General features: G+C 63.8%; 94 protein-coding genes and 4 pseudogenes (1 of these 98 running past the window's edge). 56 read left to right on the top strand and 42 right to left on the bottom strand.

Annotated features, from left to right (window positions below; genetic code table 11):
• Positions 1-77: 77 nt before the first annotated feature.
• The 4 genes and pseudogenes from FXB38_RS44850 to FXB38_RS18390 form a co-directional block, all read right to left on the bottom strand.
• Entirely contained in the window at positions 78-1,361 is a 1,284-nt protein-coding gene (locus FXB38_RS44850) for a TRAP transporter large permease (protein WP_347340232.1), read from the bottom strand.
• Positions 1,362-1,604: 243 nt separating this feature from the next.
• Positions 1,605-1,970, bottom strand: a pseudogene (locus FXB38_RS44855) (TRAP transporter small permease); the annotation flags it as partial.
• Between the two features lie 236 nt (positions 1,971-2,206).
• Positions 2,207-3,208, bottom strand: a complete 1,002-nt coding sequence (locus FXB38_RS18385; protein ID WP_148752379.1) for a DctP family TRAP transporter solute-binding subunit — start codon at positions 3,206-3,208, stop codon at positions 2,207-2,209.
• A 214-nt stretch (positions 3,209-3,422) separates the two neighbouring features.
• Positions 3,423-4,193, bottom strand: a complete 771-nt coding sequence (locus tag FXB38_RS18390; protein WP_148752381.1) for a methyltransferase domain-containing protein — start codon at positions 4,191-4,193, stop codon at positions 3,423-3,425.
• Between the two features lie 142 nt (positions 4,194-4,335).
• On the opposite strand from FXB38_RS18390, the gene FXB38_RS18395 reads away from it, so the two are divergent.
• Positions 4,336-5,079, top strand: a complete 744-nt coding sequence (locus FXB38_RS18395) for an SDR family NAD(P)-dependent oxidoreductase (RefSeq protein ID WP_148752383.1) — start codon at positions 4,336-4,338, stop codon at positions 5,077-5,079.
• Positions 5,080-5,230: 151 nt separating this feature from the next.
• On the opposite strand, the gene FXB38_RS18400 is transcribed toward FXB38_RS18395, so the two are convergent.
• Positions 5,231-6,160: a helix-turn-helix domain-containing protein gene (locus tag FXB38_RS18400; protein ID WP_148752385.1), complete on the bottom strand. Its 930-nt coding sequence runs from the start codon at positions 6,158-6,160 to the stop codon at positions 5,231-5,233.
• Between the two features lie 514 nt (positions 6,161-6,674).
• Between FXB38_RS18400 and FXB38_RS18405 the strand changes: the two genes are divergently transcribed.
• From FXB38_RS18405 to FXB38_RS18425, 5 genes and pseudogenes are all read left to right on the top strand, one after another.
• Positions 6,675-7,625 carry a helix-turn-helix transcriptional regulator gene (locus tag FXB38_RS18405; protein WP_148752387.1) on the top strand — a complete coding sequence of 317 codons (951 nt, stop codon included), beginning with the start codon at positions 6,675-6,677 and terminating at the stop codon, positions 7,623-7,625.
• Between the two features lie 284 nt (positions 7,626-7,909).
• Positions 7,910-8,698, top strand: a pseudogene (locus tag FXB38_RS18410) (alpha/beta fold hydrolase); the annotation flags it as partial.
• Positions 8,699-8,741: 43 nt separating this feature from the next.
• Positions 8,742-9,947 (top strand): NAD(P)/FAD-dependent oxidoreductase, encoded by a 1,206-nt coding sequence (locus tag FXB38_RS18415; RefSeq protein WP_148752389.1) that lies wholly within the window; start codon positions 8,742-8,744, stop codon positions 9,945-9,947.
• A gap of 37 nt (positions 9,948-9,984) precedes the next feature.
• On the top strand, positions 9,985-10,902 hold the full coding sequence (locus tag FXB38_RS18420) for an MBL fold metallo-hydrolase (protein WP_148752390.1): 918 nt from the start codon (positions 9,985-9,987) through the stop codon (positions 10,900-10,902).
• Positions 10,903-11,007: 105 nt separating this feature from the next.
• The gene (locus tag FXB38_RS18425; protein ID WP_246229969.1) at positions 11,008-11,817 is read left to right on the top strand and encodes an SDR family NAD(P)-dependent oxidoreductase; all 810 of its coding nucleotides are present in this window, start codon (positions 11,008-11,010) and stop codon (positions 11,815-11,817) included.
• Between the two features lie 89 nt (positions 11,818-11,906).
• Here the strand turns inward: FXB38_RS18425 and FXB38_RS18430 are convergent, their stop codons facing one another.
• Positions 11,907-13,037: a helix-turn-helix transcriptional regulator gene (locus FXB38_RS18430; protein ID WP_187434968.1), complete on the bottom strand. Its 1,131-nt coding sequence runs from the start codon at positions 13,035-13,037 to the stop codon at positions 11,907-11,909.
• A gap of 1,561 nt (positions 13,038-14,598) precedes the next feature.
• Here FXB38_RS18430 and FXB38_RS18435 point away from each other — a divergent pair.
• A complete protein-coding gene (locus FXB38_RS18435; RefSeq protein WP_246229971.1) occupies positions 14,599-17,727 on the top strand; it encodes an autotransporter outer membrane beta-barrel domain-containing protein in 3,129 nt (1,042 codons plus the stop codon).
• Between the two features lie 206 nt (positions 17,728-17,933).
• Here the strand turns inward: FXB38_RS18435 and FXB38_RS18440 are convergent.
• Positions 17,934-18,053, bottom strand: a pseudogene (locus FXB38_RS18440) (non-homologous end joining protein Ku); the annotation flags it as partial.
• 253 nt (positions 18,054-18,306) lie between these two features.
• Between FXB38_RS18440 and FXB38_RS18445 the strand changes: the two are divergent.
• Positions 18,307-18,795: a lipocalin-like domain-containing protein gene (locus FXB38_RS18445; protein WP_187434969.1), complete on the top strand. Its 489-nt coding sequence runs from the start codon at positions 18,307-18,309 to the stop codon at positions 18,793-18,795.
• 672 nt (positions 18,796-19,467) lie between these two features.
• The gene (locus tag FXB38_RS18450; protein WP_148752398.1) at positions 19,468-20,856 is read left to right on the top strand and encodes an MFS transporter; all 1,389 of its coding nucleotides are present in this window, start codon (positions 19,468-19,470) and stop codon (positions 20,854-20,856) included.
• Between the two features lie 8 nt (positions 20,857-20,864).
• Here FXB38_RS18450 and FXB38_RS18455 read toward each other — a convergent pair whose 3' ends face one another.
• Together FXB38_RS18455 and FXB38_RS18460 are read right to left on the bottom strand one after the other, a co-directional pair.
• Positions 20,865-23,060, bottom strand: a complete 2,196-nt coding sequence (locus FXB38_RS18455; RefSeq protein ID WP_148752400.1) for a hypothetical protein — start codon at positions 23,058-23,060, stop codon at positions 20,865-20,867.
• A gap of 171 nt (positions 23,061-23,231) precedes the next feature.
• Positions 23,232-24,851 (bottom strand): B12-binding domain-containing radical SAM protein, encoded by a 1,620-nt coding sequence (locus FXB38_RS18460; RefSeq protein ID WP_148752402.1) that lies wholly within the window; start codon positions 24,849-24,851, stop codon positions 23,232-23,234.
• A gap of 314 nt (positions 24,852-25,165) precedes the next feature.
• On the opposite strand from FXB38_RS18460, the gene FXB38_RS18465 reads away from it, so the two are divergent.
• From FXB38_RS18465 to FXB38_RS18510, 10 genes are all read left to right on the top strand, one after another.
• Entirely contained in the window at positions 25,166-25,615 is a 450-nt protein-coding gene (locus FXB38_RS18465; protein ID WP_187434970.1) for a (2Fe-2S)-binding protein, read from the top strand.
• 11 nt (positions 25,616-25,626) lie between these two features.
• The gene (locus FXB38_RS18470) at positions 25,627-27,813 is read left to right on the top strand and encodes a xanthine dehydrogenase family protein molybdopterin-binding subunit (RefSeq protein WP_148752406.1); all 2,187 of its coding nucleotides are present in this window, start codon (positions 25,627-25,629) and stop codon (positions 27,811-27,813) included.
• A 44-nt stretch (positions 27,814-27,857) separates the two neighbouring features.
• Entirely contained in the window at positions 27,858-29,159 is a 1,302-nt protein-coding gene (locus FXB38_RS18475; RefSeq protein WP_187434998.1) for an NAD(P)/FAD-dependent oxidoreductase, read from the top strand.
• Complete coding sequence (gene soxX, locus FXB38_RS18480) at positions 29,152-29,601, top strand: sulfur oxidation c-type cytochrome SoxX (RefSeq protein ID WP_148752410.1); 450 nt, start codon at positions 29,152-29,154, stop codon at positions 29,599-29,601. Before FXB38_RS18475 ends, soxX begins: the two co-directional genes overlap by 8 nt.
• 8 nt (positions 29,602-29,609) lie before the next feature.
• Positions 29,610-30,068: a SoxY-related AACIE arm protein gene (locus FXB38_RS18485; RefSeq protein ID WP_148752411.1), complete on the top strand. Its 459-nt coding sequence runs from the start codon at positions 29,610-29,612 to the stop codon at positions 30,066-30,068.
• Entirely contained in the window at positions 30,068-30,385 is a 318-nt protein-coding gene (soxZ, locus tag FXB38_RS18490) for a thiosulfate oxidation carrier complex protein SoxZ (protein WP_148752413.1), read from the top strand. Before FXB38_RS18485 ends, soxZ begins: the two co-directional genes overlap by 1 nt.
• Positions 30,382-31,161 (top strand): sulfur oxidation c-type cytochrome SoxA, encoded by a 780-nt coding sequence (gene soxA, locus FXB38_RS18495; protein ID WP_187434971.1) that lies wholly within the window; start codon positions 30,382-30,384, stop codon positions 31,159-31,161. The genes soxZ and soxA overlap by 4 nt, the downstream gene beginning before the upstream one ends.
• Positions 31,162-31,236: 75 nt before the next feature.
• Positions 31,237-32,562 carry an ABC transporter substrate-binding protein gene (locus FXB38_RS18500; protein ID WP_187434972.1) on the top strand — a complete coding sequence of 442 codons (1,326 nt, stop codon included), beginning with the start codon at positions 31,237-31,239 and terminating at the stop codon, positions 32,560-32,562.
• Positions 32,559-33,497 carry a carbohydrate ABC transporter permease gene (locus FXB38_RS18505; protein ID WP_148752419.1) on the top strand — a complete coding sequence of 313 codons (939 nt, stop codon included), beginning with the start codon at positions 32,559-32,561 and terminating at the stop codon, positions 33,495-33,497. Before FXB38_RS18500 ends, FXB38_RS18505 begins: the two co-directional genes overlap by 4 nt.
• Positions 33,498-33,529: 32 nt before the next feature.
• A complete protein-coding gene (locus FXB38_RS18510; protein WP_430640179.1) occupies positions 33,530-34,348 on the top strand; it encodes a carbohydrate ABC transporter permease in 819 nt (272 codons plus the stop codon).
• Positions 34,349-34,399: 51 nt separating this feature from the next.
• Here FXB38_RS18510 and FXB38_RS18515 read toward each other — a convergent pair whose 3' ends face one another.
• The gene (locus tag FXB38_RS18515; RefSeq protein ID WP_430640180.1) at positions 34,400-35,335 is read right to left on the bottom strand and encodes an oxidoreductase; all 936 of its coding nucleotides are present in this window, start codon (positions 35,333-35,335) and stop codon (positions 34,400-34,402) included.
• A gap of 36 nt (positions 35,336-35,371) precedes the next feature.
• Between FXB38_RS18515 and FXB38_RS18520 the strand changes: the two genes are divergently transcribed.
• Positions 35,372-35,923, top strand: coding sequence for a TetR/AcrR family transcriptional regulator (locus tag FXB38_RS18520; RefSeq protein WP_148752422.1), 552 nt, complete (start codon positions 35,372-35,374; stop codon positions 35,921-35,923).
• Between the two features lie 229 nt (positions 35,924-36,152).
• Positions 36,153-38,000: a S9 family peptidase gene (locus tag FXB38_RS18525; protein ID WP_246229973.1), complete on the top strand. Its 1,848-nt coding sequence runs from the start codon at positions 36,153-36,155 to the stop codon at positions 37,998-38,000.
• 53 nt (positions 38,001-38,053) lie between these two features.
• Here FXB38_RS18525 and FXB38_RS18530 read toward each other — a convergent pair whose 3' ends face one another.
• On the bottom strand, positions 38,054-39,721 hold the full coding sequence (locus FXB38_RS18530) for a regulator (protein WP_148752424.1): 1,668 nt from the start codon (positions 39,719-39,721) through the stop codon (positions 38,054-38,056).
• 4 nt (positions 39,722-39,725) lie between these two features.
• Positions 39,726-40,430 carry a cysteine hydrolase family protein gene (locus FXB38_RS18535; protein WP_148752425.1) on the bottom strand — a complete coding sequence of 235 codons (705 nt, stop codon included), beginning with the start codon at positions 40,428-40,430 and terminating at the stop codon, positions 39,726-39,728.
• A 621-nt stretch (positions 40,431-41,051) separates the two neighbouring features.
• Here FXB38_RS18535 and FXB38_RS18540 point away from each other — a divergent pair.
• A complete protein-coding gene (locus FXB38_RS18540; RefSeq protein ID WP_148752426.1) occupies positions 41,052-44,528 on the top strand; it encodes an indolepyruvate ferredoxin oxidoreductase family protein in 3,477 nt (1,158 codons plus the stop codon).
• A gap of 141 nt (positions 44,529-44,669) precedes the next feature.
• Here the strand turns inward: FXB38_RS18540 and FXB38_RS18545 are convergent, their stop codons facing one another.
• The 4 genes from FXB38_RS18545 to FXB38_RS18560 all read right to left on the bottom strand — a co-directional run bounded on the left by FXB38_RS18545 (position 44,670) and on the right by FXB38_RS18560 (position 49,622).
• A complete protein-coding gene (locus FXB38_RS18545; RefSeq protein WP_148752427.1) occupies positions 44,670-46,397 on the bottom strand; it encodes an FAD-dependent oxidoreductase in 1,728 nt (575 codons plus the stop codon).
• 58 nt (positions 46,398-46,455) lie between these two features.
• Complete coding sequence (locus FXB38_RS18550) at positions 46,456-47,475, bottom strand: S1C family serine protease (RefSeq protein ID WP_148752428.1); 1,020 nt, start codon at positions 47,473-47,475, stop codon at positions 46,456-46,458.
• 91 nt (positions 47,476-47,566) lie between these two features.
• The gene (locus FXB38_RS18555) at positions 47,567-48,016 is read right to left on the bottom strand and encodes a gluconate 2-dehydrogenase subunit 3 family protein (RefSeq protein ID WP_148752429.1); all 450 of its coding nucleotides are present in this window, start codon (positions 48,014-48,016) and stop codon (positions 47,567-47,569) included.
• Between the two features lie 7 nt (positions 48,017-48,023).
• Positions 48,024-49,622 carry a GMC family oxidoreductase gene (locus FXB38_RS18560; protein ID WP_148752430.1) on the bottom strand — a complete coding sequence of 533 codons (1,599 nt, stop codon included), beginning with the start codon at positions 49,620-49,622 and terminating at the stop codon, positions 48,024-48,026.
• A 200-nt stretch (positions 49,623-49,822) separates the two neighbouring features.
• Here FXB38_RS18560 and FXB38_RS18565 point away from each other — a divergent pair, with 200 nt between their 5' ends.
• Positions 49,823-50,611, top strand: coding sequence for a thermonuclease family protein (locus tag FXB38_RS18565; protein WP_148752431.1), 789 nt, complete (start codon positions 49,823-49,825; stop codon positions 50,609-50,611).
• 214 nt (positions 50,612-50,825) lie between these two features.
• Here FXB38_RS18565 and cyoD read toward each other — a convergent pair whose 3' ends face one another.
• Genes cyoD through FXB38_RS18585 form a run of 4 tightly spaced genes read right to left on the bottom strand, consistent with a single transcriptional unit; the run spans position 50,826 to position 54,676 of the window.
• The gene (gene cyoD / locus FXB38_RS18570) at positions 50,826-51,215 is read right to left on the bottom strand and encodes a cytochrome o ubiquinol oxidase subunit IV (protein ID WP_148752432.1); all 390 of its coding nucleotides are present in this window, start codon (positions 51,213-51,215) and stop codon (positions 50,826-50,828) included.
• Positions 51,212-51,853 (bottom strand): cytochrome (ubi)quinol oxidase subunit III, encoded by a 642-nt coding sequence (locus tag FXB38_RS18575; protein ID WP_148752433.1) that lies wholly within the window; start codon positions 51,851-51,853, stop codon positions 51,212-51,214. Before FXB38_RS18575 ends, cyoD begins: the two co-directional genes overlap by 4 nt.
• Positions 51,853-53,853 (bottom strand): cytochrome o ubiquinol oxidase subunit I, encoded by a 2,001-nt coding sequence (cyoB, locus tag FXB38_RS18580; RefSeq protein WP_148752612.1) that lies wholly within the window; start codon positions 53,851-53,853, stop codon positions 51,853-51,855. The genes FXB38_RS18575 and cyoB overlap by 1 nt, the downstream gene beginning before the upstream one ends.
• A complete protein-coding gene (locus FXB38_RS18585; RefSeq protein ID WP_148752434.1) occupies positions 53,843-54,676 on the bottom strand; it encodes a cytochrome ubiquinol oxidase subunit II family protein in 834 nt (277 codons plus the stop codon). The genes cyoB and FXB38_RS18585 overlap by 11 nt, the downstream gene beginning before the upstream one ends.
• A gap of 282 nt (positions 54,677-54,958) precedes the next feature.
• Here FXB38_RS18585 and FXB38_RS18590 point away from each other — a divergent pair, with 282 nt between their 5' ends.
• On the top strand, positions 54,959-55,759 hold the full coding sequence (locus tag FXB38_RS18590; protein WP_148752435.1) for an SDR family NAD(P)-dependent oxidoreductase: 801 nt from the start codon (positions 54,959-54,961) through the stop codon (positions 55,757-55,759).
• A 36-nt stretch (positions 55,760-55,795) separates the two neighbouring features.
• Here the strand turns inward: FXB38_RS18590 and FXB38_RS18595 are convergent, their stop codons facing one another.
• Complete coding sequence (locus FXB38_RS18595; protein WP_148752613.1) at positions 55,796-57,100, bottom strand: PQQ-dependent sugar dehydrogenase; 1,305 nt, start codon at positions 57,098-57,100, stop codon at positions 55,796-55,798.
• Positions 57,101-57,305: 205 nt separating this feature from the next.
• Between FXB38_RS18595 and FXB38_RS18600 the strand changes: the two genes are divergently transcribed.
• The 4 genes from FXB38_RS18600 to FXB38_RS18615 all read left to right on the top strand — a co-directional run bounded on the left by FXB38_RS18600 (position 57,306) and on the right by FXB38_RS18615 (position 60,709).
• Positions 57,306-58,499, top strand: coding sequence for a urate hydroxylase PuuD (locus tag FXB38_RS18600; RefSeq protein WP_187434973.1), 1,194 nt, complete (start codon positions 57,306-57,308; stop codon positions 58,497-58,499).
• Positions 58,500-58,656: 157 nt separating this feature from the next.
• The gene (locus FXB38_RS18605) at positions 58,657-59,514 is read left to right on the top strand and encodes a VOC family protein (protein ID WP_148752437.1); all 858 of its coding nucleotides are present in this window, start codon (positions 58,657-58,659) and stop codon (positions 59,512-59,514) included.
• A gap of 317 nt (positions 59,515-59,831) precedes the next feature.
• Positions 59,832-60,434, top strand: a complete 603-nt coding sequence (locus FXB38_RS18610) for a hypothetical protein (protein WP_148752438.1) — start codon at positions 59,832-59,834, stop codon at positions 60,432-60,434.
• On the top strand, positions 60,431-60,709 hold the full coding sequence (locus FXB38_RS18615) for an HGGxSTG domain-containing protein (RefSeq protein ID WP_246229975.1): 279 nt from the start codon (positions 60,431-60,433) through the stop codon (positions 60,707-60,709). Before FXB38_RS18610 ends, FXB38_RS18615 begins: the two co-directional genes overlap by 4 nt.
• A gap of 97 nt (positions 60,710-60,806) precedes the next feature.
• Here FXB38_RS18615 and FXB38_RS18620 read toward each other — a convergent pair whose 3' ends face one another.
• On the bottom strand, positions 60,807-61,544 hold the full coding sequence (locus FXB38_RS18620; protein WP_148752439.1) for a metallophosphoesterase family protein: 738 nt from the start codon (positions 61,542-61,544) through the stop codon (positions 60,807-60,809).
• A 324-nt stretch (positions 61,545-61,868) separates the two neighbouring features.
• On the opposite strand from FXB38_RS18620, the gene FXB38_RS18625 reads away from it, so the two are divergent.
• Together FXB38_RS18625 and FXB38_RS18630 are read left to right on the top strand one after the other, a co-directional pair.
• A complete protein-coding gene (locus FXB38_RS18625; protein ID WP_148752440.1) occupies positions 61,869-63,380 on the top strand; it encodes a CYTH and CHAD domain-containing protein in 1,512 nt (503 codons plus the stop codon).
• Positions 63,381-63,467: 87 nt separating this feature from the next.
• Complete coding sequence (locus tag FXB38_RS18630) at positions 63,468-65,087, top strand: inorganic phosphate transporter (RefSeq protein ID WP_148752441.1); 1,620 nt, start codon at positions 63,468-63,470, stop codon at positions 65,085-65,087.
• Here the strand turns inward: FXB38_RS18630 and FXB38_RS18635 are convergent.
• A pseudogene (locus FXB38_RS18635) lies at positions 65,088-65,213 on the bottom strand (IS5/IS1182 family transposase); the annotation flags it as partial.
• A gap of 67 nt (positions 65,214-65,280) precedes the next feature.
• Between FXB38_RS18635 and FXB38_RS18640 the strand changes: the two are divergent.
• The 9 genes from FXB38_RS18640 (at position 65,281) to FXB38_RS18680 (ending at position 76,286) form a co-directional block, all read left to right on the top strand.
• On the top strand, positions 65,281-66,252 hold the full coding sequence (locus tag FXB38_RS18640) for an MBL fold metallo-hydrolase (protein ID WP_148752442.1): 972 nt from the start codon (positions 65,281-65,283) through the stop codon (positions 66,250-66,252).
• Positions 66,253-66,606: 354 nt separating this feature from the next.
• On the top strand, positions 66,607-67,854 hold the full coding sequence (locus tag FXB38_RS18645) for an MFS transporter (protein WP_148752443.1): 1,248 nt from the start codon (positions 66,607-66,609) through the stop codon (positions 67,852-67,854).
• A 102-nt stretch (positions 67,855-67,956) separates the two neighbouring features.
• On the top strand, positions 67,957-69,150 hold the full coding sequence (locus FXB38_RS18650; protein ID WP_148752444.1) for a M20/M25/M40 family metallo-hydrolase: 1,194 nt from the start codon (positions 67,957-67,959) through the stop codon (positions 69,148-69,150).
• A gap of 40 nt (positions 69,151-69,190) precedes the next feature.
• Positions 69,191-70,279, top strand: a complete 1,089-nt coding sequence (locus FXB38_RS18655) for a mandelate racemase/muconate lactonizing enzyme family protein (RefSeq protein ID WP_148752445.1) — start codon at positions 69,191-69,193, stop codon at positions 70,277-70,279.
• 99 nt (positions 70,280-70,378) lie between these two features.
• Positions 70,379-71,527: an amidohydrolase gene (locus FXB38_RS18660; protein ID WP_148752446.1), complete on the top strand. Its 1,149-nt coding sequence runs from the start codon at positions 70,379-70,381 to the stop codon at positions 71,525-71,527.
• A 68-nt stretch (positions 71,528-71,595) separates the two neighbouring features.
• Positions 71,596-72,747, top strand: coding sequence for a caspase family protein (locus FXB38_RS18665; protein ID WP_148752447.1), 1,152 nt, complete (start codon positions 71,596-71,598; stop codon positions 72,745-72,747).
• A 224-nt stretch (positions 72,748-72,971) separates the two neighbouring features.
• Positions 72,972-74,402: a sodium:solute symporter family protein gene (locus tag FXB38_RS18670; protein ID WP_148752448.1), complete on the top strand. Its 1,431-nt coding sequence runs from the start codon at positions 72,972-72,974 to the stop codon at positions 74,400-74,402.
• Positions 74,399-75,604, top strand: a complete 1,206-nt coding sequence (locus FXB38_RS18675; protein ID WP_187434974.1) for a sialidase family protein — start codon at positions 74,399-74,401, stop codon at positions 75,602-75,604. Before FXB38_RS18670 ends, FXB38_RS18675 begins: the two co-directional genes overlap by 4 nt.
• A 4-nt stretch (positions 75,605-75,608) precedes the next feature.
• Positions 75,609-76,286 (top strand): SDR family NAD(P)-dependent oxidoreductase, encoded by a 678-nt coding sequence (locus FXB38_RS18680; protein WP_148752449.1) that lies wholly within the window; start codon positions 75,609-75,611, stop codon positions 76,284-76,286.
• Positions 76,287-76,302: 16 nt separating this feature from the next.
• Here FXB38_RS18680 and FXB38_RS18685 read toward each other — a convergent pair whose 3' ends face one another.
• Positions 76,303-79,410, bottom strand: a complete 3,108-nt coding sequence (locus FXB38_RS18685) for a DEAD/DEAH box helicase (RefSeq protein ID WP_187434975.1) — start codon at positions 79,408-79,410, stop codon at positions 76,303-76,305.
• On the opposite strand from FXB38_RS18685, the gene FXB38_RS42800 reads away from it, so the two are divergent.
• Positions 79,409-79,606 carry a hypothetical protein gene (locus FXB38_RS42800; RefSeq protein WP_187434976.1) on the top strand — a complete coding sequence of 66 codons (198 nt, stop codon included), beginning with the start codon at positions 79,409-79,411 and terminating at the stop codon, positions 79,604-79,606. The two genes, FXB38_RS18685 and FXB38_RS42800, sit on opposite strands and share 2 nt — an antisense overlap.
• 321 nt (positions 79,607-79,927) lie before the next feature.
• On the opposite strand, the gene FXB38_RS18690 is transcribed toward FXB38_RS42800, so the two are convergent.
• The gene (locus tag FXB38_RS18690) at positions 79,928-81,115 is read right to left on the bottom strand and encodes a CaiB/BaiF CoA transferase family protein (RefSeq protein ID WP_148752450.1); all 1,188 of its coding nucleotides are present in this window, start codon (positions 81,113-81,115) and stop codon (positions 79,928-79,930) included.
• A gap of 187 nt (positions 81,116-81,302) precedes the next feature.
• Between FXB38_RS18690 and FXB38_RS18695 the strand changes: the two genes are divergently transcribed.
• Positions 81,303-82,190 carry a VOC family protein gene (locus tag FXB38_RS18695; protein ID WP_148752451.1) on the top strand — a complete coding sequence of 296 codons (888 nt, stop codon included), beginning with the start codon at positions 81,303-81,305 and terminating at the stop codon, positions 82,188-82,190.
• Positions 82,191-82,246: 56 nt separating this feature from the next.
• Here FXB38_RS18695 and FXB38_RS18700 read toward each other — a convergent pair whose 3' ends face one another.
• From FXB38_RS18700 to FXB38_RS18710, 3 genes are all read right to left on the bottom strand, one after another.
• On the bottom strand, positions 82,247-83,308 hold the full coding sequence (locus tag FXB38_RS18700) for an ABC transporter permease (protein WP_148752452.1): 1,062 nt from the start codon (positions 83,306-83,308) through the stop codon (positions 82,247-82,249).
• Positions 83,305-84,831: a sugar ABC transporter ATP-binding protein gene (locus FXB38_RS18705; RefSeq protein ID WP_148752453.1), complete on the bottom strand. Its 1,527-nt coding sequence runs from the start codon at positions 84,829-84,831 to the stop codon at positions 83,305-83,307. Before FXB38_RS18705 ends, FXB38_RS18700 begins: the two co-directional genes overlap by 4 nt.
• A 61-nt stretch (positions 84,832-84,892) precedes the next feature.
• Complete coding sequence (locus FXB38_RS18710) at positions 84,893-85,858, bottom strand: sugar-binding protein (protein WP_187434977.1); 966 nt, start codon at positions 85,856-85,858, stop codon at positions 84,893-84,895.
• A gap of 257 nt (positions 85,859-86,115) precedes the next feature.
• Here FXB38_RS18710 and FXB38_RS18715 point away from each other — a divergent pair, with 257 nt between their 5' ends.
• The 6 genes from FXB38_RS18715 to FXB38_RS18740 all read left to right on the top strand — a co-directional run bounded on the left by FXB38_RS18715 (position 86,116) and on the right by FXB38_RS18740 (position 94,024).
• Positions 86,116-87,384 (top strand): ROK family protein, encoded by a 1,269-nt coding sequence (locus tag FXB38_RS18715; RefSeq protein ID WP_148752455.1) that lies wholly within the window; start codon positions 86,116-86,118, stop codon positions 87,382-87,384.
• Between the two features lie 107 nt (positions 87,385-87,491).
• Entirely contained in the window at positions 87,492-88,592 is a 1,101-nt protein-coding gene (gene dinB, locus FXB38_RS18720; protein WP_148752456.1) for a DNA polymerase IV, read from the top strand.
• Between the two features lie 182 nt (positions 88,593-88,774).
• Entirely contained in the window at positions 88,775-90,427 is a 1,653-nt protein-coding gene (locus tag FXB38_RS18725) for an ABC transporter substrate-binding protein (RefSeq protein ID WP_148752457.1), read from the top strand.
• Between the two features lie 38 nt (positions 90,428-90,465).
• Entirely contained in the window at positions 90,466-91,476 is a 1,011-nt protein-coding gene (locus FXB38_RS18730) for an ABC transporter permease (protein WP_148752458.1), read from the top strand.
• The gene (locus FXB38_RS18735; RefSeq protein WP_148752459.1) at positions 91,473-92,321 is read left to right on the top strand and encodes an ABC transporter permease; all 849 of its coding nucleotides are present in this window, start codon (positions 91,473-91,475) and stop codon (positions 92,319-92,321) included. Before FXB38_RS18730 ends, FXB38_RS18735 begins: the two co-directional genes overlap by 4 nt.
• Positions 92,300-94,024 (top strand): dipeptide ABC transporter ATP-binding protein, encoded by a 1,725-nt coding sequence (locus tag FXB38_RS18740; protein ID WP_148752460.1) that lies wholly within the window; start codon positions 92,300-92,302, stop codon positions 94,022-94,024. Before FXB38_RS18735 ends, FXB38_RS18740 begins: the two co-directional genes overlap by 22 nt.
• A gap of 95 nt (positions 94,025-94,119) precedes the next feature.
• Here the strand turns inward: FXB38_RS18740 and FXB38_RS18745 are convergent, their stop codons facing one another.
• The 3 genes from FXB38_RS18745 to FXB38_RS18755 all read right to left on the bottom strand — a co-directional run bounded on the left by FXB38_RS18745 (position 94,120) and on the right by FXB38_RS18755 (position 96,443).
• Positions 94,120-94,521, bottom strand: a complete 402-nt coding sequence (locus tag FXB38_RS18745; RefSeq protein WP_148752461.1) for a VOC family protein — start codon at positions 94,519-94,521, stop codon at positions 94,120-94,122.
• Between the two features lie 130 nt (positions 94,522-94,651).
• The gene (locus tag FXB38_RS18750; RefSeq protein ID WP_187434979.1) at positions 94,652-95,434 is read right to left on the bottom strand and encodes a class II aldolase/adducin family protein; all 783 of its coding nucleotides are present in this window, start codon (positions 95,432-95,434) and stop codon (positions 94,652-94,654) included.
• A gap of 16 nt (positions 95,435-95,450) precedes the next feature.
• Positions 95,451-96,443 carry an NAD(P)-dependent oxidoreductase gene (locus FXB38_RS18755; RefSeq protein ID WP_148752463.1) on the bottom strand — a complete coding sequence of 331 codons (993 nt, stop codon included), beginning with the start codon at positions 96,441-96,443 and terminating at the stop codon, positions 95,451-95,453.
• 218 nt (positions 96,444-96,661) lie between these two features.
• On the opposite strand from FXB38_RS18755, the gene FXB38_RS18760 reads away from it, so the two are divergent.
• On the top strand, positions 96,662-97,060 hold the full coding sequence (locus tag FXB38_RS18760) for a VOC family protein (protein WP_148752464.1): 399 nt from the start codon (positions 96,662-96,664) through the stop codon (positions 97,058-97,060).
• 11 nt (positions 97,061-97,071) lie between these two features.
• On the opposite strand, the gene FXB38_RS18765 is transcribed toward FXB38_RS18760, so the two are convergent.
• Genes FXB38_RS18765 through FXB38_RS18775 form a run of 3 tightly spaced genes read right to left on the bottom strand, consistent with a single transcriptional unit; the run spans position 97,072 to position 100,404 of the window.
• On the bottom strand, positions 97,072-97,458 hold the full coding sequence (locus FXB38_RS18765) for a 4Fe-4S dicluster domain-containing protein (protein ID WP_148752465.1): 387 nt from the start codon (positions 97,456-97,458) through the stop codon (positions 97,072-97,074).
• Positions 97,455-99,056: an FAD-binding protein gene (locus tag FXB38_RS18770; RefSeq protein WP_283812744.1), complete on the bottom strand. Its 1,602-nt coding sequence runs from the start codon at positions 99,054-99,056 to the stop codon at positions 97,455-97,457. The genes FXB38_RS18765 and FXB38_RS18770 overlap by 4 nt, the downstream gene beginning before the upstream one ends.
• 22 nt (positions 99,057-99,078) lie before the next feature.
• The gene (locus FXB38_RS18775; protein ID WP_148752466.1) at positions 99,079-100,404 is read right to left on the bottom strand and encodes an O-acetylhomoserine aminocarboxypropyltransferase/cysteine synthase family protein; all 1,326 of its coding nucleotides are present in this window, start codon (positions 100,402-100,404) and stop codon (positions 99,079-99,081) included.
• A gap of 244 nt (positions 100,405-100,648) precedes the next feature.
• Here FXB38_RS18775 and FXB38_RS42805 point away from each other — a divergent pair, with 244 nt between their 5' ends.
• The 3 genes from FXB38_RS42805 to epsC are packed head-to-tail and all read left to right on the top strand — an operon-like array spanning position 100,649 to position 102,308.
• A complete protein-coding gene (locus FXB38_RS42805) occupies positions 100,649-100,786 on the top strand; it encodes a hypothetical protein (protein WP_187435000.1) in 138 nt (45 codons plus the stop codon).
• 44 nt (positions 100,787-100,830) lie between these two features.
• Positions 100,831-101,403: a flavin reductase family protein gene (locus FXB38_RS18780; protein WP_148752467.1), complete on the top strand. Its 573-nt coding sequence runs from the start codon at positions 100,831-100,833 to the stop codon at positions 101,401-101,403.
• 35 nt (positions 101,404-101,438) lie between these two features.
• On the top strand, positions 101,439-102,308 hold the full coding sequence (gene epsC / locus FXB38_RS18785; protein ID WP_148752468.1) for a serine O-acetyltransferase EpsC: 870 nt from the start codon (positions 101,439-101,441) through the stop codon (positions 102,306-102,308).
• Here the strand turns inward: epsC and FXB38_RS18790 are convergent.
• From FXB38_RS18790 to FXB38_RS18805, 4 genes are read right to left on the bottom strand one after another with little or no spacing between them, the layout of a single operon-like run.
• On the bottom strand, positions 102,305-103,171 hold the full coding sequence (locus FXB38_RS18790) for an ABC transporter permease (protein WP_148752469.1): 867 nt from the start codon (positions 103,169-103,171) through the stop codon (positions 102,305-102,307). The genes epsC and FXB38_RS18790 overlap by 4 nt on opposite strands.
• On the bottom strand, positions 103,164-104,024 hold the full coding sequence (locus tag FXB38_RS18795) for an ABC transporter ATP-binding protein (protein WP_148752470.1): 861 nt from the start codon (positions 104,022-104,024) through the stop codon (positions 103,164-103,166). The genes FXB38_RS18790 and FXB38_RS18795 overlap by 8 nt, the downstream gene beginning before the upstream one ends.
• The gene (locus FXB38_RS18800; RefSeq protein ID WP_246229976.1) at positions 104,021-105,079 is read right to left on the bottom strand and encodes an ABC transporter substrate-binding protein; all 1,059 of its coding nucleotides are present in this window, start codon (positions 105,077-105,079) and stop codon (positions 104,021-104,023) included. The genes FXB38_RS18795 and FXB38_RS18800 overlap by 4 nt, the downstream gene beginning before the upstream one ends.
• A gap of 19 nt (positions 105,080-105,098) precedes the next feature.
• The gene (locus tag FXB38_RS18805; protein WP_148752471.1) at positions 105,099-106,025 is read right to left on the bottom strand and encodes a TauD/TfdA dioxygenase family protein; all 927 of its coding nucleotides are present in this window, start codon (positions 106,023-106,025) and stop codon (positions 105,099-105,101) included.
• Positions 106,026-106,773: 748 nt separating this feature from the next.
• Here FXB38_RS18805 and FXB38_RS18810 point away from each other — a divergent pair.
• The 4 genes from FXB38_RS18810 to FXB38_RS18820 all read left to right on the top strand — a co-directional run bounded on the left by FXB38_RS18810 (position 106,774) and on the right by FXB38_RS18820 (position 109,932).
• Complete coding sequence (locus FXB38_RS18810) at positions 106,774-108,117, top strand: LLM class flavin-dependent oxidoreductase (RefSeq protein ID WP_148752472.1); 1,344 nt, start codon at positions 106,774-106,776, stop codon at positions 108,115-108,117.
• Positions 108,118-108,162: 45 nt separating this feature from the next.
• On the top strand, positions 108,163-108,978 hold the full coding sequence (locus FXB38_RS18815; protein WP_148752473.1) for a MetQ/NlpA family ABC transporter substrate-binding protein: 816 nt from the start codon (positions 108,163-108,165) through the stop codon (positions 108,976-108,978).
• Positions 108,979-109,224: 246 nt separating this feature from the next.
• Complete coding sequence (locus FXB38_RS42810; protein ID WP_187434980.1) at positions 109,225-109,377, top strand: hypothetical protein; 153 nt, start codon at positions 109,225-109,227, stop codon at positions 109,375-109,377.
• A gap of 45 nt (positions 109,378-109,422) precedes the next feature.
• The gene (locus FXB38_RS18820; RefSeq protein WP_148752474.1) at positions 109,423-109,932 is read left to right on the top strand and encodes an Lrp/AsnC family transcriptional regulator; all 510 of its coding nucleotides are present in this window, start codon (positions 109,423-109,425) and stop codon (positions 109,930-109,932) included.
• A gap of 140 nt (positions 109,933-110,072) precedes the next feature.
• Here the strand turns inward: FXB38_RS18820 and FXB38_RS18825 are convergent, their stop codons facing one another.
• The 4 genes from FXB38_RS18825 to FXB38_RS18840 all read right to left on the bottom strand — a co-directional run bounded on the left by FXB38_RS18825 (position 110,073) and on the right by FXB38_RS18840 (position 115,156).
• Complete coding sequence (locus FXB38_RS18825; protein ID WP_148752475.1) at positions 110,073-112,130, bottom strand: tannase/feruloyl esterase family alpha/beta hydrolase; 2,058 nt, start codon at positions 112,128-112,130, stop codon at positions 110,073-110,075.
• Between the two features lie 54 nt (positions 112,131-112,184).
• The gene (locus FXB38_RS18830) at positions 112,185-113,165 is read right to left on the bottom strand and encodes a tripartite tricarboxylate transporter substrate binding protein (RefSeq protein ID WP_148752476.1); all 981 of its coding nucleotides are present in this window, start codon (positions 113,163-113,165) and stop codon (positions 112,185-112,187) included.
• Between the two features lie 75 nt (positions 113,166-113,240).
• Positions 113,241-114,146 carry a VOC family protein gene (locus tag FXB38_RS18835; protein WP_148752477.1) on the bottom strand — a complete coding sequence of 302 codons (906 nt, stop codon included), beginning with the start codon at positions 114,144-114,146 and terminating at the stop codon, positions 113,241-113,243.
• 17 nt (positions 114,147-114,163) lie between these two features.
• A complete protein-coding gene (locus FXB38_RS18840) occupies positions 114,164-115,156 on the bottom strand; it encodes a zinc-dependent alcohol dehydrogenase family protein (RefSeq protein WP_148752478.1) in 993 nt (330 codons plus the stop codon).
• Between the two features lie 112 nt (positions 115,157-115,268).
• Here FXB38_RS18840 and FXB38_RS18845 point away from each other — a divergent pair, with 112 nt between their 5' ends.
• A protein-coding gene (locus tag FXB38_RS18845) for a GntR family transcriptional regulator (protein ID WP_148752479.1) crosses the window boundary here: on the top strand, positions 115,269-115,343 show its 5' end (the start). The gene runs 627 nt beyond the window's last position; only the first 75 of its 702 coding nucleotides appear in the window; it begins with the start codon at positions 115,269-115,271; its stop codon lies off the right edge, out of view.

Genomic DNA, 115,343 nt, shown 5'->3' on the forward strand with positions numbered 1-115,343 from the left:
AGATGTGTATAAGAGACAGGGCATCCCATAGCCCACAAGGGGAGAGGGTGCACCGTTAGCGCCGCCGCTTGCGCGCCTCAATGCATCCCCAGCACCCGCGGCAGCCACAGCGTCAGATCGGGCCAGTAGGTCACGATGACGAGGAAGCCGAGCATGGTGAGAAGCCACGGCATCACCGCTCCCGCCAGATCGGTGATGCGCATTCGCGCGATCATCGATGCGACGTAGAGGTTCAAGCCGACAGGCGGATGGCAGAGGCCGACCTCCATGTTGACGTCCATGACGATGCCGAAATGGACGAGGTCGATGCCGAGCTTCTTGGCCGCCGGCGCCAGGATCGGCGCCATGATCAGGATGATCGAGTTCGGCTCCATGAAGTTGCCGGCGAGCAGCAGCAGCACGTTGACGACCAGCAGGAAGCCGACCCAGCCGAGGTTCTGCGCCGCGATCCAATCGGCCAAGGTCGCCGGCAGGTTCTCGTTGGAGAGCACGAAGGAGAACAGCACCGCGTTGGTGACGATGTAGAGCAGCATCGCGCTGGTGTTGGCGGCGCGCAACAGCACCCGCGGCACGTCCACTATCTTGATGGCCTTGTAGACGAACACGGCGATGATGAAGGAATAGACCGCGGCCATCGCGGCGGCTTCGGTGGCAGTGAACAGGCCGCTGTAGATGCCGCCGATGATGATGACGACCAGCATCAGGCCCCAGATGCTCTCGCGAAAGGCGTGGAGCGTCTCGCCCCAGGTCGCCTTCTGCATCCGGGGATAGTCGCGTTTGCGCGCGAGCCACCAAGTGACGATGCAGAGCATCGTCGTCAGCAGCATGCCTGGCAGCAGGCCGGCAACGAACAGCGCGCCGATCGAGGTGTTGGTCGAGACCGCATAGACGATCTTCGGGATCGACGGCAGCATCAATATGCCAAGCGAGCCGGCGACCGTGATGATGCCGGCGCCGAAGCGCATGGGATAGCCGTGGCGGACCATCTCGGGCAGCACGATGGCGCCGATCGCGGCGACCGTCGCCACGCTCGAGCCGCACACCAATGCGAACATCGCGCAGGCGACGATGCCGGCGAGCCCCAGGCCGCCATGCCAGTGCCCGATCAGCGAGGTCGCGAAATTGATCATGCGGCGCGCGACGCCGCCATGGGTCAGGAAATTTCCGGCGAGGATGAAGAACGGGATCGCCATGATCTCGAAGCCCTCGATGCCCGTGAAGAGCTTCATCGAGACGGCTTCGATCGGCACTGTCGTCAGCGTGAACAGGAACGTCATCACGGTGAGGCCGAGCGCGATCGAGACCGGAATGCCGGTCAGCATCAGCGCGATCAGCAGCGCGAACACCGTGAAGGCGCGCAGCCAATGCGGCAGCACGATGAAGCCGGTCTTCTCGCCAAGGCAGAGCGCGAAGATCAGGATCGGCGCCATGATCAGGATCACGCCGAGCGGCGAGACTTTGCGGGAAGCCGCCTTCGTAGCAGTGCCGGCGGGCTGCGGATGCAGCGCCGGCGAAACAGCGGCCTCCACGCCTTCGACATGGGTCTCGTCATGATGCGGCAGATCGCCGGTCCAGTAATAGAACCAGGAGACCTGAAGAAAGCGGAAGCACATCAACCCGGAGCCGAGCGGGATCGCCAGATAGACGAACCACATCGGCGCTTCCAGGTCGTTGGACTGCTGCCCGGTGTGGAACATCTCGCGCACGAAGGAGGCGCCGAAAGCGGCGATCATGCCGGTGAACAGCGCGCCGCACAGCAGCGAGAACAGGATCACATGCTTGCGCGAATGCTCGGGCAGGCGGTTGACGAGCAGATCGACGCCGACATGGATGCCGGTGCGCACGCCATAGGCCGCGCCGAACTTCGCCATCCAGATGAACATGTAGATGCAGAGTTCCTGCGCCCAGGACAGATCGAGCTCGGACAGGAAGGTGAATACCGCCATCGACAGCGACGCGAGCCAGGTCATCCCGTGCGCGGCCGCCCATCGCGAGAACACGATCGATTCGCCGGCACCATACCGGTGCACCACCGCGATGAAGATCAGGCCGGTTGCAGCCGCAATGAGCGTCGCGATCAACCATTCTTCGAGATGATTGAGCCCCTGGTTCAGCACGCGAAGCAAATCAAAGTCCCCCTATCGATACGAAACGGTCGGGAGTGCATACACTCCCGACCGTTGGTATTGTTCTCCCGGAAAACGCGTCAGTTCATCTTGACGTCGAGCTCCTTGGCGACGAGATCGAGCACTTCCTGCCCGACCCGGCCTTTAGCCCATTTGTAGGTCGGCTGCATCGCCTCCTGCCACGCCTTGCGATCGGCGTCGGTGAGATAATGCAGCGTGGTCTTGCCCGTCTTCTTGATCTCGGCCAGCGCGTCCTCGTTCTCCTGGTGCGCGATCTGGTTGGTATATTCGGTCGCGTCTGCCATCGCCTTCTCGAGCTGGGCGCGGATGTCAGGCGGCAGGCCGGACCAGAATTTCGAGTTGACGATCACGGCGTATTGCAGATGTGCGTGATAGGACACGGTGATGTCCTTCTGCACTTCGTAGAACTTCTGCGTCAGATAGTTGGACGCCGTGTTCTCGCAGCCGTCGACCACGCCGGTCTGCAGCGCCTGGTAGACCTCCGAGAACGCCATGATCTGCGGGATCGAGCCCATCAGGCGAAAATACTGGTCGGCGATCTTCGATCCGGAGATGCGGAATTTCAGGCCCTTGAAATCTTCCGGCTTCGTCAGCGGACGGCTCGACGACACCATGTGGAAGCCGTTGTCCCAATAGGCGAGACCGGTGATGCCCTTGGCTTCCAGCTTCTGGAACAGCCATTTGCCGAGGGTGCCCTTCATCGCATTGGAATAGGTCGCGTCGTCCTTGAACAGCCAGGGCAGGTCGAGCGCCTCGAATTCCTTGATGCCGAGCGGCGCGAATTTCGCGGTCGATGGTGCGAGCATCTGCACCGAGCCGAGCTGGAGCGCCTCGATCTCCTCCTTGTCCTTGTAGAGCGAGGAGTTCGGATAGATTTCGATCTTGACCTTGCCGTCGGTGTACTTCTCGGCGAGCTCCTTGAACTTCAGCGCGCCCTTGCCCTTCGGGGTGTCGTTGGCGACGACGTGGCTGAACTTGATGATGATCGGGCTCTGCGCCTGGGCAACAGCAGGGGCCAGAGCGAACGCGGCTGCGGCGACCGCAAAGAGCAGTTTGCGCATGAAGGACCTCCCCAACAACCTCGGAAACCGGGTGCTTTTTGTTTTACGGTTCCAGTAGTGGCAGCAATCCGGACCCCGAACAACTAGACCTAAGCCCAATTTGCCGCAGCGAAGCTATGCCGCAGCGAAGCTATCTTGATGGCGGCCGCATGCGCAACCCGACGCCCGCTCCGGCCGCTCCCAGCGAGCGCTTATGTCGCATCGCCGAAGGACATTAACCCTTGCGCTGGGCAACCATGAACAGCCGACGGAACGGGAATAGTGTCTGCCCCGCGGCGTTCTTCGGATAGGCCTTCGCCACTCGCATCCCGTAGGCCGCTTCGAACGCGGCCTTCTCGTCGCCCTCGAGCACGTCGAGATAGCGCGTCAGCCAGGTGCCCTTGGTCCATTCCTTCACGGGATTGTCGCCTTCGAGAACCTGGAGATATTCGGTCTCCCAGATGTCGATGTTCTGCGCCAGCGGCGCGAGCAAATCGTGATAGAAGGCCGGCCCCTCGACCGGCGGCGGCGTCACGAGGTGCTCGACCTTGGACCGCCAGGGCCCGCTCAAGGCGGTCTCGCCGATCAGCACATGCGAAGGCGCCAGGAAGTTACGCGGCATTTGCACCGCAAGCATGCCGCCGGGCGCGACTTTCTCCATCACCGACGGAAAGAGTGCCGCATGATCGGGCAGCCAGTGCAGTGCGGCATTGGAATAGACGACGTCATATTGCTTGGCGGGGCGCCAATGACCGAGGTCTTCATGTGACCATTCCACATCAGGCGCGGCTTTGCGCCCCGCAGCAACCATCTCGGCCGAGCCCTCGACCCCGGTCACCGCGGCGGACGGCCAGCGCTCCCTAATCAGCTTGGTGACATTGCCGGCGCCGGCGCCAAGGTCGGCGACCTCGCGAGGACCGAGATCGGGAATCCGCATCAGCAGGTCCAGCGCGGGCCGGAGCCGGTGGCCGGAAAATTTCAGATATTGCTGCGGATCCCACACCATAACCTGCGCCTTTTCTTTTTCGTGTTTCCTTCGTGGTCGCCCTTGGTTACCACTGCTCGTCCCGGTCGGGCAAATCGCCGCACCCGGGACAGGGCAGGAAACGAACAACAAACGCAAAAAGCAAACAAGCGAGCGTGTGACCATGGATCTCGGGCTGAAATCGAAAACCGCTGTCGTCACCGGAGCGAGCATCGGCATCGGCCGCGCCATCGCCAAGGGCCTCGCGGCCGAAGGCGTGCGCGTGGTCGGCGTGGCGCGGCGAACCGACCTGCTTGCCGAACTGGTGAAGGAGGTCGGCGGCGGGCTGATCACGCCATTCGCGCAGGACGTGATGGCCAAGGACGCAGCGGAGAAGATCTCGGCCTTCGCGCTAAGGGAGTTCGGCCATGTCGATATTCTCATCAACAATGCCGGCGGCAGCCGCCCCCTGCCGGTCGATGCGCCCGACAGCCAATGGGACGAGGCAATCGCGCTGAACTTCACCAGCTACCGCCGCATCGCGCATGCGCTGCTGCCGCAGATGATCGAACGCAAATGGGGCCGCATCGTCAACATCACCGGCAAGTCCGAGCCGGAAGGCCTCAACGCCGCCTTCGCGGCCAAGGCCGCCGTGCACGCCTGGGCCAAGGGCCTGTCGCGCGAGATCGGCGAGCACGGCATCACCATCAACTGCATCCCGCCCGGCCGCATCATGAGCGAGCAGATCCGCCGCAACTATCCGCCGGACTATCGCGAGCGCTTTGCCGAGGAAGAGATTCCGGTCGGCTATTGGGGCGAGCCGGAAGACCTCGCGGCGCTCGCGGTGTTTCTGGCCTCACCGGTCGCGCGCTACATCACGGGAACGGTGATCCCGGTGGATGGGGGGTTGAGACGGTATCAATTCTGAGTTTCGCCTTCGCCACGCCTATGGTGCGCCCCTAGCCTCGCTAGCATCCGCATCGTCATTGCGAGCGCAGCGAAGCAATCCAGAATCCCGCCGCAGTGACAGTCTGGATTGCTTCGCTGCGCTCGCAATGACGGAGTGCATCCGACGCAGATCATGCGTCGCGGCTTGCCGTTCCCAGCGCATCGCGCCGCCATGCACCCGGGCTGACCCCTGTCGTCGCCGAGAAGACCCGCGTGAAGTGGCTCTGGTTGGCAAAGCCGGCCGAAATCGCAACCTCGGACAGCGACAGACCGCGCACGCTCATCAAGCGCTTGGCGGTTCGCACGCGATGATGCAGAAGCCAGCGATGCGGCGGCAGCCCCGTCGAGGCGCGAAACGCGCGCGAGAAATGGCTGACCGAGAGGCCGAGTTCGGCCGCGATGGCCTGCAACGGCAGTTTGCCATTGAGGTCCGACTCGAGCTTGTCGCAGGCCCGCGCCAGCTGCCATGGGGCAAGTGCGCCCCGGCCGGTCTCGGCCTTGTGCCTGTAGCCTCCATAGGCCTGAGCGACGTGCGCGGTCAGCGCCAGCATCATGTGATCGATGAAGAGCTGGTTGGCCTCATCAGGCCGGCGCAGGCCCGCGCGCAGGGACGCGCCGATATGTCGGATGATTGCGTCATCGTGCCCGACAAGCCCGCAATCCAGCGCATCGATGCGTCGGGCCCCCGATTGATCGGCGAGACCGTCGAGGGCCGAACGCGGCACGTAGAAATGGAGAGAATGAAGCGGTTTGTCGATCACGTAACGCGGGTCGGCCTTGAGATCGTAGAGATAGGTCGTCCCGGCGTGAACATCCGCTTTCTTGATGTGACGGCCCTGCTCCCAGAGCTCGCAGTCCGGATAGTCGCGCAGCTTGAGGCTGACGAGATAGGCATCTTCGGCAGCGAGCGAGCCGGAAAGGCCCGGCACAGGATTGTCGTTGCGTGTTTCGGTGACCGCAATCTCGGTGCCGCGCAGCGAGCGGGTCACCAGCGAGGGCGGCGCTTCCGCGAGGCGAAGGAAGTCTCCGAGCCGTTCGCCGTAAGCGCCTGTCCTGGTCATCGGATGTCTCTTCTGTGAAGGTCCAAAGAAAGGACCAAGAGCAGGCCACAGCGTCCTGCCATTTCGAGAACAGTATATCGGCTATCCACCCATTGCTGTCCACGACCGACGACGTCGCACCCGGCAAGGCCTGCGCGCTCGCCCCAGCGCGACCGGTATCAAAATTTTCCAATCATTTCATAACGATCCGGTTCGCGCCTTGACGACCTGAGGGTGTCGTCGACCGAAACGCGGCGATCACGACTTTTCACAAACGCACGCAAGCTGCACGCGTGAGGCATCCTGGGAGCAGGATCAGGCAACGCAGGGCAGCATCAGGAAAGACGCGGGCCTTCGTGCCGCCTAGAACCCGCAAATCAACGGTGCCTGAGCTGCAACGGATCGCCTTCGGCCCCCCGCCCGTTCGTTGAGCAGGGATCGCCAGACCGGCCCGTTCGGCTCCGCCATGCGGCGGCCGACGCCATGATCGCGACGTCGCGCACCCAGCGACGCGCCCCCAATACGAGCAAAGTCCATGAGCAAGATTGTGTTGCGTGAATCTTCGAATGAAATTCCCGCCGTGTCTCAGGTACGGCGCGACGCCCCGTCGGCCGGCGACCGGCCCCCTGCCGAAGTCGAGATGGCCCGCGTGCTCGGAACGGTGCCTTTTCGCATGGCATTGGATTCGTCCGGCGCCGGGATTGCGCACTGGAAGCACGAGCCGTTGCACGACGTCGTCGCGCCCATGGGCCACCACGTCATCATGGCTTACAACTGCTCGGTCCAGCGGATGGAGCGGCGGTCCGGACGATCCGTCGCGATCGGGACGTTTCGCCCCGGCGTGGTGACCATCATTCCCGAAGGATCGAGCTCGCGGTGGGACATTCCAAAGCCCGTCGACGTCGTCCAGCTCTATCTTCCACAGGCAACGCTGACGCGTGTTGCGGACGAAGCCAAAGCCGGAACGCCGGCCGATCTTCTGGAGCGGACCGCCCATCCCGATCCCGTGACGTCCCGATTGCTCCTGAGTGCGGCGGATGTGCTGGAAGGCAACGAGGCGCTGGATACGCTGTTCAGGCAGCAACTGATGGATTTGCTGGCGACGCGCCTTCTCGCTGCGCACAGCGGCTCGCCGAACATAATCGCGCCGGTCAGGGGCGGGCTGGCGCCGAAGACGCTGCTTCGGGCGATCGAGCGCCTGCGCTCGGACAGCGATGACGACGTCTCACTCGGGGCGCTTGCTGCGGAGGCCGGCCTGTCGCGCTTTCACTTCTGCCGCGCATTCAAGGACAGTACCGGGCTTTCCCCTCATGCCTGGCTGCGCCAGCACCGGCTTGAGCAGGCCATGAACATGCTGCGCGACACCGAATTGTCCGTCGTCTCGGTCGCGGCGACGCTCGGCTACGCCTCGCAGACCGCCTTTGCCGCCGCGTTTCGAAAGTTGACCGGGGAATCGCCGAGCGATTGGCGGCGACGCGCGCGTTAGCAGCAATCGCGCTGCAATCGCGTCAATCGCGCTGGGGCATCGGCCCATGCGGTTCGCTAGGAATCATGGTGTCCACAACTCCAGAAATGGAAACTGCAAATGGCCTTGATCAATTCCGTCAGCCGGCTCGCGAGCACCTCGCGGCGGAAAATCCTCGCGACAACGCTCATGTACGCGGCATCGATGACTGTCCGCTCCACCTCGGCAGCGGGTAGCGAAACGAAAACAGCGACCCTCTCGACCGGAACGAACGACGTTGCGACCTCGATTACCACCAACGACGGCGTGACTGGGGACCGAAGTCCGCGCAGCCGATCGTGTTTCATCATGGCTGGCCGCTCAGCGCCGATGACTGGGATGCCCAGATGCTCTTTTTTGTCGGCAAGGGCTTTCGCGTGATCGCGCATGATCGCCGCGGTCATGGCCGCTCGAGCCAGGTCAGCGACGGGCATGACATGGATCATTATGCGGCCGATGTCGCAGCCCTCGTCGAGCATCTCGATCTTCGCAACGCCATTCACGTCGGCCACTCCACAGGCGGCGGCGAGGCCACGCGCTACGTCGCGCGTCATGGCCGCGATCGCGTCGCCAGGCTGGTGCTGATCGGCGCCGTGCCGCCGCTGATGTTGAAGACCGAGTCCAATCCCGGCGGATTGCCGCTTGAGGTGTTCGACGGCTTGCGCCGGCAGCTCGCCGCCAACAGGTCGCAATTCTATCTCGAATTCGCGGGCGGACCTTTCTATGGCTACAATCGTCCGGGTGCCGAGCCTTCGCAGGCCGCGATCTGGAACTGGTGGCGTCAAGGCATCATGGGCAGCAGCAAGGCCCACTACGACGGCATCAAGGCCTTCTCCGAGACCGACTTCACCGAAGATCTGAAAGCCATCGCCGTGCCGACGCTGGTCCTGCACGGCGGCGATGACCAGATCGTCCCCGTTGCCGACTCGGCAGCGCTGTCGGCCCGCCTTTTGAAGCACAGCACCCTGAAGATCTACGACCTGCTGCCGCACGGCCTGTGCACGACACATCCCGACATCGTCAACGCCGACCTGCTCAAATTCGTGACGGCGTAACCACGCGCTTCCATCGCAATACCTCAACCAAGGAACAATCGACATGCGCATCGTCATCATTGGCGCCGGCTTCGCCGGCATGTATGCCGCCCTTTCCGCGGCCCGGCTACGCGACATCCAGGGTGTCTCGCCGGAAAAGCTCGAGATCGCGCTGGTTTCGCCCGAGCCGACACTGGTGGTTCGCCCGCGGCTCTACGAACCGAAACCCGAAACCCTGACGGCCCCGTTGCAGCACGTGCTGAACGCGATCGACGTTGTCTATGTCCAGGGCCGTGCCGAGGCGATCGATACCGGGGCGAAGCTCGTCGAGATCGTTGCCGCACAAGGCACCAGGAAGAAGCTGTCGTATGACCGGCTGATCGTCGCCACCGGCAGCCGCTTGTTCCGCCCGAACGTTCCGGGCCTTGCCGAGCACGGCTTCAGCGTCGACCAGCTCGATGACGCCATCGCGCTCGATCGCCATTTGCACCAACTCTCCAGCCGCCCGGCCTCGAAGGCGCGCAATACCGTCGTCGTGGCCGGCGGCGGCTTCACCGGGATCGAGGCCGCAACCGAGGTGCCATCGCGCCTGCGCGCAATTCTCGGCAAGGATGCGGAATTGCGCGTGGTCATTGTCGATCGCAACGAGGCGATCGCCCCGGACATGGGCGCGGGCCCCCGCCCCATCATCCAGGAGGCGCTACGCAAGCTCGGCGTCGAAACCAGGCTCGGTGTCGGCGTCGGCTCGCTCGATAAATCCGGCGTCACGCTCTCCAGCGGCGAGCACATCGAATGCGAAACCGTGATCTGGGCCGCCGGCATGCGCGCTGCTCCGTTGACGGCGCAGATTCCCGCCGAGCGCGACCAATTCGGCCGGCTGCTGGTCGACCGCGAGCTTCGCGTGCCATCCGTGAACGGTGTCTTTGCGACCGGCGATGCCGCACGGGCCGCGTGTGACGACAACGGCAATTACGCGCTGATGTCGTGTCAGCATGCGACCCGGATGGGCGCCTTCGCCGGCAACAACGCCGCCGCCGAGCTGCTCGGCGTTTCGACCAGGCCTTATCACCAAAAGGCCTATGTCACCTGTCTCGACCTCGGCGAAGCCGGCGCGCTGTTCACCCGCGGCTGGGAACGCACGGTCGAGATGGTCGGCGACGTCGCCAAGAAGACCAAGCAGGAAATCAACACGGTTTGGATCTATCCGCCCAAAGCCGAGCGCGCCGCAGCGCTGGCCTCGGCCGATCCGGAGCGCGTCACCTCTCTCTAGACATTTCACGATCCACAACGCTCAACAGGAGACTAAAATGAATCTGCACAACACATCCTCCCCCGCGACATCGAAACCCGAAGAGCTCGTCCCGTCGCGCTATGCGGTGCGGATCGGTGAGATCGACGTGCTGGTCGTCAGCGACGGCGTGCTGCCGCTGCCGACCACCATGCTGGCGCACAACGTCGACCCCGCCGTCCGGGCAGCCTGGCTGGATGGCATGTTCCTGCCGCCGGACGCTTTCGACTGGGCACTGAATGCGGTGATGGTGCGAAGCGGCGACAAGACCATCCTGATCGACGCCGGACTTGGCTCCGATCCGGACCTGCACTTGCCCAGGGCCGGGCAGTTGATCAAGCGACTGGAGGCCGCCGGGATCGATCTTGCGTCGGTGACCGACCTGGTGCTGACCCACATGCACATGGACCATGTCGGCGGGCTGCTCGTCGACGGCGTGAAGCAGCGGCTGCGCAAGGATCTGCGCATCCACGTGGCGGCGGCCGAGCTCAAGTTCTGGGAGGCGCCCGATTTCACCCACACCAACATGCCGCAGGGATTCCCGGATGCGCTTCGCGCCGCCGCCAAGCGGTTCGCGAAGGAGTACGGCAGCCAAATCCGGCCGTTCGTCGACGAGCACGAGGTCGCACCGGGCGTCGTCGTCCGTCGCACCGGCGGTCACACCCCCGGACACAGCGTGGTTCGCGTGGCGTCCGGCGGCGACGCCCTGACATTCGCCGGCGACGCCGTGTTTGCTGTCGGGTTTGAGCAGCCCGAGTGGCACAACGGCTTCGAGCACGATCCGGAAGAGGCGGCGCGCGTTCGTATCCGCCTCCTGCGCGAGATTGCCAAGACCGGCGAGCTGCTGGTGGCCACGCATATGCCGTTCCCATCCGTCGGCCATGTCGCAGTCGCCGGCGATGCCTTCCGTTGGGTGCCGGTGTTCTGGGACTACTGATTGCAACTCAGCGAGACCGAGCCGGGGCACGTGCTCATGAGTGGGTGCGCGCTCCGGTTCAAGACCCTCACAACTGCCGGTCACCGAGAACCGTAACGGAGCGCGGTGACCGACAAGCTCGCCTTCAATCCAACCAGGCGGTGCGGCCGCCGCACCGGAGAGTGGAACATGCAAGATCAAAAAGTCGTCGTCGTGACAGGCGGCAGTTCAGGTATCGGTCGGGCAGCGGCGTTGCGCTTCGCGAAACAGGGCTACCACGTGCTCGTCACCGGCCGCCGCGCGAGCCTGATCCAGGAGACGATGCTGCAACACGCGAATATCGCGGGGATGGCGGTCGACGCGGCTTCCGCCGAAGATGCCAAGCGTACGATTGCCAAGGCGGTCGACACATGGGGGCGCCTCGATGCGCTGGTCAACAATGCCGGCGCAGGCGCCATTCTGTCGCTAGCCGATGTGACCGCCGATCGCATCGCGGATATTTTCTCCGTCAACGTGGTCGGTCCAAGTCTGCTCGCATCGGCCGCGCTTCCTCATCTCAAGGCCACAGGCGGCACGATCGTCAACGTCTCCAGCACCTTTGGGCACAAGGCGGCGGCCGGACTGTCTCACTACGCAGCCAGCAAGGCCGCCGTGGAGCATTTGACGCGGTGCTGGGCACTGGAGCTGGCGCCATTCGGCATCAGGGTGAACGCCGTCGCGCCAGGGCCAACCGAGACGGGTGCGCTGACCGGCATGATGGGATTGTCGGCCCAACAAGCCGCGGCGGTCGAAGAACAGGAGCGCGCCAGCATACCGCTCGGCCGCCGCGGGGTACCCGACGATATCGCCGAGTGGATCGTCCAACTCGCCGGGCCTGCCTCGGGTTGGATAACCGGCCAGGTGATCAGCATCGATGGCGGACTGGGGTTGGCCTGATCCGGCGGACCCAATAACGTTGCCTACCTGACGCTTCATGCGGGCACCACCGGCAGCTTGCGCGGCTCGTGGATGACATGAGTGTGCTCTTATCCGGCAAACGGCCGGGCATCTGCCGCAATGAGCTTGATCAAGTCCGCCTGACGGCGCACGCCGGTCTTTCCAAAGATATTCTGGAGATGAGTTTTCACGGTGGCCTCGCTGATGCCAAGCGTCTCCGCCATCTTAGGTACTCCGCTGACCTTGAGCACCGCATCAAGTACCCGCACTTCGCTCGGCGTGAGTCGGAATTGTCGCACCGCCACTTCGATCGAATAGGGCGCCGCCATTGATACCTTTCGGACGAAGACGGCAGCGACCGCAGAGTGTCGGCCCCCGATTTGACGCCGCGCGCCCGACGTCAGCGGCAGTATATCGGCGACCCAATTCTGGCCAAGCTTACTAGACAGCGGAATGGCAACACCATCCACGCCGACAGCGCCATCGCCACCGCTCGCGGCGGCGAGAACATTGCGCAATAGCTGCGCCGCATGTGGGTCCACAGCACTCAAATTATTGTTGACGGTTCGCAAGATCGTCGCATCGTCGAGCAGCGCCTGCGCGGCTATGTTGGAGAATGCGATATGACCGTGCTTGTCCAACAGAAAAACGCCGGCATCGAGCCCGTTGAGCGCATCTGACAGACTTCCGGCCTTTTCCTTTTGAAGGTCGATGACATTGCCGATCGACACCGCGCGGCGCATGTGGGGAACCAATAGATGCATGCGCTGCCGCATATCGTCGTCGGCAAGCCCTTGGCGCTCGTTTCGGAAGACTCCGAACTGAGCGAAGCTCGTTGCGGACTTGTCGAGCGTGGCAGCCAAATGATCGGCCCACCCATTCGGCTTGACCCACTCCTTGTAGAAGGTCGTCTCGACGAACTCATCATAAGGCAAAACGTTGGTCGTGTTGTAGATCTCCCCAACTTTGAAAAAGAATTGGGCCGTCAAACTCGGATCGAAGCGGATATATTTCTTGAAGTACGCGTCCACGCTGGACGGTTCAACATTGTATACGTAGTGAAGTTCACCCTGAACGGTGATGTCCTTCCAGTAGATTCCAGCCGCAGTTCCGCCGATGAATTGCGTCGCCTGCTCGAGAACGCCTACCCATAAGCTGGAGTCGAGTGCTGCGTCGTAGATATCGCCGATCAACTGCGACAAAAATTCCGGATCGACCATTCCCGACACCGCTCGTTGGACTGACTGCGATATTGATGCGGGCAATCGCATCAACCGACCTGTGGGACACCCATATGCTCTGAGACCTGATGGCTTTGAGCGTGTGTATGGCGCGAGTCGATTGCCTCGCGCCTTGGTTGAGCGTTGTACAGGCGTGGAATATCGCAGGCCAGCCCAGATTTGGTGCGCCAGTATCGTGGCAACTTGCCAGACGGCACAGCGAACAGGCACTTTGTCGAGTGGAACGGCAGTGGCGTCGATCAAGGCTGGCTTGGTGACAGGAGTGCGCCTCGCCCGCCTGGATCCTAACGCAGGAAACGTCACACTGCACACCTTGAGGCACACAGCGGCGACGCGACTCCTGGCCTGGCGCTTGAACGCTTGGCAGTCGCCGACATCGGAAGACTATCGCTTACGGCGTGGGCAGCCGTATAAGTCGCTTCCGCGGGGCGGCGGCAGCCTTGGTTGCTCGGTTGCGGCTAGTGCCGTCGCATCGTTGCGGTCTGGAGCCGTGTTCACGTCGATCTCCTGGGGCACGCGCATGGCGGGCGGTCCGGCAACGCGCAGGCGATCATTCGCTGCTGGCGAGCCCACGTAACTTCAATCGTCAAGATTTTGGCCAGTCATCGCGTCGATGCGCCCGATGGCAGCATCATGGGTGGTTTTTTAAGATGCGCGACGATGCAGCAGTTCTGCTGAGTTTTCCCGACGTGGCAAAACATTTTTCCGGAGTGCCGAGCTCAGAACCAGATCATGCAGGAAAAACTGCTGCATGCCCGAAAGCGAGCCTTCAATATCGCCCGCGAAGATTCGACAGCCGGTGTCTCCCCTGACGCGCCAGCGGCGAAGTTCGCGACGTGCTGAACTTGATCGGTGATACCTGCCCGGAATGCCCTCCTGATTAGAAGGACGGCGCCGGACCTCGAGGCCGACCCGGCTCTCCGATCAGGGGCCCAGTCGTTTCTAAACGCGCTTGCGCGCGTTTGTTTTGTTCAGCGAAACTGGCGTCGCGGCCGAAGATGCAATTCGGCAACACTTAACCCAGAAAGCGGTAGCTAAAGACCGGTATTGCATCGGCTTCAACCGAACGGCTGATGCGCGGGTACGCGATCCCGCGCCACGTTCGCTTCGCGGATGCACGCGCATGGGTTCTGTTTCGCGCGGGTCTAGCCGGCCGATCACAATCGGCGGCGTTTTGGAGCTGAGAACGCGAATGTCCGGCGCCTCCCAGGGGTTACCAAATCTGATCAGATCTCGCCCACGTGCTGATCGGATACCGATCAGGGCAGCTCAAGTAACCATGATAGCGCTCCCCGTGGCAGTATTTAGGCTGATCAGTACTGCGTCGGCGGCGAGCCCAGCCGGCAGGCGCCGGCGTCAGGCTGCCGCGGCGCTGCTTGCCGGGATGTGTCTCGCTGCGAGCAACGCGCGAGCACAGGACGCCACCTGGCTGTCCAATCCGGGCTCGGGCAGCTTCAATACCGCGGCGAACTGGATCCCGGCCGCCGTGCCAACGGGCACGGCTTTCTTCGGGGCTACGAGTACCCCCTCAATATCTTTCGTGGGCGACAACACGGTAGGTGGCTTCACCTTCAATGGGGGCGCCTCGAACTACAACTTCAGTGGCGGCGGTCTGCTGACATTCAATGGCGCCGGCATCGTTATCAACGGGGGCAGCGCTACATTCGCAAATGCCATCGACTTCATTGGTGCGGGCACCACGGCCGGTAGCGCCACGCTGAACGGTGGCGTGGATTTCTTCCAAACAAGCACAGCTGGAACTGCCACCATCAACGTTTCCGCAGGCTTTTTTGACCACAGCACGGCTGGCAACGCCACATTTACAGCCGGCAGCTCCTTGTTCCTTGACGACCACAGTACGGGCGGCAATTCGCATATTACCAATAGCACCGACATGCATTTGGCACACAGCGCCTCGGGAGGCGATGCCAGCATCACCAACACGAGCAGCGGCAGCATCTTGTTCCGGGATTCGAGCACCGCTGGCAACGCCCGGATCACCAACTCCGGCATCGTGGAGTTCGGCATCGACGGCGGTTCCGGCATCACCAACAGCACGGCCGGCAGCGCGACAATCTCCAACGTTGGTACCGGACAGATCGTATTCACCAATACCGCAAGCGCAGGCAATGCCACCATTGCGAACAACGGCACCACCTTTGGCGCAGAAATCGATTTTGGAGACAGCACCACAGCCGGTAATGCGACCATCACCAACAACGTTGGGATTATTCGGTTCGGCGCCAGCAGCACCGCCGGCAACGCCACCATCGTCAACAACGCCGTTTTCGACGATCACGACTTCCTCGTATTCAGAAATAACAGCACGGCTGGCGCCGCCATTATCATCACCAATGCCGGTAGCGTCACCGGCTTTGGTGACAGCGCCACTGGTGGCACCGCGCGCCTCATTACCAATGCGAATGGCTTCCTCGACATGTCAGGGCTGGCGACAGGCGGCATGACTGCTGGCTCAATCGAGGGTGCAGGCACCTATTTTCTTGGCGCGAACCAGCTCATTGTCGGCGGCAACGACCTCTCGACTGTCGTCAGCGGGGTCATTTCAGATGGAGGCGCAGGCGGTGGTGCCGGCGGCTCACTGGTGAAGGTCGGAGCCGGCACCCTGATCCTGTCGGGTATCAACACCTATACGGGAGCAACCGCGGTGAATGGCGGCACACTGGAAGTAAGCGGATCGATCGCCTCCACCAGCAGTGCGACGGCGGGCCCGGGGGGCGTGCTACAGGTCGACAATGGAGGCGCGTTGGGCACGGCGCCGGTTGCGCTCTCAGGCGGCTCGCTTCGCACCAACTTCAACGGGACATTCGCGAATAGCATCACGTTTTCTGCGGGCGCGCTCAGCTCTTTGACCGCAGCCACCGGAACGCAGGTCATGCTTACCGGTCCTGCCTCCATCGCAAGTGGAGCAACCGCGCAGTTCGGCTCGCTGACGGATACCGGCACGGTCGTGTTCCAGCCGGGTAGCGGGACCATCGCCCCCTCGGCGGAGGTGGTGGTCGCAGGCGGCAAGCTGATCGTGAATGGATCGCTCGCCGATGCCGCAATGAGTACGGTCAACTCGGGTGCCACCCTTGGCGGAACAGGTACCCTGGGCAACACCACTGTGGCGAGCGGCGGAACGTTCGCCCCCGGCAACGGCACGGCGGGGAGTTCGATGACCGTCGCTGGCAATCTCGCTTTCCAGTCCGGCGCGCTATATCTGGTCAGCCTCAACGCGACGAACTCGAGCTTGGCCAGCGTGACCGGCACTTCGACACTCGACGGATCGGTTGGCGTCAGCGTGGCCGCCGGCACCACTTTAGCGAAGAAGTACACCATCCTCACAGCGGCCGGGGGCGTCAGCGGGTCCTTCACCGATGTCGCGACGCCGGGCCTACCCGCGGGTGCGTCCGCCAGCCTGAGTTACGACTCCAACAATGCCTATCTGAACTTCACGCTGGATTACGGCGCCAGGAACAAGCTCAACATCAACCAGACCAATGTCGCCAACGCCCTGGCAAACTTCTTCAACGCCAATGGCGGCATCGCCGCAGCCTATGCCTCCCTGTCGCCGAACGGCCTGACGCAAGCCTCGGGCGAATCCGCAACTGGAGCGCAGCAGACGACCTTCAATGCGATGAACTTATTTCTGGGCTTGTTGACGGACCCCTTCATCGCCGGTCGCGACGGTGCCGGCAGCGGCACTCGCGTGACGCCATTCGCGGAACAGTCAGGCTCGCTGGGTTATGCGGCGAAGCCGGACAAGAATCCGCGCGATGCGCTGGCTGCGATCTATGCAAAGGCGCCGCCGCGTGGATTCGATTTCGATCACCGCTGGAACGTCTGGGCGGCCGGCTACGGCGGCTCGCAAGCGACCGACGGCAATGCGGCGCTAGGCTCGAACAATGCCAGCAGCAGCATCTACGGCACTGCTGTCGGTCTGGATTACCGCTTCTCAGCCAGCACCATCGCAGGCATGGCGCTGGCCGGCGGCGGCACCAGCTTCTCTGTCGGTGGCCTCGGTTGGGGTCGCTCCGACCTGTTCCAGGCCGGCGTCTTCCTGCGTCATACTGTCGGCCCGGCGTATCTCTCGGCTGCACTTGCCTATGGCTGGCAGGATGCGACCACCGACCGCATCGTCACCGCGGCAGGCATCGATCATCTGCGCGCGGAATTCAATGCCAACACGTTTGCGGGCCGCCTCGAGGGCGGCTATCGCTATGTGACACCGTGGATGGGCATTACGCCTTATGCCGCCGCGCAGGTCACGAATTTCGGCCTGCCGAGCTACGCCGAAAGCGTGGTGTCCGGCGGCGGCGCGTTCGCACTGGCCTATGCGGCCAAGAGCGTGACCGATACCCGCAGCGAGCTCGGCTTTCGCAGCGACAGGTCGTTCGCCATGGAGAATGCCGTGCTGACGCTGCGCGGCCGTCTTGCCTGGGCGCACGATTTCAACCCGGACCGCAGCGTGGGCGCGGTGTTCCAGGCGCTGCCGGGCGCCGCCTTCGTTGTCAACGGCGCGCGGCAGGCCAGCGACTCCGCGGTGACCACGGTCGCCGCCGAGACGAAATGGCTGGACGGCTGGTCGGCCGCCGCTACTTTCGAGGGCGAGTTCTCCAACGTGACGCGCTCCTATGCCGGCAAGGGCGTGGTGCGGTATGCGTGGTAAAGGCCTACTTTCGGCTGAAAGATGAGCATTTGATGGATGATGGATTCAAAGCAACACCGGACCGGTGACGGTACGAGGTGGTGTCGATGCGGTTCCGAAGTTCTAGGTCGGCCTCGGCCGCTTCAAAATCGCTCTTGGAAATGATGGCGGGTAACTCGATTGCCGATCGCATGTTTCGGTGAGGTCGGCGGGATAGGCTGCCGGAATGAGATAGGCCGGCGCTTCCGGTCGATGAGATCAATCAGCGCGGTTTCGTACTCGTCCTCGGACTTGTCGGGCTCGAAGGATTCGGATTTCTGATTGACGATGTGCCGGGCGAGATCAAGATGAAAGCGATAGGACGTTGCGGGGGCTGTAGCTAACACCCCGGCAGATACGCCTGCTGCCTTGTTGTTCTCTTGATCTATTTTGGCCTCGCTATCCTCGTCGGTCTTCCAATGCCGCCAGCAGGCGCCGTGCTCTGCGCACTGGCGCCTGGAGAACCTGAGGAGGTCGCAGCGAGGGAAGCGGCGTCCAATGAGTTTTATGAATCGACGATTGTTTGAATGCACCCGGTTATCTGCTGAGAGGGAGCAAGACATGGTACTTCTCCGCGTGTTTGCAGCTGCTTTTGTATGCCTCTGTTTTCAAGCTGGATTTGCCTTCGCGGAAGATACGTTGGGGCAACTCGCAGGTAGCTGGAAGCTAAGCTCATGGACAATTCAGATTATCGGTGGAGAGGCTGCTGAACCCTTCGGTCCCAATCCCAAAGGCAGGGCGATCTTCGCTGCGGACGGATACGTGACGTTCGTCACCGTGGCCGCAAATCGCAAACCGGCAACAAGCAATGACGAGTCGGCAGCCCTTCTGAAGTCGCTCCTTGCTTACTCCGGAAAATTTACGATCGAAGGAGACAAGTTTACAACCAAAGTGGATATATCGGCGAATGAGCTTCTCACCGGACAGGACCAAGTGCGATTTTTCAAGCTGGAAGGTGACCAGCTGACCATTCGAACAGCTGAACAAGTCAGCTCCGTTTTGCCCGGAAAGAGAGTGGTAGGAAGCCTTACTTGGGAACGCGAGCGCTGAGAGCGCTTGGCTGGCAATCTGTATTCAGCTTCGCCCGCTTGGATGAGGCATGAAGATGTCAGGTCAGGAAGCAGCCGGCGCGGCCAGAACCTTCAACCACGACAGACGCCTGATTTTCTGAATCTGGCTTACTGTCAGGCCGGTCTCGAGCCTGATTGAGTGTTCGCCTCCGGAAACGATCACCGTCAATTCCCCGAGCAGGTTGGTCTTGACGGTGGCCTTCCGGTATTTGACGTCGACGTCGTCGTCCGTAGCGCCCAGATCTATCCCATTACACTCGATCTTCGCGTGAAACGGGAAGCGCTATGCGCGTCCAAGCGCACGCGGCCCGATCGACCGCCATGATGACATCGTGCCGGTGTTTTGCCCGACGTGTCAACTTCGGCGGAGCGCCAGGGGTCGCGGCGACACCGCCTCAAAAAGCCCTTGTCGCTCAGGGGGCTTTCTACTGTGCATGGGGTTGTTTTCGAGCTTTTCGGTTCGGACGCGAAAGAAAAAACAGAAAAGCGCGCGCCCCTCCAGCGGCAGATTGAGCTAGAGGCGCTCGCGCAGGGTCATCGCCCGACCTTCGCGCATACAATGCATGCAAGCATATGCCTGTGGCAGCAGCCTCGGGCGTAGTACATGCCGGGAAGACCATTTGAGCCCCGCTGTCGGAGAACGCGCAAGGCAATGACAATCACGTTACCTGCCGCTGCGCGCGAGTCTGATCATCCCGTTGCCGATGGCCTGCCGGCCGAGCAGCGCCGCTGGGCGATTGCCGCGATCTTCACGGCGCTGGCGATGGCCTCGCTCGACACCGCGATCGCCAACATCGCGCTGCCCGCCATCGCCGCCGATTTGCATGTCAGCCCGGAGCAGTCGGTCTGGGTGGTCAACGTCTACCAGATCGCGCTGGTGGCGACGCTGCTGCCGCTCGGCGCGCTCGGCGAGATCGTCGGGCACCAGCGCATCTATCTCGGCGGCCTCGTGCTGTTCACCATCGCCTCGCTCCTCTGCGCCGTCGCCTGGTCGCTGGACAGCTTGCTGGTCGCGCGCACCCTGCAGGGCCTGGGTGCGAGCGGCATCATGAGCGTCAACACCGCGCTGGTGCGCTTCGTCTATCCCGGCCGGATGCAGGGGCGCGGCTTCGGCCACAACGCGCTGGTGGTCGCCACCGCCTTCACCTTCGGCCCCTCGATCGCCTCCGCGATCCTCGCGGTCGGTCCATGGCCGTGGCTGTTCGCCGTCAACATCCCGTTCGGCCTCGTCGCAATCGGCATCGGCTTTGCGATGCTGCCGAAGACGCCGCGCGCCGATCACGGCTTTGATTTCCTCGGCGCACTTCTCGCCGCCATCTGCCTCGGCCTGTTCATCACGGGCATCGGCAGCGCCGCGCATAATCTGTCGCCTGCAATCGTCGCAGTGGAGCTGGTCACGGCGCTCGCGCTCGGCTTCATCCTGACGCGCCGCCACGCCGGCCATCCCGCGCCGATGCTGCCGATCGACCTGTTCAGCCGGCCGATGTTCGCGCTGTCGGCGGCGACCGCCGTCTGCTCCTTCGCGGTGCAGGGACTCGCCTTCGTCTCGCTGCCGTTCTATTTCGAGGACGTGCTCGGACGCTCGCAGGTCGAGACCGGTTTCTTCATGACGCCGTGGCCGCTGGTGGTCGGCATCATGGCGCCGATCGCGGGACGCCTCTCCGATCGCCATCCGGTCGGCCTGTTGGGCGGCATCGGCCTCGTCCTGCTCGGTCTCGGCATGGCGCTGCTCGCGCTGCTTCCGGCGAGCCCGGGCATTCCCGATATCGTCTGGCGGATCATGATCTGCGGCATGGGGTTCGGCTTCTTCCAGGCGCCGAACATGAAGGCGATCATGTCAAGCGCGCCGCCACACCGCGGCGGCAGCGCTTCGGGCATCGTCGCCACCGCGCGCCTGACGGGGCAGACGACCGGCGCAGCGCTTGCCGCAGCGTGCTTTGCGCTCGCCGGCCACAACGGCGCGACCTTGGCCCTGGCGTTAGGCGCGGGCTTTGCCGCACTCGGCAGCGTGATGAGCTTTTTGCGGTTGGCGGTGAAGTAGGCCGGCTCTCACGGCGCCCTCTGCGCGATCGGCCGGCTCACGATCGCTGCCGCGTCGAGCGGCTCGCATGTGATCGTCCGCCGCAGCTTTGGTGGATTGTCCCAACCCGCGGTGTCGCTCAGGGGCTTATACGAGCCGCCCTGCGGCGTCAGAACGACCGGCTCCGATTTCAGGCAGGCATCGGGAAACGCCATGCCGTGTCCGCCGCCTTGCGAGAAATGCCCGACCAGCATCTGCGACGCCTGCATCCGCGCCGCCGGCGAGGCCCGCATCGAACGATCGGGATCGAACGCGCGATAGCATGGCCAGTCGGTATGACCGGGTGCGAACTCATAGGTGATCCTGCAAGCCGCGCCGGCCGATTTCACGAACGGCGCATCCGAAGGCGCCGCGGCGTCGCGCTCGAACACCAGGGTCTGCAATGTCAGTGCTTCCGTCGTCGCATCCGGCGAGACCGGCTTGCCGGGATCGATCGCGATTTCACCGCGTGAAAACACCAGCCTGGTCCTGGGTTGAACGTCCCTGGTCTCCAGCACCATCACGGGTCTTGCGGCCCAGGAGCGATCCAGCTCCACGTCGCCGCTGCCCATCGTCAATCGCACGTTGCCGAGAGCCGGGTTGTCCCTGGCGAAATCGATCATGCGGAGGCGCACGGTCTCCTTCGATGCCTCCAGGCTGAGGAAGCGCAGATCGTCGACCTTGCGCGTGATCGGCATCATCGGGTCGAAGCGATCGTCGATATTGAACCGGACGATCTTCTTCAGCTTGGCCGCGGCGGGGCCCTTGGGCGTGGCCGGCGGCGCGACGTCGATCACGAGCAACGCGCCGCCCGGCGAATAGGTATCGCCGAAGGCGCGCTGCCAGATCGCCGTCAGCGGCGAGTTCGTCCGCTGGTCGACGTCCCGCGCGAAGACGATCTGCTGTCCGGCTCGAACGACCGGAAAATTCTGGAATGCGCCGAGCGCCGCGCCCGTGTTGACAGCTTCTCCGGTGAAGTGGATGCATCTGGACCGGTCGTCATGGCCGGATTGTTCGACCGGCCTTGATGCCGAACGCGAGCAGAAGCTGAGATCGTTGTCGACCGTCTTCTGCGGACTGATGGCCGTCGCGTAGATGGGCTCCGGCGCGCCTGGAATTTCCATCGGCAGCGGAGAGGTCGCGAACATGTCGACCTCCACCATGGTCAGCAACGACTCGGCGTCCTTTGCGCACAGATCCCGCCGCGGCAGCGTATTGGTGAGAAGCCGCGCGGCGTCGGCACCAACGATGCAGGACATGGTGTCCTGCGGATTGTTCCGGCTCATCCAGATCAGATGATCCTTGCCCCTGCTGTCGACCAGCAAATGCGGTGCCGCATGATGGCGGCGCGGCGGCAGCCAGATCGGGACGGTTTCCGACAGCATCGGCTCGCGCTTGAGCAGCGCCTCCGGAAGCTTGGTCACGCCCACCGAACGCAGCTCGGCGTCGACCTCGTTCGGATCCTGCGTGTACTCGAACACAGGCAGCTTTCCGCAGGTCATGCAGGTGACGGCGATGTCCGATCGCGCGTTCTCGAAGGACAGGATGACCTGATCCGGCTCGTTGCGATATTTGGCGGGATCGACAGCCTTGAACGGATGATCCACGACACGGCTGGCCTGGAAGCCGTCAGAGCGGAACGGATCGGATTCGAACTCGAAATAGGTCGATCGATCCCAGCCGCGAAAGGCGTTGTATCCGCCCATGCTGACGCCTGCCAGGACCATCTTCGAATCGGTCTGGCAGCGCGTCGCGCTTCCGGTGCCGCTGCCATTGCGGATATAGGTGCAGAGCCGGAACGCCGCATTTTGCAGGATGCGATCGCAATCGTTCTGGTTATAGCCGTAGGTGGCGAGGCCGTGGCGATAGCAGAGATCGTGGAAGACGCAGGCCTGCCGGAAGCGCTGCAGGACGAGGTGGCGCCTGCCCTTGTCGTCCCTGCTTCCGTCGAAGAACATGTTGGTCACCGCGGGAAGGCTGCAGTTCAGTCCCTCGCCGCTGCCGCCGATCGTACTGACGACCTCCGGTCCCGATTCGAACGAGGTGACGGTGGCGGGCATCTCCCCATCGGTGATATCGTCGACATTCTTGTAGAGGGAGTCGGCGACGAACGAGGGCAGATAGTTCAAGAGCAGAAAGATCGCGACGATCGCCGCGATCGACCAGCCGATCACCTTCCTGGACATGCCGCACTCCGCTAAAGCTATTCTCGTCGCAATATGGCTGACAGGCTCGGAAATTAGCGGGCGTCGCCGCAATCGATGGCGGCCCGGTGTTAACCTGAGGACGATCGCCTCTAGGTTGTCTCGCTGTCAAGCGAGAGGCTCACAATCGCAGCGCTGAATTTGGGAGGGATGTCAGGCCAGATTTCGCGCCATGGTGGCGCCGTCAGCGACGACCGGAACCGGCATTTGCTCATCCAGCGCGGCGAGGCGCGCGTCGATGGCATCGATGACCTTGCGCGAGAACGGCCCGAGATGCGCATAGGCCGCGATCATCTGCACCGCGATCCGCGCCGAGGAGGTGTCGCGCTTGGCGCAATTCATGAAGGTCTGCCACAGCGGCCCGCGCGCCTCGGGAAGGGCTGTGACTACCTTGTGCACCGTCTCCATCGCCCCGATCCTGGCGCGAATATCGCCCACAGCCAGTTCGGAGCGTTGCCTTGAACGGTCGAGCAGTGTCATCAGGCGATCAATACGGCTTGCATAGGCAGCCGGGCTGTAGATGTGCTCCAGCACCTTCTTGTAGTCCATCAGGATGTCGCGCAACGGCCGCACCGGATCGAAGTTGATCCCGGCCGTGCACTGATCGGCGCCGATGGTCGGCGCCACGTCGTGGCCCGGATGCAGCCGGCCTTCGCGCTCGAGCCGGCGTGTGAGCTGCGTGTTCGGCAAGGCATAGAGCAGGCCGACCATGCTGACGGGAATCGCAGCCTCCTCGATGAACTCGATCATGGCCTCCGCCATCGAGACCTTCTCGTTGTCGAAGCCGACGATGAATCCCGCAGTGACGAGCATGCCGGCCGCGTAGATCTTGTGGATGCTCTCGGCGATGTTGCGCCGCGTGTTCTGCTTCTTGCGCATCGCAACCAGGGTGGCGGGATCCGGACTCTCGATGCCGACGAAGATGCCGAAGAAATTGGCCGCCCCCATCAGATCGAGCAGCTCCTGATCGTCGGCCAGGTTGACCGAGGCTTCCGTGGAGAGTTCGAACGGGTAGCCATGGGCGCGCTGCCATTCGGCCAGTTGGGGCAAGAACAGCCGCAGCGACTTCTTGTTGCCGATGAAATTGTCATCGACGAAGTCGAGATGTCCCCGGTAGCCCATCCGGTAGAGCGTCTCGAGCTCGGCCAGGATCTGCTCGTTCGTCTTGGTCCGCGGCACGCGGCCGTAGAGCTCGATGATGTCGCAGAACTCGCAGGTGAACGGACAGCCGCGCGAATACTGCACACCGAGATAGAGATAGTCCTCGAACTTAAGCAGGTCGAACCGCGGCACCGGCGTCTTGGTGACGTCGGCCTGGAATTTCGGCGCGGTGAAAGTGCCGGAACGCGCCCCACCCTCCCAGGCCGCGATGAACTCATCGATGACGCTTTCGGCCTCGCCGAGCACCCGGATGTCGGCCCTCTCATAGATGTGGGGGCTCGAGGTGGGATCGGGGCCGCCGACCACCACCGGCTTGCCCGCCGCGCGGCAGAGCTCGATCAAACGCAGCGTGTCGGCCTGCTGCGGCAGCATTCCCCCGGTGAAGACGACGTCGGCCCAGGCGAGATCCTCGTCGCCGAAGGGCGCCGTATTGCAATCGATCAGCCGGACCGTCCAGCTTTCGGGCAACATTGCCGCGACGGTGATCAGGCCCAGAGGGGCGGCTGGGCGCTTGACGCCCAGCACCTTGCAGGATTCGCCAAAGCTCCAGAAGGACTCTGCCGAGAACAGCGGATAGAGCATCAGCACGTTGCAGGGACTCGGCACGTTCATGGAACTCCTTTTGCTTCGCACCAGTGTATCAGAGCGTTGGGGTCTTGCACCCGAACAAGAGCGTCAAACTGTCGCTTTCGCATCGCGGCCCGACGTCGCCTTAGGCCGTATTCCTGGCGTCCAGGGAGATGGCTTGAATTGGGCGCCACGATGGCTTTTTCAGCGAGCGCATAACACCGGCCACTCTATAATCTTCCCGCGACCGCGGAAATCTTGATGGCTTACCCCTCAGAGTGTTGATTTGAACAGTTCCAGCTTGCCGGACACATTGGCCCCTGAGTCCATCGGTGGATGGGCCAATCAGGGGACTTGCGATGGCAAACCTAACAATCAACGGGAAAACCTTCACGCTTGACGTCGAGCCGGACACCCCGCTGCTCTGGGCGATCCGCGAAAATGCCGGGTTGACCGGCACCAAATATGGCTGCGGCATTGCACAATGCGGCGCCTGCACCGTGCACATGGACGGTGTCGCCATCCGCTCTTGCGGGATCTCGGTCGCCGAGGCCGAGGGCAAGCCAATCACCACGATCGAAGGGCTCGCCTCGGGCAGCACGCTGCACAAGGTGCAGCAGGCCTGGATCGCCAAGGACGTTCCGCAGTGCGGCTATTGCCAGAGCGGCATGATCATGGCCGTGGCCGCGCTCCTGAGCGAGAAGCCGAAGCCGACCGACGCCGACATCGACGAGGCCATCACCAATATCTGCCGCTGCGGCACCTTCCAGCAGGTGCGCGAAGCGATCCACACGATCGCAAGCGCCTGAGGAGCCGGCACATGAACAAGCATGTTTCTCCCAAGATGAACCGCCGCTCCTTCATCATCGGCACCGCCGCTGTCGGCACGGGCCTCGCCATCGGTCTTGATATCCCGTTCGGCGGTCCCGCCGTGGTTCGCGCAGCCGACGGCTCGCCCGAGGTCAACGCCTGGGTCGTGGTCAGGCCCGACGACACCGTGGTGATCCGCATCGCCCGCTCCGAGATGGGCCAGGGTTCGCTCACCGGCCTCGCCCAGCTGGTCGCCGAGGAGCTCGAATGCGACTGGTCGAAGGTCACGACCGAATATCCGACACCCGGCCAGAGCGTCGCCCGCAAGCGCGTCTGGGGCGATTTCTCGACCGGCGGCAGCCGCGGCATCCGGAGCTCGCAGGACTATGTCCGCAAGGGCGGCGCCACCGCGCGTGTGATGCTGATCCAGGCCGCCGCCGACGAGTGGAAGGTGCCGGCCGCCGAATGCACCGTCGCCAAGGGCGTCATCACGCACAAGGCATCGGGCAAGACGACGACCTACGGCAAGGTCGCCGAAGCCGCGGCGAAGCTGACGCCGCCGGCCGACGTCAAGCTGAAGGATCCCAAGGACTGGACCATCGTAGGCAAGGGCCTGCTACGGCTCGACACCGCAGACAAGACCACCGGCACGATGGTCTACGGCATCGACATCAAGCTGCCGGGCATGCTGAACGCCGCGATCAAGGATTGCCCCGTGTTCGGTGGCAAGGTGAAGAGCTTCGACGAAGCCAAGGTCGACGGCATGAAAGGCGTCAAGAAGGTCGTCAAGGTCGGCGATTCCGCGGTCGCGGTCGTTGCCGACACCTGGTGGCACGCCAAGACCGCGCTGGAAGCGCTGCCGATCGTCTGGGACGAGGGCGACAACGCAAAGGTCTCGAGCGAGACGATTGCGAAGTGGCTGGCCGAGGGCCTCGACGACGCGCAGCCGGCCTATGTCGGCAACAAGAACGGTGACGTGAAGGCGGCCATTGCCGGCGCCGCGAAGAAGGTCGAGGCCGTCTACAACTATCCCTATCAGAACCACGCCACGATGGAGCCGATGAACGCCACCGCGCTCTACACCGCGGACAAATGCGATGTCTGGTGCGGCACGCAGAATGGCGAGGCGGCCTTCGCCGCAGTGCTGGAGGCCTCGGGCCTGCCGGCGGAGAAGTGCGACGTGCACAAGGTGATGCTCGGCGGCGGCTTCGGCCGGCGCGGCATGACGGACTATGTCCGCCAAGCCGTCGCGATCGCCAAGCAGATGCCGGGCACGCCGATCAAGCTGTTATGGTCGCGCGAAGAGGACATGACGCACGGAAGGTATCATCCGATCACCCAGTGCAAGATGACCGGCGCGTTCGATGCCGACAACAATCTGGTCGCGCTGCACTACCGCCTGTCCGGGCAGTCGATCCTGTTCTCGTTGCGCCCCGAAGCGTTGCAGAACGGCATGGATCCGGCCGCCTTCCAGGGCGTCGCCCAATCCGGCGAGGCCGCGTTCGGCTATTCGGTGCCGAACCTGCTGATCGAGCATGCGATGCGCAACCCGCATGTTCCGCCCGGCTTCTGGCGCGGCGTGAACGTCAATCACAACGCGATCTACATGGAATGCTTCATGGACGAGCTGGCCCATGCCGCAGGCCAGGACCCGCTCGAATTCCGCCGCAAGCTGATGGGCAAGAATCCCAAGCATCTGGCGGTGCTCAATGCCGTGGCCGAGAAGATCGGCTGGACAACGCCGGCACCGCAGGGCGTCTATCGCGGCATCGCGCAGGTGATGGGCTATGGCAGCTATGTCGCCGGCGCCGCCGAAATCTCGGTGACGGACGGCAGCAAGATCAAGGTGCTTCGCATCGTCGCCTCCACCGATCCCGGCTACGTCGTCAATCCGGCGCAGGTGGAGCGGCAGATCGCGGGCTCCTTCGTTTATGGCCTCTCGGCGCTGTTCTACGGCGGCTGCACCGTCAAGGACGGCCGCATCGAGCAAACCAACTTCGACACCTTCAACTCGATGCGGATCAACGAGATGCCGAAGGTGGAATCGGTGATGGTGCCGAGCGGCGGATTCTGGGGCGGTGTCGGCGAGCCGACCATCGGTGTTGCGGCGCCTGCGGTGCTCAACGCCTACTTCGCGGCGACCGGCAAGCGTATCCGCTCGGTGCCGCTGCGCGACCAGAACATCAGTTTCGCGTAAGAGAAGCCGCGGCGGCCGTTATGGCCGCCGCGGCACTTGCCGGGATGATCCACATGACCACGCGACCGATGACACGGCGCACTGCCGTGCTCGGCATCACCGCCGCGACCGCGACATTGGCGCGGCCATCGGTCTTGCGCGCGCAATCGACAGGCCGCGTCGTCGTGGTCGGGGGCGGCTTCGGTGGAGCAGCCTGCGCCCGCGCGCTCAAGCGCGCGCGAGGAGACTTGCAAGGAGACTTGCAAGTCATCCTGATCGAACCCAATGCGGTCTTCACCTCCTGCCCCTTCAGCAACGAGGTCATCGCGGGCCTGCGCGACATCGAAGCGCAGCAGTTTGACTACGACAGGCTAGCTGCCGAAGGCGTCACCGTGATCGGTCAGGCCGTGACCACCATCGAGCCACAGCTGCGCGGCGTCCTGACGGCCGATGGCGTCGCGCTGCCCTATGACCGCCTCGTGCTATCGCCGGGCATCGACTTTCACTTCGATGCCCTGCCCGGCTATGACGCGGCCGCAGTCGCATCTGAAAAGATGCCGCACGCCTGGAAGGCCGGCGCGCAGACGCTGCTGCTGCGCAGGCAGCTGGAGGCGATGGACGACGGTGGCACGGTCGCCATCGCGATCCCCGCCAATCCCTCGCGCTGCCCGCCCGCGCCCTACGAGCGCGCCAGCTTGATCGCGCATTATTTGAAGACGCGGAAGCCGCGCTCGAAAGTGCTGATCCTCGATGCCAAGGACGATTTCCCGCAGCAGCGGCTGTTCGAGAAGGCATGGAAGGAGCTTTACGGCGAGATGATCGAGCGCATCGGCCTGTCGCAAGGCGGCCGCGTCACCTCGGTCGATCCCGCGACCAAAACCATCGTCACGGAGTTCGGCAACTACACGCCTGACGTCGCCAACGTCATCCCGCCGCAGCGCGCCGGGCACATTGCCGAGATCGCGGGCGCAACTGACGCCACCGGCTGGTGCCCGATCGATCCTGTGACCTTCGAGTCAAAGCTCGTCAAAAACGTCCATGTCATCGGCGACGCCTGCCTCGGCGGCGGCATTCCCAAATCGGCATCGGCCGCAAACGCACAAGGCAAGGCCTGCGCTGCAGCCATCGTCAACCTGCTCGCCGGCCGTACGCCGGAGGCGCCACGGCTGACCGGCGTCTGCTACAACACCGTCGCACCCGGCTACGGCTTCTCGCTCGCCGGCAACTACCAGCCGAGAGGCGACATCTTTGCCGAGGTCGAAGGCGGCGCGACGAGTCCGGTCGATGCGCCGCGTGAACTGCGCGCCCGCGAGGCGGCCGAGGCGGAACGCTGGTTTCAAACCATCACGGCGGATACTTTTGGCTAGATCGACGGTCCACATCGTTGCCCTGATCGCCAGCCTCGCGCTCGTCTCCAACACGAGCGCCGAGGGACTCGCGCCCTACAAGATTGTCGGCGACGGCATCGCGGAATCGCTCACTGGCTCGCCTGGCGATCCCGCGCGCGGGCGCGCGCTGGTGCTGGCACGCACGACGACCTGTATCCTCTGCCATTCCGGCCCGTTCCCGGAAACGCGGTTTCAGGGCGACCTCGCGCCTGATCTCACCGGCGCGGGGAACCGCTGGACTGTGAGCCAGTTGCGGCTTCGGATGGTGGACGCCTCGCGCTTCAACCCGGACACCATCATGCCGTCCTATTACCGCAACGACGGCCTCGTCCGCGTCGGACGCAATTTCACCGGCAAACCGATACTGTCGGCCGCGGAGATCGAGGACATCGTGGCTTATCTTGCAACACTTCGGAACTAGGACTGGTCATGCCAACGACGCGACGACAATTTCTAACCCTGGCTGGCAGTGTCACGGTCATTCCAATCGTTACACCACGGCCGGTCGAAGCAACGCCCGCGATGCTCAACACGGCCATCCGCAACATCGTCGGCGAGGCGCCAATTCGCACCGGCAAGGTCAAGCTCGACATTCCGCCTCTGGTCGAGAACGGCAACACGGTGCCGATGACGGTCAGCGTCGCGAGCCCGATGACGGCGGACGACTACGTCAAGAGCATCCACGTCTTCAACGAGAAGAACCCGCAGCCGAACATAGGTCATTTCTATCTGAGCCCTTCTTCCGGCCGCGCCCAGATCTCGACGCGGATCCGGCTCGCCGACACCCAGAAGGTGGTCGCGATCGCCCGCCTCTCCGACGGCAGCTTCTGGCAGGTCGCAGCGGATATTGTCGTGACGCTGGCCGCCTGCACCGAGGAGGTGAACTGATGGCCGCCCTCATCAACGTCCCGGCGAAGGCCAAGCGCGGCGACATCATCGAGATTCGCACGCTGACCTCGCACATCATGGAAACCGGCTTTCGCCACACCGTGGACGGTGCGCTGGTGCCGCGCGACATCATCACGAGCTTCACCTGCCGCTACAACGGCACCGAGATCTTCCGCGCCGATCTGTTTCCGGCCATCGCCGCCAATCCCTATTTGTCCTTTTTCACGGTCGCCAGGGAGAGCGGCAAGTTCGAGTTCGAATGGATCGGCGACAACGGCTATTCGTCCACCGCATCGGCATCGATCACGGTCGAATGAATTTTTGGCGCGCGATAGTGCTGGCGGCGCTGGCCGCCACGGCTCCTGCCCTGCTCGCCGGCGAAATCCCGCCCGACGCGCGCCGCTCCGGCTATTCCTTCATGGGCCCCGATACCCGCGCCATGCAGGATGACGACAGCTCCAATCCGGGCATGCTGTTCGTGCTCGACGGCGAGGCGCTGTGGACGAAGAAGGCGGGCAGCGCGCACAAGGCGTGCGCGGACTGCCATGGCGATGCGCGAAGCAGCATGAAGGGCATCGCGGCCCGCTATCCCGCCTTCGACAAGGCGCTCGCGCGCCCCGTCACGCTCGACCAGCGCATCAACCTCTGCCGCGCCAATCATCAGCAGGCAGCACCGCTGCCCTACGAGAGCCGCGACGTCCTGGCGCTGTCTGCCTTCGTTGCCCACCAATCGCGCGGCGTCGCAATCACCGCAGGCGACGATCCACAACTCAAGCCTTTCGTCGAACAAGGCCGCAATCTCTTCATGCAGCGCGAGGGTCAGCTCAACCTGGCCTGCACCAATTGCCACGACGACAACTTTGAGAAGCGCCTCGCGGGCTCGCCGATCACGCAAGCGCAGCCGACCGGCTATCCGCTCTATCGGCTGGAATGGCAGACGCTGGGATCGCTGGAGCGGCGCCTGCGCAGCTGCATGACCGGTGTCCGCGCCCAGGCCTATGACTACGGCGCGCCCGAACTGGTGGCGCTCGAGCTCTATCTGATGTCGCGGGCCCGCGGAATGCCGATGGAAACGCCAGCGGTGCGACCGTAACGCCCAAATTAGGGCTAGGCAGGCGTGGAACGGTCGCTAGTATCCCCCCAAATTGAGTCACAGGGAGGAACTAAAGTGGCTGACCACAAAATCTCGCGCCGTACGCTTTTGACCGGCACTGCCGCAGCTGGCGCGCTCAGCCTGACGGGATTGCCGGCGCGCGCCGAGGTGAACTGGAAGAAATATGCCGGGACCAAGCTGGAGGTGATCCTCGCCAAGGGACCGCGCGGCGATAATCTGCAAAAATATGTCAAGGAATTCACCGAGCTCACCGGTATCCAGGTCGAAGCCGAGCAGATTCCCGAGCAGCAGCAGCGCCAGAAGGTCGTGATCGAGCTGACCTCGGGACGGCCGAGCTTCGACGTGGTCCATATCAGCTATCATGTGCAGAAGCGGCAATTCGAGAAGGCTGGCTGGCTCGCCGACATAACGCCCTATTTAAAGGATCCGACGCTGACCGCGCCCGACCTCGTCGAGAGCGATTTCTCGGCTGCCGGCTTGCAATACGCCAGGAACGACAAGGGCCAGATGCTGTCGCTGCCCTGGTCGGTCGACTATTTCATCCTCTATTACAACAAGGAGCTCTTCCAGAAGAAGGGCGTTGCGGTGCCCAAGACACTGGACGAGATGGCCGCAGCCGCCGAGAAGCTCACCGACACTAAGGAAGGCACCTACGGGTTCGTCGGGCGCGGCTTGCGCAACGCCAACATGGCATTGTGGGGCAACTTCTTCCTCGACTATGGCGGTGAATTCCTCGACGCCAAGGGCAACATCCTGACTGATGGCCCCGAAGCCGTTGCCGCGACCAAGCTGTACCAGACGCTGCTGACGAAGTCGGCACCTCCCGGCGTCGCCGGCTTCAACTGGATGGAATCGATGGCCTCCTTCACACAAGGAAGGTCTGCGATGTGGATCGATGGCGTCGGCTGGGCACCGCCGCTCGAAGATCCGGCCGCCTCGCGCGTCGTCGGCAAGGTCGGCTACACCGTCGTCCCAGCCGGACCGAAGGGACAATACTCGGCCACTTACGGCGATGGCGTCGGCATTGCAGCCGCTAGCAAGAACAAGGAAGCCGCCTACCTGCTCTGCCAGTGGATCGTCTCCAAGCAGCAGGGCGCACGGCTGTTGCAGGCGGGCGGTGGCGTGCCATTTCGCAATTCGATCCTGAACGATCCCGAGATCCAGAAGGGCGTGAAGATGCCCAAGGAATGGCTACAGTCGGTGGTCGATTCCGCCAAGATCAGCAAGCTCGGTCTTCCCGTCGTGATCCCGGTCGCCGAATTCCGCGACATCGTCGGCGCGGCGGTCACTGCGACGCTGTCTGGCGCCGATCCCGCGACTGAGCTGAAGAAGGCCAACGATCAGTACCGGCCGATCCTGGAGCGTAGCGAAAAGGCGTGAGTGCGTTGACACAATCGACTCCGGGCGCGGCACAGTCTGCTGCCGCGCCGGAGAAGGAACTGCGGCCGCCGTCCTATTGGCCGTTCGTGGTGCCGGCGCTCGTCGTCGTGCTCGCCATCATCATCTTCCCGTGGGTCTTCACCATCTGGATGAGCCTGAACGAGTGGAAGGTCGGCTCGTCGACCACCTTCGTCGGATTGTCCAACTATCTGCGCCTGACCAGCGATCCTCGCTTCATCGAGGCGATCGGACATACGCTGGTCTACACCGTGCTGTCTGTGGTGTTGCCGCTCGTGTTCGGCACATTCGCGGCCGTGGTGTTTCACCAGAAATTCGCGGGACGCGGCTTCCTGCGCGGTGTCTTCATCATGCCGATGATGGCAACGCCCGTGGCGATCGCACTGGTCTGGACCATGATGTTCCACCCGCAGCTCGGCGTGCTGAACTATCTGCTGTCGCTGGTCGGCATCCCTCCGCAGCTCTGGGTGTTTCACCCGGCAACGGTGATCCCCTCGCTGGTGCTGGTCGAGACCTGGCAATGGACGCCGCTGGTGATGCTGATCGTGCTCGGCGGCCTCGCCGCGATCCCGACCGAGCCTTACGAGAGCGCGCAGATCGACGGCGCGAACCTGTGGCAGGTGTTCCGCTTCATCACCCTGCCGCTGATCATGCCATTCCTGTTCATCGCCGGCATGATCCGCATGATCGACGCCGTGAAGAGCTTTGACATCATCTTTGCGATCACGCAGGGCGGACCGGGCTCGGCCTCGGAGACGATCAACATCTATCTCTACAGCGTCGCCTTCTCTTATTACGACCTCGGCTACGGCTCGGCGATCGCGGTCGTGTTCTTCCTGCTGATTGTCCTGCTTGCGGCGGTGATGCTCTACGCGCGCCAGCGCATGCTGTGGACCGAGATCGCGAGCGACGCATGACTCCAAGTCAATTCAACATGCGTCGAATCAACATGCGTCAAATCATCGGCAAGATCAGCCTGTGGTTCGCGGTACTGGTCATCGTGTCGCCGGCAATCCTGTTCTTCCTCTGGATGGTGTCGCTCTCGCTGAAATTCGAGGTCGACAACGCCGCCTACCCACCGGTCTTCATCCCCGAGCATTTCGCCTGGAAGAACTATGCCGACGTGGTCGCCTCCAATCGATTCGTGACCTATTTCTTCAACAGCCTGATCGTGACCGGGAGCGCGACGGCGCTCGCGCTGATCGTCGGCGTCCCCGCCGGTTACGGCATCGCGCGCATGGCCGCGCATAAATCCGCGATCGTGATCCTGATCGCCCGCATCACGCCCGGCCTGTCCTACCTCATCCCGCTGTTCCTGCTGTTCCAGTGGCTGGGACTGCTCGGCACGCTGGTGCCGCAGATCATCATTCATCTCGTGGTGACGGTACCGATCGTGATCTGGATCATGATCGGCTATTTCGAGACGACTCCGCTCGAGCTGGAGGAAGCCGCGCTGATCGACGGCGCCACGCGCTGGCAGGTGTTCCGCCACGTCGCGCTGCCGATTGCAAAGCCCGGCATCGCGGTCGCCTTCATCCTCGCGGTGATCTTCTCCTGGAACAATTTTGTGTTCGGCATCGTGCTGGCCGGACGCGAGACCCGCACCCTGCCCGTCGCCGTCTACAACATGATCTCGTTCGACCAGCTGAGCTGGGGACCGCTCGCCGCCGCTGCGCTGATCGTCACTCTCCCGGTGCTGCTGCTCACGGTATTCGCCCAGCGGCAGATCGTGGCCGGGCTCACGGCAGGTGCGGTCAAGGGCGGGTGACCGCTCCTCACCCAGCGATACGATGCTGACGCTTGTTCCGGCCGCATGCCGTCAAAAGGCTCGCGCCGCGCGGGGAGGCTGCGATGCGGCTACCACATCGAGCCGCAGATCCTTTCGAATCCCGGCGTCCACCAGACCGGCCGGCGCGAACCTGCGAAGGAGCCGCAGGCGGTTCGCGAGCTTGCCGGCCGCATACCGGAGTTTCGGCCGCGCCGCGCTCGCCGCTTTCAGAACGGTGTCGGCCACCACGTCAGGGGACTCGGCCGTTGTCATCACCTCGTTCACCCGTTTGGTGACGCCCGCGCGAGACTCGCGATACTCATCGAGCTTGGCATCCGGCTCCATGAAGTTCGCATCGAATGGCGTCTTCGTGTACGCTGGCTCGATGACCGAGACGCGGATGCCGCGCGTGCGCAGCTCATGGTCGAGCGATTCCGAATAGCCTTCCACCGCGTGCTTGGTCGCAGCATAGAGCGCGCCATAAGGCATCGGTAGAAAGCCAAGCACGGAGCCGATGTTGATGATACGACCATTCCCTTGGCGTCGCATGTGAGGCACGACGGCGCGCGTCATCCGGATCAGTCCGAAGAAATTCGTGTCGAAAATCGATCGAGCCTGATCCATCGAGCTCTCTTCCGCTCCGGCAGGGGCAACACCGAAGCCGGCGTTGTTCACGAGCAGATCGATGCGGCCCTCGCGCTGCATCACTTCGCCGACGGCGGCTTCAACGGATTCATCGCTGGTCACATCGAGGGCCAGCATCTCGAACGACCGCCCGCCGGCCTGTGCGCCTCGTCTGCTGGTGCCGTAGACCTTGTAGCCGGCTTTCGCGAGCCGCTCCGCCGTGGCTTCGCCGATGCCTGATGAGGCGCCGGTAACAAGCGCGATCCTTGTGTTGGTCGTATTCACGAGCTTCTCCTGTGAGGGTGCCAGCCCCGAACCATTTTGATTACGGTCGTAACTATTGATGTAAATGACGATCGTCATTATGATTGTCAAGACCCGGGACCAAGGATCTGTGACATGCGCGTTTCAAAGGAACAGGCGGCCAAGAATCGCGAGCGCATTCTCGATGCCGCCTCCCGCCTCATGCGAGAGCGAGGCATCTCCGGCATGGGTGTCGACGCGCTGGCCGACGCTGCCGGGATGACCCATGGCAGCATGTACAGTCAGTTCGGCTCCAAGGAACGGCTTGTCGAAGAAGCGGTGGCTCACGCCGTTGTCGGCAAAGAGCGAGAAATACCCGACGGATTTGCGCTCGGGGACTATTTTTCCGAGTACCTCTCGGCGGGACATCGCGACAAACCGGGAAGCGGTTGCCCTTTCGCAGCCCTGTGTTGTGAGATGCCGCGCCAAAGTGGCGGCGTGAGAGAACGTTTCACAGCCGGAGTGCGGCGCATGATCGGGCTGCTGAGTGCTCGAATGGCCTCAACGCTAAAGCCGCGGCAGCGCGAAGAGAAGGCGCTCGCGACGGCCGCCTCCCTGATCGGAGCACTCGTGCTCGCCCGGGCCGTGAACGATCCCAAGCTGTCGGACGACATTCTTCGCGCGACCAGAAATCAGTTAGGCGATTGATCGCACCTAGTAGCGCCGCCGACGTTTCTACGTGGAGTTGACGGACGGTCCGCGCGCCCGTATGCTACACATCGTAGCGCTACTATACGTGACAACAAAGGCATAAACTGCGCTGGTTGTGCACACGAACGCGATAGAGACGCCAATGTCAGCTCGCCCCCTGATTCCGCGCCGGAAGCTGTTTGGTAATCCCACATACGTTGGAGCCAAGCTATCGCCGGATGGTCGATTGCTGTCCTGGCTTGCTCCCGTCGACGGCGTTCTGAACGTCTGGGTGTCACCGGTCGACAGCATCGCCGCAGGACAGCCAGTGACGCGCACCCGAGGCCGACCAATCAACTGGCAGACCTGGAGCCCGGATGGTCGCTACATCATGTTTCTCAACGACGAGAACGGGGACGAAAACCTGCATTTGTTCGTCGTCGATCCCCACACGCAGGAGCTCCGTGATCTAACGCCATTCGCGAACGTCCGGGCGCTTCCGACCTACTGGTCGCATGTTGTGCCGGACAAGATCGCGGTCAATCTCAACGATCGCGACCCGCGTTGGCACGACACCTTCCTGCTCGATCTGGCAAGCGGCGAGCGTTCCCTGATCTGGGAAAACCGTCAGGAGTTCGACTATGTCGGGCTCGACTGGCAGCTGAGGCCGCGCCACGCCCGCAGCAACGCGGCCGACGGAGGTACACGGCTTTGGCGCCTCGAGGGTGGGGAGGCGACGCACTGGCGCGACGTTCCGTTCGAGGCCTACACAAGTACACGGCTCTGGACGTTCGACGCCGGATGTAACCACCTCCACATGAGCTCGAGCCTGGAGCATGACAAGTCGACGCTGCTGCGGGTCGACTGGTGGACCGGTGACGAGCGCGTCCTGTATCAAAGCGACTGCGCCGACGTGACGGGCGCCATCTTCAATACCAAAACCTTCGAACCGGAAGCAGTTTGCATCGACCCCGGCCGGCAGGAATGGACGGCATTAACGCCAGCGGTCGCGAGCGAACTCGACCTGATCAAGAGGCGACTGCCGGACCACGCGTTTTATGTCGAAAGCCAGAGTGATGACGACCGCCGATGGATCGTGGCGAGCCACGCGCCAGATCAACCTGTCACATATCATCTCCTTGACCGCGACAGGCAGACCATCGCCGAGCTGTTCACGGCGCGGCCCGAGCTAAGACCCTACCGCCTCGCGCCGATGCAGGAAATTCAGGGCAAGTCGCGCGACGGACTCACGCTCGTCTCCTACCTGACCTTGCCGGCGGATGTCGAGGGCGACCGCCCGCCCCAGCCGCTGCCGATGGTCCTCATCGTCCATGGCGGTCCGTGGGGCCGGGACATCTACGGGTATCGCCGGGATCACCAATGGCTGGCCGATCGTGGCTATGCCGTGCTTTCGGTCAACTATCGGGGATCGACGGGCTTCGGCAAGGCGTTCGTCGCCGCGAGCGAGAAAGAGCACGCGCGAAAGATGCACTACGATCTCATCGACATTGTCGATTGGGCGATCGCCGAAGGCATCGCGCAAAAGGACAAGGTCGCGATCTTCGGCCTGTCCTACGGCGGACTGGCCTCGTTCGTCGGCGCGACCTTCACACCGGAGGTGTTTTGTTGCTCAGTGCCGGTGGTCGGCATCTCCAACCTGCGAACGTTGCTGGAATCGATGCCACCCTACTGGGCGGGTTTCGCTGAATTCATGTATCGCAGCTACGGCGATCCACGCACCGAGGAAGGCCGCAAGCTGCTCGCCGAACGCTCACCAATCAACAACGTCGACAATATCAAGAAGCCCATGCTGATCTTTCATGGCGCCAACGACGTTCGCTGCAAGATCGCGGAGAGCGACACCATCGTCGCCGCCATGCAGGCGAAAAACATTCCCGTGACCTACATCGTCTATCCCGACGAGGGGCACGGATTCCAGAGGCCGCCGAACCAACTCTCCCATCTCGCAATTGCCGAAGCGTTCTTTGCACGGCATCTGGGCGGCGCCTGCGAGCCCGTTGGCGAGGATTTCAAGGGATCCAGTCACGAGGTTCGTGCCGGGGCCGATATCCTGTCCGATCTGGGCGTGGCCTGAAAAAGCGGCCGGGCGACGTGGCGTCACTCGGCCGCGATCAATGCTGGCTAAAGCTACTCCGCCGGCGCGGCGTGCATCTCCGGATGAGAGGCATAATGCTCGGTGGTGCCGAGCTTGCTGGCCGCGAACAGGCCGGCCGCCATCACGGCATAGGCGAACGCCACCGCAGGCGTCACACCAAAGCCGCCGCCGATGCCGACGGCTTCGCCGTGCATGAAGCCGAAATAGGTCAGTACCGCGCCAACGAGCGCGAAGGCTGTCGCCTTTTCGAAATCGCGCTCGATGATAAAGACGCCGATCGCACCGAGGATGAGGCCACCAAGGATGGAGCCGCCGCCCATCACTTCCAGCCCGTGATAGAACACGCCCTGCTGCGGCAATGCGGCGATCGCTGCGGTCTTGACCGCGTCGGCCTTGTCGGCGGCCATCCCGCCAACCGTTGCTGCGGCCGTCATGGTCGAGCCCAGCATGGTGTCGATCTGGAGCTTGGCCCAGGCGGCGAGATGCGGGGTCAGCGCCAGCACGATCGCCGGCGCGTGCTTGACCGGCGTGGTCTGAAACGCCTGCGCACCGATCAGCATGCCGATATAGAGCAGGATCGGCGAGATCGCGACCACCGGCACCAGCGCCAGCAGCACCGAGATGATGCCGAACCAGGCCAGCACCACCACCATGATGCCGGTCGCAGCCGAATAGCCGATGCGGCCGCCCATCGCCTTCCAGCCGGGATGGCCGATATAGACGGCGTTGATGAAGGGATTGCCCATCAGGCAGCCGATCAGGCTGACGATGCCGTCGGCGGTCAGCACGCGCGTGGTCGGATATTCGTCACCGGCCGCTTCAGCGCTCTCCACATTGTCCATCGCCTCGACCAGGTCATAGATTCCGAACGGAATGGCGGTAACGAGGATGACGCCGAGATATTCGAAGCCGGAGAAGACATAGCCTACCGCCGGGATCGGCACCGAGAAGCCGAAATTGGAGAAGGCAGCCCCCACGCCCGCGATGCTCAATCCGCCGAGGCCGAGCCCGAACAGATTGGAGCCCCAGGCGATGATCATGCCGGCCGCAATGGCAACGAGACCTGCAGGAATGCCTTTCGGATACTTCACACCACCAAACCAGCTCACCAGGATGATGGCGAAGCAGACCAGGCCGATCTGCGGCGTCATGTACATCTCGAGCGCAGGCCGCATCGAGATGAAGGTGACGGAGACGCCGGCAAGCGTGCCGAGCAGCGCTGCGCGCGGCGTGATCTTGCGAATGAACGGCGCGACGAAGCCGCCGATCATGAGGATGAAGCTCTGGAAGAACACCCAGACCAGGCCGGCCGACCAGCCCTTGAGCGGATCGCCGGTCTTGAGCGTGATCGGCAGCATGATCACGAAGGTGACGATGAACATGTGCGGCACGCTGACACCCGAGGGCAGCGCGCAGACGTCGCTGCGGCCGGTCTTCTGCGCCAGGCGATAGGCAAGGAAGGCGTAATAGAAAGTCGACAGGCACATCATCAGCCCGAGCGCGGGCAGGATGCGGCCGAATACGAGACTGTCCGGCATCTTCAATACGAAACGCAGCAGGCCCGTGAGCACCAGCATGTTGACGAGGATATTGGTGCCGAAGCCGAAAAACGCGTTCCAGTCGCCCGATGTCCATAACGCCGGCTTGAACTCGGGCTTGTTCAAATCGGACTTGCCGGCCGTCCCCGTCAATGTGCTCATCATATTACCCCTGTGTGGTCGAAGTCTTCATCGCCTCCAGTACTGCAGCTGAGTCAGCTACCCAGCCGAAGATGCCGCCCTGGGCCTTGATCATCTTCAGGCCCATCTCGTGAAACTCGGGGAAGTAGGATGCGCAACCGTCCGAGATGACGACGCAGCGATAGCCGCGGTCATTGGCCTCGCGCACGGTGGTGTTGACGCACACTTCGGTGGTGACGCCGCACACCAGAAGATTCTCGATGCCATATTGCTCCAGCACATCGGTGAGCTCGGTGGCGTAGAACGCGCCCTTGCCGGGCTTGTCGATGATGACCTCGCTGTCGAGCGGATAAAGCTCCGGGATGATGTCGTGACCGGCTTCGCCACGAATAAGAATGCGGCCCATCGGACCGGGATCGCCGATCCGCAAGGACGGTGCGCCGCGCTCGACTTTCGCCGGCGGCGCATCGGAGAGATCGGGCAGATGGCCCTCTCGGGTGTGAACCACCAGCATGCCGGTGTCGCGCGCAGCCTTCAGCACCGCGCCGATCGGCTTCACGGCGCGCGCGAGCTGACTGACGTCGTTGCCGAGCGTTTCACCGAAGCCACCGGGCTCCATGAAGTCGCGCTGCATGTCGATGATCACGAGCGCGGTGCTCGCCCAGTCGAGCTGGATCGGCTCGGGTTCGGCGCTGATGACGCCCAGTGTCGGCTTGGTTGAGCTCAACATGACTCAAGGCCCCCGCGAGAACTCTCTTTGCCAGGAGTTCTGCAAGCGCCGTGCCATTGTGTACAATTGCGATTGAACGCGCAGCGTAGAGAAATTCGCTGCGCTATCAGAATGTTATCGGATGAGATCGTCTCTGCTTATTCGCTGTGCGACGGCTTTGCGACGTGCATTTGCTCAAAGGATGAGCGCTCTCCGTCGTCATTCCGGGGCGACGCATAAGCGTCGAGCCGGAATCCATCGGGCCGCAATATATGAGGCGAAATGGATTCCGGGCTCACCACTTCGTCGCGCCCCGAATGACGAGCGGAGAGTGTGGCGCTGCCACCCCACCCCAAACAGCTACCGATGTTTTTCCTCATACGCCTACGAATCCTTCAGCGTCGCCGTATTGCGCAACATCGTCGCGACAAACGTCCTTGCCTTTGTCGAACGCGCGTCTTCACCCCCGGGGCTTCTGTACGGCGCCTGCCACAAGCCATGACGAGCGGGAGCGCCACGGATGCGGCCAGCGATATTGACTTCACCGGTCCATGCTCTTGACTGCGACCAGCTGCTTCGCAACCGAAATTCCCTCCCGCAGCGCACACCCTCGCCGGACCAAGAAAAGCAAGGACTTTCGAAATGACGCTGATGCAGGTCGAGCTGGACGACAAGTACCGGCTCGAATCGAAGCGGATCTTCCTGTCCGGCACCCAGGCCTTGGTCCGCCTGCCCATGCTGCAGCGCGAACGCGACCGACTCCAGGGGCTCAACACCGGCGGCTTCATCTCTGGCTATCGCGGTTCCCCGCTCGGCATGTACGATCATGCGCTGTGGCGCGCGAAGTCGCACCTCCAGCAGCACGACATCGCCTTCGTCCCCGGCCTGAACGAGGATCTGGCGGCGACCGCCGTCTGGGGCAGTCAGCAGGTCGGCCTGTTTCCCGGCGCCAAGGTCGATGGCGTATTCGGCATCTGGTACGGCAAGGGCCCCGGCGTCGACCGATCGGTCGACGCGCTCAAGCACGCCAATGCGGCCGGTACCTCGCTCAATGGCGGCGTGCTCGCGCTCGCCGGCGACGACCACGGTTGCCAGTCCTCGACGCTGGCGCATCAGAGCGAGCAGGTGTTCGCGGCAGCCCTGATCCCCGTGATCAATCCGGCTACGCTGCAGGATTATCTCGATCTCGGCCTCTATGGCTTCGCGCTGTCGCGCTTCTCCGGCTGCTGGGTCGGCTTCAAGGCGATCAGCGAGACCGTGGAAAGCTCGGCCTCGATTGACAGCGATCCCGCGCGCATCCAGATCAGGCTTCCCGATGATTTCGAGATGCCGCCCGGCGGCCTCAACATCCGCTGGCCCGATCCGCCGCTGGACGCCGAGCGGCGGTTGTTCGGCCCCAAGATGGCCGCGGTGCAAGCCTTTGCCCGTGCCAACCAGCTCGACCGCATCGTGCTCGATTCAAAGCCCGCGCGGCTCGGCATCGTCGCGACCGGCAAGGCCTATCTCGATCTGCGCCAGGCGCTGGCCGACTTGGGGATCACCGACAAGGACGCGCAGGATCTCGGCCTTCGCATCTACAAGGTCGCACTGACCTGGCCGCTGGAGGAAAGCGGCGCCAGGCGTTTCGCCGAAGGCCTTCAGGACGTGCTGGTGGTCGAGGAAAAGCGCGGCTTCATCGAAGACCAGCTGATGCGCATCCTCTACAACATCGATGCGTCCCGGCGTCCGACCGTCACGGGAAAACGCGACGAAAGCGGCGCGCCGCTGCTGCCGAGCGAAGGCGAGCTGACGCCGACCATCGTTGCGGGCGCGCTGGTGGCGCGGCTGCGCAAGCTCGGTCATCACAGCCCGGTGCTGGAGCAGCGTCTCGCCCGGCTGGAGGCCTTCGACAATCCCGTCACCGCCACCACGCAGATCAAGCTCGCGCGCACGCCGTTCTTCTGCTCGGGCTGCCCGCACAACACCTCGACGCGTGTGCCCGAGGGCAGCCGCGCCATGGCCGGCATCGGCTGCCACGGCATGGCCCTGAGCATGCCGACCCGCCGCACCGACCTGATCTCGCACATGGGCGCCGAGGGCGTGAACTGGATCGGCCAGTCGCCCTTCACCACCGAGAAGCACATTTTTCAGAATCTCGGCGACGGCACCTATACGCATTCCGGGCTCCTCGCCCTTCGCGCGGCATCGGCCGCCGGCATCAACATCACCTACAAGATCCTCTACAACGACGCCGTCGCGATGACGGGCGGCCAGCCGGCCGAGGGCGCCTTTAACGTCGCACAGATCGCGCACCAGGTCTGGGCCGAGGGCGTCAAGCGCCTTGCGATCGTCTCGGACGATCCAAGCAAATATCCCGACGGCAATTACTTCCCGCAAGGCGCGACCATCCATCACCGCCGCGAGCTCGATGCCGTGCAGCGCGAGCTGCGCGACATCACGGGCCTCACGGTCGTGATCTACGATCAGACCTGCGCCGCGGAAAAGCGCCGCCGCCGCAAGCGCGGTCTCTATCCCGATCCCGCCAAGCGCGCCTTCATCAACGAGCTCGTCTGCGAAGGCTGCGGCGATTGCTCACAAGCGTCCAACTGCGTCTCGGTGCAGCCGCTGGAAACCGAGTTCGGCCGCAAGCGCCAGATCGACCAGTCGAACTGCAACAAGGACTTTTCCTGCGTCGAGGGCTTTTGCCCGAGTTTTGTCACCGTGCATGGCGGTTCACTGAAGCGCGTGAAGACGTCGGCGGTGGATTCAGGCCAGATGTTCGCCGATTTGCCGCTGCCGCCCGCGCGTGAACTCGAAGGCCCCTACAACATCCTCGTCACCGGCATCGGCGGCACCGGCGTCATCACCATCGGCGCCCTGCTCGGCATGGCCGCTCATGTCGACGGCCGCGGCTGCTCGGCGCTGGATTTCACCGGCCTGTCGCAGAAGAACGGCGCCGTGATGAGTCATGTCCGTATCGCACAGAGGCCGGAGGACATTTCCGCGGTCCGTATCACGACCGGCGGCGCGGACGTCATCCTCGGCTGCGACATGATCGTCTCGGCCGGCCCCACCGCGCTGAGCCGCGCCGAGCGCGGGGTGACCAAGGCCTTTATCAACGCCGACCTGCAGCCGACCGCCAGCTTCGTGCAAAACCCCGATCTCGATTTCGAGATGGGCACGATGCAGACCGTGCTGCGCGACGCCATCGGCGACAAGAACCTCGACATCATCGACGCGACGGGCGTCGCCGCGGCGCTGATGGGCGACAGCATCGCGACCAATCCCTTCATGCTCGGCTTCGCCTTCCAGAAGGGCGCGATCCCGCTGTCGCTGGAGGCCGTGCTCCGCGCCATCGAGATCAACGGCGCCGCGATCGAGATGAACAAGCTCGCCTTCACCTGGGGACGGCTGGCCGCCCACGACATGTCGCGCGTGCGCAGCGTGCTCGAGTTCAAGAGCCGGGCGAGCGCGCCGACGAAGTCGCTCGACGACATCATCGCGACCCGCGCCGAATTCCTGACGGGATATCAGGACAAGGCCTACGCGGATCGCTATCTCGCGGCCGTCGCCAAGGTGCGCAAGGCGGAAACGGCTACCTCGCCCGCGTCCACTGAGCTGACCGAAGCGGTCGCAAAAAACCTGTTCAAGCTGATGTCCTACAAGGACGAGTACGAGGTCGCGCGGCTCTACACCGACGGCAGTTTTGCCAGGAAGGTGTCGGAGAAATTCGACGGTGACTTCACGCTGAAGTTCCATCTGGCGCCGCCGATCTTCGCGCAGCGTGACAAGACGACCGGGCATCTGCAGAAGAAGGAGTTTGGCGGCTGGATGATCCACGCCTTCCGCGTGCTGGCGAAGCTCAAGTTTTTGCGAGGCGGCGCGTTCGATCCGTTCGGCCGCACCGAGGAGCGGCGGGCGGAGCGCAAGCTGATCGAGGAATATCTGTCGATGATTGATCAGCGGACAGCCGGCCTGCAGGCGGAGGAAATTCCGCTGCTGGCGAGGCTTGCCCGCGTGCCGGAGACGATCCGCGGCTTCGGCCATGTCAAGGAGGCGAACGTCAAGCTGGCTGCGGCCGAGAAGGCGCGGCTCGAGGCCGAGCTGGAGAACAGCCGTTTCGCCGCGGCGGCGGAGTAACGACGAGAGGGGCAAGCCCTCTGCTCGTCATTGCGAGGAGCCCTTGCGACGAAGCAATCAAGACTGCCACCGTGGAATGATTCCTGGATTGCTTCGCTGCGCTCGCAATGACGGAGATTGTGGATACAGCGGAGATAACGATCAGAGGGATAGCTTGGCAGCACGCGTCGCCGTCACCACACTCCCCTCCGCCAGATGTCGTCCCGCGATATACCCGAACGTCAGCGCCGGCCCGAGCGTGATGCCCGGCCCGGGATAATTCCCATTCATGATCGAGCCCATGTCGTTGCCGCAGGCGTAAAGGCCCGCGATCGGCGTGCCGTCCGCGCGCAGCACGCGCGCCTGCGCGTCCACCTTCATGCCGATGGCGGTGCCGAGATCGGCCGGGTAGATGCGCATCGCGAAGAATGGCGCATGGTGGATCGACGCGACGCAAGGGTTTGGCTTATGGCTGATATCGCCGAGGTGCCGCTGGTAGATGGTGCTGCCACGGCCGAATTCGGGATCGCGGCCCTCCTTCGCGCCGGAATTGTAGCTCGCGATCGTCGCACTCAGCACAGACGGCTTGATGCCGATCTTCGCCGCGAGCTGCGCGATATCAGGCGCCTCGATCAACTCGCCGCTCGCGATATAGCGCCTGGTACCACGCGCAAATGGCTTGATGCGGCCGAGGCCATAGCTCCACAGGAACTGACGGTCGCAGATCAGATAGAACGGCCGATCCGGCTCGCCATTGCCATCGCGCAGCATGGCGAGCACGAACTCATGGTAGGACAGCGCCTCGTTGACGAAGCGTCGCCCCGCGGCGTTGACGGCGATCACGCCGGGCTTGGCGCGGTCCGTCACGGTATGCGGGAAGACGCCGCGGCTGCCGTCGTCACGGCGGAACAGCGAAGCAGGTACCCAATAGGCCGGGCTGGTCGCCTCCGTGTTGAGCGCAGCACTGGCCGTCATCGCGAGCCGAAGCCCGTCGCCTGTACCTGCTGTGCTGGTCGCCGAGACGAAGCCGGCCGCAGGCGGGAAAAAGCGCTTGCGCAACGCGGCGTCGTGCGAAAAGCCGCCGGTCGCCAGCACGACACCTCGCCTCGCTGCGATGGAGCGATCGCGTGAGCCATGGCGAATGACCACGCCGCTGACTCGATCGCCCTGCACCGACAAATCCTCGACATCGGCGCTGAAGAGGATCTCGACCTGCCGCGCCAGCAGCGACGCATAGAGCCGCGCCGCAAGCGCATTGCCGAGATGCAATGTCGTGCCGCGGGGCCAGCGCAGCCGCTGCAGCGCATACTCCGAGACCAGCCGCGCCGCACGCAAGGTCGAGCGCAGCGATTTTCCGATCCGGCGCAGATGCCGGATGTCGAGGCGATTGACCATCATCCCGCCGAACAGCGTGAACTCCGGCAATGGCGCACGCAGCCGCGCGAAATGCGCGCCCAGCCGGGTGCCGTCGAACGCAACTGGCTCCAGCACGCGTCCGCCCGGCGTCGCACCGAGCCGCTCCGGATAAAAGTCCGGATAGGCTTTCACCGGCTGCAGGCGAACTTCCGTGTTGGCTTCGAGATAGGCAACCGCCTCTGGCCCACGCGCAAGGAAGGCAGCGCGCAGGCCCGCATTGGCGGGCTCCGGCACCGTGCTCGACAGATACCGAACGGCATCCGTGATGCTGTCGGCGAGCCCCGCCTCCTTCATCCTGGCATTGGCAGGGATCCACACCATGCCGCCGGACCACGCGGTCGTGCCACCGACAAAGGCGGTCTTCTCGATCACCAGCACGTGCAACCCTTCGGCGGCGGCAACCGCCGCAGCGGTCATGCCGCCGGCACCGGCGCCGATGACAATGACGTCGTAGGTCTCATGCGCCGGCATCATGCGGCGAGGGTCCGGAGGCGAGGCATGACACCGTCATACCCCGCCTGTGGCCTCACAGCTAGCGCTGCGGCTTCCGCTCGATCGGATCGATCTCGATCGCCCGCAGGCGCCCGAGTCGCAGCACGTCCATGGCGAGCCGCCGGCCGATCCGGTCGCGGTCGAGCACCCGGATCAGATCGTCGACGCCGTTGATGTCGACACCGTCCAGCCTGATCACGACGTCGCCTGGCAACAGGCCCGCCTTCGCCGCCGGGCCGTCCTGCTCGATCTGCATCAGGAGCGCGCCCATCTTGTTCTCGACGCCGGCCAGCACCGCGTGCCGCCGCGGGACCGGTGCGGTCTGTCCGGCAACGCCGATGAAGGCGCGGCGGACGTAACCATGACGGATGATCTCCGAGAGCACGAACTGCGCGGTATTGCTGGCAACCGCAAAGCAGATGCCTTGCGCGCCATTGATGATCGCGGTGTTGATGCCGATCACCTCTGCATTCGACGACACCAGCGGTCCGCCGGAATTGCCAGGATTGAGCGCGGCATCGGTCTGGATCACGTCCTCGATGGTGCGGCCGCTGACGGAGCGGATCGAGCGCCCGAGCGCCGAGACGACGCCGGCGGTGACGGTCGATTCAAAGCCGAGCGGATTGCCGATCGCGATCACAAGCTGGCCGCGCCGCAACGTCTTCGAGTTGCCAAGCGCGGCATAGGGCAAGTCGCGCACGCCATTGGCGCGCAACAGCGCCAGATCTGTATCAGGGTCGACGCCGAGCACCCGGGCGTCGCCGACGTTGCCCTCGACGTCCCGCAGCCGGATCTCCTTGGAGGTCCCAACCACATGGCTGTTGGTGAGGACGAGCCCATCCGGCGAGATCACGATGCCCGAGCCGAGCCCGCCCCGTTCGCGGCCGTTCGGCACTTTTGGCCCGGTCTCGACGCGGACGACGGCTGGACCGACGCGGTCGGTGACGTCGATCACGGCATTGGAATAGGCGTCCAGCAGGGCCCGGTCATTGTCCGCGACAGCCGCCGCCGTTCGCGATGACACCGCGTCATCGACGATATCTGAAGTGAAATCCAGCATGGCAAAAGTCCTTGAGGCTCACACAGATGGTGGCCTGTTCCGTCAGGCGCAAGTGGCCCGTCTGGGGCGCAAGGCTGGACTGCCTAGGTGGCTAGGGTGCCCGCCGCAACGTACCGGACCTGGCCTTGACCGGGTCGAGCAGCGACCAGTCGCCGTCCGGGAGCACATAGCCGTTGGGGAACGGCGCGCGCAGCTCGAGCCCGAGCGAGCGCAGCACGCGATCGTCGCGGTAGTAGCATTGCAGCACTACGCGAACGAGTGTCGCGGCCGCCGCGCCGCCCTGCTTGCGAAGCTCCTGCGCCACTGCATCGCGCCTGGCGGCATCAAGCTCCGCGAGCGGCTGGCCGGCAAGCCGCGCCAGATGGTCCAGCGCCGCCGTCACCAATTTGGCGTCGCGGCCGAGCGTAGCAAGAATGTCGGCCTGGATCGCGGGATCATCGGCGCCGGGCACCTTGTGCTCGTCGCTGGCGGGAACGATCATCGCTGCGATAGTGCGGAGGTCGTCGCGCTGGGCGCGCGTGAGTTGATTGTCTGCGGACATAGCGGCCTCAGTCGAACAAATTGGCAAGGCGCTGCTTCATCTGGTCGGCGATGTAGAGCGCGAGGGCCTGGATGGTGGACGTCGGATTCACGCCGCCCGAGGTGACGAAGATGCTGCCGTCGACGATAAACAGGTTCTTCACGTCATGCGTGCGGCCCCATTCGTTGACGACGGAGCGTTTTGGGTCGGTGCCCATCCGCGCGGTGCCGAGCAGATGCCAGCCGCCCCACGGGATCGGCGAATTGATGCAGATGTCGGTTGCGCCGGCTGTCTCGAGAATCTCGCGGCCACGGGCGAGCGCATGGTCCATCATCTTCCGGCTGTTCTCGCTGATCGTGTAGTTGATCTTCGGCGCGGGGATTCCGTGGCTGTCCTTCAGCACCGGATCGAGCGTGACCTGGTTGTGCTCCTCCGGCAGGTCCTCGCAGATCGCGGAGAACCCGAGCCGATGGCCGTTGAGCTTGCGGAAGACGCGGTGATGATCTGCGCCCCAGGGCAGAATGCCCTTCTGCTCGCTGACGACAGCCTCGAACACCGGCCCGGCCCCGCGCACGAACTGGACGCCATACCCGCGCACGAAGCCGCGCGACAGGTCCGTGTCATACCACTGCTTGCTCCACAGGCAGGTCGGCGGCGCGCGGTTGCTGTCGGTCGGCTCCTTCACGTAACCATAGATCTGCGCATAGGGGTGGAACATCAAATTCCTGCCGACGAGGCCTGACGAGTTGGCAAGACCGTCCGGGAAGCGGTCAGATTTCGAGTTCAGCAGCAGCCGCGGCGTGCCGACGCCGTTGCAGGCGATGATGACGACGTGCGCCGGCTGGAACTGCTCGACCCCGTCCTTGTCGTAATAGACCACGCCCGCGGCCATGCCGTTCTCGTCGGTCGTGATCTCGCGTACCCGGCAATGGGTGCGCAGCTCGACGCCGGCGCGGACGGCATGCGGCCAATAGGTGATGTCGGTCGAGGATTTTGCACCTTGCGCGCAGGCCGGCGTACAATGGCCGAGATTGATGCAGCGGGCGCGGCCATCATAATCCATGGTCGCAACCGTCGTGTCCGACGGCCACCAGTGCCAGCCGAGCTTGTTCATGGCCTTGCCGATGATGGCCCCGGACAATCCAAGCGGCTGTTGCGGCATCGGCGGATGCGTCAGCGGCGACAGCGGATCGCCCGATAGACCTGATGTGCCCATCATCCGGTCGTTCTCTTCGAAGAACGGGGTCAGGGCGTCGTAATCGATCGGCCAGTCGTCGGCGACGCCGTCCAGCGTCTTCACCTTGAAATCAGAGGGATGCAGTCGCGGCCAATGCGCGGTGTACATCACCGTCGAGCCACCGACCGCATTATAGTTGACGACCTTGATCGGCGAATTGTCGTCGTTGATCGGATAATCTTCGGGTCGGCCGCGGACATTCGGGCTCGACGACCACTCGCCGTAGAATTTGGCCTCCCAGTCGCGGCCCGTGCTGGGATATTCCGCCGGATTCATCCAGCCGCCCTGCTCCAGGCAGAGAATGTGCATCTTGGTCTCGGCCAGCGACCACGCCACTGCGGCGCCCGAAGCGCCGGCGCCGATGATCAGGACGTCCACGGGGTCTTTCATCAAAAAATCTTCCTCCCGCCCTCGCCGCTTCGCGGGCGATTCGGCCGTCACGGCTCACAAGGCCGGCAAACGATAGGGGTAGACCGGCCGGCGAGTAAAGGCTCGCGCGCGAATGTCGCACTTCGCACAGCGCAGACCATTGGTATCGTCCCAGCCGGATGCTAGGAACGGAGGCCAAGAGCAATCGATAGCGAGAGATTATGTCCGTCGAGAATTCATTTGCCGCAGCCCGCGCCTTCGCGCTCGTTTTATTTCTCGCTCTGTCCGGATCTCTGGGGATCTCCAGCCCCGCCACCGCGCTGACCGCCGCCGCGACCGTCCGTGACGCCAATTCCATTCAGCTCGGCGACGTCACCTACCGGCTCGACGGCGTCGACGCGCCCGAGCTGGACCAGATCTGCATCGACGATCACGCCGATCCCTGGACCTGCGGCATCGAGGCCCGCGACCAGCTCACCAAGCTGGTCGGCGGAAAGCCCGTGCGTTGCGACGATGTCGGTCCCGAGAAGAATTTTGGCAAGCGCCACCGCGCGGTCTGCACGGTCGAGGGCGACAAGGTCTCGTTGAACGAGCAGCTGCTCAAACTGGGCTTTGCCATCGCGCGCGAGCCCACCAAGGCCAACGTCAAGCCGGCGGCTGCCGAAGCCAAGACGGCATCTGCCGGCATCTGGAAGGGCTGCTTTGTTGCACCGCAAGAATTCCGCACCGGCAAGAAAGATGGCGCCCTGCTCGGCGCCGCCTGCCGCGCCGACCGCGACAAGGAGATTCGCGCGGTGCTGTTTCCGGAAGAACTGACGGCGCCGCCGAGCTGCGCCATCAAGGGCAAGCTCGCTGTGCGCGCGCGCGTCACCGGCAATATCGGCATCTATCATCTGCGGGGCTGCCCGAGCTACGCCGCAACCACCCAGCCGGACCGCTGGTTCTGCTCGGAGGACGACGCGCAGGCCTCGGGCTTCCGCAGGGCCTACAATTGCCGCCGGCCAAAGTGAGCAAGTGGTTCACGCAGCCGTGAGTGGTAGACCGAGACAGTATTGATCCGGAATTGAACTCCGTCGCGAATTGGTACACTCATAAACGTGCGCACGCGCCTTGCGCGAGTGCATCCTTGGCAGGCGATCCTCATCGGATTGTCTTTGCTCGGGCGTTTCCTCCCTAGACTTGGGCCGCTTGTCACAACAAGCGGCTCTTCTTTTCTGCGCGGCGCTAGCTGTGCATCCGAATGAACTGATCCATCGGCGGCATGTTCTGATTGAGATGCGCCATGATCCAGACGGTTCCGCCCACCACCAGGAACACGACCAGCAGCCCGAAGGCCAGCGCCAGCACGTTGTTGGTGTTGTCAGGCCCCGTGGTGATGTGCAGGAAGAACACCAGATGCACGCCCATCTGCGCGATCGCAAGCACGATCAGCGCGACGGGAATGGAAGGCTGCCAGACCAGATCGGTGCCGGCGATGAAGAATGACGTTGCCGTCAGGAGCAGCGCCAGGCCGAGACCAACAACGTAGCCAACGATCCGCTCACCTACGCTGTGCTGCTCTTCTTCGCCCGGAGCGAGATCATGTTCAGTCCGCGCGTGCGTCTGATCGCTCATACGCCACTCCCTAGCAGATAGACGACGGAAAAGACGCCGACCCAGATGATGTCGAGCGCGTGCCAGAACAGCGCGAAGCACATCATCCGGCGCAGGACGTCGGCGCGAAAGCCCTTGGCGAAGACCTGGGCCATCATGGTGAGCAGCCAGAGCACTCCGGCCGACACATGCAGGCCGTGACACCCGACCAGCGAGAAGAACGCAGTCAGGAAGGCACTGCGCGACGGGCCATAGCCGCGGGAGACGAGATCGGCGAATTCGCGGAACTCGATCAAGAGGAAGATGAGGCCGAGCACGCAGGTCACGGCCATGCCGAGATAGAACCAGAACCGGTTGCGGACGTCGGCCGCAATGCTCGCCATGCCACAAGTGAAGCTCGACAGCAGCAGGCAAACCGTCTCGATCGCAACGTTCCGCTGCTCGAAGATCTCCGAGCCTTTCGGGCCGTCGGCGGTCTGGCTGACCAGCACCGCATAGGCCGCGAAGAAGCAGGAGAACATCACGATGTCGGAGAGCAGGAAGACCCAGAAGCCGTAAGCCGTCACGATGCGCTTCGATGCGGGGCCGGGATGCTCGACGACGAGCCCGATGTGATGGGGATCGGCATGGGCGCGGCCGACGGTCGCTGTCATCGACATCAGATCGCTCCCGCCATGCTGACGAGGCTGCGCCGTTCCTCGAGATTGATACGGTCGATGCGCGCGACTTCGTCCGCCGGAATGACGTATTCGTCATGGTCGCGCCAGGCGAACACGACGAAGGTCGCGAACGCGCCAATGCCGCCCAAGATCACCATCCACCAGATGTGCCAGATCAGCGCAAAGCCCATGATGGTGGCGAAGAACGCGCAGACGAAACCCGTCGGAGAGTTCCTGGGCATCTCGATGTCGTGGTATTCGGGCGCAGTGTGCTCGAGCGATTGCTGCTGGGCGTGAATCTTTATGTCCCAATAGGCGTCTTCGCCGCGCACGTCGGGATGGAAGGCGAAATTGAACACCGGCGGCGGCGACGAGGTCGCCCATTCCAAGGAGCGGCCGTCCCAGGGATCGCCGGTGCGGTCGCGCAAAGCCTCGCGGTTGCGGATGCTGACAACGAGCTGCATGATCTGGCAGATCACGCCGATCGACAACACGGCCATGCCGATCGCAGCCACGATCATCCAGGGTCGCCACTCCGCGACGTCATAGTGCTGCATGCGCCGCGTCATGCCGAGCATGCCGGCGACATAGAGCGGAAGGAAGGTGACATAGAAGCCTGAGAAGGTAAACCAGAACGCGAGCTTGCCCCAGCGCTCGTCGAGGCGGAAGCCGAACGCCTTGGGAAACCAGTATTCGAAGCCGGCGAAGGCGCCGAACAGCACGCCGCCGATGATGACGTTGTGGAAATGCGCCACCAGGAACATGCTGTTGTGAAGCATGAAATCCGCCGGCGGCACCGCAACCAGTACGCCGGTCAAGCCGCCGATGATGAAGGTGACCATGAAGCCGACCGCCCACAGCATCGGCGTCGCAAAGCGGATCCGGCCACCATACATCGTGAACAGCCAGTTGTAGATCTTCACCCCCGTCGGCACCGCGATGATCATGCTGGCGATGCCGAAGATGGCGTTGACATCGGGACCCGCGCCCATCGTGAAGAAATGGTGCAGCCAAACCATGAAGGAGATGATGCAGATCGCCATGGTGGCGAGCACCATCGAACGGTAACCGAACAGCGCCTTGCCGGAAAAGGTCGACACCACCTCGGAGAAGATGCCGAAGGCCGGCAGCACGAGGATGTAGACCTCCGGATGGCCCCAGGCCCAGATCAAATTCATGAACATCATGACGTTGCCACCGGCCTCGTTGGTGAAGAAGTGGAAGCCAAGATAACGGTCGAGCAGCAGCATCGCGAGCGTCGCGGTGAGGATCGGGAACGCCGCAACGATCAGGAGGTTCGAAGCCAGCGTGGTCCAGCAAAACATCGGCATGCGCAGATAGTTCATGCCCTTGGTGCGCAGCTTCAGCACTGTCGTGACGAGATTGATGCCTGCGACCAGCGTGCCGACGCCGGAGATCTGCAGCGACCAGGCGTAATAGTCGACGCCGACGCCCGGCGAATAGGACAGTTCCGATAGCGGCGGAAAGGCGAGCCAGCCGGTGCGCGCGAACTCGCCGATCACGAGCGACAGGTTGACCAGCAGCGCGCCTGTCGCGGTCAGCCAGAAGCCGACTGAATTCAGCGTCGGAAAAGCGACGTCGCGCACGCCGAGCTGAAGCGGCACGACGAGGTTCATCAAGCCGATCACGAACGGCATCGCCACGAAGAAGATCATGATGGTGCCGTGGGCCGAAAAGATCTGGTTGTAGTGTTCCGGCGGAAGATAGCCCTGCGACTGGTACGCGATCGCCTGCTGTATCCGCATCATGATGGCATCGCTGCCGCCCCGCAGCAGCATCACTGAAGCCAGCAAGATGTACATCACGCCGATGCGCTTGTGATCGACGCTGGTGATCCATTCGTGCCAGAGATAGGGCAGATGGCCCTTCACGATGACCCAGATCAGCACTGCCAGTATCCCCACCAGCACCACGGCGCCCGCGATCAGCGGAATCGGCTGGCCGAACGGGATCACCGACCAATCGAGCTTACCGAGCATCATGGCCTCCACTGTGCGGTCGGCCGGCATCGGATAGCAGTTCCGGTCCGGGCCCGGGCGGGATGTGCTGGGTCGAGATCAGGTCGAACAGGCGCGGGTCCTCGAGGCGATAGGTCGGCCTGCCCGTCTCAATGCCCTGCTGCATCAACTTCTTATAGCTGTCCTCATTCAGCACAGCGTCGGTTTTCGCGGTGGTCGCCACCCAATCCGGAAAAGCGAGCGACGAGACTACGTTGACGTCGAACATCATGTCGGGAAAGCCATCGCCGGAGAAATGCGCCGACAGACCCTGGAGCTTGCCCTCGTTATCAGCGCGCAGGTTCAGCCGCGTCACCATCCCGTTCATGGTGTAGATCATGCTGCCGAGTTGCGGGATGAAGAACGTGTTCATCACGCTCGACGACGTCAGCTGAAAATTCAGCTCGGCGCCGGCCGGCACTGTCAATGTGTTGACGGTGGCGATGCGCTGGTCGGGATAGATGAACAGCCACTTCCAGTCGAGCGAGACGGCCTGGATCCGCACAGGGCTCCCGGTCCCCGGCACCGGTGCTGCGGGATCGAGCTTATGCGAGCCGATCCAGGCAACGCCGCCGAGCAGGATCACGGTCAGTGCGGGGATCGCCCACACCACCATCTCGACGCGCCCGGAATAAACGAAGTCGGGTTGGAAGCGCGCCTTCGGATTGGATGCGCGAAACCAGAACGCAAAAGCCAGAATCGCGAAAATGGTCGGCACCACGATCGCGAGCATGATGAAAACGGAATCGACCAAAATGGTGCTGTTGGCCGCAGCTACGGGCCCTTGTGGATCAAGCAGATTCATCGGCAAGCCACTGGCGGTTGGGAGTCCCCGAGGGAAGCGTAGCGCGAAAAGCCCCCAGCAACAAACGCAGTTGCGTGCAGACGGTTCCACAACACGCCTGCTCGAGCCCGAGCCGTCCCGTGCCGCGGCATGCAATTCCATGCGATGTCAATGACATCGGCGCGTGTTGGCAGGCCTTCTCACCTCAGCGCTCCGTTGCTAATTTGCACGAAAATATCGGGATGGAACGATATGCAGGGCCCTGAGGACGATGCCGGCCTCGCCGGCCGGGAGTGAACTGAGATGCGCCTGAAGGACAAGATTGCGATCATCGTTGGCGCCGGGCAGAGCCCAGGCGAGGGCATGGGCAACGGCCGCGCCACCGCGCTGACCTTCGCGCGTGAGGGCGCGAAGGTGCTGTGCGTCGATCATCATCTGGAATCGGCGCAGGAAACTGTCGATCTGATCGCCGCAAAGCAAGGCATCGCCGCGGCCTTCAAGGCCGACGTGACCAAGTCTGCCGACATCAAGGCGATGGTCGCCGACGCCAAATCGCGCTGGGGCCGCATCGACGTGCTACACAACAATGTCGGCGTCAGCCTGTCCGGCGGCGATGCGGAGCTGCTAGAGATCACCGAGGAAGCGTTCGACCGCGTCGTCGCCATCAATCTGAAGAGCTGCATTCTGGCGGCCAAGGAAGTGATCCCGATCATGCGCGCGCAAGAGAGCGGCGCCATCATCAACATCTCCTCGATGGCCGCGATCACCACCTATCCTTACGTTGCGTACAAGGCGACGAAATCGGCGATGATCGCTTTCACGGAACAGCTCGCCTACCAGAACGCCGAATACGGCATCCGCGCCAACGTCATCCTGCCCGGCCTGATGAACACGCCAATGGCGGTGGACACCCGCGCCCGCGAATGGTCCAAGACCCGCGCCGAAGTCGAAGCCGAACGCGACAGCAAGGTGCCGCTGCGCAAGAAGATGGGCACCGGATGGGACGTCGCAAACGCTGCGCTGTTCCTGGCGTCGGACGAGGCGAATTTCATTACGGGCGTGACGCTGCCCGTGGATGGCGGGGCGAGTGTGAGGCGGGGATGAGGTCTCTCCCTGCACGCGCGAGAGGCGAGAGCCACATCAGTGCGTCACCCGCCAGATCGTGCCGCCCGTATCTTCCGAGACCAGCAGTGCGCCATCCTTCGCCACCGCGATGCCGACCGGCCGTCCCCACACTTGTGCGTCGTTCACGACAAAGCCGGTGACGAAATCCTCGTACTCTCCGGTCGGCTTGCCGTCTTTCATCTTGATACGGATCACCTTGTAGCCGGTGCGCTTCGACCTGTTCCAGGAGCCGTGCTCGGCGGCGAAGGCGTCGCCCTGGTACTCGGACGGAAACTGCGTGCCCTGGTAGAAGGTCATGCCGAGCGAGGCCGAATGCGCCTGCACCAGCACATCAGGGATCGTCACCTTGTCCTTGAGGTCCGGCCGCGCGCCGGCGTGACGCGGGTCTTCATGGTTGCCGATGTAGAACCATGGCCAGCCGTAGAACGCGCCTTCCTTCACGCTGGTCACGTAGTCGGGCACGAGATCGTCGCCGAGACCGTCGCGCTCGTTGGTCGAGCACCAGGGCAGCCCGGTCTGCGGCTGGATCGCGAGACCGACACAGTTGCGGATGCCGGTGGCGTAGAGCTTGCGGTCCTTGCCTTCGGGGTCGAAGGAGAGTACCGCCGCACGCTCGGCCTCATAGCCCCAGGACGCACCAACGGCTTGCGTTCGCGACCAGGCCTCGAGCCCGCCGGGCGGACTCCCCATGCCTTCGGCGACATTGCTGGCGGAGCCGACCGACACCAGCATGCGCTTGCCATCGGGCGTGAACACGATGTCGCGGGTGGAATGCCCCGACCCGTGCGCCAGGTTCGCCACCACGATTTCGGGCTTGCCCGACGCCTTCAGGTCACCGGCGTGATAGGGAAAGCGCACGACGTTGCCGGCATTGGCGACATAGACCCATTGCGGATCGTCGCCGTTCGGGAAGAAGGCGATGCCGAAAGGACGGTTAAGCCCGCTGGCAAAGAGCTCGTTGGTCGCAACCTTGGCGCCGCCCTCCCCAAGGCGGAGCACCCGAATGCGCCCGGGCCCGGTCTCCGCAACGAAAATGTCGCCATTAGGCGCTACCCGCAGCACGCGCGGATCGGAGAGACCGTCAGCCAACAGCTCGATCCTGAATCCCTGGGGCACCAACGGCGTGGCGCTGCCACGCGACGTCACGCGCGTGGCATTGGAGACCGACGGCGATGCTCCGGGCTTGGGCAGGTCATCAGGGCGGATCAGCCTGACGGTGCCGGGCTTGTCGGCCTGCCAGCTGCCATAGGCATCCTTGCCTTGCAGCACGGGCTCGGCTCGTGCACCGGCGCAGGCCACCAACAGCCAAGCGGGCACCATCACGTGCGAAACACGAATTGTCACGTCGCCTTCCTCCCGGACTTTTCTGCCAAATCCCACGTCAGCTCATGCCCGCACGATGTGCATTTGGTATGACCCATCGTACTGGAAAACAACGCGGATCGGTGCGACAGATTGTAAGGGCACGGCCGCCGGTTGCGGTCATCAAAGCTGCGGCATCGATGTCGCGATTGATGGGGTGATCATGTGGGGATCGATCTTATCGGAATGGGCGAGCCTGCTGCTGCGCTGGCTGCATGTGGTGGCGGCGATCGCCTGGATCGGCAGCTCGTTCTATTTCATCGCCCTCGACCTCAGCCTCAAGCCTAAGAGCGACTTGCCCGACGGCGTCCAAGGCGAGGCCTGGCAGGTCCATGGCGGCGGCTTCTACCGGATCATGAAATATCTGGTGGCGCCGACCCAGATGCCGAACGAGCTCACCTGGTTCAAATGGGAGGCCTACACCACCTGGCTGTCCGGCTTCGCGCTGATGGTGGTGGTGTACTATCTCGACGCCGATCTGTTCCTGGTCGACAAGTCGATTCTCGACCTGACGCCGACCCAGGCAGGGCTGTTCAGCTTCTGTAGTCTCGCGCTGGCGTGGCTGCTTTACGAGGCTGCCTGCCGCACCGGGCTCGCACAGCGCGAGCTCCCGTTTGCCATCGGCGGCTATCTGTTCCTGGTCGCACTGACCTACGCCTTCACCCATGTGCTGAGCGGACGCGGCGCCTTCAACCAGATCGCGGCGATCATCGGCACCATCATGGTCGCCAACGTGTTTGCGGTGATCATCCCGAACCAGAAGAAGATCGTCGCCAGCCTGATCGCGGGCCAGGCGCCCGACCCGAAACTCGGCAAGACCAGCAAGGAGCGATCGGTCCACAACAATTATCTGACGCTGCCGGTCGTCGTGCTGATGATCAGCAACCACTATCCCCTGCTCTATGCCACGCGCTTCAACTGGATCATCGTTGCGATCGTGCTGGCGCTGGGACCGGTGATCCGCCACTTCTTCAACGAGGGGCATGCGGGGCGCAAATCACCGTGGTGGGTGTGGGGCGTCGCAGCAGCGGGCGCGATCGCGATCCTGTTCCTGTCTGCGGCCGGCCCGCGCGAGGCGAAGACGGGCGCGCTGTCGGCACAGCCGACGCTCGCCAATGTCGAGGAGATCGTGATGTCCCGCTGCAGCATGTGCCACGCGGCCGAGCCGGTCTGGGCCGGCATCGTGACCGCGCCGAAGGGCATCTTGCTCGACGCGCCCGAGCACATCCTTCGCAATATCCGCCTGATCGGGCGCGTGGCCGCCTGGTCCAATGCGATGCCGCCGGGCAACATCACCGAGATGACCAGCGAGGAACGCGCCATCCTCGCTGCCTATATCAGCGAGCAGGATCGCTGACGCCGTTGGCCTTCGCGTCGATGCAGCGTTTCGCGGAATGATATTCCGCATGTCCCGAAGATTTGAAAATGACTTGATCGCCTATCCGGCGTAGACAGGACCGGCGGCCACGGGCCGCCGTCCAAGCTCGGTTTGCATTCGTTGCGGGGAAATCACAGTGGCTCTCAAGAACATCATCGGTATCGACCACGCCGTGGTCATGGTGAAAGACCTCGACAAGGCCGCCGAAAATTACAGGCAGCTCGGCTTCACGCTGTCGCCGCGCGGCACCCACAGCGCCCACATGGGCACCGGCAACTACACCATCATGTTCGACCCGGACTATATGGAGCTGCTCGGCGTGCTGGTGCCAACCGAACACAACGCGCCTGCGCGCGCCTTTGTCGAGCGGCACGGTGAAGGCATCGAGCGCGTCGCCTTCACCGCGGTCGATTCCGCGGCCGGCGCCGAAGAAATCCGCGCGCGTGGCCTCACACCGATCGGTCCGACCGATTTCGAGCGGCCGGTCACGCTGCCTGATGGCACCGTCGCGGCCGCCAAATTCCGTACCTTCATGTGGCCGACGGCAGAAGCCCCCGGCGGCGTGCGCATCTTCGCCTGCCAGCACAAGACCCGCGAGACGGTGTGGATCCCCGAACTGATGACGCACGCCAATGCAGCGAAGCGGATCAGCGAGGTGCTGATCGCGACGCCCGAGGCCGCGAAGGAAGCGGCCCATCTGGCGCGGCTGATCGATCGCGAGCCGAAAATAGAGATCGACGGCGCGGTGACGGTGACATCGGGTGGCGACCGCGCCGACTTCGTTTATCTGACGCTCGACCAGCTCGGCCAACGCTATCCGGGCGTACCGCTCGCCGGCCTCTCCGAGCGCGGCGGCGCGGCGCTGGTGCTTGTCAGCGGCGATCTCGCCGCGACCGAGAAAACGCTGGGCTCGGCGGGCATCCGCAGTGGAGCCGCGGTCGTAGTGCCCCCGGCCAAGGCCAACGGCACCCTGCTCGCCTTCATTGCCGGCTGATTTGCCGCTCCCCGGACAAGACTCGCGAAAACAACCCCATGCACAGTAGCCGCCGCCAGTCAGAACCGGGACTTGCGGGGAGACGACTTACGTAATCCCGAAATTCCGTTTGACACGTCGGGCAAAACAGGCGCACGATGGCATCATCGCGACAATCGCCCGTGTCCACGCCCGCCCGATCCTGGGCGCGCTCGATACATGGCCGCGCGTAAGCTTCTCATCGACATCTGAACATCTCAACCGCCGCATAGCAGGCACGCGATCGGCTTCGCGCGGCCTGCGAGCCCTCGCGCCTGCACCGGTAAAGGACCCACCGCATGACGACACTTCCGACACTGACCGAGACGATGAACATCGCGCCAACCGATCATGCCCCGATCATCGCAAGCCCAAAGGTAAAACTCCGCCGCCGGCGCATCGTGATCGACCATCCCGACCCCAGCACCGGCGAAAAGCTGCTGGCCGAGGCGCTCGGCGCCGTCGATCGCGAGGCGCTGCATGGCCTGCTGAGCCAGCTGGTGAAAGCCAGCGCGGTTGCGTGCAGGCCGGACCAGGGCAATCTCGCCTTCATGGTCTCGATGCTGAAGAGCATTGCGCCAAAGGACTCGCTCGAGGCCATGCTGGCGGCGCAGATGGTGAGCATTCACGTCGCGTCGATGCGCTGCGCCTGCCGCCTCGCCTGCACCGACGACGTGCCACAGCAGGAAAGCCTCACGCGCGCACTGACCCGGCTGGCCCGCACCTATGCAGCCCAGATGGAGGCCCTGAACCGCCATCGCAGCAACGGCGCGTGTGCGATCACGGTGCAGAATTTGTCGGTGCAGGACGGCGGCAAGGCCGTCGTCGGCCATTTCACGCAACATGCGAGCCTGATCGCCGCGCAGCCGGGCCTGGCGGACACAGCGGCCGTCAGCGCGTGAGCCATGCCCGCAACACCGGCGCGATGCAAGCGAGCCTCCGTTGTGGCGCGCAAACACGCAACGGTGAAACTTGTCGCGCGCCGGCGCTGCGCGGCAAGGCGCGCTGCCGCATGCACGGCGGCGCTTGGGGATCGGGGGCGCCATTTGGAAACAGCAATGCCATCAAGCATGGCTTCTTCACCGGCGAGGCGATCGAAGAACGAAAGCTTGTCCGCGCGGTGTTGACGGAAGCAGAGGATTTGTTGCGCGAACTGTCTACCCGACGGCGCTGCTGAGGGAAGCGGCGCCATAGAAAGAGGTGTGTTGCCGTAGCGAAGGCTTACCCTCAAATCCACGCGGCGAGCCGCCTGGCCGGCGCATCTTCACTAACTCTCACCGTTCGACCCACCCCGTTGCAATCGCGCTTGCCCAAATCGGCATGCCTCTGCTGCGAGCGAGTTCAGCCATGGCCGTGCTGTCGTAGGGCACGTAGCGGAGCGTCGCGGACCAGCCTGCGCGGGCGCGCTCCAGAATGGCGTAGCAGGCGTGCGGGGTGCCGATCTCGACCACATAAGGAACAGGCGTCCGTCCATCGTAACCGGGCAATCCGACGCTGCCGGGATTGACGATCATTCGCCCGTCCCGCAGGCGGATCACCCGCGGGATGTGGGTGTGCCCGCAGAGAACGAGTTTTGCGTCGATGCCTTGGGCGCCGGCCTCGATCATGTCGATCGGGCTGGCGCGGACGCTGCCGTTGGCGGCGACGTAATCGAGCCAGAACGCGGCATCGTCCCTGGGGGCTGCATGACAAAGGAAGGCGTCCTCCCAATAGACAAGCGTCGGCGGCATGCTCTCCATCCAGTCGAAGTGTCTGCGCTCCAGTTGCTGGAAATCGCTGCGGGCCGATTTGCCGACCCGCGACAGGTCGACGAGAATGCGATCCTGGTCGCCCTGCACCGATGGAAAGCCCCGCGCGATCAGCAGATCCGCAGTCCGGGCCGCCTCGAGCGGGCCGCTGACGTGATCGCCGAGGTTCACGACGTCATTGATGCCGAGGTCGGCGATGTCCGCCAGCACCGCCTCAAGTGCCGGGCAATTTCCGTGGATGTCCGCGATCGCGGCAAATTTCATTGACCCCTCCTCTCTTCAGGACGGCCGACGACATTCCGGTGCGGGACGATGCAGACGTGACACTTCGCTTTAGCTGCATTTGGAGAAGCGCCCGCAAGCTGAGTGTCAAATCGGCGCTGTCCTCAAAACTATCACCGCCCGGCGCGCGCAAGCAAGCGACGGCTTGGGCCTCTTTCGGGTCACGCGCCTACCGCCTCCAACCGGCCGCTCTCCCGCCCGGTTCCGTGAAGCTTTCATGACGCCGCAGATCCAGATTGAAATGTCGGCAGCTCCGGAACTTCCCGCAGTTGCGCCACTTTGAATCGGGCAACGGAAGCTCTGACGATGAATGCTGAAACGGAACTGAAATTCCGCGTCGCACCGCGAAGCTTGTCATCCGTCTTGCGGACCGGCGCAAACGGACGTGGGCGCGAACGGGCAGAACAGGCGCTCGTATCGACCTACTACGATACGAGCAAGCACAAGCTCAGGCGGCATGGTCTCACGCTCCGGGTCCGCAAGGTTGACGGACGCTACGTGCAGACCGTGAAAGCGGGCAACGCGGGAAGCGTTACGCGCGGCGAATGGGAGAATGAGGTCGCAGGCGCGAGACCGGAGCTCGAGAAGGCGAGAAAGACGCCGCTCGAGGACCTCACGACCAAGAAACTTTCCCGCAAGCTCAAGCCGGTCTTCCGGACCGAGGTTCGTCGCACCACGCAGACCAGGCGGGTCCGAAACAGCCAGATCGAACTCGCCGTCGACCGCGGCCGGATCGGCGCGGGACCGCGGGCGCGGCCGATCGCCGAGCTCGAGCTGGAATTGAAGTCCGGAGACGTCGCAGACCTGTTCCGGCTGGCACGCAATGTCGAGCGCAAAGCGGGCGCCGAGCTCGATCTCCGTTCGAAAGGCGAACGAGGTTACCAGTACGCCACAGGCGGCGGCCGCGGGGCGCAACGCGCCGAACCGATCGAGCTGAAGTCCGAACTCTCGCCGCGCGATGCGTTCCGGGTTATCGCGCTTTCGACGCTGCGTCATTTCACGGCCAACGCCGATCCGGTGCGCGACCAGGACTCCGAGGGAGTGCATCAGATGCGCGTCGGCCTGCGGCGGCTGCGTGCGGCCATCTCGTTGTTCGACGATATCCTGCCACGGGCGAGCACAGCACGGGTGAAGACCGAACTAAAGTGGCTTACTGACGAACTGGCACCGGCACGTGAAATCGACGTGTTCTTGAAGGAAAGCGTTCAACCGGTCGCCGAAAAGGGCGTTCCGAAGCGGGGCGCGCGCGCGCTCCGCGAGAAATTCTCCAGACAACGAGCGGCGGCCTTCGGACGTGCCCGCAATGCGGTGACGTCGGCCCGTTACCGCCGCCTGCTGATCGACGTGATCGAGTGGATCGAAACTGGACAGTCTCGCGCCGATGATGACCGGTCGATCACCGCCTACGCCGCGGCAGTGCTCGACCGGCGCCTCCGGAAGGCTCGAAAGCAGGGCATGCGCCTGAACGATCTCGACGCGACGCAGCGCCACAAGCTGAGGATCAGGATCAAGAAGATCCGCTATGCCGTCGACTTCTTCAGAAGCCTCTACGGCAATCGCGCCCGGCAGCGGCTCGCGGATCTTTCCGACCGGCTGAAGCGGATTCAGTCTGCCCTCGGATCGCTCAATGACTTCATGGCGCACCGCGAATTGGCGATGGAAGCGGCGTTGGCAGCGCCGCCTGCGAACCGGCGCGCCCAGGCGTTCGCATCGGGATTCATCGTCGGCCAGGAACACGAGACCGCGGTCGGGCTGAGGAAGGACGCCGCGAAGGAGCTGCATCGGTTGCGGCGCCTGCGCGTCGATCCCGACGGCTGAGTCACAAATCTGAAAGCAGCGCCGGGACGCCGCGACGTCCGGGTTCACAGGGATCATTGCTGACCGACCGACCAACGAGCAATCCACATGTCCGATCTTGCACTGAACGATCGACCGCGGGGCTCCGAGTCCGCCGCGAAACCCGACCTCGATCGCAAGCCGCATGTGAGCGTGGTCGCGGCCTTCCTGCTCTTCCTGGTCAGCGGGATCGGCTACGCCGCCTATGGCGTGTTCACCGACACGCATAACGTGGGCGAGCCGCTTGCGCTCGGTGCTCTGCTCCTCCTCGGCGTCGCCCTCATGATCGCGCTCGGGTTTGAGTTCGTGAATGGATTCCACGACACCGCGAATGCGGTGGCGACCGTCATCTATACGCACAGCCTTCCACCGCTGACCGCGGTGATCTGGTCGGGCGCGTTCAATTTCCTCGGCGTGCTGGTCTCCACCGGTGCGGTGGCCTACAGCGTGATCACGCTCCTGCCCGTCGACCTGATCCTTAATGTCGGCAGCACCGCCGGTTACGCCATGATCTTTGCGTTGTTGATCGCGGCGATGATCTGGAATCTGGCGACGTGGTCGATGGGCATCCCGAACAGCTCCTCGCATTGCCTGATCGGCTCGATCATGGGAGTAGGCCTTGCCAACGAACTGGTCGCGCCCGCCGCGCAGGCGACTTCCGGCGTCGACTGGTCTCAGGCCGTCAGCGTGGGCAAGGCTCTCCTGTTCAGCCCGGCAGTCGGCTTCGCGCTGTCGGCTCTGCTGCTGCTCCTGCTGAAAGTCATCGTCCCCGTGCGTAAGCTGTACGAGGAGCCGAGAGGCAAGACGCCGTGGTGGATCCGCGGCATCCTGATCCTGACCTGCACCGGCGTGTCGTTTGCGCATGGCGGCAATGACGGGCAGAAGGGCATGGGCCTGATCATGCTGATCCTGATCGGCGTGGCACCGACGGCCTATGCGCTGAACCGGACCATGCCGGAGTCGAGCACGCCTGCATTCGTCGACATCGCCGCCAAGGCCAAGGACGTATTTGCAGGACAGGCGCAAGGCGCGCAGCAGGGCAATGCCAATGACGCGCGAGGCCTGATCGGCGACGCGCTCAAGAGGCGCGACCTGAACCGACCGGATGTATTTGCGGCATTGGCGGCCCTCTCGGACGACGTCGCCAACGGCGTGAAGAGCTACGGCTCGATCAGCCGCATCCCGGCCGCGGCGACGCCGAACATGCGCAACGACATGTATCTGGCCGCCGACGCCATCCGCCTGCTACCCGAGGCCGGTGCGAAATTCAGCGCCGGTGACGCCGCGATCCTGAAGGACTACCGCGCCAGCCTCGAATCCGGCACGCGCTTCATTCCGAACTGGGTCAAGATCTCGGTCGCGATCGCGCTCGGTCTTGGCACCATGGTCGGCTGGCGACGGATCGTCGTGACGGTCGGCGAGCGCATCGGCAAGCAGCACCTGACCTATGCGCAAGGCGCTTCGGCCGAGCTGGTGGCAGCCGGAACGATCCTGGGCGCGGAGTTCTACGGCCTGCCGGTGTCCACCACGCACATCCTGTCGAGCGGCGTCGCCGGCACCATGGCGGCCAATGGCTCCGGGCTGCAAACGCCGACGATCCGGAACATCGTGCTGGCGTGGATCCTCACCCTGCCGGCGGCGATGATCATCTCCGGCTGCCTGTATTTGATCTTCCGTTCTGTCATTTGACTAGGACGCGGACTCATTAAGGCGCAGCCATAGCCAGATCGACGCGAGTTGAACCAAGGCAAGATAGTTGGCGGCAAGCCTGTCGTAGCGCGTCGCCACCCGACGACATTGTGAAAATGACCCAAAGCCGACCTTGTGCAGTGCACATCCCCATTGATATGCTCGATCCATTCATCAGCGGGGAGTCCGAACGATGTCCGATATCTCGCGTCGGGACCTGACACTTGGCGCAGCCGGCGCTTATGCCGCGTTTGGACTCGACAAGCCGATCACGTTTGTCGACGCGGCTCACGCTCAACAGTCCGTCACTCAACCTTTCCGCAAATACAAGATCGGCGACATTGAAATCTTCTCTCTGATCGATGGCATGCGTGACGTTCCGCTGCGGGAGGGCATGGTCAGGAATGTCAGCGTCGAACAGGTCAAGACCGTGTTGCGTGGTGCCGGTTTTCCCGACAATAAGGCGCCCCTGCGGTTTATCGTCATGGCGCTCAAGCTGCGCGATCAAGTGGTCCTGATCGACTCGGGTACGGGCGGTCATCCGATTTATGGTGAAGGGAACGGCCGGTTATTCGAGAGCATGGCGGCGGCGGGCCTTGACCCCAAGGCAGTCAAGACGATCCTCATCTCCCATCTCCACGGCGACCACATTTATGGCCTCATGAGCAATGAGAGCGATGCGCAGGTCTTCCCGGATGCCGACATCGTGGTGCCCGCCGCGGAATTGAAATGGTGGACGCGCCCGGGGGTCGAGTCGATCGATCTCGGACCGACGCGCAAAGGCCTCGCCCAGCGAATTCAGGCCACGGTGGCGACTTGGAAAAACGTCAGGACCTTTGAGGGAGAACCAGAACTCCTGCCCGGTGTGCACGCCGTTCAGGCGCCCGGCCATAGCCCGGGAATGGTCGCGCATCTGGTCACCTCCGGCGGCGAACAGTTCCTGATCAGCGCTGACGTGGTCAATCTTGCGCCACACATTTCAACAAATCCCGAGTGGCAGCTCGCTATCGACCAGGATCCGCAAATGGCTGTCGAAACGCGAAGGAAGATCTTCGATCGCGCGGTCGCCGACAAGCTCACTATTTCGGGTACTCACTGGTTGATGCCGAACGTCGGCACGCTGGCCAAGGATGGCAACAGGTACGTATTCGTAGCCGAGGGGTAATATTCCCGCGACACTATCTGGTAGTTCGAACACGACTGCTGCTCGTAGCCGAGAACCGGTCGGCATCTGAGTCGGCTTGTTGTCCCATCGCGACATATTGCGCCGCCGCACGAACTCAGCCGAACCCGGAATGGCTTTAGGCTGAATCAACCGGCCGCGGGCTCGTTCACCTCTCCCGCTTGCGGGCCCGCAAGCGAGGGAGGGAGCGCATCTCGCTCGTTGCGACATCGAGCCTGCGCTTTAGGTCTGAGATTTCCGCTGCACAATCCGGAATGATGGGGCTGCAGCTGCCGCCATTGGCACGCCTTCGCCAATCATGTACCCCACCCAAAATACTCTTGGGACGGGACGCTCATGACCACCGCCACCACTGACGATGCGGGTGACAGCACCCGCGCGCTGATCTTTGCGCTGGTGGCGCTCGCCTGCGGGCACATGCTGTCGACCTTGCTGCGCACGATCCCGGCGCTCAGCCTCGATCTGATGGCGGCGGATTTCCACGTGCAGCCACAGGCGCTGGCGAGCCTCACCTCGGTCTATCATTTCGCCTTTGCGGCGTCGCAGATCCCGGTCGGCGCGGCGATGGATCGCTTTGGCGTGCGGCCGGTGTCGCTGAGCCTGCTCGCTGGCACCGTGGTCGGCGCGATCGCGTCGGGCTTTGCGACGGGGCCTTCGAGCTTTGCGTTCGGGCAGTTGCTGCTGGGGATCGCCACCTCTGGTATGCTGATGTGCCCGATGACGCTGGCGGCCAAGCAATTGTCGGCGGCGCGGTTCGGGCTGTGGTCGGGCGCGATCCTGTCGATCGGCAACATCGGAATGCTGCTGTCGTCGAGTCCGCTCGCTTTCGTGGTCGATCACTACGGCTGGCGCGCCGGGTTCTGGATCGCAGCAGCCGGCGGCGTCGTGGTCGCGCTCGCCGTGCTCGCGCTGGTGCCGAACCAGCCGGCCGAGCACAAGGACGAGGCTTCGCCGCTCTCGCAGATGATCGAGGTGCTCAGGCTCGGCCTGTCGCGGCCGTTGCGTGGACTGATCGCCCTGGCGCTGGTGTCGCTGGCGACCTCGCTGGTGCTGCGCGGATTGTGGGGCGGACCGTGGCTGATGCAGATCAAGGGATTGACGCGGGTCGAGGCCGGCAACCAGCTCGGCGCCTACACGCTGGCGATGATCGCGGGCCCGCTTCTGATGGGCATGATTGACCGCAAGGTCGGCCGCCGCCGCGAACTGGTGGCCGGCACGCACACGGTCGCGGCGCTGCTGGTGGTGCTGATGGCGCTCGGCGCGCCGCATTATGCGGTTGCATGGCTGTTCGGCGTGGCGGTCATGCCGCCGCAATACGATCTCGTGCTGTTCGTGCTGATCGGGCTTGCGACGTCCGCGCAGCCTCTGCTGTTCGGCATGTGCCGGCAACTGGTCGACGCGCAAGTAGCGGGCAAGGCGCTGGCGGCGGTGAACCTCGCCTTCTTCCTCGGCACCGCCCTGATGCAGTCGACCACCGGCGCGGTCGCGGCGTTTGCGGGGCTGCCGGCGGTGCTGCTGTTCATGGCGGCGGCGCTTCTCGTGGGGGTGATGGTCTTTTTGACTTGTACCTCGCCGCGTTCGTAGGATGGGCAGAGCGAAAGCGAAACCCATCATTCTTGCCGGAAATGATGGGTTTCGCGAAGAGCTCTACCCATCCTACGAGTCTGCGCATCAAGGAAATGGATCATGCCTGTCGACACCAAAGCCGCCACCGACCGCCTCATGCGCTTCCTCGCGATCGAGGGCGTCACCGGACAGGAGGCGGCGATCGGGCGTGAGCTCACCGCCGCGCTGAAGGAGAGCGGCGTGCCGGCCAAGGCGATCCGGCTCGACGATGCCAACACCCGCATTCCCGTGCCGACCGAGACCGGCAACCTCATCGTCGACCTGCCCGGCCGCGGCGCCCTGCACAACCAGCCGCGCATCATGTTCATGACCCACATGGACACCGTGCCGCTCTGCGCCGGCGCCAGGCCGAGGAAATCCGGCCGCAGAATCGTCAACGAGGCCAGGACCGCGCTGGGCGGCGACAATCGCTGCGGCTGCGGCGTGCTGGTGACGCTGGCGGCCGAGCTCGAGAAGCAGAAGCTCGACCATCCGCCGATCACGCTTTTGTTCTGCGTGCGCGAGGAGAGCGGGCTCTACGGCGCGCGCCACGTCAAGCTGGACGAGCTCGGCTCGCCGGTGATGGCCTTCAACTATGACGGCGGCCCAGCCTCCAATGTCACCATCGGCGCCGTCGGTGCCGATCGCTGGAGCGTCGAGATCCTTGGCCGCGCCTCGCATGCCGGCGTCGCGCCGGAGCGCGGCATCTCCTCGACCATGATCATGGCGCTGGCGCTGGCCGACGTGAAGGCCGGCGGCTGGTTCGGCAAGGTGGTGAAGGGCAAGCGGCAGGGCACCAGCAATGTCGGCCCCGTCACCGGCGGCGAGGGCCGCCCCGCGGGCGATGCCACCAATGTCGTCACCGACTACGTCCATGTGCGCGGCGAAAGCCGCAGCCATGACGGAAAGTTCTTCAAGGAGATCACCAAGGCCTACAAGGCCGCGTTCGCGAAGGCGGCCAAGAAGGTGACGAATGCGCAAGGAAAGTCCGGCAAGATCAAGTTCAAGGCCGAGACCGACTATTATCCGTTCCGCATGAAGGACAGCCAGCCCGTGATCAAGCGCGCGGTCGAGGCGGTGTCCGCGGTCGGCGGCACCCCGAACGTCCGCACCGCCAATGGCGGCCTCGACGCCAACTGGATGGTCCGCCACGGCGTTCCCACCGTGACCTTCGGCGCCGGCCAGAACGAGGCCCACACGATCGACGAGTGGATCAATCTCGACGAATACGACCGCGCCTGCGCGCTGGCCGTGCAGCTTGCGACGATGCGGTGATGGATTCGTACGAAACAAAAAACAAGAATCGGGAGGCCACATGCCACGCATCGCGACCATCGAGACCGGGCTCCACCGGATCCCCCTCCCCGTCACGCTGTCCGACTCCACCCATGGCGAGATCGCGGCGTTCGAGCTGATTACCTGCCGCATCCGCGATGCCGACGGCGCCGAGGGCGTCGGCTACACCTATACGGTCGGGCGCAATGGCGGCGCTGTCGCCGATATCCTGACGCGCGAGATCCCGCCGCTGGCCGAAGGACGCGAGGCCGACGACACCGAAGCCGTCTGGCATCACGTCTGGTGGGGCCTGCATTATGGTGGGCGCGGCGGCCCTGTGGTGCTGGCGCTGTCCGCGCTCGACATCGCGCTGTGGGATTTGAAGGCGCGGCGCGCCAGATTGCCGCTGTACCAGTTGCTCGGCGGTTTCGACGCACGCGTGCCATGTTACGCCGGCGGCATCGATCTCGATCTCCCGGTCGAGGCGCTGTTGAAGCAGACCGACGGCAATCTCGCAAAGGGCTTTCGCGCCATCAAGATGAAGGTCGGCCGGCCCGATCTCAAATCCGACGTTGCGCGCGTCGCGGCGATGCGGCAGCATCTCGGCGACGGCTTTCCGCTGATGGCGGATGCCAACATGAAGTGGACGGTCGAGGAGGCGATCCGCGCCGCCCGCGCCTTCGTGCCCTACGACCTCACCTGGCTGGAAGAGCCTGTTATCCCCGACGACGTCGCAGGCCACGCGCGCATCATGCAGGCCGGTGGCGTGCCGATCGCAGCGGGTGAAAATCTGCGCTCGCTGTGGGAGTTCAAGAACTACATCACATCAGGCGCGGTGTCCTATCCCGAGCCCGACGTCACCAATTGCGGCGGCGTCAGCACCTTCATGAAGATCGCGCGGCTGGCGGAGGCCTTCAACCTGCCCGTCACCAGCCACGGCGCCCACGACATCACCGTGCATCTGCTCGCGGCCTGCCCGAACCGATCTTACCTCGAGGCCCACGGCTTCGGTCTGGACACATACATCGAGCATCCGCTGGTGCTGGAGGACGGCAAGGCGCTCGCCCCGGCCCGCCCGGGCCACGGCATCAGCTTTGACTGGAACGGGCTGGCGAAGCTGGCGGCGTAGCACGCATTGCTGCACGCAAGGCATTCCCTGGCGCGGGGTGCACCGCGCGGATAATCCGCTAAGGTGCCGGCAGCCGTCACCCTTCGAGAGAGCCACGCCTTGACCCCCGAGCTGCACCAGAAACTGACCGCGTGGCGCCAGCATCTGCATGCCCACCCCGAACTGTCCTTGCAGGAAAAGGCGACGGCGGCCTTCGTGCAAGAGAAACTCACCGAGCTCGGGATTGCCTTCGAGGCCGGCATCGGCGGTCACGGCGTGGTCGCGACGCTGACGCGCGGGTCGGCGCATGGGCGCGTCGGCCTGCGCGCCGACATGGACGCGCTGCCGATCACCGAGGATACCGGGCTTGCCTACGCCTCGAAAACGCCCGGCGTGATGCATGCCTGCGGGCATGACGGACACACGGCCTCGCTGCTCGGTGCCGCTGCGCTGCTCGCCGCAGACACCAGCTGGAGCGGCACCGTCGACTTCATCTTTCAGCCGGCCGAGGAAGGCTTTGGCGGCTCGCGCGCGATGGTCGCGGCCGGACTGTTCGAGCGGTTCCCGATGGACCGCGTGTTCGGCTTCCACAACTGGCCGGGCCTAGAGGCCGGCACCATCGCGGTCCATGACGGCGCGGTCATGGCCTCCGGCGGACGCGTCACCATCACCATCGAGGGCCATGCGGGACACGCCGGCATGCCGCATCTGACCCGCGATCCGGTGATGGCCGCCGGCCATCTGATCGTGGCGCTGCAATCGATCGTGTCGCGCAGCGTCGATCCGCTCGACACCGCCGTGCTCTCGCTGTGCACGATCGAGGGCGGCACCGCGCCCAATCAAATCGCGGGCAAGGTCGTGATCCGCGGCACGCTGCGGCATCACCGCAATGACGTGAAGGACATCCTTCTCGCTCGCATCGCAGACATCTGCGCCGGCATCGCCACGAGCTTCGACGTCAAGGTCACGCCCGACATCGTCATGGGCGTCGGCGTGACGATCAACACGCCGGAGGAAGCCGGCTTCGCGCGCATGGCCGCGGACAAGGTGCGGGCGCCGGTGCGGCGCGATCTCGCGCCCAGCATGGCCGGCGAGGATTTCGCCTTCTATCTCCAGCAGCGTCCCGGCGCGTTTGTCTGGATCGGCAACGGACCCTTGCGCGACGGCGCCGAGCTGCACGGCCCGCGCTACGATTTCAACGACGCGATCCTCCCGGTGGCATCGACCTGGATGGCCGAAGTCGCCAGGACAGCGCTGTCGGCGAACTGAGGCGGCCCCGTGGCTCCCCCGGATCGGTTGCGCTAGGATCAAAGCTCCTTCGAACCAGCGAGATCCGGATGAACCGGCGCGAATTCGTGTCAAGGTTGACGGCGGCAACCGCGTTTGCGGGCGTGGCGTCGCTGGCGGCAGCAGCGGAAGGCAGGCGGGTCGCGCTGGTCATCGGCAACGGTGCCTACAGCAACGTGCCCGCGCTGCTCAATCCGCCGAACGACGCGAGCGACATCGCCGCGGCGCTGAAGCGGCTTGGCTTCACCGTCTCCCTGGCGGCGAACGCCGGCTTCGACGAGATGCGCCGCGGCCTGATCGCATTAGGGCGTGACGCCGCCGGCGCCGACATGGCGGCTGTGTATTTCGCCGGCCATGGCATGGAGATCAATGGCGAGAACTGGCTGATCCCTGTTGACGCAGAACTGAAGCGCGACACCGACGCGGCGAATGAAGCCATCAACCTGCAAAGCGTGATGTTGCAGGTGTCGAACACCACGAGCCTTGGCCTCGTCATCCTCGACGCCTGCCGCAACAATCCGTTTGCCGCCAGGATGAATCGCTCGATTGCCACGCGGGCAGCCACCATGAGCGGGCTCGGCCGCATCGAGCCGGTCGGTAACGTTCTCGTCGCCTATGCCGCACGCGACGGCACCACGGCGCTTGATGGCGACGCCCGCAACAGCCCGTTTGCAGCGGCGCTCCTGCGCAACATCGAGCTGCCCGGCGTCGAGGTGACGTTCATGTTCCGCAACGTCCGCGACGACGTGATGGAGGCGACCCGCAACGCGCAGCAGCCGTTCGTCTACGGTTCGCTGTCGCGCCAGGCGATCTACCTTGCCGGCCGGCCAACGGCCGGTGCCGATGGAGCGCCGAACCCGCTTCCGGCCGTCGCCTTGCCTGCTCCACAGCACACGCCGACCTCGCCAACGATCGATCCCGCGCTGGTCGGCACCTGGGAGATCATGGTGCCGAGCGGCCGCGGGCAGTCGCGCTGGATCTGGCAGATCATGGGCGACGGCACCTACAGATTCCACGCCGAGCCGCAGCGCTCGGCTCGTCCGCACGAAGGCACGATCACGGCCGCGAACGGCCACTGGACGCTGCACGCCCTCAGAGGCCTGTCGGGCTACAGCGACGGCGGCGCCTACGAGATCCGCAATGCGCTGGCTGTCATCACAGGCAAGCTGGGCACCGGCGCCTGGAAGCGCAGCGCCGAGTAGATGCTCCTGCGCGCGATGATGCGACCCGAACGGCCGCGTCATGGCTGCCACCCTGCTCGCTGGAACCCGGATGTCCCCGGCGCCTTGACGCGTGCGCTTGACGCACCGCGCCCGGGCAGCTTTAATGGATTACAAGAACATTTGTTCGCATTCCGAACATTCTGCCGTCGGGCAAAAGCGGGCTCACAACACCGCGTCCGGCACCACCAGAGGAAACGTCACCGATGCAAGCCCTCCTCTCCGGCGAAAGCACGCTCGTCGTCACGATGATCGTCGCCTATATCGCCTTCACCTCCTGGCTCACGCTGAAGCTGCGCAGCCGGACCAGCGATCAGTTCATGACCGCGTCCCGCGCGATGCCGGCCGTCGTCGTCGGCGTGCTGATGATGTCCGAATTCGTCGGCGCCAAATCGACCGTCGGCACGGCGCAGGAAGCGTTCCAGTCCGGCATGGCGGCCGGGTGGGCCGTGCTCGGCGCCTCGCTCGGCTTCCTGCTGTTCGGCCTGTTGATGGTGAAGAAGCTGTACAATTCCGGCGAATACACCATCTCGGCCGCGATCGCGCAGAAATACGGCAAGTCGACCATGCTCACCGTCTCCGTGATCATGATCTATGCGCTGCTGCTGGTGAATGTCGGCAACTATGTCAGCGGCGCAGCCGCGATCGCCACCGCGCTGCATGTCAGCCTCCCCGTTGCGATGTGCATCATCGCTGCGGTTTCGACCTTCTACTATGTGTTCGGCGGGCTGAAAGGCGTCGCCTGGGTGACCATCCTGCACAGCGCCTTCAAGGTGGTCGGCATCATCATCATCGTCGCGGTCGCGATGTCGCTGACCGGCGGCATCGCGCCGATCAAGGCCAAGCTGCCGGCGTACTACTTCTCGTGGGACGGCAAGATCGGCTTCACGACGATCTTCGCCTGGACCTTCGGCACCGTCGGTGCGATCTTCTCGACGCAATTCATCGTCCAGGCGATCTCCTCGACGCCAAGCGCCGCCGAGGCCCGCAAGGCGACGTACTATGCCGCAGCGTTCTGCCTTCCGCTCGGCTTCCTGCTCGCGCTGATCGGGGTTGCCGCAAAATATCTCTACCCCGACATGAACAGCCTCTACGCGCTGCCGGTGTTTCTGGAGAAGATGCCGCCGCTGGCCTCCGCCTTCGTGACGACCTCGCTGGTCGCCTCGATCTTCGTCAGCGTCTGCACGGTGGCGCTCGCGATCGCCTCGCTCGTGGTGCGCGATTTCTACGTGCCGTACTGGAAGCCGACGCCGGAGCGCGAGCTGAAGATGACCCGCGTGTTCTCGATCGTGATCGCGATCGTGCCGCTCATCTTCGTGTTCTTTATTCCGGAGATCCTGAAGCTGTCGTTCTTCACGCGCGCGCTGCGCCTGTCGGTGACGATGGTGGCGATGATGGGCTTCTATCTGCCGCTGTTCGCCAGCAACCGCGGCGCCACCGCCGGCCTGATCGGCGCTGCCGTCGCGACCACGTTCTGGTACCTGCTCGGTAACCCCTTCGGCATCGACAACATGTACATCGCCGCCGCGTCGCCGCTGGTGGTGATGGCGATCGAGCGCATGGTGATGGGCCAGGCGCCCGCGGCCACGCCGCAGGCGGCGCAACCCAATGCTTTCGTGGAAAGGACTTCGACATGACCATCGGTGCCGAGGTCGCGATCGCCGACATCGAGGTCACCGCCGAGGGCACAGTTCGGCCGGCGGCCGGCGATCCCGACCGGTTCGACGCGTTCATTCCTTCGCCTTGCGTGCAGAACCACGCCGCCAACCTGATGCCGCTCGCCAATGGCGATCTCGCCTGCGTCTGGTTCGGCGGCACGCAGGAGGGCATGTCGGATATCTCGGTGTATTTCTCGCGGCTTCCGCGTGGCGCGACGCAATGGTCGGCGGCCGAAAAGCTGTCCGACGATTCCGGCCGTTCCGAGCAGAACCCGGTGCTGTTCCCGGCCCCCGACGGCACGCTGTGGCTGATGTGGACGGCGCAGCTGGCGGGCAACCAGGACACCGCGCTGATCCGCCGCCGCCTCTCGCGCGACCATGGCAAGAGCTGGGGCCCGATCGAGACGCTGTTTCCGGAGCATCGCGGCCGCGGCACCTTCATCCGGCAGCCAATCGTCGTGCTCGACAATGGCGACTGGCTGTTGCCGGTGTTCTATTGCCACAGCACGCCGGGCAAGAAATGGAACGGCGACGAGGACACCAGCGCGGTGAAGATCTCGTCCGATGCCGGTGCAACCTGGCGCGACATCGACGTCCCCGGCAGCCGCGGCTGCGTGCATATGTGCATCGAGCGCCTCGACGACGGCTCGCTGATTGCGGTCTATCGCAGCCGCTGGGCCGACAACATCTATCAGAGCCGCTCGACCGATCACGGCCGCAGCTGGTCGGCGCCGGTTGCGACCGCGTTGCCCAACAACAACTCCTCGATCCAGCTCACGCGGCTCGGCAACGGTCATCTCGCGCTGGTCTTCAACGATTCCAGCGCGAGGGATGCGAGCGGGCGCCGCCTGTCGCTCTATGACGAGATCGAGGACGACCTTCCGCCCGTGCTCGCCGGCGATGGCGGCAAGTCGGACGGACGCACCGCATTCTGGGGCGCGCGGCGGGCGCCGATGACGCTGGCGATCTCGACCGACGGCGGACGCTCGTGGGCCAAGCGCAACGTCGAGACCGGCGACGGCTATTGCATGACCAACAATTCGCGCGACCAGACCAATCGCGAGCTGTCCTACCCCTCCGTCAAGCAGACCGCCGACGGCGCGATCCACACGGCCTTCACCTTCCATCGCCGCGCGATCAAGTATGTGCGCGTGACCGAGCCATGGGTGAAGCGGGGCTGAGAGGATGGACAAGAGGCACGCACTCGTCACGGGCGCCAGTTCAGGCATTGGCGCTGCGATCGTCGAGCGCCTGTTGCGCGACGGTTGGCGCGTCACCGGGATCAGCCGGCGCCCTGTAACGTTCGACCATCCGGCGTTCGATCATCTGTCGCTTGACCTGAACGACGTCGACAGCATTGCAGGCGCCGTCGCGGGCCTCACACCGACGGCGCTCGTTCATGCCGCGGGCATGCTGAAGGTCGGTCCGCTGGGATCGCTGAGCCATGGCCACGGTGCTGCGATGTGGCGGCTGCATGTCGATGTCGCCGCACGCCTCGCCGACGCGCTGGCGCCGCGCCTGCCGCAGGGCGGGCGCATCGTCTTCATCGGCAGCCGCACCGCATCGGGCGCGGCCGGCCGCGGCCAATATGCCGCGACGAAAGCCGCGCTGGTCGCGATGGCGCGGTCGTGGGCGAGCGAGCTCGCGCCGCGCGGCATCACGGTGAATGTCGTTGCGCCCGCCGCGACCGAGACGCCGATGCTCAACGACCCGACGCGTGCCACTGTCGCGCCAAAGCTGCCGCCGATCGGCCGCTTCATTAGACCTGACGAAGTCGCAGCCGCCGTGGCGTTCCTGCTCTCGCCCGACGCTGCCGCCATCACCGGACAGCAGCTCGTCATTTGCGGCGGCAGCTCGCTCTGAGGCGGCAGCTCTCCCGTCACGCCTCGTCGAGCAGCTCGAACAATTCCTCGACCATGTCGAACGGGGCATCGCGCGTCTGGCTGTGGTAGACGACGCGATCGCCGTCGCGTTGCAGCGATTTTCCTTTCGACTTCCGCAACCGTCCCGGCAGGAACGTCGCGGCCACCGCGCTTTGCCCGACGTCGAGGCGGACGATGCCTCTGCGCTTGCAGTCGAGCCTCAGCCGCGCGGCTGCAAAGACGTCGCGCGCAGCCAGCGGCAAGGGTCCGAAGCGGCGCGAGGTCTCCTCCTCGAGATCGTCGAGGTCGTCCTCGCTTCCGCAGCGCGCGGCACGCGCATAGAGCTCCAGCCGCACCGGAGCGGATTGCACATAGCTCTCGGGAAGCATGTCCGCGACCGGCAGGTTGAGGTCGGGCACCCACACCACGGACCTGCCGTCATCGACTTTCTCCGAGGCCATTTTCAGAAGATGACTGTAGAGCACGGGGCCGAAGACCTGGACGTGGCCGGATTGCTGCTCCGAGAACAGATCGCCTGCGCCCCGGAGATCGAGGTCGCGCTCGCTGATGGCGAAGCCTGCGCCCGGCCGGCTGAACTCCTCCAGCACGGCCAGCCGCTTCTCGGACTGCCCCGAGGCCGACTCGGTCAGCAGAAATGCGAAGGCGCGGATGCCGCCGCGCCCGACGCGTCCGCGCAGCTGATGCAGCTGAGCGAGGCCAAACTTTTCGGGCCAGCACACCACGATGGTGTTGGCGCGCGGGATATCGAGGCCGCTCTCGACGATGTTGGTGGCGAGCAGGACGTCGGCGTTGCCTTCGACGAAGGTCATCATCCGGTCGTCGATCTCGTCGGCCGGCAATCTGCCGTGCAGGCAGACGATCTTGAGATCGGGCGCCACCGCCTGCACGCGCGCCAGCATGGGCTCGAGATCCTGGATGCGCGGGCAGATCAGGAAGCTTTGCCCGTGCCGCCGCTGCTCGCGCAGCAAGGCCGAGGCGATGGCGGCATCCGACAACGGCGCGATCTTGGTCGCGACCGGAAGCCGGTGCACCGGCGGCGAAGCGATGACACTCAGGTCCCTGAAGCCGGCAAGACCCGCGGCGAGCGTGCGCGGGATCGGCGTGGCGCTCATCCAGAGCGTATGCGCATTCCTGGCAAGCCCGGAAAGCTTTGCCTTCTCGGCGGCGCCAAAATGCTGCTCCTCGTCGATGATGACGAGACCGAGGTCATCGAATTTCACGTCCTTCGAGGTGAGCGCCTGCGTTCCGACCACGACCTTCACCCGGCCGCTGCGCAAGCCCTCCCTGGTCTCCCGCGTCTCGGCACCGGAGGTGGCGCGCGACAGGTTGCCGACCTCGATGTCAAAAGGCGCAAACCGCTTGCGGAAGGTCGCAACGTGCTGCCGCGCCAGCACCGTCGTCGGCACCGCGATCGCCACCTGCTTTCCCGACAGCACCACGGCGGCCGCCGCCCGCAGCGCCACCTCGGTCTTGCCGAAGCCGACATCGCCGCAAATCACCCGGTCCATGGGATGCCCCGACGCGAGATCATCCAGCACGTCGTTGATCGCCTTGGCCTGATCGATCGTCGTGAAATACGGAAAGCGCGCGACGAATTTTTCGTAGGCCGATCCCGGCGGGACCAGCTTGGCCGCCTTCCGCCGCTTGCGCTGGCTGATGTGCTTGGCGAGGGCCTTGCCGGCGAGCTGGATCTCCTGCTCGGCGGCGGTGCGGCGGGCCCACCATGTGCTGCCATCCGCCTTGTCGAGCGCGAGCTTGCCGCGCTCCGCTGAATAAGGCCACATCTGCGCCAGATCGGGCGGCGGCACCAGCACCGCGTTGTCGCCGGCGAAGGACAACCTGACCATCTCGCGCAAGGCGCCGCCGCCGGTGTTCACGGTCTGCAGGCCATCGAGCACGGCAAGGCCGCGCTGAAGATGCACGACCACCGTGCCCTGTTCCGGCACGTCGGCATGATCGAAGGCCGCGATCCAGCTTCGCGCCATCGGCTGCGGATGATGCGCACGGCTGCCGAGCACGTCACTCGCCGTCAGCACGATGGCAGCTTTCTTGCCTGGAATGACGAAGCCAGCGTCGAGATCGGCGATCAGCGCCACGTCGCGATGGCGCGCACTCGCGGCCTCGTCCCAATCCGCGACGCGCTCCGCGCGCACGCCGCTCATCCGCTCCATCGCGCGCAGATCTTCCTCCTGCGCCGCGACGAGGATCAGGCGCGAACCGGCGCGCCTGGTGTCCTCGACGAAGGCGCGCAGAGCCTTTCTGGCTGACGTCAGCTTGGAAAATTCCGGCGTCGGCTGGAACGGAGCGCTGCGCGGCAGCACCTTCATGCAACGGGTTGCCTGCTTCCAGTCGGGGCGTCCCAGATATTCGCGCTCCCTGTCCGCGCGACCCGCGCCTTCCTCGATCGTGCTCAGCCAGGCATCGGCATGCACCGACACGCCGGCATCCGCGATCCACTTGGCCTTGCCGCAATAGTCGAACAGCGTCGCGCGCTTGGCCCGGGCGCCAGCGATGGCGAGCCGCTCCGACATGGGATCGACGAGAAGCTCCCTGGTCTCGAAGATGATCTCGTGCTCTTTCGGATCGAATGCCACGATGCGGCGGATGGCGCGCGCGGAATGCTCCACCCGGAACGGACCCAGCGCGCCCGCGGGAAATATCTCGAAGGTCTGGCCGTGAAACAGGGCGCCGCCCGGATAATCCGGCTCGTCATCGAGGTCATAGCCCAGCTCTTCGAGACGGACGCGAAGCTCGCTCTCGGAGAAATGGCCGCCGACCTTCAAGCCCGTGTTCAAGCGCAACAGGCTCGCCGGCGTCGGCAGGCGCTCCATCACCGCTTCCGCCGTCGAGATGAGAAAGATCGGCTGCTTGGATTTTGCGAGGCGCCGCAGCACCGAGGCGCGACGGCCGGCGATCTCGCGCGATGGCTCCAGTTGATCGAACGGCAGGGTGTTCAGCCGCGGAAACACCAGCACTTCGCAGGACGGATCGAGTGCATGAATGACGCTGCCGAGCCGTTCTGCCCTGTTCTCGCTCTCGGCAAGGAACACGAGACCGCTGCGCCCGGATTCCTTCCACTGCGCCAGCAAATGCAGCGCCATCATGCCGAGCGGCGACGACGACGAGATCGTGGCGCGCTGCGAGCCCTTGCTCGTCGTCGGAGAACTTTTGCTTAGCGGGCGCCTGCTTGTCGAACTTTTGGCGGGCGAACGCTTTTTGGGCGAGCTTTTGACTTGCGAGCCCTTCTTTAGAGAACTCTTGTTTAGAGAACCCTTGGCTGGCCGCAGTTTCTTGGAATGACGCACGTTAATCCGTTTCTCGTCGTAGGCAGTCGTCAATGGCACGCGCAGCCGAGTTCGTCCCGATTCGGTCGCGGATGGTCATGCATATATGGGACAGGGCGCGCGAACGCGCGCCTCCCAAAACATCTCGCGCGACATAGAAGTCGCCGGCACACGCAAAAGCGCCAAGCCCAAAGCGCGATGTATCACCGCGCTTCAGTTTGTTGTTTGAGTATGATCTTTTTCGGAAAACCGCTACGCGCTTTTCCGGATCATGCTCGTGCCGCCAGTCGTCTAGCAGACACGCCGGCCCATTTCCACTCTTGTGATCACGTCGCGGCTAAATGATGCCGCCCTGCCGAAGCGCTGCAATCGCGGCCGTGTCGTAGCCGAGTTCCGCCAGCACGGCATCGGTATGCTCGCCGAGCGTCGGCGGGCGCGTCGCGATTTCGCCCGGCGTTTCCGAGAGTCGAATCGCGGCGCGGGCAACCGGGGCCTGCTTCGGCAAGCCGGGATAGTCGACGTCTTGCAAGAAGCCGGCGGCGCGGATGTGCGGATGATCCAGCGCCTGCTGCGGGCTCAAAACCGGCCCGGTCGGAATCATCGCTTTGCCGAGGGTGTCGACCGCCTCCTGCGTGGTGCGTTCGGCGCACCAGCGGGCCATTCGCTCGCTGATGACGGGTCCGTTGTTGCCGCGGCTGATGTCGTCGGCAAAGCGCGGATCGTTCAGCCACTGCTCCTCCTCGCCCATCAACCTGGCCCAGCGCTTGAACAGCGGATGACCGGTGACCTGGCACAGCACCCAGCCGTCCCGGGTGCGGTAGATGTCTGCGGGCGCGGCAGTCTGGCCGAGATTGCCTGATGGGACGCGATTGACGTTGATGACGGCCTGCTCGATCAGCGTCGCATTGGTGAACGACAACGCTGTCGCCAGCAGCGCGCCCTCGACGATCTGCCCGCGCCCGGATTTGCCGCGCTCGATCAGTGCGGCGAGCGTCCCGAAGGCGCAATGCAGCGCGGTGCCGAAATCGACCCAGTTCACCGCCGCGCGGTAAGGCGGATTGCCGGCGCCAGTCATGTAGACCGAGCCCGACATGACCTGGCCTACGCCATCGAAACCGACGCGGTCGGACCACGGCCCCGGCCCGCCGAACGCAGTGGCCGTGGTGAGGATGATGTCCGATTTGATCGCCTTCAACGAGTCGTAATCGAGCTTCATGGCGCCCAAGGTCTGCGGCGGCAGATTGGCGACGACGACATCAGCGGTCTTGACCAGCCGGCGCATCACCTCCTGGCCTTCAGGCGTCATCGGATCGAGCGTGATGCACTTCTTGTTGCGGTTGACCTGGAGGAATAGCGCGCCCTCGCCGCCTTCGCCGACAGGCGCCACGAAGCGATCCTCGCTGCCGTCACGCTTCTCGACGCGAATGACCTCGGCGCCGAACTCGGCCAGCAATGTCGCGCAATACGGCCCCGCGATGTAGCGCCCGAAATCGAGGACGCGCACGCCTTCCAGAACTCCCCCCATCGACCTCTTCTTTCCCTCACTACTTCCGGTCAGATTACAGGGAATGGGTGCCACGGCAAGGTGCAGCGCACACCATGCCCTGTCCTCAAGATGCTGCCTTCAAGATGTCATCATCCAGCCGTTTCGGCCGGCGGAAATTCTGCTCTAGTATAGGCCTGTCCGTCCCTCCAGCCAGAAGCGCACATCCATGCCGCAACAATTCGATCGATCCGCAGAAGATCTCGGCAACGCCATCCATTTCGAGCACGTCAACATCCAGGTTCCGGACCAGCGCCTCGCCACCCTGTTCTACGTCACCGGGCTTGGACTGACCCGCGATCCCTATCTGATGGTGTCCGACACCAACATGTGGATCAATGCCGGAAGGAGCCAGTTTCATCTGCCGAGCGGCAAGGCGCAGGTGCTGCGCGGCCATACCGGGCTCGTCATCGAGGGCCGCGAGGCGCTGCTGGCGCGATTGGCCTCGGTCGCCGGGAAGCTCGAAGGCACCGCCTTCGCATATGCCGAGCACAACGATTATGTCGAAGCGACCTGCCCCTGGGGCAACCGCCTGCGCATCCACGAGCCGGACGCGGCACGCTTCGGGCGCATCACGCTCGGCATCCCCTATGTCGAGTTCGAGGTGCCGGCCGGATCGGCACAGGCAATCTGCGCCTTCTATCCCGAGATCATGGGCATGCCGGCGAGCTTGCGCAACCGCGGCGGCAAGGTTGCCGCGGTGAAGACCGGCCGCGACCAGCATCTGCTGTTCCGGGAGACCGATCGGCCGCAGCCCGCCTATGACGGCCACCATGTGCAGATGTACATCACCGATTTCTCCGGCCCTTATCGCAAGCTGCTGGCGCGCGACCTGATCTCCCGCGAGGACAACCAGTATCAGTACCGGTTCTGCGACATCGTCGATCTCGACAGCGGCAAGCATCTGTTCACGGTCGAGCACGAGGTACGCAGCGCGACGCATCCGATGTTCATGCGGCCGATGGTCAATCGCAATCCTGTCGTCAACAACCGCAACTACGCCTACGGCCACGATCAGGCATCCTGGGCGATGGGGCCGGATCAATATGAGGGATAGGGCTCCCGCGACAAAGCCGCCGACGAAGCGGCTTTGTCAGCTCGAGCCTGGATCCGTCACACCTGGTCGCCCGTCCTCGCCGGCAGCGCGTCCACGCCGCGCGGCGGTGCGCCCGGCTGTCCTTGCACAGGTGTCGATCTCGGCGCCGTACGGGCGATGCCGGCCAGCGCCTGCTTGCGCCGGCGTCGTTCCTGCAATTGCTGGTCTGCCAACACGCCGATCAGAATCACCGTCCCCATCACCGCGAAGTTCAGCGAATTGGGGATGCCGAGGATATTCACGAGGTTCTGGAGCACCTGCAGCAGCGCAGTCCCCAGCACGATACCGAGAATAGAACCCTCGCCGCCACGCAGGCTGCAGCCGCCCAGCACGGCAGCCGCGATCGCATAGAGCTCATAGAAATTGCCGAAGGAGCTCGGAGACACCGAGTTCGTGTAGAACACGAACAGGACCGTCGCAACGCCGGCGAGCCCGCCACTGATGATGTAGGCAGTTGCGATCACCATATTCGTGTTGATGCCGGAGAAGCGCGCCGCCTCCTCGTTCTTGCCGACGGCATAAAGCCAGCGTCCGTAGACCGAGCGGTGCAGCACCACGCTGAGGACGAACGCAAGGACGATCAGGAGGATGAAAGTGTTCGGGATGCCCGCCACATGGCCGGAGGCAATGTTGCTCAGTGTCGCTGCCTCGTCGCCGTAGCCGAAGCCGCGTGTCGAGTCGGTCGTGTAGTAGCGGGCGGCGCCGCGATAGATCAGCAACCCGCACAGCGTCACGATGAAGGGCTGCATCTTCAGCCGGGTGATCAGGACGCCCTGAATCGCCCCCAGCACCAGTCCACCCAGCAACACGGCCAGCAGCGCCAAGGGCCAGGGAACCTGGTACGTCGTCAGAAGGTCGACGAAGACGACACCGAGCAGCGCGAACATCGAGCCGAGCGAAAGGTCGATGCCGCCGGTGATGATCACGAGCCCTTCGCCAAGCGCAAACACGCCGAACAGGCCGATCAGATTGGCCATGTTCAGCAGGTTCACCACCGACAGGAAGGCCGGATTGATCATGCCCGTGATGACGGAAATCACCACGAGCAGCAGGCCGAGACCGAGTTCTTTCTTGTTCATGGGGCAGCGGCTTCCACGGTTTCCAGCGCCTGGCCCATCGCAAGCCGCAGCACGTTGTATTCACTGAATTGCGGTCGCTCCAGCACACCGCTGACGCTGCCTTCATGCATCACCGCGACCCGGTCGGAAACGCCGATGACCTCCTCCATGTCCGAGGAGATCATCACGATCGCGACGCCCTGGTCGGCGAGCTCGCGCATCAGCGCGTAAATCTCGCTCTTGGCACCGACATCGATGCCGCGGGTCGGCTCGTCGAAGAACATCACGCGCGGCTGCATGGAGAGCCACTTGCCCAGCACGACCTTCTGCTGGTTGCCGCCGGAGAGGGTCACGGCCTCCATATCGACGCTCGGCACCTTGATGGAGAGCCGCCTGACCTGCTCCTTCGCGACATTGTGCTCGGCCGCGCCGTTGACCAGCCACATCCGCGCGTAATTGCGCAGGCTCGCCAGCGTCACATTCTCGCGGATCAGCAGCTCCAGCACCAGCCCGGTTTTCTTGCGGTCCTCCGGCACCAGATAGATGCCTTGCCTGATCGCATCCCGGGGCGATGCGACATCGACCGGCGCGTTGTCGATCCTGATCTCGCCACCCAGCACCGGATCGATGCCGAAGGCCGCGCGGGCCAGCGAGGTACGACCAGCGCCCACCAGTCCTGCCAGTCCGAGGATCTCGCCATGCCGCACGGAAAGATCGATCTGCCGGTCGGGGAAGGCTGACGTCACGAGGCCGACGATGTCGCAGCCGCCCGGCTGCGGCGGCCGTTTCGGCGGCGTATGCAGCGCTTTCAGGTCGCGGCCGATCATCAGCCGGATCATTGTGGCATGGCTGAGCTGGTCCCGCGCCAGCTCTCCCACCGTGCGCCCGTCGCGCAGCACCACGACGCGGTCGGCGCAGGTCATGATCTCGCCGAGCCGGTGGGAGATGTAGATCACTGCGATGCCGTGCGCCTTCAGATCGGCAATCACCGCCAGCAGCCGCTCGGTCTCCGAAATCGTCAGGCTCGAGGTCGGCTCGTCCATGATGATCACGCGGGCGTCGATCGAGAGCGCCTTGGCGATCTCCACCATCTGACGTTCCGCGATCGAGAGATTTTCGACCAGCGTGTCAGGGCCGAAATCAGCGCCCAGCCGCTGCAGCAGCGGCGTCACGCGGGCGCGCATCTGCGCGCTGTCCACCAGCTTCAGCGGGCCGCCGACGAGCTTCTCGCGTCCGATGAAGACGTTCGCGGCGACGTCGAGATTCTCGAACAGGTTCAGCTCCTGATGCACGAAGGCGATGCCGGTCTGCGTCGCCTCGTTCACCGTCATTTGGGCATGGTCAGTGCCGCCGATGCGGATCACGCCCGCGCTCGGCTCAATCACGCCGCCCAGCACGCGCATCAATGTCGACTTACCGGCGCCGTTCTCGCCGATCAGGCCCAACACCTCGCCGTGGTGCACGCGCAGGCTGACATCGTTGAGGGCCATGACCCCGGGATAGGACTTGCTGATCCCGACAAGTTCGAACAGGATTTCCGCCATTCACTTCCTCCTGCTCGACGCCCGACGGCTATGGCCGCCGGGCGTCGAAAGGCACTCAGAGTCACTTCTTCAGCAGATCCTTCATGTGAGCGGTGAAATCCGCGACGTTGGTCTTGCTGATCACCTGGGTCGGCACGATCAGCTTGCTGTCGCCCGGAATCCAGGACTTGTCGCCGTTCAGCGTCTTGATGATGTTGGTGGCGGAGAGATAGCCGAATTCGAACGGCTGCTGCACCACCGTCGACTCGATCGTGCCGTCGGAAATTCCCCTCAGCGTGCGCTGATCCTCGTCGAAGCCGACGATCTTCACCTTGCCGGCCTTGCCCGCCGCCTTGACCGCATCATAGATCAGCGGGGTCTCGTAGCTCCAAAGGCCGGACAACAGCGCAATGTCGGGATATTTGACGAGCACGTTCTCCATGTTCGCCTTGGCCTTGGCGGAGTCGACCTGATCGGTGAACACGTCGACCAGCTCGATCTTGGTGCCGGCGATCGCTTCCTTGATACCCTGCACCCGCTCGCGGGCGTTGTCCGCGTCCATCGTGCCGACGAACAGCGCGATCTTGCCGCCGTTCGGCAACGCCTTCTTGAACTCCTCGCCGGCTTGCCGCCCGGCCGCGACGTTGTCGGTGCCGATATAGGCGAGACGCTTGCTCTGCGGCGCGTCGCTGTCCGTCGTGATCAAGATGGTCTGGGACGCGACCTTGTTGAGCTCTTCGGTTGCGTGCGGCGCATCGTCGACCGAGATCGAGATGCCGGCGACGCCGCGCACCAGCAGGTCGTCCAGCTCGCGCCGCTGGCCCGCCGCGGTCGCATCGTTGGTGACGATCAACTGGATATCGTATTCCGGGTGCTCCTTCTGAGCCTTCTCGAGCCCGCGGCCGGCGATGACCCAGAAATCGGCCGCTGCATTGGTCACCAGCGCGATGGTCTTCTTCTGCTGGGCCTGCGCCGCACCCGTGGCCAGCGCGAACGCAGCGGCGGTCGCGAGCAACGGCACTAGCAATGTCTTCATTGATCCGTTCATGTGTACCTCCCTTTGGTCCCCCCAGATGCAGGGGCTTTACAGCGCTTTTGCGCTCTATTTTATTCACGCAGCGAAGAAATGTTGCAGAGCAGAACATCAAAATCAGGATGCGCTGGCCACTTCTTCAAGCGGAAATAGTACATGAGGCATGATATTAGTAAATATGGCCGCCTCGTCGCGCTCCGCGCTGTGCTTTTCCAATCACACCGCCCCAATACGCGCTCATTAAATTCATGCTCTGAATTAAATAGGACAGCATGACTGACCAGACTGAGTTGCCGAGACGAATTTCAGGCATGACCCGTGGCTCGAACCGGGGCCGCCTGGTGGAAGTCCTGCGACGCCACGGGCCGTTGCCGCGTGTGGAGCTGGCCCGGAGCACGGGACTGAGCTTCCCCGCCGTTTCCGGCCTGACGTCGAGGCTGATCGCGGAAGAGCTGCTGTGCGAGACCGAGACAGCGCCCCCCCCATGGTCCGACGATCCCGACGATGAGGATCCCGATGGGCTGAATGGCCGCCGCCGTGGCCGGCCGGCCGTGCTGCTGACCCTGAACCCGAAGTTCGGCCGCGTCATCGCGGTCTCGCTGCGCATGAATCTGATCGAGACACTGATTGCGGATTTCAGCGGCTTCAGCCTGGCACAATCACGACTCGAAATCGCGACCCGGGCTCTCGATGCGGGCGCATTGTGCGACCTCGTGATCACGCAAATCAATGCGATGCTGGCGGCGACGGCCACACCGCACCATCGGCTGCTGGGAATAGGGATTGCGCTTCAGGGCATCGTGGACGCGGATACTGGCCGGCATCTGTGGAGCCCGGTGTTGTCCGTCACCGACATCGATCTGGCGAAGCCGGTGCGCGAGGCTTTCGGCACCGAAGTCGTGATGGCGAATGATGCTGTCGCGGTTGCGCTCGCTCTCGCCGCCGCGGAGCCGTCACTGGCGCAGGGCCTCATGGCCACGATCCTGATCGGTCACGGCGTCGGCATGGGCGTCGTGGTCGACGGTGAAGCGCGTCTGGGCGCCGGCGCCGGCAGCGAGATCGGCCATACCAAGCTGGGATCGAATGGGCCGCAATGCCGCTGCGGCCAGCGCGGCTGCATCGAGGCCCATCTCGCCGACTACGCGCTCTACCGCGACGCCCGCACCTTTCTCGACTTGCCGCCGGCGGCGTCGCAGCAGCCTTCCGAGGCGCAGATGACCCTCCTGCATGAGCGGGCACGGAGCGGTGACCCCCGTCTCGAGCACGTCTTCCAGCAGGCAGGTCGCGCGCTTGCCGAGGCGGTCGCGGCAACGATATCCGTGCTGCGCCCGCACCATGTCGTCCTGGCAGGTCGCGGCCTGCAGGCATTTGATATGATGCGCCACGCCTATGAGGAGCGGCTCGAGCAGGCGGTGTTGCCTTGGTTGCTCAAGTCCACGACGATCCATCTGCGGCCAAGCGATTCGGCGGCCATCGTCGATGGCATGATGCAACGGACGCTGCGGGTCGTGGACCGCAACCACATGGAGACAACCGAATAGGCAACGGCCCGGCGCCGACCATGAAGGCGATCCGGCGAAGTTGAGGGCGAACTGCGGCAGCCCGCGATCATCTCGCGATTCCCACGGCCCGATTGTATTATCCGCGCATGAGCGAATCCGGCACCGTGGAAGGCGACGCAAGGCGCGTTCGCAAGATCATCCATATCGACATGGATGCCTTCTACGCATCGGTGGAACAGCGCGACAATCCGGAGCTGCGCGGCAAGCCCGTCGCAGTCGGCGGCTCGGCCGAGCGCGGCGTGGTTGCCGCGGCGAGCTATGAAGCGCGTAAATTCGGCGTTCGGTCCGCGATGGCGTCAGTGACCGCGAAGCGGCAATGTCCCGACCTGATCTTCGTGAAGCCTCGCTTCGAGGTCTACAAGGCGATCAGCCGGCAGATCCGCGAGATTTTTGCCGAGCACACCGAGATCATCGAGCCCTTGTCCCTCGACGAGGCCTATCTCGACGTGACGGAGAACCTGCAAGGCATCCCGCTCGCGCGCGACATCGCGCTGCGGATCCGCGAGAAGATCAAGGCCGAGACCGGCCTCAACGCTTCGGCGGGCATTTCCTACAACAAGTTCCTGGCCAAGCTCGCCTCCGATCATCGCAAGCCCAACGGCCAGTTCGTGATCTCCCCGGAGATGGGACCCGCCTTCGTGGAAACGCTCCCCGTCGGCAGGTTCCACGGGATCGGGCCGGCAACAGCGGCGAAGATGAACGCCCTCGGCCTGTTCACCGGTCTCGACATCCGCAACCAGACGCTCGAGTTCATGAACGCGAACTTCGGCAAGTCGGGCGCCTATTATTACTGGATCTCGCGCGGCGTCGACGAACGGCCCGTGCGGCCCAACCGGATCCGCAAATCCATCGGTGCGGAGACCACGTTCTCGACCGACCTTGCCGAATTCGACGCGCTGGTGGCCGAGCTTCGCCCCCTCGTCGACAAGGTCTGGCGCCATTGCGAGACGACCGGCAGCCGGGGCCGCACCGTCACCTTGAAGATCAAGTTTGCCGACTTCGAGATCATCACGCGCAGCAGGTCTCTGCTCGCGCCGGTCGCAGGCCGGGACGAGCTGGAGCGCCTCGCCTGCGGCCTGCTCGACGTCGAGATGCCGCTGCCCAAACGCGTCAGGCTCCTGGGTGTAGCGCTGTCCACCCTCCAGCTCGCAGACGATGCGGAGCCGCAACTGACCTTCGGCATCTGATCCAGAGCCGCATGCGGCAAATGCACAGCTTTGTCCGCGCACGCGGCGGGAGGGAGCGGTGGTCCTCATCTTGATTCAGAGGCATTTGTTGCCCGCCTTAAACGAAATTTGGAATGGCCAGGCCGCTCCATTTCGCTTCTCCTACGCATCTCGCCATCCGCCTGGTGCAACAGGAGCTATTCGTGACCGAACGCCTTCCTTCGTTTTTGATCTCCCGGCGTCGCCTATTGATCACGACGTCCGTGATGGCGGCCGCTGCCCTGACGGCAATGGCGGGTCTGTCACCGGTTCGAAGTGCCGGCGTCTCATCGAACGGCGGTGACATCACCTTCCTTATCGACTCGCTCGGCGGCACCTGGATTCCGAACAACAGCTCCATCTCCAGCTTCCAGGGCCACATCTGGGGCCACGTGACCGACAAGCTCATCTATGTCGATGCCGACGGCAAGGTCAGTCCCTGGATCGCCGAGAGCTGGGAGCAGAGCAGCGACGCCACCCAGTTCACCCTACACCTCAAGAAAGCTGTGACGTTCTCCGATGGCACCGCACTCGACGCATCGGCTGTCGTCGCCAATCTCGACATCTGGTACGCCGGACGGAAGAGCGAGGGCATCAACCCGGTTGGCCTCTTCCCGAAGACCTACGACCGCGCCGAGGCTGTCGACGCAACCACCGTGAAGGTTGTCTTCAAGGCGCCGACACTCGGCTTCATTCCGACCCTCGGCTATCACGGCTCAATTCTCATCTCCCCAAAGACGCTCGCGCAGCCGGCAGCCCAGCAGGCCGACCTTGGCAAGACATCCGGCAGCGGGCCGTATGTGGTCGCCTCCTGGAAGGAGGGCGACTTCGTAAAGCTGGTCAAGCGCAAGGACTACAATTGGGGTCCCGCAGCCGTCGGCCACACCGGCCCGGCCTATCTTGACTCGATCACATACAAGATCGTCTCCGAACCATCGTTGCGGGTCGCCGCCGTCCAGTCCGGCCAGGCCGATGTCGCCTACAGCCCCTCGCCTCAGGAATTGAGATCGCTCAAGGATGCCGGCTTCACCACCGCAACCCCACGCTATCTCGGCTTCGTCAACGGCCTTGCGGTCAACACCAGGCTGGAGCCGTATAACGATGTGAAGGTACGACAAGCGCTCCAGGCCGGGATCGACCGGAAGGAGATCATCGACACCATCTATACGCCCGACTGGAAGCTGGCGACGTCCTTCATCCAGAGCAACGTGCCCGGTGCGACCGACCACAGCGACCTCCTGGCCTACAACCCAGGCAAGGCCGAGAAGCTGCTCGACGAAGCTGGCTGGGTCAAAGGGGCCAATGGCATCCGCACCAAGGACGGCAAGCAGCTGTCGCTCACGCTTCACTCCAACCCCTACCTTGCGACCGCGAAGTCGATCGACGAGCTCATCGCCCAGCAGCTTGGCAGGATCGGCTGGAAAGTCACCATCCGCGCCTATGACGTCGTGACGTTCGGCGAGAAGGTGCGGTTCGGCGGGCCAGCCGTGCCGGCCTACGAGGTGACCCGCAGTTTCATCGATGCCGGCACGGTCGCCAGCATCCTCACCGACGCGAACAATGGCGAGAACTGGTTCAATCTCGGCGACAGCGACAAGAAGCTCAACGAGCTACGCGACAAGATTGCCGGCGCCGCCTCTCTCGACGTTCGCAATCCGCTGCTCGATGAGTTGCAGACCTACGTCCTGGAGCAGGGCTACTTCATCCCGCGCACGCAGATCGTCCAGCGGATCTACGTGCAGTCCCCGAGGCTCAAGGGCGAGGTCTACAACGGCATCGCGTACGCCAGCTATTACACGGCCACGAAGGGCGAGTGAGGCACCATGCGAGCGAGTAACGCGACGAGGGCGCCGGCATGAGCAATGCTTACCTTGCCGATGCCGCAAAGCGCCTCGCGCAGGCCTTCATCGTGATCCTGCTCGCTTACGTCCTTACGTTCGTCGTCGTCAGCATTTTGCCGGGCGACCCCATCACGAACGTCCTGCGTGATCCCCAAAACGGGTTCAGCGAGGACGAGATCAAGGCGATCATCGCCGCCCAGGGCCTGGACCAGCCGATTCCGGTTCAGCTCTGGACATCGCTGTCCCACTTCGTCATCGGCGACTTCGGCCTGTCGATGCGGTCCAGCCGACCCGTCGCAACCCTGATCGCCGAGGTTCTTCCTTCAACCCTGATCCTCGCATCCGCCGCGTTCGCGATCGCGCTGCTGCTGGCGATGACGATCGCCTATGGTACGCAATTCATTCCGAAACAATTGGGCCAGGGTTTGCTGCGCGGCTTCCCGTCGTTTTTTCTGTCGGTGCCCAATTTCGTCATCGGCCTGATGCTGATCCACGTGTTCGGCTTCCAGCTCGGCCTGTTCCGCGTGATCGCACCCAACAGCTTCTGGGCGACCTTCTTCGCCGCGGTCGCGCTGGGCATCCCCGTCTCCGCGCGGATAGCCGAGGTGCTGATCGCGAACCTCGACAAGGAGTCCGAGCAGGAATACGCGGCGGTCGCGCGCGGCCGCGGTCTGACGCAGATGCGTCTCTTTGCGAAACATTTGCTCAAGCCGTCTTCGCTCCCGGTCGTCACCGTTATCGCACTCGCCATCGGCGAACTTCTCGGCGGCTCGCTGATCACCGAGACGGTGTTCGGGCGCACCGGCATCGGCAGCCTGGTGCAACGCTCGGTGAGCACGCAGGATTTGCCTGTCCTCCAGGCGGTCGTTTCGCTCGCGGCTGTGGTGTTCGTGCTCGTCAATTTGATCGCCGATCTCGTCTATCCGCTGCTCGACCCGCGCGTGAAGCTGGTCGACGGTCCCAGGGAGCGCCCGAGCACCGCTGATGACAGCGCGACTGCGAAATCCGCGGCGGTGACATCATGACCCTCGCCTCCTTCTCCTCTGCTTCGCGCGTCACGTCGATCGGCCGGCAGACAGCTCTTCGGGTAGCGCCGACCGTAGCGCTTTCCTTTGCGGTCATCGCGATTGTGATTGCCTGGTCTGTGGCACCAAGCTTGTTCACGGGCCATAGCCCGATCGTCGGCGTCCCCGCCGACAAGCTGCTCAGCCCCAGCACGGCGCACTGGTTCGGCACCGATCACCTCGGCCGGGATCTCTATACCCGCGTCGTCTACGGCACAGCGTCCTCGGTGACGAGCGCGCTCATCGCCGTCGTCATTGCCGCCGTAGCAGGCGGACTCATAGGCCTCCTGGCGGGCTTTCTCGGCGGCCGGGTTGACATCGTGCTCGCCCGCCTGGTCGACGTGCTGCTGGCGATCCCGAATTTCCTGCTGGCAGTCATCGTCGTCACCGCGCTCGGTTTCGACACGACGAACGCTGCCATTGCGACCGGCGTCTCGGCGGTGGCCGTGTTCGCGCGGGTGATGCGCGCGGAAGTGATCAAGACCCGACAGGCGATTTTCGTCGAGGCGGCGTTCCTGTTGGGCGGCTCACGCTGGCACATCCTGTTACGACATGTGTTGCCGAACGCGTCGCGCTCTGTACTCCCGCTCGCGGTGCTGCAATTCGGCCTTTCGATCCTGGTGATCGCGAGCCTCGCTTTCCTCGGTTACGGCGATCCGCCGCCCGCTTCCGACTGGGGCCTGCTGATCTCGATCGGCAAGGACTACCTCAAATGGCCGTGGCTGGTGTATGCGCCCGCCTTCGTGACGATCGCGACCGTCCTCTCCGTGAACAGGATCAGCCGATGGCTGCGCAAGACAGACTGACCGCCGATACACTGACGCGCGCCGAGCTCATCGCGCCGGTGCCGTTGCGCCCGCTTCCGCTGCTCCGGGTCGATGGCCTGTCGGTCTGCTACGGGCCGCACGAGGTCGTGACCAATGTGGGGTTCGAGCTCGGCCGCGGCGAGAGCCTTGCTCTCATCGGCGAGTCGGGCTCGGGCAAGTCGACGATCGCCCGCGCGGTACTGCGGCTGCTCCCCAGCGGCGGGCACGCCACCGGCCGCGTGGCCTTCGACGGCCAGGAGGTGCTGGGGATTTCCGAGCGCGGCTTCCGGCCGCTGCGGGGACGAGCCATCGGTTTCGTGCCGCAGGATCCCGCCAACTCACTCAACCCGGTGCGTACGATCGGCGCCCAGGCGCAGGAGGCGGCCGCGCTGCTCGACGAGGCCGACAAGGCGTTCCGTAAGCAGCTCATCCTGGAGACGTTCGCCGAGGTCGGTCTCGACAATCCCCGGCGGGTCTACGACTCCTACCCGCACCAGCTGTCCGGCGGCATGCTCCAGCGCGTGCTGATCGGCCTTGCGATCCTGCCACGGCCAGCATTGCTGGTCGCGGACGAGCCGACCTCCGCGCTGGACGTCACGATCCAGAAGCGGATTCTCGACCTGCTCACGCGGCTGCAACACGACCTCAAGATCAGCTTGCTTCTCATCACCCACGATCTGGCGATCGCGGCCGAGCGCGCGAACGCGCTGGTGGTGCTCAAGGACGGCGTCATTCACGAAGCCGGCCGGACCGCTTCCGTCTTCTCCTCGCCTGAGTCGGCCTACGCCAGGAAGCTGCGCGCGGATGTCCCGGCGCTCAACCCTGACCGTTACGCAGCGTCGCGCGATAGGGGTTTTCATGCCGTCAAGACCGGCGGCGGCGACACACCGAAGATCGACGTTGGCGCCGTCACGAAGACCTTCATCGTCGACGGCAAGACGCTGACGGCCGTCGACGACGTCTCATTCATCGTCCCGGCCGGCACCACGCACGCGCTGGTCGGCGAGTCCGGCTCGGGCAAGACGACGGCGGTCCGGCTGCTGCTGGGCCTCGAGCAACCCGACACCGGGACCATCTCGGTCGCCGGCGAGCAGATCACCGGCCGCTCGCCGGAGGCGCTGCGCGCGGCGTGGCGCCACCTTCAACTCGTCTATCAAAATCCGTTCACCTCGCTCGATCCGACCTGGACAATCGAGCGGCTCGTGCGCGAGCCGCTCGACCGTTTCAGGGTCGGAACCAGCAAGGAGCGGGTCGCGCGCGTGCGCGAGGCGCTGGCCGATGTCGGGCTCGGCGGGCACCTGCTTTCGCGCAAGCCTGGAACCCTGTCAGGCGGCCAGCGCCAGCGCGTGGCTATCGCCCGGGCGCTGGTTCTCAAGCCTGATGTGATCGTGCTCGACGAGCCCACATCCGCCCTCGACGTCAGCGTCCAGGCCGACATCGTCGAAGTCCTGCTCTCGCTACAGGCCAATTTGGGCCTGACCTATGTGTTCCTCTCTCACGACCTCGCCCTGGTGCGCCAGCTCGCTCACACCGTTTCGGTGATGCACCGCGGACGCATCGTCGAACATGGGACCGTCGCCGAGATCTTCGACAATCCGCAGCAGCCCTATACTAGGTCGCTGCTGGCCTCGATCCCGTCGGGTATCGCCGGCGCCGCACACCTACCGCAGGCGCGCCTTCGGCTGATGGCGACTGCGGATTGAGTGACCGCAGTAAACTTCTGCTTGCTCACTTCTCTCATCATCCAGCGCGAGAACAGCGAAGCTCGTGAGCCAGTGCTCTCCCATGTAATGGTTCTCTATCCCCGTTCAATTGCCTGTGCGATCTCCCAGACATGACCTGAAGGATCGGCAAAGGACGCGGTTCGCCTTCCCCAAGGGCGATCGATCGGCCCATTGAGCAGATCGACGCCGATCTCCCGAAGGGCCGTGCACACTTGGTCGACGTCGACAACCCTGATCGTCAGGAGCACGCGCGGGCCGGCGGAGGCCCCCCCGACGCGCAGCGGCTCAACGAGCGGAGACGCCTGCGAAACGTCGAGAAGATTGACCAAGAGCCCACCAAATCTGAGCACGGATGAGACCTTATCCTCCCAGATGGTCTCACATGCGAAAACCCTCGTGTAGAAGGCCCGCGATGACGCGATGTCATCGACGAACAATGTGATGACTTCGACCTCGCTTGGCAAACCAATGGCCATGTCGCTCTGCTCCTCGCCGTTGCAGTGTCGACTTGCGTGAACAAGGCAAGCCGCCGGCCATCATATTTCACGATGTCAGGGCGCGGCGCAATTCCGGCGGACCATCGGCCCGGCCCAGAAGCCTCGAGCCCTAGTTGAACAAATCCGGCTCGGCCTCGGTGATCCAGTCCCACAACGGTTGAAAGCTGAAATAGCCGCCCTTGTGCGTGCCGACCTGTCGCGAGGTCAGGCTGGCGATCTCGTGAGGGATCGGCTTTAGCGTGCCGGCGGCCTCGGCGAGCAGCTGGGCGCGCGCTGCATTGTCCATCGCGATGTACCACCAGGCGGCCGCCTCGATGGTCGGCCCCACCGTGAGCAGCCCATGATTTTGCAGGATCGCCGCCTTCCTCGATCCAAGCGCTTGCGCGATCTTGCGGCCCTCCTCCGCCTCCAGAACGACGCCGGAGAAGGGATCGAACAGCACGTGATCCTCGTAGAAGGCGCAAGAATCCTGCGTCAGCGGATCGAGCAGACGGCCGAGCGCCGACCACGCCTTGCCGTAGGTCGAATGGGTATGAGCTGCCGCGATCACCTCCGGATGCGCGACGTGGATCGCAGAGTGAATCACGAAGCCGGCCTGGTTGATCGGCTTGTCGCCGATCAGGATATTGCCGTCGTGGTCGACGAGTTGGAGGTCCGAGACCTTGATCTGGCTGAAATGCTTCGACAGCGGATTGATCCAGAAGCGTTCAGGGAATTCCGGATCGCGCACGGTGACGTGACCCGCCAGACCCTGATCGAAGCCGTAGCGCGAGAACAGCCGGAACGTTGCCGCGAGCCGCTGCTTGCGATGCAGACGTTCCTCCTCGAACGACGCCGCGGGCGTGCGCTCGATCAGCGAGTATTTCCTGGGCTTCTCGACGACCTTGTTCATTGCAGCAGCTCCTTTTCTAGTATTCGAGATTCCTGTCGAAGACGTCGGCCAGCGGCACGCCATGCGCATAGGCATCGAGGTTGACGAGCGTCTTGTCGGCCAGCCGCTTGACGTCCTCTCCTCCCGTCCACGACACGTGCGGGGTCAGGACGATCTTGGGATGGTCATAGATCGGGTCGTAGTCCGGCGGAGGCTCCGGATCGGTGACATCAAGCGTGGCGCCGGCAATTCGCCCCTCATCCAGCGCCTGCAACAGGGCGTTCTGATCGACGATGCGGCCGCGCGCGACATTGATCAGGTGCAGCGATGTCTTGGCGCGCGCGAGCACATCGGCGTCGATCAGACGCGCCGTCCTGGTCGTCGCCGGCAGCGCGAGAACGAGATGATCGGAGACCTCGACCAGTTTCTCGATGCTATCGGCGGGCTCGACGCCGGGAATGACATATGGCCAGGCCGAGCGCCGCAAAACCCTGATGTTGACGCCGAACGGCTTGACCCGCTCCACGACGGCGCGGCCGATCGCACCGAAGCCCGCGATGCCGATCGTCTTGCCGCTGAGCGAGCCCAGCGGGGTGATCTTCCATTGCTCGCGACTGCGCGGCCGGATGTCATGGATACGCTTCTCGAAGCCGAGGATCGCTGCAAGCACATATTCCGCGATCGGATCGGCCGAGATGCCACGGCCGACCGTGACCACGGGACCGTCGAGCAGCCAGGCCGGGAAGAAATCGACGCCCGTCGATGCGGTCTGGATCCAGCGCAGGCCGAACGGCCAGCCGGCAGGCTTCTCCGCAGGCGCCTTGTGCCAGCCCGCCAGCGGCCGCGTCAGCAACACGTCGGCTTCAGGCGCGATCTCCCATGGCGCGCGATCGGCGGGATGGTCGATGATCAGCGGACGGGACCAGTGATCGGCAAGGGCAGCACGAATCTCGGCGCCGAGCTGATTGACGACGATCGGCGACCGCACGCTGATGGAAGCGCGCTTGTTTTCAATGCGGAGAGTGTTCATGTCACGCGTTCATGATGGCTTTGATGCGGACATGCTAGGCGCTCGGCGCAAGATAGTCTTTTCAAAGATCATCGGCATCGGGCAACAACAGGATGACGCTTCCGATCGAGGCATAAGAATTCGTCTTCTGCACGCGGCCCGCCGACGGCGCCCCGGCGCTCACGCCTTGACATCGCCGCTAGCGATCCAATCTTGAGTGGAGATCAAGGACCTGGCTCATGAAAATCCTCAACATTCTGACGCGGCGCTGCCTGCCGCTCGAAGAACTGGATGCGGCCGTCGCCTTTTACGAAACGCTGATCGGCCAGAAAGCGCGCCTTCGCTTTGACTACCCCGAGTACGACCTGAGACTGGCGCAGGTCGCATCGATCCTGCTCATCGCCGGAACCGAGCATAGCCTGAACCGGTTCGCCGCGACGCACATGACTTTCATGGTGGAGGGCATCGAGGCTTTTGCCGCGTATCTTCCGACGGTCGGCGCGACGATTCTGGAAGCGCCGAAGCCGGTCCCGACAGGCCGCAATATGCTGGTGCGGCATCCGGACCAGACGCTGGTCGAATATGTCGAGCACGACGACAAGCATCCGGCAGACGTGCTGTCGTCGGCCTCCCGCTGATCTGACTACCTCTATTTCTTGCCGCCGAGGCCCTCAGGCCGCTCAGCCCGCGATTGAGCCGCTGCCTCGCCGGCGCGGCGGAAGACGGTCTCCATCAGCCATTGCTCGTTGGGAAAGTGCTCCGCCCATTCATCCCAGCCGGAGTGCCTGCGATATTGTCCGAGACGTCCGGACGCCAGCACATCCTCCCTGCTGACCGAGACGCGGCGGTCGCAATCGGGGGCGACGTAGATCGCATCTGCACGGCAATAGAGCTCGCACATGAAGCAGGTCTGGCAATCCTCGACGCGCGCGAGAACCGGCAAGCCGTCGGTGCCGGGATCGAGCACATTGGCCGGGCACACCTCGATGCAGGCCCCGCAATCCGTGCAGCGCTCCGCGACGATGAGCTCAATCATGACGTCGTCTCGAGTTGACCAGGTTGGGCGCTTGCAGATGGACGATCCAGCGCGACCCAGACCTGGTCCAGTCCGCCGCTGAGCAGGCGCGCGGCCAATCGCGGATCTCGTGCGGGATAATCCTCACGACGGTGAAGTCCCCTGCTCTCATCACGCGCTGCCGCGGTCGCAACGGACCACCGCGCCGTGGCCAGCAACGCCGCTGTCTCGCGCAAGGCGATCGAGCCCGCCTGTCCGTGATTGGCCACCTCACTCCATAAATCTTCGAGTGTTTGCGAAGAGGCCGCGAGCCCTGCCCCGGTGCGGAACAAGTTCTTGTCGAACGGATGCATCTCGGCGCGCACGCGGTCCCTGGTTGCGGCCACGTCAATGTCCTGTGGCCGGCCATGCGGACGTAGCCCGGCACGTCCAAGCGGGGTGAGCTCCGCAGAACGACTCTTCATGCTGCGCGCGACGCGCGCGGCCGCGGTTCCTGCGAATACGCCGGACGACAGCGCCCACGCCGAGTTGACATTGCCGCCGCCGGAAATCGCGCCCGCGACCTTTTCGCGCGATGCGTTGTCGCCTGCGACGAACAGTCCCGGCACCGACGTAGCGCCGTTCACATCATGGACGCGCACACCGCCAATACCGCGGATTGTGCCGTCGTTGTGCAGGGTGACTTCGAACCGGTCGCGGTAGGGATCGATGCCCCAGCGGTCGAACACCAGCGGCACGTTCGGCGAGATCGTATGCAACCGCGCCTTGACGTCATCAGGCAGACGCTGCAGCGTGCAATAGACCGGGCCGCGCTGGAGCGCGCGGGCCAGGCGGACGGTCTGGTCGGGGCCGAAGGGAAGATCGAGCTCGCCCCCGTCGGCGTCGTAGTAGGTCGCGAACGCATAGGCCATGCTTCGCGTCATCGTCGAATGCGCCGGCGCAATGGTGTAGGCCGCGGTGAACTCCATGCCGGACATCTCCGCGCCGGCCTCCGCCGCCATGAGATAGCCGTCGCCCGTGTTGGTTCGCGATCCCAGCAGATGGGACAGGAAGCTGGTCCCGCCGGCCGCGAGCACCACGGCCCCTGCCTCGACCCGATAAGCGCGGCTGCCATCCTGCCGACGCTGGCCACGGGCACCGCCGATCGAGCCGTCGCATCGTGCCAAAAGTTCAAGAACGGGCGATTGATCGAGGATCGTGACGCCGTAGCTCAGCACCTGCTGCCGCAGGGCGCGCATGTATTCGGGCCCGCGCACGGCGCGGTAGTTCACCCGCCCTTCGTCATCGGTCCCGAACTTATAATAGCGCGCGAGGGTCGGCAGCGTGCGCCAAGTCTGGTCGAGGATGCGATACATCCAGTCTGCTTCGCCAAGACCGAGGCCGGCGGCGATACGATTCGCGACGGCCGCGTCTCGCGCCGCGGCAGGATCCGGCGGCACCCACCAATGGCCGGGCCCTGCGGCAGCCGTGACGCCGCTGGTGCCGCAATAACCCTTGTCGGCCAGCACGACTTTCGCCCCCGCCTGCGCGGCGGATGTCGCGGCCCAGGCCCCCGCCATACCGCCACCGACGATCAGCACGTCGGTCGTGATCGACAACAGTTCTGGAAAAGCGGCCAATTTGCTCAACCGGGTCCGCGTTTCACGCCGCCTTGCGTGTACCAGCGCCGGCGTCGGCCTGTGCCAGCGCCTGACCGAGATCCGCGAGGATATCGTCGGGATGCTCAATCCCGACCGACAGGCGGACGTAGCCGGGCGTGACGCCGGCGGCGAGCTGCTCAGCGGCAGTCAGCTGCTGATGCGTCGTTGAGGCCGGATGAATGGCCAACGAGCGGGCGTCGCCGATATTGGCGACGTGATAGAATAGCTTGAGCGCATCGATGAATCGCCGGCCGGCTTCGACGCCCCCTTTCAGCTCGAAGCCGACCAGCCCGCCAAAGCCGCCCTTCAGATAGGCGTCCGCCCTGCGCCGGTTCTCCCCGCTTTGCAGTCCGGGGAAGATCACGTTCGAAACCAAGGCGTGCCTGGCGAGGAAGTTGGCGACCTTGACCGCATTCTCGTTGTGCTGCCGGATGCGCAGCGGCAGGGTTTCGAGACCCTGAATGAACTGAAAAGCATTTTGTGGCGCGATCGACGCGCCCAGATCCCGCAACAGCTTGACGCGAGCCCGCAGGATGTAGGCGATCGGACCGAGCGGCTTCGCGGCCTCAGTCCAGATCGCGCCGTGATAGGCCTCGTCGGGCTTATTCAGAAGCGGGAAGCGGTCCGCATGTGCCGCCCAGTCGAAATTGCCGCCATCGACGATGGCGCCACCGATCGCGGTGCCATGGCCACCGATATATTTGGTCGTGGAATAGACAATCACGGCAGCGCCGTGCTCAAACGGTCGCGCGATCAGGGGCGACGCCGTGTTGTCCAGGATGAGCGGAACGCCGAGCGAGCGGCCGATATCCGCGACTTCCTTGATCGGAAAGACATTCAGCTTCGGGTTTGGGAGCGTCTCGCCGAAATAGGCTCGCGTCTTTGCGTCCGTGGCCCGACGAAAATTCTCGGGATCGGAAGGATCGACAAAGCGGACCTCGATGCCGAACTGCTTCAAAGTCTGCGACAGCAACGTCCAGGTACCGCCGTAAAGATCAGTGGAGGACACGATGTTGTCGCCGGCCTGGGCAATGTTGAAGATCGCGAAGGCGGAAGCCGTCTGCCCGGAGGCAACTGCGAGGGCGGCTGCCCCGCCCTCAAGTGCGGCAAGCCGATCCTCGAAGGCCTGCTGGGTCGGATTTCCTATACGGGTGTAGATCGGGCCAAGCTGCTCGAGCGCGAACAGGCGCGAGGCGTGATCCGTGCTTTCGAACTGGAATGATGTGGTCTGGTAGATCGGAACCGCCACCGCACCGGTGGCGGGGTCGGTGCGGTACGATCCACCATGCAACGCCAGCGTCTCGAAGTTCCGGGTCTCCAACGCCATCTTCAATTCCCTTTCGATCTCCAGAGCGCGCGGCAAGCCGTGCTTGTCGACGAAGATGATGCGGTTGGATTCTTCGGCTGTCGAGCGTGTCAGAAAAATAGCGATGCGCGTCCTGTATCAACGCCGCTTCGTAACGCGTTTCTTTCCACGCCTCCGCTGAATTGGAAAAAAACTCGCTCACGCAAAATGCTAAAAATGGTCGGGCGGACGAGATGTTCTTCGCAATCGACGATCGGACGAGACCATGACGAGACCGCGCGAGCTGCGCGTCAACGCTTTCAACATGACCGCGCCGAGCCACAACTGGGCCGGCCTATGGTCTCATCCGCGCGGCGAGCACGAGATCAACGGCACGCCCCTGCCCGCGAAGAGCTTCTCCTGAGAGCGAACAGGCCGATCCACGGCGTCCGATGCGAGGAGCGACAGATGGGAAAGTCCGACATTCATCTGGTCAGCGGCGATGACGAGGTCGAGAACCAGTTTCGAGCCGTGATGCGGCGCCTGGCCGGCGGCGTCACCATCATCACGGCCGGCTGCGACGAGGACATCACCGGCATGACGGTGACGTCCCTGACGTCGCTCAGCGCCAGTCCGCCGCGGCTGCTGGTCAGCGTCAACCGGCAGGCCTCGTCCTTCGCTCGAATAGCGCGTTACGGCGTATTCGGCGTCAACGTTCTGGGATCTGACCAGCAGGCTCTTGCCGGGCGTTTCAGCGACGGCAGCTTGAAGGGCCACGAGCGCTTCGACGGGATCCGATGGTCCGCGGGGGCGGCCGGCGTGCCGCTGCTTGGCGACACCCTCGCAACCATCGAATGCAAGGTCGAGGAAATCATCGAGCGGCACTCGCATGGCATCATTATCGGCAGCCTGTTGAGCTTCGAGCTATCCCGCGAGCTGTCGGGCCTGGTGTACTGGAACGGCCAGTACATCAGGATCACACATGATTTCGACCTTGACCTCCTGGCCGAAATCAGCGTTCCGTTGGCCCATGTCAGATAACCCTCCGGAATCGCCCAGCGGCGGGCGCTGGCAGCTTGACAGGATTGTCGCCGAGCTTCGCCTCTCGCGCGAAGAAACGCACAGCATCAGGCGCGACGGAGGCGCGGCGCGCGCCCTCGCGCGAGGCGCTTCAGGCCATTCTGGATGGCCTCACCGAGGCGCTGTTTCCGAGGCATTACGGTCAGTTCGACCTCGACGGCGAGAATATCGACTACTTCGTCGGCAATCGCCTGAGTATCGCCCTCGACGGGCTTTGCGACCAGATCCACCGCGGCGCGCGATTCGTCGGCGACGAGCTGATCCCGGGCTACCGGCGCGAGGACGCGGTCGCGCTGACGCGGCAGTTCGGCGAGCGCCTGCCCGTGGTGCGCGGCCTGCTGATCTCCGATTTGAGAGCCGCCTTCGTCGGCGATCCCGCAGCCAGGAATTTTCCGGAGATCCTGATCGGATATCCGGGCATGACGGCGATCATCCATCACCGGCTGGCACATATCCTTGATGGGCTCAATGCGCGCTTGATCGCCCGGCTTGTCGCGGAGATCGCTCATACCAGAACCGGGATCGACATTCATCCCGGCGCCAGCATCGGATCCGGCTTCTTCATCGATCACGGCACCGGCGTGGTGATCGGTGAGACCGCGATCATCGGCGACAATGTCCGTATCTATCAGGCCGTGACGCTCGGCGCGCGCCACTTTCCGACCAACGATGATGGCCATCTGATCAAGGGCGATGCACGGCATCCGATCGTCGAGGACGACGTCGTGATTTATGCCGGTGCAACCATCCTCGGCCGGATCACGATCGGCCGGGGCGCGACGATCGGCGGCAACGTCTGGGTCACCCAGGACGTGCCGCCGAACAGCATCGTGACGCAGGCCACCGCCCGCAACAAGCAGGGTTAGGCGGCCGGCGCCTTCCAGCGCATCAGGCGGCGTTCCAGCGCCTCGAGGATCGCGTTGAAGACGAGGCCGATCACGGTAATCCCCAGGATGCCAAAATACATCTGTGGGATCAGAAAGCTGTACTGGCTGTTGATGATGAGATAGCCGAGCCCGGATTTCGCGCCGACCATCTCGGATGCGACCAGCACCAGCATCGCGGAGGCGCTCGCCAACCGTATACCGACGAAGATCGTCGGCAGCGACGCCGGCAGGATCACTTTGCGGAACAGCTGGCTCGGCGTCGCCCCCATCGTCCGTGCGGACTTAATCAAGAGCGGATCAACCTGACGCACGGCCGCGATTGTATTGAGCAGCAGCGGCCATGCGCAGCTATAGACCACCATGGTGACCTTCGAGAGCTCGCCAATCCCGAGCAGCAGGATGAAGACCGGCAGCAACGCCAGCGGGGCCGTGTTGCGCGCAATCTCGATGATCTGGTTCAGGAAGTCGCCGAGCCGGGCGTACCACCCGGTGACCAACCCGAGCGGCACGACCAGGACGACTGCGATCAGGAAGCCGCTGAGCGCTCGTAGCATGCTTGCGGCAACATCGTCGTAAAGCTCTCCCGTCTGAGCAAGCTGCCAGCCGGCCGCGATCACCTCCGAGAACGGGGGCAGGAACGTCACATCCACCAGCCCGAGCCGCGGAACGATCTCCCATGTCGCAAAAAACAACAGCACCAACAGAGAGCGCAGCCCAATGGCGCCGAATCCTTTCACGAGGCTCCCCGTCGCCGCCGAGAGCGGGCCAGCGCGTTGCCTAGCCCGATCCTTCGGGCTCCCCTCGGCGAGCTCCAGCAGCGTCAGGATCTCCAGATTAGACATGAGCCACCTCCTTCGTCTTTGCGGCAAGCTCGCCTTCAGCTGCAATTACCTGAGCCCCTTGCGCCTTCAGCACCTCGTCGCGCAGCAAGGACCACACCGCGTGCCTGACATGCCCGAACTGCGGCAGTGACCGGACGTCTTCGGTCTCGCTGTGCAGTTCATCGGGAATGTCGACGATCTGCTTGATGCGGCCGGGACGCGAGGTCATCACCGCCACGCGCTGGCCGAGCACGACGGCCTCATCGATGCCGTGCGTGATGAACAGGATGGTCTTCCCGGTGCTGCGCCAGATCCGCAGCAGCTCGCCCTGAAGCGTCTCGCGCGTCTGTGCGTCCAGCGCCGCAAAGGGCTCGTCCATCAGCAGCACCTCGGGGTCGTAGGCGAGACTGCGCGCGATCGCGACGCGTTGCTTCATGCCGCCGGAGAGCTCGTGCGGATAACGGTCGGCAAAGCCGGACAGTCCGACCAGATCGAGGTAGTGCAACGCCTTCTCCCGCCGCTCCCTGGCTTTCAGGCCGGCAATGTCGAGCCCGAATTCGACGTTCTGCGCGGCCGTGCGCCAGGGGAACAGCGCGTATTGCTGGAATACAATACCGCGATCGCGCGCAGCTCCTTCGATGACCTTGCCGTCGAGGAGGATACGCCCGCTACTCGGCGCCGTCAGGCCACCGAGCAGGTCCAGCAGGGTTGACTTGCCGCACCCGCTCGGCCCAACCAGGGCAAGGAATTCGCCGGTCCGAACATCCAGCGTAATGTCGTCCAGCGCGGTGAAGCGTTGCGCCGGCCCACCATCCTCGCCGCGCACCGAAAAATCCTTGCAGACATGCTCGAAGCGGATCTTGGCCCTCGTCATTTGGCCTCCGCGGTCTTGCCCGGGCGGAAATAATTGAACTCGTTGGTATAGAGGTCCGACGGCTTGAACTGGTCCTGCTTCAACAAGCCATCCTTGACCAGCCAGTCGATCCACACCTGCAGCTCGGCGTCGCTGATCACGCCGCCTCTGGTCGCTATGCCCGTGCTCTTCCAGTATTTGATCGGCGTGGCGTCCTCGTTGCGCTTTCGCTCGGCGATGATGCGTTCGAAGCGGGCCCGGACCTCCTCAGGCGGGGTGGTCTGCGCCCAGGCAATGGCCCGCGAGACGCCTTCGATCAACGCCCGGGAGGTGTTGGGATTGTCCTTGATGAATTTGTCCCGGAGCACGTAAGACCCCCCGGTGAAGTTTCCGAAGATGTCCGTATCCGCAAACAGCCTGCGGATGCCGCCGCGTTCGAGTGCCTTGTCGCGCAACACGCCATTGAGCGTGCTGACCTCGACCTGCCCCTGTCGCAGCGCCTGCTCGCCGGTGACGGGCGGAATCGCGACCAGCGTCACCTGCTTTGCCTCCGCCGGCGTCAAACCGTTGCGGGAGAGATATTCGCGCAGCACGAACTCGAGATGCGCCCCTAACGTGTTGACAGCGACCTTCTTGCCGATCAGGTCCCGAGCGATCCTGATCGGGCTGTCCTCCTTCACGTAATAGCCGTTATAGGTGTTGTCGTCCGATCCGTAGTAGCCGACCACGGCCTTGATCGGCGCCTTGGCTGCGATCAGCTTGATGATCGCGCCATAGAACGCGCCGCCGATGTCGATGTCGCCGGTGACGACTGTCTGGATGTCCTGCGGACCGCTGATGGTGTTGCCGACCCATTTCAGCTTCAGCGGCGCGAGATAGCCGAGGTCATCGGCCAGCTCGATGAACGTCACCTGGCCAGCCCAGCCCTGGTAGCGGATTTCGGTCTTTTCGAGCTGCGGCTCGGCCATGGCTTGGCCAATCAGGCCGGCCAGCGCGATGCCAGCGAAAGCAAGCTGGCGGCCTCTTGCGCGCAGGTCCGCAACCAGACGGCGCAATGTGGAGATAGCGATTATCATTCTCATAACTCCAACTCGTTCAGGCGGCTCTCGCCTGCGGCTTCGCCGCCTCGATGCGGGTGACGCTGTTGCGACCGTCGATGCTGACCGGCACCTCGCCATCGATGGTGGCCCGCCGGACCACGCGGTGCTGGTCGCCGTAATCGTTCACGGCGTAGTGTTGGGTGGCACGATTATCCCAGATCACCACATCGCCTTGACGCCAGCTCCAGCGCACCGTGTTCTCGGGTGCGGTGATGTGGGATTGGAACAGGTCGAATAATTTCTGGCTGTCGTATTTCGACAGGCCGACGAAGCGCTGCACGAAATTGCCGAGCACCAGCGTGCGCTCTCCGGTTTCGGGATGGACGCGGACAACGGGATGCTCAGTCTCGTAGACCGTCGCCGTGAAGACCTCCTCGAATTGCTTCCGATCGGCTTCGCTTGCGCGGGTCTTGACCGCGTAGTCGTAGGCATTGCTGTGCACCGTCCAGAGCTCGTCCGCGAGCTTTCGCAGCGGCGCCGGCAGATCGAGATAGGACGCGGCCGTGTTCGACCAGATCGTATCGCCACCGAACTCGGGGATCACGACGCCGCGCAGAACCGAGATCTTGGGATAGGCGTCGACGAAGGTGACATCGGTATGCCACTGGTCGGCGCGGCCACCGCCGCGTCCGGAATCGAGCTCCAGGATCGACGCCGTTCCTTTTGTCGCGCCAACCGTCGGATGCGGCACCAACTTGCCGAGCCGATGAGCAAACCGCTCCTGTTCGGCATCATCCAGATGGTTCTGGTCTCGGAAGAAGATGACTTTGTGCTCGAGGAGAACCTGGTTGATCGCCGCAATCGTCCGATCCGGCAGATCGCCAGAGAGCTTGATGTTCCTGATTTCGGCGCCGATGCGGGCCGACCGCTTGACGATATCCGAACGCGGAATGTCGTTGTCGATGGTGATTCCGTCAGTCATGTCATCTTCCCCGAGACCGCGATCCATTTGGACAAGGCTCCGCCGTTCGCCGATCGCTGATGCGACGGCGGAGTGAAAGACAGTAATGTTGCGATCGATCCTCTTGCGGGACTGCCGTCTGCTCTGACGACAATCGCATCTTGCGGGATCTTCCGTGGAAGCTGCATCAATGCAGCCTGTGTTCAGTTACACGATGCTAACGCAAGGGCTTCGGAAATAGCTTCCAAAGTTGAAGGCAAGCGGGAAACAGATGCACCTGCGGTGACGGCGTGTCCGTTCGTTATTTGCATTGACCGCGTGGAATGAGCCCTGGAGAGCACCGGACATTCGCCCCGGCGCAGCGCCTTCTAATCGAGATCATGAACCCGCAACATCATCTCTTTCGCTCGCTGCCGCCGCTAGATTCATGCTCGCATCACGCCGAACAACGCAAATCCATTTCATCGACATTTCTCGTTCCGGCAACATAGAGTTGGTCGCGATCACGCCGTCTCTACGGCGCGTAGGACATTTTGGATAGAACGATGTCGACACCAGGCGCGCATTCGGCAACTTCCTCGGCGACTTTTCGCAAGCTGAACGAGCAGAAATCGACGCAGCTTTTGCCGCGCTGGTCGAGACGAAGCGCACATCGGAGGGCCTCTGCCTCGAACGACATCTGCGTTTTGCATTCGCGCGAAAGCCGGGGTCGCAAACCACCCCTTACGTCTCGTAGCCACTCCGGCCATCGAATCTGGGCATTCGAACCATGAGCAACCAACGGCAGCTTGTACTCAACCTCTTCATCTACCCCGGCGGCCACCACGAAGCCGCGTGGCGCTACAGGGGATCTGAACCAGACCGCATTCTCGACATCACTCATTATCAGGAGCTGGCGCAACGCGCCGAGGCGAGCAAGTTCGACGCCATCTTCTTTGCCGATGGGCCAGCACTGGCCGACAACGTCCGCTACGCCCAGCGCTTTCGTTTCGAGCCGATCACCTGGCTCGCGGCGATCGCCGCGGTGACCCAGCGCATCGGCCTGATCGCAACCGCATCGACCACCTATACCGAGCCCTACAATCTCGCACGCCTGTTCGCTTCACTGGATCATCTGAGCCGGGGGCGCGCCGGCTGGAACATCGTGACCACCAGCGCACCGCAGGCCGCACAGAATTTTGGATTGCCAGAGCACCCTCCTCACCACGAACGCTACGAACGCGCCCGCGAGTATCTCGATGTCATCTCGCGACTCTGGGATAGCTGGGAGGACGACGCGCTCGTCAACGACCCCGAATCCGGCATCTTCGCCGATACCAGCAAGATCCACACGCTCGACCACGTCGGGAAGCATTTTCGTGTGCGCGGCCCGCTGAACATTTCGCGCACGCCACAGGGCCGGCCGGTCTATGTGCAGGCCGGCTCCTCCGACGACGGCCGTTCCTTCGCCGCCCGATACGCTGAGGCGATCTTCACCGCGCACCAGACCCCGGACTCGGCCAAGGCCTTCTATGCGGACATCAAGCGCCAGGCCCGCAGCTTCGATCGCGGTCCCGACGAGATCAAGATCCTGCCCGGCATCAGCCCCTTTATCGGCAGCACGCAGGCTGAAGCCGATCGGCTTCAGGACGAGTTCAACGCGCTGATCCAGCCGGAGTATTCCCTCACGCAGCTCCGCCAGATGATCGGGCTCGATCTCACCGCCTACGATCTCGACGGTCCCGTCCCGCGCCACCTCATCGACACCGCGAGCGCGCGCGGCGCCGCCAGCCGCTTCAAGCTCGTGGTCGACATCGTCGATCGCGAGAAGCCGACCATTCGACAGCTGGTGCAGCGCCTTGCCGGCGCGCGCGGCCACTGGGTCATTGCCGGAACGCCGGAAAAGATCGCCGACAACATCCAGACCTGGTTCGAGAACGGCGCGGCGGACGGCTTCAACGTGATGCCGCCCTGGCTGCCCGGCGGCTTCGATGTCTTCGCCGAGCAAGTCGTCCCGATCCTGCGCAAGCGCGGCCTGTTCCGCGAGGACTACACCGGCACGACGCTGCGCGAGCATTACGGCCTCGCCCGTCCCGCCAGCATCTACTCCAACGCGGTCAAGGCGATCGCCTGACACCGCTTCCGTACTGACATCCCAACTCGAGACCAGCAAGAAGACATGAAGACAGCGTTTTTTCTCCTCTCGGGCCTTTTGGCTCTCTCCCCCTTAGCCGCGGGAGATGCCTCCGCACAGCAACCCGCAAAGCCGGAGCTGCGGGTCGGCTTCGTGCCGGGGCCATATATCGATGAGTTCAAGGTCGGCGTCGAACCAGAGCTGAAGAAGAAGGGCTACAAGATCCGCTATGTCGAATTCTCGACCGGCCTTGAAGCCAACAACGCTGTGTTCAAGTCCGAGATCGACGCCAACGTGATGCAGCACACGATCTTCCTCGACTCCTACAACGAGCGCCAGAAAACCGATCTCGTCGGCGTCGTCCACGTCCCGACGCCACCGATGGGCCTCTATTCGAAGAAGCACCCGCTGGGCACGCCGATCAAGCCAGGCTCCAGCGTCGCGGTGCCGAACGATCCGGTCAATCTGCAACGCGCGCTGTGGGTGCTGCGCGATCTCGGCCTCATCGAGATTCGCGACAGCAAGCCGGTCGATGTCACCGAGCTCGACGTCATCAAAAATCCCGGCGGCATCAAGATTGTGCCGCTCGAGGCCGCACAGGCGCCACGGGCGCTCGACGACGTCGACTTCGCCGCCGTCCAGGGCAATTTCGCGATCTTCAGCGGGCTAAAGCTGACCAACGCCTTCGCGCTCGAGAAGATGACGACACCCTATATCAACGTGCTGGCCGTAAAGAAGGCCAATGCCACCGCCGGATGGGCTCAGGACATCGTCGCCGGCTACAAATCGCCTGCGTTCAAGGCAGCGATTCAGGCCGACCGGTTCTATGACGGGTTCACTTTGCCTGATTACATGAAGTGAGCGGAGCGCATGTTCGAATTCACGCTTGAATGGGCCAGCCGCCGCTCCGTCGCATGCGTTCGGCGCGGCGATGGCATCAAAACCACCCATCTCCGACAAGCGCCGTGGAATTTTCCATCCGCGCCCGCGACGACGTCAGCATGATTCAACCAAACTGATCCCGACGAGTATGTAGCAATGTCCAACGCCATCCCTGCCGTGATAGCGTTCCCGCGTTCTCGCCCTACACCGTTGTCCGGAGTGAACATGAGCTATCTCATCTCGCTGCAGTCAGGCTGCGCTCGTTTGATCGAACAGGCACGCGGATGGTTCCAGCGCTCGCTGCAGCCGCGGACAGGCGGCCCGGACAACACACAGGACGATCTCTACGAGATCTTCCTGTTCGGGCCTCACGGCTGACGCCAGGCAACGCCGTCCAACTTTCATCACACTGAGGTTTCAGACATGACCGACGCTGCGCTGCAGCTCGCCGAAACCGGCCGCCGTCTCGACGCCATCGACCGCAAGATCCTGGCCGTCCTCCAGGAGGACGCTTCGCTCTCGGTTGCGGAAATCGGGGACCGCGTCGGCTTGTCCTCGACACCGTGCTGGAAGCGCATCCAGAGGCTGGAAGCCGACGGCGTGATCCTGAGACGGGTTGCACTGGTCGATCCGAACAAGATCGGGCTTGGGCTCTCGGTATTCGTCTCCGTGGAGAGCTCCGACCATTCGGATGCCTGGCTGAAGCGCATCGCCGAGGCTGTCAGCGCCATGCCCGAAGTGATGGAATTCTACCGGATGGCCGGCGATGTCGACTATATGCTTCGCGTCGTGATTCCGGACATGCAGAGCTACGACGTGTTCTACAAGAAGCTGATCAACGCCGTGCCGCTCAAAAACGTCACCTCGCGCTTCGCGATGGAGAAGATCAAGTCGATCACGGCGCTGCCGGTGCCGCTGGTGGTGGCGGACTAAGGAGCGAGCGGAGACGACTCTGCCCTCCGCGCCGAGCGGCTGGGCTAACGACAGCACGGTACCCGCACGCACGCATTGCATCGCGCCCAACCTGTTCGGAAGTTTTTCTTCATGTCGCCACGTTAACGGTCCCTTGATGCTCACGGCGCCGACGGCGTGCACCGATAGCTTTCCGCTCGCAGGCGATCACCGGACGTGTAGCGCGGATAGTCCGGATAGCGGCACATCGGACGTGAGCCCAACAGCTTGAATGGCGGCGAGTTCTCCTTGACTGTCTGAATCAGGGCATCAGGCGGCGGCGCGCCATCACTCACCCAGCGGTCCAATGGATCGAGCAGATCGACCATGGTTGGCACCGGGCTGCCGTCGGTCACGCTGGCCGCTGCACCGCTATGGGTCGAGGCGGGTGAAATAAACAGGCGCGCCGAGCGATCGACCATCGCCTGCCCAACCCTTGCAGACACCGAATTGAAGTAGTTGATCGCGGCCAGGGGACTCAGTGCAAGGTCGCCGGTGTTGGAGCGCATGATCAGCTTGCCGCCGCGTGCGAAAAACGCCGACAGATCGGGATTGGTGGAGTCGAGCAGTTCCGATAGCTCGCGAAGGCGGTCGCGAAACTTGTTCGGATCGAACGTGCTCGGATCGAAGAGCGCGTCCTTCGCCACAAAGAATCGAACAAAATTCGCGGCATAGAGCCAATGGATCGAGGACGTATCGATGTCGACGGCCGCGTTCGGCGCCGCCGTCCCTGTGATCCAGCGCATCATGTGCGAGCTGCGGCCATCCGGCGTAATCTCGTTGCCGTAAAGCCATTGCGGATAGGCCGCGAGCCCGTTCGGTACCGCGAACGGCAGTTCATAGGGTGAATGGAGCGCCACGACGGTCGCGATTTGTGCATCGGACAGGCAGGTTTCACCGCTGTCAGCGCCGTTCGCACAGCGCAATTCCTTCAGATCAACATGCGAGGGACAAGCGAGATAATTATTGACGACGCCGTCGACCAGCCCGTCCAAGGCGTCACAACGATCGGCGACGAATTTCGCAAACATGCCGAGCTTGGCAGGCGGTATCCATCCGCCGTGGACCTGCGGGATCTCGTGATGCAAGAAGGCTCCGCCAATCATTGACAGCTGAATGGCGGGCACCACGCTGACGATGCCGTCGTAGTCGGCCGGGAATCGCTGCGCCATCGTCAGGCCTTCGCGCCCACCCTCCGAGCCGCCGAAATAATACACCCGCGACGGCGGCTGTCCGTAGAACATGCCTATCATGTTCACGCTGACGTCCCTGACCTTCTTGTAGGACGCATAGGCGTAATTCACCACCATCTCGTCATTGAGGCCGAACTGTCCAACGCTATTTGGCGCAAACGCTGACGCCTGATGGCCCGAATCGGTTCCGAAGGTCACGTAGCCGCGCGTCAGCGGCAATGGATCGTCCGATGCAGCATCGCGCAACGGCGCAAGTCCGGTGATAAGCGTGCCGTTGTAGCCGCCACCGCCGTACTGCACTGCCTTGCCGTTCCACGCGATCGGCAGATTGATCTGGAAATTGATCAATTGTGCCGCGGGATCGACCGGCGCGATGCTGCCATTTACCCTGCAAAACTCGGGCGTGGCCGGCGTGGCAGTGGCGTTAGCGGCAACAATCGTCCCGGAAGCAATGGTAGCTTCCCCGCTCGGCAGTCCAATCGACGCTGCGGGAATCACACGGCCGGCGAGCGTCGAACAGATTGCCTTGAGTTGCTCGGCGCTTGGCAAGGCCGCCATGGCTTTCTTGGCACAGATCGTCTCACTACCGAGGAGGATCGAAAGCGCGAGCAATGCCAGTCGGAGTGGTGAGCGGTAGTTCATCTGATCCCCATTTTTTCGTTTCTTGTGCCAACGAAGACTCGAGTCGATGAGAATAGCGTGCTGCTCCGCGTTGCGCCAATTTAAACGCCCGCTCTTCAGCTGTCGTGAATGCATTGAACGAACTCCCGAAGTCGCATTAATCAATGATTCAGCAGAAGGGTTGCTGGTCAGGTGCGCACGAACCCGACCTTCTGGAACAAGTAATCGCTGGATTCGGACGCGAGGCGCTTCGCTCGTACAACGAGAGCATCGTCGAGAATCCGGCCGCCACACTTTCATGGGCCTGTCGGCGACGAAAACCGCCTCGATGCAACCGGCGTCCGCCGCGCCGACGATCGCATCCACCGACACTCCCTCCCCTGTAAGCCTCTCTTCGTCTTCCCGCGGCGGACGCGCAGATCAGATCTTCGGGATCTTCGCCCGCTCAACCACACCCGACCACTTCACGATTTCGGACTGGATCAGCTTCTTCATCTCTTCCGGAGAGCTGCCACGGACTTCGCCGCCGACGGCCGTTTCCAGGCGCTGCCTGATCTCGGGCTCGTTGAGGATGTCGAGTGTCGCCGAGTTGAGTGCGGCGATGACGGCAGACGGGGTGCCCTTGGGAGCGAGAACGCCCGCCCAGGTCCGCACGTCATATCCCTTGACGCCGGCTTCCTCGACCGTTGGAACATCCGGCAACAGCGCAGTCCGTGTTGGCGAAGTCACCGCCAACCCGCGAATGCCACCGCTCTGGATCTGCGCCGCGAGCAGCACGGGCGTGCCGACGATGACCGGAACCTCTCCGCCAAGCAGCGCGGTGACGGATTGAGAATCCCCGCGATAGGGTACATGGACCATGTCGATGCCGGCCATCGCATCGAGCAGCTCTCCCGCGAGATGATGCGTGCTGCCGAAACCGACCGAGCCAAAGCTGAGCGCGCCGGGCTTCTGCTTTGCCATCGCGATCAGTTCGCCCAGCGATTTGGCCGGGTAGTCGTTGCGCACCGCAATGACCAGCGCGTAGTAGACCAGCGTCGAGATCATGTCGAAACTGTCGGCCGGCTGGTAGCTCAGGCTCTTGTACGTCGCGGGCGATATGGCGTGGGCGCCTGTGACGAGTCCGATCGTGTAGCCGTCGGGCTCAGCCTTGGCGATCGCGTCCGCCCCAATGTTGCCGCCGGCACCGGGCTTGGCTTCGACGACGATCGGTTGCCCGAGCTTCCTGGAGAGCCCGTCGGCGATAATGCGCGACAGCGTGTCGGCCGCGCCGCCGGCGGCAAAGCCGTGAATCAAGCGTATGGGGCGCGAAGGATAGTTGTCCGCCGACTGGGCAGGGCCGGCCGCCATAAAGCTGCCGAGCAGAAATCCGGTCGCAGCAAACCGCTTCATCCACCTCATGGATGCATCCTCCCTTTGACTGTTGTCTCGTTGGCCGCGGCGAAGCGGCGGTCTTCCAAACGAGTGCCGGGCCGCCTAGCGGGCGAACTCGACGCATTCCGGTGATGGCGGCAGACCCCAGACGTCGCGCGGCAGCCCGACCCAGACTTTCGGCCGCTGCGGACGATCGCGATGCCAGGGACGCGGATCGAAATAGCCAAGCTCCTCATCGATCATGCGATCGAGATCGTGGAACAGCTCGACGAGATGGCCATCCGGATTGCGGTGATAGACCGCGGTGTTGTGGCCGGGGCCGTGACGGACCGGTCCCCAAAGGATATTGAGCTTGTGGCGGGCGAGATGATCGCAAGCCTGCTGCATGTGGGAAGGGCCGCGCAACTCGAATGCGAGATGATGCAGGCTGCGCACGGGCGCACGGGCGAAGTTCAGCGTATGATGTTCGTAACCGCTGCGCAGGAAGACGAAGCGGTCCTCGACCCAGTCGGAGACCCGCAGGCCCATGACGTTCGCATAGAACTCCGACGCCGCAAGCGGATCGGGCGTACGAAGCGCGACATGGCCGAGCTTGGTGACGGCGAGCGCACCGATCCGCTCCTGCGCCGGTGTCGGCGTCCAGCCCTGGATCAGTTCGAACCGCGTTCCCTCGGGATCGGTGAAGGACAACAGCCTGGAAATTCCAGGCAGAGGATCACTCCGCAGTTCGGGACGCAAATTCGCGCGCTTCAGAGCGGCCCCCAATGCGTCCATCTCGACATTCGGAGAGATCTCGAACGCGATACTCGTCAACGCCGCCTCGCCGGGCTCGATCACGAGCGAAAGCTGCTCGGAATCGCTGGCGAGAAAAATGCGATCTCCATCGCGACCGACCAGGCCAAGACCGATCACGCCGCGGTAGTAATCGAGCAATCGCTCGGAATCCGGCGAGGCGAAAGTGGCGTGTCTCAGCCGTGTGAATCGGGCAATCGGTGCCTGGGTCGTCATTGTACTGGTTCACTCTCTCATGGCGTCATGATGATCTTGCCGAGCGCGGAGCCCTGCTCGAGCAAGGTGTGAGCTTCCCTGACCTGGTCGAGCTTCAGTGTCGCCGAGATGGCCGGCTTGATCGCGTTGCGGCTCAAGGCGTCGATCACGTTGCGCATCAGGGCGCGACGGCCCTCGCGATCATGGTCATAGATGTGGAAGGAGAAGCAGCGCACGGCCGGGCAAATGTCGAGATGATTGCGCATCGCCGCCATCAGATTCTCTTCCGGCAGCCCGGCGAAGGCGTTGTACGACAGCAGCGTGCCCCATTTGCCGAGCGCGCCGAGATAGGAGGTAAACTCCGGTCCGCAAACGTGGTCGAGCACGAGGCCGACGCCCTCGCCTTTGCTCAGTTCGCGGGTCCGCGCCACGACATCCTCGCGGCGATAGAAGATGACGTGATCGGCACCGTTGCTTCGCGCGAATGCGGCCTTCTCCTCGGTGGAGACCGTGCCGATCACGGTCATTTGTGCGAGCTTGGCCAGCTGCACCAGCGCGGTGCCGACACCGCCGGCCGCGCCGATCACCAGCACACTTGCGGGCGCGCGCGGATGGCGGCACTCGTGCAGCAGTGCGTAAGCCACCTGATAATTCGACAGGCACACTGCGGCTTTCAGATCGACATTGTCGGGAAGTGCATGAACGGCATCGGCGGGGGCGACGACGTATTCGGCGTAGCAGCCGCCGCGCTGCGACAGGTCACGCGCGCTCAGCAGGATCTTCTGGCCGACCTGCAAGCCTTCAACGCTCGACCCGAGCGCGGAAATACGGCCAGCGACATCATTGCCGGGATTGGCCGGCAGCGGCGGCATCCATTTGTAGACGCCGCGGCGGATCAGGACGTCGGGCTGCCCCACGCCGAATGCTTCGGCGCGGATCTGAACCTGTCCGGCACCGGGCGCTGGCACCGGCACTTCGACCAGCTCGAGGGCATCCGACCCGCCCGGCTGACGTACTAGAACCGCTCTCATGAGCTCATCCCCTCTCCTCGGACCATATTTTCGAAAATACTAGCTATTACGAAAATTATTGCAAGATGCTCGTTGGCGCGGCATCTTGGGGCATCAATTGATCGGCAGAACCATGCCTGAGACCGCCATTCGCTCCCGCAAGGAATTCGGCAAGACGATTGCCGCCGATATTACTCATCGGCTGCGC

This window comes from Bradyrhizobium cytisi (genome assembly GCF_008123515.1).
Classification (GTDB): Bacteria; Pseudomonadota; Alphaproteobacteria; order Rhizobiales; family Xanthobacteraceae; genus Bradyrhizobium; species Bradyrhizobium cytisi.

What these genes read in the sequence shown, in the direction of transcription:
- FXB38_RS18385 (WP_148752379.1), bottom strand. Translation starts at nt 3,208, where the DNA reads ATGCGCAAACTGCTCTTTGCGGTCGCCGCAGCCGCGTTCGCTCTGGCC.
- FXB38_RS18390 (WP_148752381.1), bottom strand. Translation starts at nt 4,193, where the DNA reads ATGGTGTGGGATCCGCAGCAATATCTGAAATTTTCCGGCCACCGGCTC.
- FXB38_RS18395 (WP_148752383.1), top strand. Translation starts at nt 4,336, where the DNA reads ATGGATCTCGGGCTGAAATCGAAAACCGCTGTCGTCACCGGAGCGAGC.
- FXB38_RS18400 (WP_148752385.1), bottom strand. Translation starts at nt 6,160, where the DNA reads ATGACCAGGACAGGCGCTTACGGCGAACGGCTCGGAGACTTCCTTCGC.
- FXB38_RS18405 (WP_148752387.1), top strand. Translation starts at nt 6,675, where the DNA reads ATGAGCAAGATTGTGTTGCGTGAATCTTCGAATGAAATTCCCGCCGTG.
- FXB38_RS18415 (WP_148752389.1), top strand. Translation starts at nt 8,742, where the DNA reads ATGCGCATCGTCATCATTGGCGCCGGCTTCGCCGGCATGTATGCCGCC.
- FXB38_RS18420 (WP_148752390.1), top strand. Translation starts at nt 9,985, where the DNA reads ATGAATCTGCACAACACATCCTCCCCCGCGACATCGAAACCCGAAGAG.
- FXB38_RS18430 (WP_187434968.1), bottom strand. Translation starts at nt 13,037, where the DNA reads ATGGTCGATCCGGAATTTTTGTCGCAGTTGATCGGCGATATCTACGAC.
- FXB38_RS18445 (WP_187434969.1), top strand. Translation starts at nt 18,307, where the DNA reads ATGGTACTTCTCCGCGTGTTTGCAGCTGCTTTTGTATGCCTCTGTTTT.
- FXB38_RS18450 (WP_148752398.1), top strand. Translation starts at nt 19,468, where the DNA reads ATGACAATCACGTTACCTGCCGCTGCGCGCGAGTCTGATCATCCCGTT.
- FXB38_RS18455 (WP_148752400.1), bottom strand. Translation starts at nt 23,060, where the DNA reads ATGTCCAGGAAGGTGATCGGCTGGTCGATCGCGGCGATCGTCGCGATC.
- FXB38_RS18460 (WP_148752402.1), bottom strand. Translation starts at nt 24,851, where the DNA reads ATGAACGTGCCGAGTCCCTGCAACGTGCTGATGCTCTATCCGCTGTTC.
- FXB38_RS18465 (WP_187434970.1), top strand. Translation starts at nt 25,166, where the DNA reads ATGGCAAACCTAACAATCAACGGGAAAACCTTCACGCTTGACGTCGAG.
- FXB38_RS18470 (WP_148752406.1), top strand. Translation starts at nt 25,627, where the DNA reads ATGAACAAGCATGTTTCTCCCAAGATGAACCGCCGCTCCTTCATCATC.
- FXB38_RS18475 (WP_187434998.1), top strand. Translation starts at nt 27,858, where the DNA reads ATGATCCACATGACCACGCGACCGATGACACGGCGCACTGCCGTGCTC.
- FXB38_RS18485 (WP_148752411.1), top strand. Translation starts at nt 29,610, where the DNA reads ATGCCAACGACGCGACGACAATTTCTAACCCTGGCTGGCAGTGTCACG.
- soxZ (WP_148752413.1), top strand. Translation starts at nt 30,068, where the DNA reads ATGGCCGCCCTCATCAACGTCCCGGCGAAGGCCAAGCGCGGCGACATC.
- soxA (WP_187434971.1), top strand. Translation starts at nt 30,382, where the DNA reads ATGAATTTTTGGCGCGCGATAGTGCTGGCGGCGCTGGCCGCCACGGCT.
- FXB38_RS18510 (WP_430640179.1), top strand. Translation starts at nt 33,530, where the DNA reads ATGCGTCAAATCATCGGCAAGATCAGCCTGTGGTTCGCGGTACTGGTC.
- FXB38_RS18515 (WP_430640180.1), bottom strand. Translation starts at nt 35,335, where the DNA reads ATGACGATCGTCATTTACATCAATAGTTACGACCGTAATCAAAATGGT.
- FXB38_RS18520 (WP_148752422.1), top strand. Translation starts at nt 35,372, where the DNA reads ATGCGCGTTTCAAAGGAACAGGCGGCCAAGAATCGCGAGCGCATTCTC.
- FXB38_RS18530 (WP_148752424.1), bottom strand. Translation starts at nt 39,721, where the DNA reads ATGAGCACATTGACGGGGACGGCCGGCAAGTCCGATTTGAACAAGCCC.
- FXB38_RS18535 (WP_148752425.1), bottom strand. Translation starts at nt 40,430, where the DNA reads ATGTTGAGCTCAACCAAGCCGACACTGGGCGTCATCAGCGCCGAACCC.
- FXB38_RS18540 (WP_148752426.1), top strand. Translation starts at nt 41,052, where the DNA reads ATGACGCTGATGCAGGTCGAGCTGGACGACAAGTACCGGCTCGAATCG.
- FXB38_RS18545 (WP_148752427.1), bottom strand. Translation starts at nt 46,397, where the DNA reads ATGATGCCGGCGCATGAGACCTACGACGTCATTGTCATCGGCGCCGGT.
- FXB38_RS18550 (WP_148752428.1), bottom strand. Translation starts at nt 47,475, where the DNA reads ATGCTGGATTTCACTTCAGATATCGTCGATGACGCGGTGTCATCGCGA.
- FXB38_RS18555 (WP_148752429.1), bottom strand. Translation starts at nt 48,016, where the DNA reads ATGTCCGCAGACAATCAACTCACGCGCGCCCAGCGCGACGACCTCCGC.
- FXB38_RS18560 (WP_148752430.1), bottom strand. Translation starts at nt 49,622, where the DNA reads ATGAAAGACCCCGTGGACGTCCTGATCATCGGCGCCGGCGCTTCGGGC.
- FXB38_RS18565 (WP_148752431.1), top strand. Translation starts at nt 49,823, where the DNA reads ATGTCCGTCGAGAATTCATTTGCCGCAGCCCGCGCCTTCGCGCTCGTT.
- cyoD (WP_148752432.1), bottom strand. Translation starts at nt 51,215, where the DNA reads ATGAGCGATCAGACGCACGCGCGGACTGAACATGATCTCGCTCCGGGC.
- FXB38_RS18575 (WP_148752433.1), bottom strand. Translation starts at nt 51,853, where the DNA reads ATGTCGATGACAGCGACCGTCGGCCGCGCCCATGCCGATCCCCATCAC.
- cyoB (WP_148752612.1), bottom strand. Translation starts at nt 53,853, where the DNA reads ATGCTCGGTAAGCTCGATTGGTCGGTGATCCCGTTCGGCCAGCCGATT.
- FXB38_RS18585 (WP_148752434.1), bottom strand. Translation starts at nt 54,676, where the DNA reads ATGAATCTGCTTGATCCACAAGGGCCCGTAGCTGCGGCCAACAGCACC.
- FXB38_RS18590 (WP_148752435.1), top strand. Translation starts at nt 54,959, where the DNA reads ATGCGCCTGAAGGACAAGATTGCGATCATCGTTGGCGCCGGGCAGAGC.
- FXB38_RS18595 (WP_148752613.1), bottom strand. Translation starts at nt 57,100, where the DNA reads ATGGTGCCCGCTTGGCTGTTGGTGGCCTGCGCCGGTGCACGAGCCGAG.
- FXB38_RS18600 (WP_187434973.1), top strand. Translation starts at nt 57,306, where the DNA reads ATGTGGGGATCGATCTTATCGGAATGGGCGAGCCTGCTGCTGCGCTGG.
- FXB38_RS18610 (WP_148752438.1), top strand. Translation starts at nt 59,832, where the DNA reads ATGACGACACTTCCGACACTGACCGAGACGATGAACATCGCGCCAACC.
- FXB38_RS18620 (WP_148752439.1), bottom strand. Translation starts at nt 61,544, where the DNA reads ATGAAATTTGCCGCGATCGCGGACATCCACGGAAATTGCCCGGCACTT.
- FXB38_RS18625 (WP_148752440.1), top strand. Translation starts at nt 61,869, where the DNA reads ATGAATGCTGAAACGGAACTGAAATTCCGCGTCGCACCGCGAAGCTTG.
- FXB38_RS18630 (WP_148752441.1), top strand. Translation starts at nt 63,468, where the DNA reads ATGTCCGATCTTGCACTGAACGATCGACCGCGGGGCTCCGAGTCCGCC.
- FXB38_RS18640 (WP_148752442.1), top strand. Translation starts at nt 65,281, where the DNA reads ATGTCCGATATCTCGCGTCGGGACCTGACACTTGGCGCAGCCGGCGCT.
- FXB38_RS18645 (WP_148752443.1), top strand. Translation starts at nt 66,607, where the DNA reads ATGACCACCGCCACCACTGACGATGCGGGTGACAGCACCCGCGCGCTG.
- FXB38_RS18650 (WP_148752444.1), top strand. Translation starts at nt 67,957, where the DNA reads ATGCCTGTCGACACCAAAGCCGCCACCGACCGCCTCATGCGCTTCCTC.
- FXB38_RS18655 (WP_148752445.1), top strand. Translation starts at nt 69,191, where the DNA reads ATGCCACGCATCGCGACCATCGAGACCGGGCTCCACCGGATCCCCCTC.
- FXB38_RS18665 (WP_148752447.1), top strand. Translation starts at nt 71,596, where the DNA reads ATGAACCGGCGCGAATTCGTGTCAAGGTTGACGGCGGCAACCGCGTTT.
- FXB38_RS18670 (WP_148752448.1), top strand. Translation starts at nt 72,972, where the DNA reads ATGCAAGCCCTCCTCTCCGGCGAAAGCACGCTCGTCGTCACGATGATC.
- FXB38_RS18675 (WP_187434974.1), top strand. Translation starts at nt 74,399, where the DNA reads ATGACCATCGGTGCCGAGGTCGCGATCGCCGACATCGAGGTCACCGCC.
- FXB38_RS18680 (WP_148752449.1), top strand. Translation starts at nt 75,609, where the DNA reads ATGGACAAGAGGCACGCACTCGTCACGGGCGCCAGTTCAGGCATTGGC.
- FXB38_RS42800 (WP_187434976.1), top strand. Translation starts at nt 79,409, where the DNA reads ATGCCGAGCGGCGACGACGACGAGATCGTGGCGCGCTGCGAGCCCTTG.
- FXB38_RS18685 (WP_187434975.1), bottom strand. Translation starts at nt 79,410, where the DNA reads ATGATGGCGCTGCATTTGCTGGCGCAGTGGAAGGAATCCGGGCGCAGC.
- FXB38_RS18690 (WP_148752450.1), bottom strand. Translation starts at nt 81,115, where the DNA reads ATGGGGGGAGTTCTGGAAGGCGTGCGCGTCCTCGATTTCGGGCGCTAC.
- FXB38_RS18695 (WP_148752451.1), top strand. Translation starts at nt 81,303, where the DNA reads ATGCCGCAACAATTCGATCGATCCGCAGAAGATCTCGGCAACGCCATC.
- FXB38_RS18700 (WP_148752452.1), bottom strand. Translation starts at nt 83,308, where the DNA reads ATGAACAAGAAAGAACTCGGTCTCGGCCTGCTGCTCGTGGTGATTTCC.
- FXB38_RS18705 (WP_148752453.1), bottom strand. Translation starts at nt 84,831, where the DNA reads ATGGCGGAAATCCTGTTCGAACTTGTCGGGATCAGCAAGTCCTATCCC.
- FXB38_RS18710 (WP_187434977.1), bottom strand. Translation starts at nt 85,858, where the DNA reads ATGAACGGATCAATGAAGACATTGCTAGTGCCGTTGCTCGCGACCGCC.
- FXB38_RS18715 (WP_148752455.1), top strand. Translation starts at nt 86,116, where the DNA reads ATGACTGACCAGACTGAGTTGCCGAGACGAATTTCAGGCATGACCCGT.
- dinB (WP_148752456.1), top strand. Translation starts at nt 87,492, where the DNA reads ATGAGCGAATCCGGCACCGTGGAAGGCGACGCAAGGCGCGTTCGCAAG.
- FXB38_RS18730 (WP_148752458.1), top strand. Translation starts at nt 90,466, where the DNA reads ATGAGCAATGCTTACCTTGCCGATGCCGCAAAGCGCCTCGCGCAGGCC.
- FXB38_RS18735 (WP_148752459.1), top strand. Translation starts at nt 91,473, where the DNA reads ATGACCCTCGCCTCCTTCTCCTCTGCTTCGCGCGTCACGTCGATCGGC.
- FXB38_RS18740 (WP_148752460.1), top strand. Translation starts at nt 92,300, where the DNA reads ATGGCTGCGCAAGACAGACTGACCGCCGATACACTGACGCGCGCCGAG.
- FXB38_RS18745 (WP_148752461.1), bottom strand. Translation starts at nt 94,521, where the DNA reads ATGGCCATTGGTTTGCCAAGCGAGGTCGAAGTCATCACATTGTTCGTC.
- FXB38_RS18750 (WP_187434979.1), bottom strand. Translation starts at nt 95,434, where the DNA reads ATGAACAAGGTCGTCGAGAAGCCCAGGAAATACTCGCTGATCGAGCGC.
- FXB38_RS18755 (WP_148752463.1), bottom strand. Translation starts at nt 96,443, where the DNA reads ATGAACACTCTCCGCATTGAAAACAAGCGCGCTTCCATCAGCGTGCGG.
- FXB38_RS18760 (WP_148752464.1), top strand. Translation starts at nt 96,662, where the DNA reads ATGAAAATCCTCAACATTCTGACGCGGCGCTGCCTGCCGCTCGAAGAA.
- FXB38_RS18765 (WP_148752465.1), bottom strand. Translation starts at nt 97,458, where the DNA reads ATGATTGAGCTCATCGTCGCGGAGCGCTGCACGGATTGCGGGGCCTGC.
- FXB38_RS18775 (WP_148752466.1), bottom strand. Translation starts at nt 100,404, where the DNA reads ATGGCGTTGGAGACCCGGAACTTCGAGACGCTGGCGTTGCATGGTGGA.
- FXB38_RS42805 (WP_187435000.1), top strand. Translation starts at nt 100,649, where the DNA reads ATGACGAGACCGCGCGAGCTGCGCGTCAACGCTTTCAACATGACCGCG.
- FXB38_RS18780 (WP_148752467.1), top strand. Translation starts at nt 100,831, where the DNA reads ATGGGAAAGTCCGACATTCATCTGGTCAGCGGCGATGACGAGGTCGAG.
- FXB38_RS18790 (WP_148752469.1), bottom strand. Translation starts at nt 103,171, where the DNA reads ATGTCTAATCTGGAGATCCTGACGCTGCTGGAGCTCGCCGAGGGGAGC.
- FXB38_RS18795 (WP_148752470.1), bottom strand. Translation starts at nt 104,024, where the DNA reads ATGACGAGGGCCAAGATCCGCTTCGAGCATGTCTGCAAGGATTTTTCG.
- FXB38_RS18800 (WP_246229976.1), bottom strand. Translation starts at nt 105,079, where the DNA reads ATGATAATCGCTATCTCCACATTGCGCCGTCTGGTTGCGGACCTGCGC.
- FXB38_RS18805 (WP_148752471.1), bottom strand. Translation starts at nt 106,025, where the DNA reads ATGACTGACGGAATCACCATCGACAACGACATTCCGCGTTCGGATATC.
- FXB38_RS18810 (WP_148752472.1), top strand. Translation starts at nt 106,774, where the DNA reads ATGAGCAACCAACGGCAGCTTGTACTCAACCTCTTCATCTACCCCGGC.
- FXB38_RS18815 (WP_148752473.1), top strand. Translation starts at nt 108,163, where the DNA reads ATGAAGACAGCGTTTTTTCTCCTCTCGGGCCTTTTGGCTCTCTCCCCC.
- FXB38_RS42810 (WP_187434980.1), top strand. Translation starts at nt 109,225, where the DNA reads ATGAGCTATCTCATCTCGCTGCAGTCAGGCTGCGCTCGTTTGATCGAA.
- FXB38_RS18820 (WP_148752474.1), top strand. Translation starts at nt 109,423, where the DNA reads ATGACCGACGCTGCGCTGCAGCTCGCCGAAACCGGCCGCCGTCTCGAC.
- FXB38_RS18830 (WP_148752476.1), bottom strand. Translation starts at nt 113,165, where the DNA reads ATGAGGTGGATGAAGCGGTTTGCTGCGACCGGATTTCTGCTCGGCAGC.
- FXB38_RS18835 (WP_148752477.1), bottom strand. Translation starts at nt 114,146, where the DNA reads ATGACGACCCAGGCACCGATTGCCCGATTCACACGGCTGAGACACGCC.
- FXB38_RS18840 (WP_148752478.1), bottom strand. Translation starts at nt 115,156, where the DNA reads ATGAGAGCGGTTCTAGTACGTCAGCCGGGCGGGTCGGATGCCCTCGAG.